This window comes from Dokdonia sp. R78006, assembly GCF_042466145.1.
Lineage (GTDB): Bacteria > Bacteroidota > Bacteroidia > Flavobacteriales > Flavobacteriaceae > Dokdonia.
The window spans coordinates 3,235,565-3,350,907 of sequence record NZ_JAXHBU010000001.1; the positions used below are offsets into that span (position 1 = coordinate 3,235,565).

At 37.2% G+C, this 115,343-nt stretch carries 97 protein-coding genes and 2 tRNA genes (1 of these 99 cut by a window edge); 70 read left to right on the forward strand and 29 right to left on the reverse strand.

Translation table 11 applies throughout. The features are described 5' to 3' along the window. From SJY37_RS14375 to SJY37_RS14410, 8 genes are all read right to left on the reverse strand, one after another. Positions 1–561 carry the 5' portion of a sulfite exporter TauE/SafE family protein gene (locus SJY37_RS14375; protein WP_298327486.1) on the reverse strand. 171 nt of this gene lie to the left of the window's left edge, so the window shows 561 of its 732 coding nt (coding positions 1–561); the start codon lies at positions 559–561; its stop codon lies beyond the left edge, outside the window. Positions 562–572: 11 nt separating this feature from the next. Continuing rightward, on the reverse strand, positions 573–1,421 hold the full coding sequence (locus tag SJY37_RS14380) for a universal stress protein (RefSeq protein WP_298327483.1): 849 nt from the start codon (positions 1,419–1,421) through the stop codon (positions 573–575). A gap of 108 nt (positions 1,422–1,529) precedes the next feature. Beyond that, complete coding sequence (locus SJY37_RS14385) at positions 1,530–2,054, reverse strand: DUF421 domain-containing protein (RefSeq protein WP_298327481.1); 525 nt, start codon at positions 2,052–2,054, stop codon at positions 1,530–1,532. 65 nt (positions 2,055–2,119) lie between these two features. Next, a complete protein-coding gene (locus SJY37_RS14390) occupies positions 2,120–2,518 on the reverse strand; it encodes a VOC family protein (protein WP_013751818.1) in 399 nt (132 codons plus the stop codon). A gap of 172 nt (positions 2,519–2,690) precedes the next feature. Beyond that, positions 2,691–3,146, reverse strand: coding sequence for a BLUF domain-containing protein (locus SJY37_RS14395; protein WP_298327475.1), 456 nt, complete (start codon positions 3,144–3,146; stop codon positions 2,691–2,693). Between the two features lie 64 nt (positions 3,147–3,210). Then, positions 3,211–3,687 carry a PA2169 family four-helix-bundle protein gene (locus SJY37_RS14400; protein ID WP_298327472.1) on the reverse strand — a complete coding sequence of 159 codons (477 nt, stop codon included), beginning with the start codon at positions 3,685–3,687 and terminating at the stop codon, positions 3,211–3,213. A gap of 90 nt (positions 3,688–3,777) precedes the next feature. Continuing rightward, complete coding sequence (locus SJY37_RS14405) at positions 3,778–3,900, reverse strand: hypothetical protein (RefSeq protein WP_298327470.1); 123 nt, start codon at positions 3,898–3,900, stop codon at positions 3,778–3,780. Between the two features lie 268 nt (positions 3,901–4,168). Beyond that, positions 4,169–5,530 (reverse strand): GIY-YIG nuclease family protein, encoded by a 1,362-nt coding sequence (locus SJY37_RS14410; RefSeq protein ID WP_379953266.1) that lies wholly within the window; start codon positions 5,528–5,530, stop codon positions 4,169–4,171. A 45-nt stretch (positions 5,531–5,575) separates the two neighbouring features. On the opposite strand from SJY37_RS14410, the gene SJY37_RS14415 reads away from it, so the two are divergent. From SJY37_RS14415 to SJY37_RS14435, 5 genes are all read left to right on the forward strand, one after another. Then, positions 5,576–7,618 (forward strand): ATP-dependent helicase, encoded by a 2,043-nt coding sequence (locus SJY37_RS14415; RefSeq protein ID WP_379953368.1) that lies wholly within the window; start codon positions 5,576–5,578, stop codon positions 7,616–7,618. A 297-nt stretch (positions 7,619–7,915) separates the two neighbouring features. After that, a complete protein-coding gene (locus SJY37_RS14420) occupies positions 7,916–8,419 on the forward strand; it encodes a GbsR/MarR family transcriptional regulator (RefSeq protein ID WP_298327462.1) in 504 nt (167 codons plus the stop codon). 6 nt (positions 8,420–8,425) lie between these two features. Continuing rightward, the gene (locus SJY37_RS14425) at positions 8,426–9,562 is read left to right on the forward strand and encodes an efflux RND transporter periplasmic adaptor subunit (RefSeq protein WP_298327458.1); all 1,137 of its coding nucleotides are present in this window, start codon (positions 8,426–8,428) and stop codon (positions 9,560–9,562) included. A gap of 23 nt (positions 9,563–9,585) precedes the next feature. Next, complete coding sequence (locus SJY37_RS14430; protein WP_379953267.1) at positions 9,586–12,729, forward strand: efflux RND transporter permease subunit; 3,144 nt, start codon at positions 9,586–9,588, stop codon at positions 12,727–12,729. After that, entirely contained in the window at positions 12,729–14,150 is a 1,422-nt protein-coding gene (locus tag SJY37_RS14435; RefSeq protein WP_298327452.1) for an efflux transporter outer membrane subunit, read from the forward strand. The genes SJY37_RS14430 and SJY37_RS14435 overlap by 1 nt, the downstream gene beginning before the upstream one ends. Before the next feature lie 252 nt (positions 14,151–14,402). Here the strand turns inward: SJY37_RS14435 and SJY37_RS14440 are convergent, their stop codons facing one another. Genes SJY37_RS14440 through SJY37_RS14455 form a run of 4 tightly spaced genes read right to left on the reverse strand, consistent with a single transcriptional unit; the run spans position 14,403 to position 18,119 of the window. Continuing rightward, positions 14,403–16,316, reverse strand: coding sequence for a monovalent cation:proton antiporter-2 (CPA2) family protein (locus SJY37_RS14440; protein ID WP_298327449.1), 1,914 nt, complete (start codon positions 16,314–16,316; stop codon positions 14,403–14,405). Between the two features lie 3 nt (positions 16,317–16,319). Then, positions 16,320–16,916, reverse strand: a complete 597-nt coding sequence (locus tag SJY37_RS14445) for an NAD(P)H-dependent oxidoreductase (protein WP_298327446.1) — start codon at positions 16,914–16,916, stop codon at positions 16,320–16,322. 50 nt (positions 16,917–16,966) lie between these two features. Beyond that, the gene (locus SJY37_RS14450) at positions 16,967–17,350 is read right to left on the reverse strand and encodes a DUF3037 domain-containing protein (protein ID WP_379953268.1); all 384 of its coding nucleotides are present in this window, start codon (positions 17,348–17,350) and stop codon (positions 16,967–16,969) included. After that, positions 17,340–18,119, reverse strand: a complete 780-nt coding sequence (locus tag SJY37_RS14455) for a HipA family kinase (RefSeq protein WP_339849367.1) — start codon at positions 18,117–18,119, stop codon at positions 17,340–17,342. Before SJY37_RS14455 ends, SJY37_RS14450 begins: the two co-directional genes overlap by 11 nt. 575 nt (positions 18,120–18,694) lie before the next feature. Here SJY37_RS14455 and SJY37_RS14460 point away from each other — a divergent pair. From SJY37_RS14460 to SJY37_RS14470, 3 genes are read left to right on the forward strand one after another with little or no spacing between them, the layout of a single operon-like run. Further along, entirely contained in the window at positions 18,695–26,905 is an 8,211-nt protein-coding gene (locus SJY37_RS14460) for an Ig-like domain-containing protein (protein WP_379953269.1), read from the forward strand. Between the two features lie 24 nt (positions 26,906–26,929). Continuing rightward, the gene (locus tag SJY37_RS14465; RefSeq protein ID WP_379953270.1) at positions 26,930–27,850 is read left to right on the forward strand and encodes a type IX secretion system membrane protein PorP/SprF; all 921 of its coding nucleotides are present in this window, start codon (positions 26,930–26,932) and stop codon (positions 27,848–27,850) included. A gap of 12 nt (positions 27,851–27,862) precedes the next feature. After that, complete coding sequence (locus SJY37_RS14470; RefSeq protein ID WP_379953271.1) at positions 27,863–29,785, forward strand: OmpA family protein; 1,923 nt, start codon at positions 27,863–27,865, stop codon at positions 29,783–29,785. Positions 29,786–29,966: 181 nt separating this feature from the next. Here SJY37_RS14470 and SJY37_RS14475 read toward each other — a convergent pair whose 3' ends face one another. Beyond that, positions 29,967–30,857: an AraC family transcriptional regulator gene (locus SJY37_RS14475; RefSeq protein WP_379953272.1), complete on the reverse strand. Its 891-nt coding sequence runs from the start codon at positions 30,855–30,857 to the stop codon at positions 29,967–29,969. A 172-nt stretch (positions 30,858–31,029) separates the two neighbouring features. Here SJY37_RS14475 and SJY37_RS14480 point away from each other — a divergent pair, with 172 nt between their 5' ends. The 14 genes from SJY37_RS14480 (at position 31,030) to SJY37_RS14545 (ending at position 47,323) form a co-directional block, all read left to right on the forward strand. Beyond that, positions 31,030–32,013: a zinc-dependent alcohol dehydrogenase family protein gene (locus tag SJY37_RS14480; protein ID WP_379953273.1), complete on the forward strand. Its 984-nt coding sequence runs from the start codon at positions 31,030–31,032 to the stop codon at positions 32,011–32,013. Positions 32,014–32,210: 197 nt separating this feature from the next. Beyond that, on the forward strand, positions 32,211–33,176 hold the full coding sequence (locus SJY37_RS14485) for a 2OG-Fe(II) oxygenase (protein ID WP_379953274.1): 966 nt from the start codon (positions 32,211–32,213) through the stop codon (positions 33,174–33,176). Positions 33,177–33,271: 95 nt separating this feature from the next. Continuing rightward, complete coding sequence (locus SJY37_RS14490) at positions 33,272–34,078, forward strand: SDR family NAD(P)-dependent oxidoreductase (RefSeq protein ID WP_379953275.1); 807 nt, start codon at positions 33,272–33,274, stop codon at positions 34,076–34,078. A gap of 359 nt (positions 34,079–34,437) precedes the next feature. Then, entirely contained in the window at positions 34,438–35,001 is a 564-nt protein-coding gene (locus tag SJY37_RS14495) for a hypothetical protein (RefSeq protein WP_379953276.1), read from the forward strand. 180 nt (positions 35,002–35,181) lie between these two features. Next, positions 35,182–36,753 (forward strand): N-6 DNA methylase, encoded by a 1,572-nt coding sequence (locus SJY37_RS14500; RefSeq protein ID WP_379953277.1) that lies wholly within the window; start codon positions 35,182–35,184, stop codon positions 36,751–36,753. Further along, positions 36,743–38,014: a restriction endonuclease subunit S gene (locus SJY37_RS14505; protein ID WP_379953278.1), complete on the forward strand. Its 1,272-nt coding sequence runs from the start codon at positions 36,743–36,745 to the stop codon at positions 38,012–38,014. The genes SJY37_RS14500 and SJY37_RS14505 overlap by 11 nt, the downstream gene beginning before the upstream one ends. Further along, entirely contained in the window at positions 38,011–39,183 is a 1,173-nt protein-coding gene (locus tag SJY37_RS14510; RefSeq protein ID WP_379953279.1) for a toll/interleukin-1 receptor domain-containing protein, read from the forward strand. Before SJY37_RS14505 ends, SJY37_RS14510 begins: the two co-directional genes overlap by 4 nt. Next, positions 39,165–39,752, forward strand: coding sequence for a hypothetical protein (locus SJY37_RS14515; RefSeq protein ID WP_379953280.1), 588 nt, complete (start codon positions 39,165–39,167; stop codon positions 39,750–39,752). Before SJY37_RS14510 ends, SJY37_RS14515 begins: the two co-directional genes overlap by 19 nt. 2 nt (positions 39,753–39,754) lie before the next feature. After that, complete coding sequence (locus SJY37_RS14520; RefSeq protein ID WP_379953281.1) at positions 39,755–40,465, forward strand: TIR domain-containing protein; 711 nt, start codon at positions 39,755–39,757, stop codon at positions 40,463–40,465. Between the two features lie 4 nt (positions 40,466–40,469). Then, positions 40,470–42,260, forward strand: a complete 1,791-nt coding sequence (locus SJY37_RS14525; protein WP_379953282.1) for a DUF262 domain-containing protein — start codon at positions 40,470–40,472, stop codon at positions 42,258–42,260. An 11-nt stretch (positions 42,261–42,271) separates the two neighbouring features. Further along, the gene (locus tag SJY37_RS14530; RefSeq protein WP_379953283.1) at positions 42,272–45,484 is read left to right on the forward strand and encodes a type I restriction endonuclease subunit R; all 3,213 of its coding nucleotides are present in this window, start codon (positions 42,272–42,274) and stop codon (positions 45,482–45,484) included. 88 nt (positions 45,485–45,572) lie between these two features. After that, entirely contained in the window at positions 45,573–45,932 is a 360-nt protein-coding gene (locus SJY37_RS14535; RefSeq protein ID WP_379953284.1) for a hypothetical protein, read from the forward strand. A 164-nt stretch (positions 45,933–46,096) separates the two neighbouring features. Continuing rightward, complete coding sequence (locus tag SJY37_RS14540; RefSeq protein ID WP_379953285.1) at positions 46,097–46,633, forward strand: hypothetical protein; 537 nt, start codon at positions 46,097–46,099, stop codon at positions 46,631–46,633. Continuing rightward, positions 46,634–47,323, forward strand: coding sequence for a nucleotidyl transferase AbiEii/AbiGii toxin family protein (locus tag SJY37_RS14545; protein WP_379953286.1), 690 nt, complete (start codon positions 46,634–46,636; stop codon positions 47,321–47,323). Between the two features lie 890 nt (positions 47,324–48,213). On the opposite strand, the gene SJY37_RS14550 is transcribed toward SJY37_RS14545, so the two are convergent. Continuing rightward, positions 48,214–48,298, reverse strand: a tRNA-Ser gene (locus tag SJY37_RS14550). Positions 48,299–49,063: 765 nt separating this feature from the next. Between SJY37_RS14550 and SJY37_RS14555 the strand changes: the two genes are divergently transcribed. Further along, entirely contained in the window at positions 49,064–49,477 is a 414-nt protein-coding gene (locus tag SJY37_RS14555) for a BLUF domain-containing protein (protein ID WP_379953287.1), read from the forward strand. Positions 49,478–49,549: 72 nt separating this feature from the next. Here SJY37_RS14555 and ychF read toward each other — a convergent pair whose 3' ends face one another. Continuing rightward, entirely contained in the window at positions 49,550–50,644 is a 1,095-nt protein-coding gene (ychF, locus tag SJY37_RS14560) for a redox-regulated ATPase YchF (RefSeq protein WP_339848343.1), read from the reverse strand. 266 nt (positions 50,645–50,910) lie between these two features. On the opposite strand from ychF, the gene SJY37_RS14565 reads away from it, so the two are divergent. Together SJY37_RS14565 and SJY37_RS14570 are read left to right on the forward strand one after the other, a co-directional pair. Next, positions 50,911–51,423: a hypothetical protein gene (locus SJY37_RS14565; protein ID WP_379953288.1), complete on the forward strand. Its 513-nt coding sequence runs from the start codon at positions 50,911–50,913 to the stop codon at positions 51,421–51,423. A gap of 169 nt (positions 51,424–51,592) precedes the next feature. After that, the gene (locus tag SJY37_RS14570; RefSeq protein WP_379953289.1) at positions 51,593–52,960 is read left to right on the forward strand and encodes an alpha/beta hydrolase family protein; all 1,368 of its coding nucleotides are present in this window, start codon (positions 51,593–51,595) and stop codon (positions 52,958–52,960) included. Here SJY37_RS14570 and SJY37_RS14575 read toward each other — a convergent pair whose 3' ends face one another. Next, the gene (locus SJY37_RS14575; RefSeq protein WP_379953290.1) at positions 52,961–53,767 is read right to left on the reverse strand and encodes an alpha/beta hydrolase; all 807 of its coding nucleotides are present in this window, start codon (positions 53,765–53,767) and stop codon (positions 52,961–52,963) included. Between the two features lie 264 nt (positions 53,768–54,031). Here SJY37_RS14575 and SJY37_RS14580 point away from each other — a divergent pair, with 264 nt between their 5' ends. Continuing rightward, positions 54,032–56,899 carry a M16 family metallopeptidase gene (locus SJY37_RS14580; protein WP_379953291.1) on the forward strand — a complete coding sequence of 956 codons (2,868 nt, stop codon included), beginning with the start codon at positions 54,032–54,034 and terminating at the stop codon, positions 56,897–56,899. Between the two features lie 218 nt (positions 56,900–57,117). Further along, on the forward strand, positions 57,118–57,615 hold the full coding sequence (locus SJY37_RS14585; RefSeq protein WP_379953292.1) for a hypothetical protein: 498 nt from the start codon (positions 57,118–57,120) through the stop codon (positions 57,613–57,615). A gap of 94 nt (positions 57,616–57,709) precedes the next feature. On the opposite strand, the gene SJY37_RS14590 is transcribed toward SJY37_RS14585, so the two are convergent. After that, entirely contained in the window at positions 57,710–57,892 is a 183-nt protein-coding gene (locus SJY37_RS14590) for a hypothetical protein (protein ID WP_013751789.1), read from the reverse strand. A 147-nt stretch (positions 57,893–58,039) separates the two neighbouring features. On the opposite strand from SJY37_RS14590, the gene fumC reads away from it, so the two are divergent. Together fumC and SJY37_RS14600 are read left to right on the forward strand one after the other, a co-directional pair. Further along, positions 58,040–59,425 carry a class II fumarate hydratase gene (gene fumC, locus SJY37_RS14595; protein WP_379953293.1) on the forward strand — a complete coding sequence of 462 codons (1,386 nt, stop codon included), beginning with the start codon at positions 58,040–58,042 and terminating at the stop codon, positions 59,423–59,425. A gap of 98 nt (positions 59,426–59,523) precedes the next feature. Next, positions 59,524–60,861: a 7TM-DISM domain-containing protein gene (locus SJY37_RS14600; protein ID WP_379953294.1), complete on the forward strand. Its 1,338-nt coding sequence runs from the start codon at positions 59,524–59,526 to the stop codon at positions 60,859–60,861. 225 nt (positions 60,862–61,086) lie between these two features. Here SJY37_RS14600 and ccsA read toward each other — a convergent pair whose 3' ends face one another. After that, entirely contained in the window at positions 61,087–64,389 is a 3,303-nt protein-coding gene (gene ccsA / locus SJY37_RS14605) for a cytochrome c biogenesis protein CcsA (protein WP_379953295.1), read from the reverse strand. A gap of 116 nt (positions 64,390–64,505) precedes the next feature. On the opposite strand from ccsA, the gene SJY37_RS14610 reads away from it, so the two are divergent. From SJY37_RS14610 to SJY37_RS14665, 12 genes are all read left to right on the forward strand, one after another. After that, complete coding sequence (locus tag SJY37_RS14610; RefSeq protein WP_298327360.1) at positions 64,506–65,273, forward strand: Rossmann-like and DUF2520 domain-containing protein; 768 nt, start codon at positions 64,506–64,508, stop codon at positions 65,271–65,273. Then, a complete protein-coding gene (locus SJY37_RS14615) occupies positions 65,257–65,784 on the forward strand; it encodes an HAD family hydrolase (protein WP_298327357.1) in 528 nt (175 codons plus the stop codon). The genes SJY37_RS14610 and SJY37_RS14615 overlap by 17 nt, the downstream gene beginning before the upstream one ends. Before the next feature lie 10 nt (positions 65,785–65,794). Beyond that, positions 65,795–66,715 carry a geranylgeranylglycerol-phosphate geranylgeranyltransferase gene (locus SJY37_RS14620; protein WP_379953296.1) on the forward strand — a complete coding sequence of 307 codons (921 nt, stop codon included), beginning with the start codon at positions 65,795–65,797 and terminating at the stop codon, positions 66,713–66,715. After that, complete coding sequence (locus SJY37_RS14625) at positions 66,708–67,295, forward strand: Maf-like protein (protein WP_298327351.1); 588 nt, start codon at positions 66,708–66,710, stop codon at positions 67,293–67,295. The genes SJY37_RS14620 and SJY37_RS14625 overlap by 8 nt, the downstream gene beginning before the upstream one ends. 33 nt (positions 67,296–67,328) lie before the next feature. Beyond that, positions 67,329–68,285 carry a septum formation inhibitor Maf gene (locus SJY37_RS14630; RefSeq protein WP_298327348.1) on the forward strand — a complete coding sequence of 319 codons (957 nt, stop codon included), beginning with the start codon at positions 67,329–67,331 and terminating at the stop codon, positions 68,283–68,285. Beyond that, the gene (corA, locus tag SJY37_RS14635; RefSeq protein WP_298327345.1) at positions 68,285–69,391 is read left to right on the forward strand and encodes a magnesium/cobalt transporter CorA; all 1,107 of its coding nucleotides are present in this window, start codon (positions 68,285–68,287) and stop codon (positions 69,389–69,391) included. The genes SJY37_RS14630 and corA overlap by 1 nt, the downstream gene beginning before the upstream one ends. 3 nt (positions 69,392–69,394) lie before the next feature. After that, complete coding sequence (locus SJY37_RS14640; protein ID WP_013751779.1) at positions 69,395–69,958, forward strand: mechanosensitive ion channel domain-containing protein; 564 nt, start codon at positions 69,395–69,397, stop codon at positions 69,956–69,958. 78 nt (positions 69,959–70,036) lie between these two features. After that, the gene (locus SJY37_RS14645) at positions 70,037–72,571 is read left to right on the forward strand and encodes a PIG-L family deacetylase (protein WP_298327340.1); all 2,535 of its coding nucleotides are present in this window, start codon (positions 70,037–70,039) and stop codon (positions 72,569–72,571) included. Positions 72,572–72,676: 105 nt separating this feature from the next. Then, positions 72,677–74,386, forward strand: a complete 1,710-nt coding sequence (locus SJY37_RS14650; RefSeq protein WP_298327338.1) for a sodium:solute symporter — start codon at positions 72,677–72,679, stop codon at positions 74,384–74,386. Positions 74,387–74,457: 71 nt separating this feature from the next. Next, positions 74,458–75,435 carry a Gfo/Idh/MocA family protein gene (locus SJY37_RS14655; RefSeq protein WP_298327335.1) on the forward strand — a complete coding sequence of 326 codons (978 nt, stop codon included), beginning with the start codon at positions 74,458–74,460 and terminating at the stop codon, positions 75,433–75,435. Positions 75,436–75,583: 148 nt separating this feature from the next. Further along, positions 75,584–76,000 (forward strand): DUF2141 domain-containing protein, encoded by a 417-nt coding sequence (locus SJY37_RS14660; protein WP_298327332.1) that lies wholly within the window; start codon positions 75,584–75,586, stop codon positions 75,998–76,000. Between the two features lie 132 nt (positions 76,001–76,132). Further along, positions 76,133–77,071: a hydrogen peroxide-inducible genes activator gene (locus tag SJY37_RS14665; RefSeq protein ID WP_108876471.1), complete on the forward strand. Its 939-nt coding sequence runs from the start codon at positions 76,133–76,135 to the stop codon at positions 77,069–77,071. Between the two features lie 44 nt (positions 77,072–77,115). On the opposite strand, the gene SJY37_RS14670 is transcribed toward SJY37_RS14665, so the two are convergent. The 4 genes from SJY37_RS14670 to SJY37_RS14685 all read right to left on the reverse strand — a co-directional run bounded on the left by SJY37_RS14670 (position 77,116) and on the right by SJY37_RS14685 (position 81,012). Next, a complete protein-coding gene (locus tag SJY37_RS14670; RefSeq protein ID WP_035336481.1) occupies positions 77,116–77,313 on the reverse strand; it encodes a hypothetical protein in 198 nt (65 codons plus the stop codon). A 177-nt stretch (positions 77,314–77,490) separates the two neighbouring features. Continuing rightward, positions 77,491–78,291 (reverse strand): TIGR00266 family protein, encoded by an 801-nt coding sequence (locus SJY37_RS14675; RefSeq protein WP_298327324.1) that lies wholly within the window; start codon positions 78,289–78,291, stop codon positions 77,491–77,493. A gap of 121 nt (positions 78,292–78,412) precedes the next feature. After that, positions 78,413–78,781, reverse strand: coding sequence for a hypothetical protein (locus SJY37_RS14680; protein ID WP_298327321.1), 369 nt, complete (start codon positions 78,779–78,781; stop codon positions 78,413–78,415). A gap of 65 nt (positions 78,782–78,846) precedes the next feature. Next, positions 78,847–81,012, reverse strand: coding sequence for a TonB-dependent receptor (locus SJY37_RS14685; protein ID WP_298327318.1), 2,166 nt, complete (start codon positions 81,010–81,012; stop codon positions 78,847–78,849). Positions 81,013–81,595: 583 nt separating this feature from the next. Between SJY37_RS14685 and SJY37_RS14690 the strand changes: the two genes are divergently transcribed. Together SJY37_RS14690 and SJY37_RS14695 are read left to right on the forward strand one after the other, a co-directional pair. Further along, a complete protein-coding gene (locus SJY37_RS14690) occupies positions 81,596–82,090 on the forward strand; it encodes an RNA polymerase sigma factor (protein WP_144784468.1) in 495 nt (164 codons plus the stop codon). Between the two features lie 3 nt (positions 82,091–82,093). Beyond that, positions 82,094–82,708 carry a hypothetical protein gene (locus SJY37_RS14695; protein WP_298327311.1) on the forward strand — a complete coding sequence of 205 codons (615 nt, stop codon included), beginning with the start codon at positions 82,094–82,096 and terminating at the stop codon, positions 82,706–82,708. 119 nt (positions 82,709–82,827) lie between these two features. On the opposite strand, the gene SJY37_RS14700 is transcribed toward SJY37_RS14695, so the two are convergent. Further along, complete coding sequence (locus SJY37_RS14700) at positions 82,828–83,631, reverse strand: 1-acyl-sn-glycerol-3-phosphate acyltransferase (protein ID WP_013751767.1); 804 nt, start codon at positions 83,629–83,631, stop codon at positions 82,828–82,830. 86 nt (positions 83,632–83,717) lie between these two features. Next, a complete protein-coding gene (locus SJY37_RS14705) occupies positions 83,718–84,365 on the reverse strand; it encodes a CoA pyrophosphatase (RefSeq protein WP_298327305.1) in 648 nt (215 codons plus the stop codon). 2 nt (positions 84,366–84,367) lie between these two features. On the opposite strand from SJY37_RS14705, the gene SJY37_RS14710 reads away from it, so the two are divergent. Next, positions 84,368–85,093 (forward strand): peptidylprolyl isomerase, encoded by a 726-nt coding sequence (locus SJY37_RS14710; protein ID WP_298327301.1) that lies wholly within the window; start codon positions 84,368–84,370, stop codon positions 85,091–85,093. A gap of 26 nt (positions 85,094–85,119) precedes the next feature. On the opposite strand, the gene SJY37_RS14715 is transcribed toward SJY37_RS14710, so the two are convergent. Then, entirely contained in the window at positions 85,120–85,905 is a 786-nt protein-coding gene (locus SJY37_RS14715) for an RNA methyltransferase (RefSeq protein WP_298327298.1), read from the reverse strand. A 240-nt stretch (positions 85,906–86,145) separates the two neighbouring features. Here SJY37_RS14715 and SJY37_RS14720 point away from each other — a divergent pair, with 240 nt between their 5' ends. Both SJY37_RS14720 and thrC read left to right on the forward strand, forming a co-directional pair. Then, the gene (locus SJY37_RS14720) at positions 86,146–86,934 is read left to right on the forward strand and encodes a DUF6503 family protein (protein ID WP_298327295.1); all 789 of its coding nucleotides are present in this window, start codon (positions 86,146–86,148) and stop codon (positions 86,932–86,934) included. Positions 86,935–87,145: 211 nt separating this feature from the next. After that, a complete protein-coding gene (gene thrC, locus SJY37_RS14725; protein WP_298327291.1) occupies positions 87,146–88,447 on the forward strand; it encodes a threonine synthase in 1,302 nt (433 codons plus the stop codon). A gap of 169 nt (positions 88,448–88,616) precedes the next feature. On the opposite strand, the gene SJY37_RS14730 is transcribed toward thrC, so the two are convergent. Beyond that, complete coding sequence (locus tag SJY37_RS14730; protein ID WP_379953297.1) at positions 88,617–90,137, reverse strand: hypothetical protein; 1,521 nt, start codon at positions 90,135–90,137, stop codon at positions 88,617–88,619. 188 nt (positions 90,138–90,325) lie between these two features. Here SJY37_RS14730 and gcvT point away from each other — a divergent pair, with 188 nt between their 5' ends. From gcvT to SJY37_RS14755, 5 genes are all read left to right on the forward strand, one after another. Further along, on the forward strand, positions 90,326–91,417 hold the full coding sequence (gcvT, locus tag SJY37_RS14735; protein ID WP_298327286.1) for a glycine cleavage system aminomethyltransferase GcvT: 1,092 nt from the start codon (positions 90,326–90,328) through the stop codon (positions 91,415–91,417). A gap of 111 nt (positions 91,418–91,528) precedes the next feature. Then, the gene (locus SJY37_RS14740; RefSeq protein ID WP_108876485.1) at positions 91,529–92,344 is read left to right on the forward strand and encodes a sugar nucleotide-binding protein; all 816 of its coding nucleotides are present in this window, start codon (positions 91,529–91,531) and stop codon (positions 92,342–92,344) included. 64 nt (positions 92,345–92,408) lie between these two features. Then, on the forward strand, positions 92,409–92,756 hold the full coding sequence (locus SJY37_RS14745; RefSeq protein WP_298327284.1) for a hypothetical protein: 348 nt from the start codon (positions 92,409–92,411) through the stop codon (positions 92,754–92,756). Beyond that, positions 92,757–93,356: an alpha-ketoglutarate-dependent dioxygenase AlkB family protein gene (locus tag SJY37_RS14750; protein WP_379953298.1), complete on the forward strand. Its 600-nt coding sequence runs from the start codon at positions 92,757–92,759 to the stop codon at positions 93,354–93,356. A 523-nt stretch (positions 93,357–93,879) separates the two neighbouring features. Continuing rightward, positions 93,880–94,767: an AraC family transcriptional regulator gene (locus tag SJY37_RS14755; protein ID WP_298327277.1), complete on the forward strand. Its 888-nt coding sequence runs from the start codon at positions 93,880–93,882 to the stop codon at positions 94,765–94,767. On the opposite strand, the gene SJY37_RS14760 is transcribed toward SJY37_RS14755, so the two are convergent. Continuing rightward, positions 94,756–95,529, reverse strand: coding sequence for a S1/P1 nuclease (locus SJY37_RS14760; RefSeq protein WP_379953299.1), 774 nt, complete (start codon positions 95,527–95,529; stop codon positions 94,756–94,758). The genes SJY37_RS14755 and SJY37_RS14760 overlap by 12 nt on opposite strands. Before the next feature lie 152 nt (positions 95,530–95,681). On the opposite strand from SJY37_RS14760, the gene SJY37_RS14765 reads away from it, so the two are divergent. The 8 genes from SJY37_RS14765 to SJY37_RS14800 all read left to right on the forward strand — a co-directional run bounded on the left by SJY37_RS14765 (position 95,682) and on the right by SJY37_RS14800 (position 103,483). Beyond that, on the forward strand, positions 95,682–96,641 hold the full coding sequence (locus tag SJY37_RS14765; RefSeq protein ID WP_379953300.1) for an alpha/beta hydrolase: 960 nt from the start codon (positions 95,682–95,684) through the stop codon (positions 96,639–96,641). Positions 96,642–96,718: 77 nt separating this feature from the next. Beyond that, positions 96,719–98,623, forward strand: coding sequence for a peptidase M61 (locus SJY37_RS14770; protein WP_379953301.1), 1,905 nt, complete (start codon positions 96,719–96,721; stop codon positions 98,621–98,623). A 56-nt stretch (positions 98,624–98,679) separates the two neighbouring features. Then, entirely contained in the window at positions 98,680–100,113 is a 1,434-nt protein-coding gene (locus SJY37_RS14775; RefSeq protein ID WP_379953302.1) for a DUF5916 domain-containing protein, read from the forward strand. A 332-nt stretch (positions 100,114–100,445) separates the two neighbouring features. Further along, the gene (locus SJY37_RS14780; RefSeq protein ID WP_379953303.1) at positions 100,446–100,871 is read left to right on the forward strand and encodes a hypothetical protein; all 426 of its coding nucleotides are present in this window, start codon (positions 100,446–100,448) and stop codon (positions 100,869–100,871) included. A gap of 109 nt (positions 100,872–100,980) precedes the next feature. Further along, positions 100,981–102,231: a DUF819 domain-containing protein gene (locus SJY37_RS14785; protein WP_379953304.1), complete on the forward strand. Its 1,251-nt coding sequence runs from the start codon at positions 100,981–100,983 to the stop codon at positions 102,229–102,231. Between the two features lie 50 nt (positions 102,232–102,281). Then, positions 102,282–102,980: a DUF4369 domain-containing protein gene (locus SJY37_RS14790; protein WP_339848391.1), complete on the forward strand. Its 699-nt coding sequence runs from the start codon at positions 102,282–102,284 to the stop codon at positions 102,978–102,980. Between the two features lie 105 nt (positions 102,981–103,085). Further along, positions 103,086–103,352, forward strand: coding sequence for a hypothetical protein (locus SJY37_RS14795; protein ID WP_379953305.1), 267 nt, complete (start codon positions 103,086–103,088; stop codon positions 103,350–103,352). Between the two features lie 57 nt (positions 103,353–103,409). Further along, a tRNA-Thr gene (locus tag SJY37_RS14800) sits at positions 103,410–103,483 on the forward strand. A gap of 89 nt (positions 103,484–103,572) precedes the next feature. Here SJY37_RS14800 and SJY37_RS14805 read toward each other — a convergent pair. After that, a complete protein-coding gene (locus SJY37_RS14805) occupies positions 103,573–104,397 on the reverse strand; it encodes a tyrosine-type recombinase/integrase (RefSeq protein WP_379953306.1) in 825 nt (274 codons plus the stop codon). Between the two features lie 531 nt (positions 104,398–104,928). Between SJY37_RS14805 and SJY37_RS14810 the strand changes: the two genes are divergently transcribed. Beyond that, positions 104,929–105,360, forward strand: coding sequence for a hypothetical protein (locus SJY37_RS14810; RefSeq protein WP_379953307.1), 432 nt, complete (start codon positions 104,929–104,931; stop codon positions 105,358–105,360). Between the two features lie 164 nt (positions 105,361–105,524). Next, positions 105,525–105,917, forward strand: coding sequence for a hypothetical protein (locus tag SJY37_RS14815; RefSeq protein WP_379953308.1), 393 nt, complete (start codon positions 105,525–105,527; stop codon positions 105,915–105,917). Positions 105,918–106,493: 576 nt separating this feature from the next. Here the strand turns inward: SJY37_RS14815 and SJY37_RS14820 are convergent. Continuing rightward, positions 106,494–106,769, reverse strand: coding sequence for a hypothetical protein (locus SJY37_RS14820; RefSeq protein WP_379953309.1), 276 nt, complete (start codon positions 106,767–106,769; stop codon positions 106,494–106,496). 594 nt (positions 106,770–107,363) lie between these two features. Here SJY37_RS14820 and SJY37_RS14825 point away from each other — a divergent pair. From SJY37_RS14825 to SJY37_RS14865, 9 genes are all read left to right on the forward strand, one after another. After that, positions 107,364–108,470 carry an SMI1/KNR4 family protein gene (locus SJY37_RS14825; RefSeq protein ID WP_379953310.1) on the forward strand — a complete coding sequence of 369 codons (1,107 nt, stop codon included), beginning with the start codon at positions 107,364–107,366 and terminating at the stop codon, positions 108,468–108,470. Positions 108,471–109,307: 837 nt separating this feature from the next. Beyond that, the gene (locus SJY37_RS14830; protein ID WP_379953311.1) at positions 109,308–109,547 is read left to right on the forward strand and encodes a type II toxin-antitoxin system ParD family antitoxin; all 240 of its coding nucleotides are present in this window, start codon (positions 109,308–109,310) and stop codon (positions 109,545–109,547) included. Then, positions 109,540–109,827: a type II toxin-antitoxin system RelE/ParE family toxin gene (locus tag SJY37_RS14835; RefSeq protein ID WP_379953312.1), complete on the forward strand. Its 288-nt coding sequence runs from the start codon at positions 109,540–109,542 to the stop codon at positions 109,825–109,827. Before SJY37_RS14830 ends, SJY37_RS14835 begins: the two co-directional genes overlap by 8 nt. A 650-nt stretch (positions 109,828–110,477) precedes the next feature. Then, a complete protein-coding gene (locus SJY37_RS14840) occupies positions 110,478–111,410 on the forward strand; it encodes a hypothetical protein (RefSeq protein ID WP_379953313.1) in 933 nt (310 codons plus the stop codon). A 419-nt stretch (positions 111,411–111,829) separates the two neighbouring features. Next, on the forward strand, positions 111,830–112,222 hold the full coding sequence (locus SJY37_RS14845; RefSeq protein ID WP_298327237.1) for a hypothetical protein: 393 nt from the start codon (positions 111,830–111,832) through the stop codon (positions 112,220–112,222). Positions 112,223–112,489: 267 nt separating this feature from the next. Next, on the forward strand, positions 112,490–113,272 hold the full coding sequence (locus SJY37_RS14850) for a serine protease (protein ID WP_379953314.1): 783 nt from the start codon (positions 112,490–112,492) through the stop codon (positions 113,270–113,272). A 474-nt stretch (positions 113,273–113,746) separates the two neighbouring features. Next, the gene (locus tag SJY37_RS14855) at positions 113,747–114,190 is read left to right on the forward strand and encodes a hypothetical protein (RefSeq protein WP_379953315.1); all 444 of its coding nucleotides are present in this window, start codon (positions 113,747–113,749) and stop codon (positions 114,188–114,190) included. 340 nt (positions 114,191–114,530) lie between these two features. After that, positions 114,531–114,764 carry a hypothetical protein gene (locus tag SJY37_RS14860; protein WP_379953316.1) on the forward strand — a complete coding sequence of 78 codons (234 nt, stop codon included), beginning with the start codon at positions 114,531–114,533 and terminating at the stop codon, positions 114,762–114,764. Positions 114,765–114,915: 151 nt separating this feature from the next. Next, positions 114,916–115,317 carry an ACT domain-containing protein gene (locus SJY37_RS14865; RefSeq protein ID WP_379953317.1) on the forward strand — a complete coding sequence of 134 codons (402 nt, stop codon included), beginning with the start codon at positions 114,916–114,918 and terminating at the stop codon, positions 115,315–115,317. The last annotated feature ends 26 nt before the right edge of the window (positions 115,318–115,343 follow it).

Below are 115,343 nucleotides of genomic sequence, written 5' to 3' on the forward strand. Positions count from 1 at the left end.
GTATCCGTTATAAAAATAAATGACAGTCCTACTAAAGTCTACGCCAAGATCAATCACCGCTGATGTTGCAATAAAAGTTGCCTTATCCATCTTGAAGGCTGCCATGGTAATACCTCGTATGGCTCCACCAGTGCCTAGCAATCCTGCACTCAAACCAGAAAGTATGCCTCCCGTGATTGCATTTTTAGGAGAATCTTTTATGGTTAGTTTTTTAAATATCAAAAAAGTAAGACTCAAGAGAATGAGAAATATGCCCAGTATAAGTCCTAGAAATGTAGGGTCTACATACTTGCTTGCAAATGCTCCTATCGTCACAAAAATTACGGCAGGAATACCTAGATAAAGCAAGAGACGCTTGTCTAAGCCCTTTCTAAAAAAAGCGATCTTAGTAACGTTACTAGACAAGTGAAATAGTGCCGTGATGCCAAGTACCGATTGAAAATCAAAGTAGAAATTTGCTATGGGCACAAAAAATACTGATGACCCAAATCCACCTACGGTTCCTAAAATTTCGGCCAGTAAGGCTAGTAATAAAAATACGGGAAGGTATCTAGTGAGCATACAACCTAAGGTTAAGAGTTACAATCTCTTAATATCAACAAGGGTGTAGTCACAGTGTTAACAATCTGTGATAGATGCGAATATGAAAATATACGTTCTAAAAAAGTTTGATTTTTGGCGGATAGTACTTGAAGTTGGCAAGATCTTTTCAATAAAGATTCTCTTATTACCGCTACGGGATTTTCATCTATGTGCCTAGCGTAGCTTATGGTTGTGCTTGGAAATAACTTCTGGATTTCTGTATGCTCATATTCAAATTCATGATCTTCCATATGAAAGCCAAAGGTGAGTCTCAAAACATCTATACTAGATACATATTTATGAGTTATGTCAATTAATGGTTTCTTACCACACATCTCAAAAGTATCATCATAATCAAGTAAATACTGTATTCTCTTAGGAGTTATAAATCTATACTTTTCTGGAATTACGAGTACAGGACACTCCACTTTTCTTATAATTCTAAGAGCATGTGAGCTGAATATATTTTCAACAATCCCGGTTTTACCATCTGTACCACATACTACTAAATCAATATTATATGCAGTAACAGCCTGGCTTATGGCATCTGTAAATACATCATAATCCACATGACCTTGAAAAGTGAAAGAACTATTGTTATAAGTTTCTTTATAATGACCAACCATTGCATCCACCTTGGTTCTATTATCACCAAGTAATGCGTTGTCTATATTTCCTCTAGGACTAGAGGCCATTAAATCATCTGTGGTGTACTCCCACGTTTTTTGAATACTGAGTAAGTGAAACTCGCACTCTTGCCCTTTAAAAAAGTCAAAAGTATATGCATGAGCATTATCAGATTTTAACGTGAAGTCTGTAAGTAAAAGGATATTTTTCATAATAGTGGTGGTCTTTCTCAAACCTACCTACAACTATGAAAATAAACTATGACTTATATCAGCTCCTATTTTTATGTCTATCTGAAGTATAAATCAAAAATAAGTCAATTAATGAATGCGCACGCCTTCTAAAAGTTGATCATTAAGTTTGTTATCTCCGTCGTCATGAAGTACAGACATATCTCCTGTGCTTTCTAGTACAACGGCTCTTACTTCACTGTAATCAAGCACGTTTGCTTCTCTTAGTTTTGCAATCAAATCTCCCTCACCTACGTTTGATTTTTCTAAGTTTTTATAAAGAATCTTCCCGTCCTTCATTAACAACAGCGGATCGTTAGTAGCAAGATTTTTAAAAAATTTACTTTTCCTCACTAGCAAGGCAAATAATGTTTGAAAAGCAATAATACCTGCTAGTGCGATTCCTCCTTTAAGAAGTGATTGGTCTGGGTTGAGAATAATGGATGCAAGTACAGAACCTACCGCAATGGTTGATGCAAAGTCAAAGCTTGACATCTTTGCAAATGTGCGTAAACCAGAAATTCTCGTGATAATAATCATCACTGTAAATATGGCTATTATTGATATTAATACTTTACCTAAAATGGGCATTGATGCGGTCATCCAGTTTTCCATGTATTTTTATTTTTAAGATTAAAAAAGCCCTCTTGTGAGGGCTTTACTTTGTGTTTTCTGTGGATTTATTTGGCATTTACCATCCACTCTACTCCAAATTGATCGGTACAACGTCCATAATGTGCGTTCCAACTAGTCTCTTGGAATGGTGAATTAATTTTTCCTTGCGCGCTCAACGCTTCAAATGCAGATTGAGCCTCTGCAGTATCGCTATAATCTAGACTCATACACACCTTATTACCTGAAGTAAGTGGTGTATCTGGTGCTGCATCATACGCCATAAAGTGAAATCCTTTTCCTTTAAGTTCTGCATGTTGCAGCTTGTTGCGGTAATGCTCTGGAATATCTGTTTCCTTTCCTTCCCAAGTCTCGCGATTTACAACCTCTCCGCCTAGAATTCCTTTATAAAAATTTAATGCCTCTTGGCAATTTCCGTCAAATGATAAATATGCTTGTGCTTTCATAATAATTGGTTTTATATAAATTTAAAAACATAAAGCCATGTCTCAATACACATTACAAAAACCTAAAGAATATTTTAACGGGAAGGGTGAGAAGTGTTAAGGCTAGCCGCAGTTATTAACGTTAGATTAAAGAAATGTCTGTTTAAAATTATAATCCCTACAACTCATACTTTCATGCTAGCCTTGCAGAGAGTGCCATGGAATTGAGAATACCTACAACATTTGCTTCAAAAGGATGGTTTGTGGTAATCGAAAGGTATTTATTTATCTCGTTAATCTCATCACTTCCTAGACCTACTCTAAAGGAACTATTGTACGATGAGAAAAATGGACGATCAATCGTAGTATTAAACAGCTTTAAAATATTTGTATGGCGGTCATCTGCTTGAATTCTTTCAAACAGCTCATTGATTTCCTTTTCCTCTCCTTCTAGTATTTGAAAAAATCGATTTGATGCACTTATAAGAACACCATTTACACCGTGTCCAATATTATAAATTTGAGATCTTTTTAGAAGTATACTTACTTCTGAATGAGTTAAATTACAATGGTGCTCACTGATATAACAAACGGTTTTGAACCTCTTTGGGGAGCTCCCAATCCATTTAAAAAGTTTGCCAAATATCATATTGCTTCATAAGGTAGCAAAAAAAAAGCCACCCGAAGGTGGCTTTTTTCTTACTTGATAGGGTCTAGAATAAATCTTCTATCTTCTTTATATCATTTACAGATTTTTTTACCTGTAGTAATTGATTTGTGAGTACGCTTGTAATTTCAACTGGAAACGCTTGGTTTTCCATCACTTCGTTGTACTCCTCTATACTCGCTTTATCTCCACGAATGCATTCTTCAAGGATTCCCTCATCTGAGTTTGAGCTAAAAGCATCTTTAATACTCATCCATGTTCTATGGATACTTCCTTTTGTGCTTCCAGATGCTTTAGGAGTTTCATTAAGCTTTAGAATAATGTCGCTTATTTCTGTGGCAAATGTTGCTCTTGTTGCTGCCTTGTTTTTGAGGTAGTCTTTTAAGTAACTATTATCTGCCTTGAGCATTGCTTCTTTGTATCCTTCCTCTGCATCGTAATTCTTTTCTAGAATTCCTTGTAAGTTATTTACGATATCTATGTGAGATTGTTCTCTTGCTGCTTCTGCTGTTGTCTGTTTCATAATTGTTAGTTTTAAAAGTGTCTCTTAAAAGAAACACATGATTAGTTAATATGTGTACGTTATCGGTACATCGTAGCAATATTATAAGTGCTACTCTTCCTCGTTCTTATTAAGATCTTTGGATGATGGTTTATCTCTTCCACCATATCCTAATCCGTTAGGACGTTCGTTGGTATCCTTTATATCTGTCTTCGTTATTTTATCTCTTTCCATCTCTTTTTTTTATAAAATTACGAGAGACTCTTTGTTTTAAAATGACATTTAATCTTATTTAACTCCATGTGTTAGAGCGTTCTTAAAATGAAAAGTGCCGTAACTGATATTATTATGACAACCGAAAATGATACGATTTTCAGACAAAAAATCAACCAAAACAGCTCTTACCTCCTACACACAAGAGGATGTGTCAAGTAAAAAAAAACTGCTTTTTAATGAACATAAAGACATTAAAAAGTCAGTAAAAGTTGAAAATTGAAGCGCGCTATCTTAAGAAATTTTTAATAACTCCGCGTTTTTTGAGGTGTGTGAGGATACTTCGGCTGGTATAATACGTATGTTCTTGAGGAATAAGATACGCCTCAAGATCTTCTATGGTATTTACCGTCTCTTGATTTGTAATATATCCATATCCCATATAAATCCCGTCTACCACAAGCACAAATGATCGCTCGTTACTAGTTCTCCCTATGAGGTCTAGGTAGTAGGTTTCCTCTTTGCTTGCTAGTGTTTCTAGTGCTTTGTACACTCTTGCATTGTATATTTCCTTGGGTTCTTCTCCCCTACAAACGCCCTTACAAGCTTTGCTAGAGCAAGAACCAGCAGTACGTTCTACACCCATAAATCTTGGACATAGCGCGTGCATTATTTGTAATAGTTTGAGTTGCTGGATTACAGAATCCCTATTAAAAGAAACGGTATGACAGGAGTCTGTGTAGCTCTTTTCTGTGGGCACAATTCTCAAAATTCCTTTGGCATCTATTTTAGATTCCACAATCCAAGGGTTGTTGGTCTCTATCTGTTGCGAATTATAGATAGGTGCAAGCTGTTTAATCTCTGCCGACTCTTTTAGTAAAGCAATTAATTCGTTTCCGGTTTCAACATATTCTACAGCTACGGTTTCTTTGCACAGGGTCTTTTCAAAAACTAATCTGCTCTTAAAATGCGAAATCATTCGCTTTTTTAAGTCGACTGCTTTTCCTACGTAAATCACTTCGTCGGTTGCATTCCTAAAGTAGTACACGCCACTTGTTTTAGGTAAATGGTCATATAGACTTGTGGTAGCGATGGTGTTTTGTTCCGCTTTCGCGAAAGCGTAACTCTCATTATCATCCACACTAGCCTTAATTTGAAACAATTGAGACAGTGCTCGAGCATTCATGCCAGCTTTCAAAGAATCATACTCCACCGAATGGACAGCTGCAGTTTCCTCAAAAGATAGTTGTGTTGCGCTGCTACTCTTTCTGGAGGAAGTCCCATTAAAAATAAGGGAAGACTTCCCTAGTGGATACCCAATCTCCCTAAAACTGCTGCGTAGCAATTGCTGTGAGAAATTATCAAAATATGCAATCTCACAGTCTTCCAAGTTGTCGATGAGTAAACTCGCGATATCTATGAATGATGGTGCTTTGCGCAGTGATTTATTAGTAATCCCATAAGTGAATTCCTGATCTGAGGAAAGCACTTGAAGCGGTTTAATAAGACTCTCATGATAGTACAACTCCTCTTCATCATCAAAAACGACCACAGAAAATGCAATAGCGCTCGCTATTTTTAAATTATTACTGTTAGTTTGTATATCTAAGAAGGCTATTCTCAATCTTTTGAAGTGTAGGATAAAATCCAAAATTATGAATAATTTCCTATCTTTGAAAATAAAAAAACTGCTATTATAGATTCATATAACACTAAGCAACGTGAGGCCATCACTTTTGATGGTAAACACTTACTGCTACTTGCAGGAGCAGGTACTGGTAAAACTAAAACTATTGTAGGTAGAGCGGAGTATCTTATTAATGCTGGCGTGCGTCCAGAAAAGATACAGATACTCACATTTACAAAAAGGGCTGCGAGCGAGATTGTAGAGCGTGTAAAAGCAGGATTACCTGCTGGTACAAGCGGTGCTATTAATGGTAGCACTTTCCATAGCTGGTGTAATCAGCTTATTGTGAAGTTCCCTAATCTCTTTGGTGCGGCAAGTTTTACGGTAATTGATCCAGATGATCAATTAAGTTTGATGAAAATGGCATGTGGAAATGCCAGTGAGGAATACGGGAAAGTAAGAATCAAGCCGCAGCAAATTCTCGATATATTTTCCTTTGCGCGTAACACGAGAAGTAACCTCACAGATACCATACGCAAGTTGCTTTATAAGGGAAAAGATGATCCCCAAGTAACCGAAGATATCGCTACGTTGCGACCACAACTAGAGCATCTTATAAAAGAGTACCAGCTACAAAAGAAGAGACAGCAGTACCTAGATTATGACGATTTACTGCTTGTTATAGCAAATAGATTGAATAAAGATGAAAAAGCAAGAGAGATTCTGGCTTCCTCATACGAGCATATTCTGATTGATGAGATGCAGGATACTAATCCGCTGCAATGGTTTTTATTAAAGCCTTTTGAGCATATCTGTCACCTATTTTGTGTGGGAGATGATGCCCAATCTATTTACAGTTTCCGTGGCGCAGATTTTAAGAATGTTCACTTGTTTAAGGAACGTGTGGCAGATGCTACAGTAAAAGTATTGGACAAGAATTATCGTTCTACACAAGAGATTCTTGATATCTCAAACTGGTTACTAGAAAAATCACCAGTACAGTATAATAAAAAACTAATCTCAAGCAGAGGACCAGGAAAAGTGCCTGTGATTTTGAATGTGAATAACCAATTTGAAGAAGCAAATTATATCGCTAATAAAATTCTAGAAGCCTTTTCTAGTGGCGGAAGTTCCTTTTCTGACTTTTTAATATTAAGCAGATCACAATACTACACAAGACCATTGCAAGCAGTGTTTCTTCAAAAGAAGATTCCTTATCAAACCTTTGGCGGACGAAAGTTTCTTGAAGCTGCTCACATAAAAGATTTAGTAGCGGTATTGAGAGTGATTAATAATCCGCTAGATGAGATTGCATGGATTCGCTTTTTTACTTTCATCCACGGTATTGGCGCTGTAAAAGCAACGTCTTATATGACGGAGGTGATGCAAATCGCACCAGAAGATATAAGGCCAGATACCTTCACCTCTATCATCTCTGGAACCGAAGGAGAAAAAGTATCTAAGTTTTACAAAACAGTTTTTGATAATAAAGGCAATGTAAAGCAAGCAATCAAGGAACTGTACAGCGCTATGGAGTTTGATCTTGCGATGAAGTACAGCAAAGACTGGACAGAAAAGCGCAAAGGTGATTTTCCTGTACTAGAAATGCTTTCTGAAAACTATGCGACGCTTGGTGCTTTTATCTCAGAAGGGATTCTTGATAATGCTGCACATGTTTCAGGTCAAAACACCTTAGAAGGCAGTAAATTAACTACCACAGATCATCAGGATCACGTCACCATCTCTACCGTACACTCGGCTAAGGGTCTTGAAGCAGACGTTTGTTTTGTTCTTAATGTATCACCTAAGTCCTACCCTTCCTCCTACAGTCTAGGGAATCTAGATGAAGTAGAAGAAGATAGACGTGTATTATATGTGGCACTTACTAGAGCAAAAAATGAACTCATTATCACTAGAGCTACGGAGTCCATTAATGCCTTTCATCATAAAACAGATACGCAAGAAGAACTAGGAGAAAATAGCGCCTATTTTCTAGAGGAGCTCCCAGACCATCTTGCTACTCAAACTTCTCCAAAATCTACATTTACAGCTCATAAAGATGCTGCCGTAAAGAATGATATTGATTTAGATTTGGGAATGGATTTTAGCTAATCTTCTACTATTCTGTTTCGCAAACTCACGCTGTGCCATCCTTTTCTCAAGAGGATGGCTTATTTATTTGGGTACATTTCAACAATCAGTACCAATAACAAGTAGTGATGGCAGAGCTGTGCTGTTCTTTTAAAAGGTACTTACCCTTGTTTCTGTTACGCTTTCGCGAAAGCTATATTAATTATGTTTTTTTTAACTTCGATTGGTTCGGTTTGTTCCGAACTAACGGTTAATTTTGCCGCGTATTTGAATCTCATCTGTATGTTTAATCGAGCGATGAGAATAAATTAAGGAATAATGACAGACAAAATTTGTAAAGAAAAAATGTCACTTGTTGAAAAACTAGGTGTACATATCGAAAAACGAGAGCAACTAGCTCCAGTAGCAGCTCGCATACTATCATATACGATACTTACAGGAAAAAAAGGAAGCACTTTTGAGGACATGGTCAATATTCTATGCGCTAGTAAGAGTACGATTTCAACACACCTCAATCACCTACAAGACCTTAATAAAATCGAGTATTTCACAAAAACAGGTGATCGTAAGAAGTACTTCATTATCAATAAGGATATGGTAGTACACCATGTAGATAATCTCATGAATGAGTGGAAAGAAGTACGAGAATTACATGAAGAGATTAAGACTTATAAGGAAACTATGAATCTCCAAAATGATGGTGACGATGCAGAAAAATTTGATTTGAATTTTCATAATGATTACATCAAATTTTTAGATGAAGCCACCGCTTCTATAGAAATACTAAGAACAAAGTTAACAGACGCCAAATTTGAAATATAAAGTACCATGAAAAAAAATACATCATTCACCCTGCTTGCACTTGTCGTGCTATTCATTACAATAAGTTGTGGAGGTAATCAAGAAGATACTGCTGCTACAGCACAGCAAGCTCCTCCAGCTCCATTCCCAGTAATGAAGTTACAGCCTAAAACTGTAACCGCTTACCAAGAATACCCTACAAGTCTTGAAGGAATTGTAAATAGTGCTGTAAGAGCAAAAGCATCTGGATATATACAGCAAGTACTTGTAGACGAAGGTCAAAAAGTACGTAAGGGTCAAGTATTATTTAGACTTGAGACACAATCACTTAATCAAGATGCTAGTGCTGCAAAAGCAAGAGTAAACGTTGCTCAGGTTGAAATTGATAAATTGACGCCACTGGTAGAAAAGAATATCATAAGTGCCGTACAATTAGAAACTGCAAAAGCAAATCTAGCACAAGCAAAAGCAAATTATAGCAGTATCTCTGCAAACATAGGTTATGCTACAATTACGAGTCCTGTAGATGGCTTTGTAGGTGCCATTACGTATAGAGAAGGTTCGCTTGTGAGTCCTGCAGATCCTCAACCGCTTACTACTGTGAGTGATATAAGTAAGGTTTATGCTTTCTTTAGTCTCAATGAGAAACAATACTTAGACTTCTTACAACAAGCAGAAGGTAAGGATCTCGCCGAAAAGCTTGCTAACTTTTCTGATGTGAGTTTAATACTTGCAAATGGAACAACCTATTCTGAGAAAGGAACCATACAAACTAGTACCGGTCAAATTGATCAACGCACAGGTACTGTAAGTTTAAGAGCAGTTTTTGACAATCCTAACCAATTACTAACAAACGGTAATAGTGGTAAAATACAAATCCCAACGATATACGAGGATGCCATCGTTATTCCTCAAGAAGCTACCTACGAACAACAAGGAAATATCATGTTCTTTAAAGTTGACAATGAGAATAAAGTAGCTACTTCAATACTCAAAGTAAAAGCGATAGTAGACAACCTATATATTGTGGAATCAGGTATCGAACTCACAGATACTATCATCGTTTCTGGTGTAGGAAAATTAAGAAGCGGTATGACTATCACACCTCAAGAAGTTCCATTTGAGGAAGCTACTAAGCCTATACAAACGCTATTTAAGAACTAGGTTACACTTAAAAAACACAAGACATGTTAAAAACATTCATTGAAAGACCCGTGCTTTCAACGGTAATTTCTATTATCATAGTGGTACTAGGTGCTATAAGCATAACTAGCTTACCTATAGAAGAATACCCAGATATTGCACCACCTACCATAAAAGTACTTGCTTCTTATCCAGGAGCAAATGCAGAAACAGTATTAGAAAGTGTAATTATCCCTATTGAAGAACAAATTAACGGTGTAGAAGGGATGACCTACATCACCTCTACTGCATCAAACAATGGTACTGCCGAGATTACGGTTTATTTTAATCAAGAGATTGACGCAGATATTGCAGCGGTAAACGTACAGAACCGTGTTTCTAGAGCTACACCACTACTGCCTCAAGAAGTAGTGCAAACTGGTGTTACTACACAAAAGCAAGAAACAAGTGCTTTGATGTTCATCTCCATGTATTCTGAGAGTGAAGATTATGATGCAACATTCATCCAGAACTATTTAAAAATAAACGTAATTCCAGCGATGCAGCGTATAAGCGGTGTAGGTGATGTAAGTTTATTTTCTCAACAGGATTATGCAATGCGTATTTGGTTAAAGCCAGAGAAGCTTGCTTCATACGGATTAATTCCATCAGATATACAGGCGGTATTACAAGAACAGAACTTGGAAGCTGCAGCAGGATCTTTAGGAGAAAATAATGGAGAAGCTTTTTCATATACACTAACGTATAGTGGCCGCTTTAAAGAACAACAGCAATATGGTGACATCATCATCAAAGCATTAGGGAACGGACAGTTTTTACGTCTAGATGACGTGGCAACGATTGAGCTAGATGCACAATCTTACGCATCAAATGCAGTGAGTCTAGGACATCCTGCAGTTTTCATGGGAATTTTCCAAACAAAGGGATCTAACGCAAGAGAGATTATTGAGAATATTAAAGTAACCATTGCATCTGTAGAAAAAGACCTGCCAGAAGGACTAGGAGTTTTTGTTCCTTACGATACTAGTTTGTTTTTAAATGCATCTATAGATAAGGTACTTACGACCCTATTAGAAGCCTTTATATTAGTTTTCTTAGTAGTATTTCTATTCTTACAAGACTTTAGATCTACACTTATTCCAGCCATTGCTGTACCTGTTTCTATTATTGGTACGTTTTTCTTTTTAAGTGTTTTTGGATACTCCATCAACTTACTTACCCTATTTGCACTCGTACTCGCCATTGGTATTGTAGTAGATGATGCTATTGTAGTAGTAGAAGCTGTGCATGCTAAAATGGATGAAGGAGAAAAAGACCCTAAGAAGGCGACGCTTACCGCCATGAATGAAATCTCTGGGGCGATTATCTCAATTACGCTGGTAATGGCAGCTGTATTTATCCCTGTTACTTTTGTTACAGGACCTACGGGAGTATTTTATGAGCAATTTGGAGTAACGCTTATTATATCTATACTTATTTCGGCGGTAAATGCTTTGACGCTGAGTCCAGCGTTGTGTGCGTTACTTTTAAAGTCACACAAAGATGATGAGGAACTCAAAGGAAAAGGACCTTTACAGCGATTTTATACCTTATTTAATAGAGGTTTTAATGCTACTGTTACTAGATACGGTCACTCGCTTTCATTCTTATACAGACAAAAATGGATGCCTGTCTTATTATTAGCACTTGCTATCGTAGGTATTGTTTGGGCATCAAATACAACTCCTACAGGTTTTGTGCCTAATGAAGATAGAGGGATTATTTTTGCAAATATTGAACTTCCAGCGGGATCATCACTAGACAGAACAAATGCTGTAACGCTAGACTTATATGATAGAATTGATAGCTTAGAAGGCGTTGTGGGTGTCAACTTTATTAAAGGTAGAAGTTTAATAAATGGTGCAGGAAGTAACTACGGCTTTGGGATTATAAAACTAGCAAATTGGGATGAGCGTGAAGATCCTTCACTATCTGCCACTGCTATCACAGGTAAACTCTTTGGTATAGTTGCAAATATTCCTGAGGCTAAGATTATTTTCTTCTCTCCTCCTAGTATTCGAGGATTTGGTAACTCATCTGGTTTTGAAGTAAACTTATTAGACAAGTTTGGAGGTGAGTTTAAAGACTTAGACATTGCCAATAAAGAATTTGCTGCAGCATTAATGTCACATCCAGAAATTAAATATGCGCAGTCCTCTTTTAGCACAGAATATCCACAATATGAGATGGAAATCAACGTCCCTCTTGCTAAGGAAAAAGGAGTACCTATTAATAGTATCTTCTCCACATTACAAGGATATATAGGAGGTATTTATGCATCAGATTTCTCTAAGTTTGGGAAGCAGTTTAGAGTCTATATTCAGGCGCTACCTGATGATCGAGCTGGCGTTGAAGATTTAAATAGTATGTATGTAAGAACAGACTCTGGAGAGATGACTCCTATCACACAGTTTGTAAATTTAGAACGTGTGTATGGACCACAATCTGTTACTCGTTTTAACCTATTTAATTCTACTTCTATCACTGGTGCTACAAATGAAGGTTTTAGTACTGGAGACGCTATTAGAATAATAGATGAAGAGGTTGCAAAGCTACCTAACAACTATACTGTCGCATATTCTGGTCTTACAAGAGAAGAGGTAAATGCAGGAAATCAGACCGCTTTTATATTTGGATTGAGTATTCTCTTTGTGTACTTCTTATTAAGTGCGCAATATGAAAGCTACTTATTACCATTTGCGGTAATACTTTCTTTACCATTTGGAGTTTTTGGAGCCTACATAAGTACTAAATTATTTGGTCTAGAGAACAACATCTATTTCCAGATTGCTTTGATCATGCTGATAGGCCTGCTCGCCAAGAATGCAATTCTTATTGTAGAATTTGCCCTCGCTAGGCGAAAAAGCGGCGAGGACATCGTAAGTGCTGCCATAAACGGTGCAAAATCTCGACTAAGACCTATTTTAATGACCTCTTTTGCTTTTATTTTAGGATTAATGCCATTGGTATTAGCTAAAGGTGTTGGGTCTGAAGGAAACAACTCTATAGGTACAGGAGCCGTAGGCGGAATGCTTATAGGAACCATCTTAGGAGTATTTGTTATCCCAATCTTATTTATATTTTTTCAGTGGTTACAAGAACGCATTTCTAGTAAACCAGCAGTACAAACTATTGAAACACAAGAATAATGAAATCACCAATCACCTATAAAAATATAAGCAAGCCTATACTCTTGCTAGTAGTCGCTGTCATATTTCAAAGTTGCTTTGTAGCGCAAGACTATGTACAGCCAGATATTACTGCTGAAACAGAGGCACTGTACAGAACAGATAACCTTCCTACAGATAGTATTTCTATTGCAAATGTATCTTGGAGAACCTTATTTACAGATGAGCAGTTGCAGTCTTACATTCAAGAAGGACTTGAAAATAACATGGATGTGCGCATCGCTATACAACAGATGGTTGCTGCACAAGCTTACGCGAAACAAGGAAAGGCTGGTTATTTACCTACCGTTGATGTAGGAGCAAATTTCACGCATCAAGTACTCTCTGAGAACACGCAGTTTGGTCAGTTTTTAACCAACAGAGCTACAGATCAATTTGATATCACAGCAAATCTATCTTGGGAAGCAGACATCTGGGGAAAAATAAGAAGTAACCAAAGAGCTACGCAAGCAGCATATTTAAAAAGTGTAGCAGGACACCAAGCCGTAAAAACACAGCTTGTTGCAAGTATCACAAACACCTATTATAACTTACTTGCTCTAGATGCTCAGATAGCTATCACAGAAGAAACGGTTGCAACTAGAGAACGTAGTGTAGAAACTATAAAAGCATTAAAAGATGCTGGACAGGTTACACAGGTTGCAGTAGATCAAAATATTGCGCAGTATAACAATGCAAAAGCGTTACAAGTAGATCTTGAAACAGCACTATTTAAAACTGAAAATATCCTTAGTATTTTACTGGGTAAACCTGGACAACGCTTTGAGAGAAGCACATTAGATAGTCAAATACTTGATGAAGAATTAAAACTAGGAGTACCCGCATCACTATTAACTAATAGGCCTGATGTCATGGCAGCCGAGTTTGATCTGATTCAATCTTTTGAGCTCACTAATGTTGCAAAAAGCAACTTGTATCCTTCATTGCGATTAACTGCAGCAGGAGGTTTCCAAAGTCTTGAAATTGATGAGCTTTTGAGTGCAAACTCATTATTTGCAACAGTCATAGGCGGATTAACACAACCACTTCTGAATCAGCGAAAGTTGAGAACGCAGCGCGAAGTTGCTATTGCTCAACAAGAACAGAGCTTACTAGCATTTAAAAAAACATTGCTTGTTGCAGGAACTGAAGTATCAAATGCATTATTTGAATATGAAGCAGAAACTAAAAAATTCGAATTTATCAATAAAGAAGTGACTGCATTACGCGCAGCAGAGGCAAATTCTGATGAGCTCTTAAAAAATGGTTATGCAACTTATTTAGATTTACTTACTGCAAGACAAAGTGCTCTTAATGCAGAGCTTAATATTATCGAGAGTAAACTAAAGCAGCTTGTATCTATTGTTGATTTATATGAAGCTCTAGGTGGTGGATGGAGATAATCAGTAACCGTTAGTAAGGTATGTCTAATTTTATCACTCAGTTCTAATGATTGTTTAGAGAGTTATAGTTTAGATTTTCAATTCACACGCTATCTTTCGGTATTTAAGCTAGGAAATGTGATAGATGCGTATCCCACTTGTGACAATTAATACAACCAAAAGAACTAATTCATTTTAACAGCATTAATAGCAACTGCTCAAATTTTCCCGAAAGGGAGCTTTGGGCAGTTTTTATTTTAATAAGGTTAGACCTTAAATCTGAGGATCCTCATCTTCGTCATGCTGCTGCTCCTCTAGTGTTTTTCTTATGTGCTCACTGTCCCAGTGATTATCATATGCAACAATGCCTCGATTAAAATCTTCATTGAGGTAGCGTTCTTGCTTTTCTAATTCTTGACGGGCGACAAAAATATAACTGTCTGTGCCTCTCTTAGGTTCTTTGGCAAGGCGTCTTAAAATAGCTTCATCATATTTTATAAAGTTTTGGACTTGCCTATTAAGAGTATATTTTCTGAAACCGAGTTTATGCAATACATCGCTTGCCATACTGAGCGAGGTATCTAGGGACTCTCTGTAAATATTTTCTATGCCTAAGTTGAGTAAATCATAGGCGTCATTCCTATTTTTTGCACGTATCATGAGTTCTACGTGTGGGTATTTTTCTTTGACAAGCTTTGTCACTTGCGTGGTTACGGTAGGGTTATCTATGGCGCAAATAAGAATTTTTGCCTGAGCAATTCCTGCAGATTCTAGTAAGTCTATGCGCGTGGCATCTCCATAATACACCTCAAAACCCATCTTACGAAGAAAATCTACACGATTTGAGTCTTGATCTAATATAGTCGCCTCTACTCCATGGGATCTTAAAAAGCGCCCTATCGTACTTCCAAAATGTCCAAAACCAACAAGTATCACATTTTGCGACTTTGCGATGTGATCCATAGGTCGTTTTATAGATTCTTTAGTTCCTATTCTTGGCAATATAAATCGCTCATTGATCATCCCAGTGATGGGTGTAAGTGACATGGTAAGTGCCGTAATCACCAGCATCATATCCATTTGATCTTGCTCTAATAATTGCAAGCTGAACGCGAAAGAAAGCAAGACAAAGGCAAACTCCCCTATCTGTGACAAACTAAAAGTGAGCAGCAGTTTCTGATCTAATTTTAGCTTAAAAACATAACCAGTAATAAATAATACAATCGCCTTTACGATTACAATAGCAATTAATATCCCACCAATAGTTAGCGGATTTTTAGCAATCACAATAAAATTGATGGAGGCTCCCACTGCCATAAAAAACAAACCTAGCAGTAGATTTTTAAAAGGTTCTAAGGTACTTTCCAGCTCATGTTTGAATTCGCTATTTGATAATACCACTCCGCCTAAAAATGCACCCAGCGCCGGACTGAGACCTACGTATTCCATTAAAAAGGATATAGAGAATACAATCAATAGTGCAGCTGCGATGAGAAGCTCGCGCACTCCAGTTTTTGCCACTTTACGCAGCATAGGTACAATTAAATACTTACCAGCAACAATAATAATTATAACAGATAGTATAATTGCTAGGGTTTGAAAAGCGATAGGCAAACCATCCAGTAAATTCTCAGATGCTCCATGGCCTTCACCACTTGCAACAGTGGTAGCGGTAGAAAGCAGTGGCAAAGCACCTAGCATGAAAATCACTATAATATCTTGAAAAAGCAAAATAGAAAAAGAAGAGGCTCCGTAGGTCGTATCCATCATTCCTTTCTCCTTGATAGTTTGTAAGGCTATCGCGGTAGATGATAGTGCTACTGCCATCGCAATTACAAGAGATACCTTCCAGTCGTAACCTATGAAAGTAAATAAGAAATACGTTAAGAGCATGGTCCCTCCTACTTGCAGTCCTCCCATGCCTAAAATGGTCTTTCGCATGTTCCAGAAATTCTTAGGTTCAATTTCTAAGCCTATCAGGAATAGCATTACAACTACGCCAAACTCTGCAAAGTGTAATATATCTTCTCCTTCTTGACCTATAAAACCTAAGACATAAGGGCCTATGAGCACACCCGCTAGTAAATAACCTATTACAGAACTCAGCCCAAGTCGCTTTGCGATGGACACACAAATTATTGCTCCCGCAAGAAAGACTATCGCTTCAAAAAGAATACTTCCTGTCATAATTTACTGAGTTTTTAATTGTGCCAAATCATTTAAAAATACGCAGTTATCTACACCTAGTACAACAGCTTCCTTCTGCAGTAACTCTAATAATGATTTATAAGTACTCGAGTGAGTGTCTAACTGATCGTCACTCAATTGGTGCGTACCCATGACTGCAAATGGCGGATAATACTGCATCCCGCATAAGATTGCTGTCTGTTCAAAGGGTCTTAAAAATTCATTGATGGTAAAGCTATTGCTTCCTTGAGCACAATACACCTCTTTTGAGCCACCTGTGGTAATCACATTTAAGCAAGTTTTTCCCTTAAGGGCATTACCATTTGGTCCATATGCCCACCCAAATTCTAGCACCATATCAATCCACTGCTTCATTAAAGGTGGACAGCTATACCAGTATAACGGATGGTGCCATATGATGATATCATGTGCAGCAAGCAACTCCTTTTCGGCATCTACGTCAATATGAAAATCTGGGTATTGCTCATAAAGATCATGAAAAGTAACACCCTCCATATCTTGAATGTGTGATACTAGTGACGTATTTGCCCTAGATTTTTCAAATTTAGGATGCGAGAATAATACAAGTATTTTCTTCATGGGTGGGTATCGTTAATTTTGGCGAAAGCCAACTAGAAAGAGTTATAAGTTTACAACACGTTTTTAGCAAAGATCTCTTCTAGCATACTCGCTGGATCTTCACATAAACCCGGATGCGTTTTTGAGCTTTGTATGATAGTGCTTCTACAAGCAGTAAGCCATCTAAATCTGTCTGATAGTTCCATTGCGCCTATGCGACCTCCGGCAGGTGCTCCTTTGCACACCTCTTTCCAGGCTTCTAGATATGCTTGATACCTTGCAATCTCTACATCTGTACAGAAGGCTTTCCACTTATCTGGGCATATATGAAACTTTATGCCTAGATATTTTTTCTTTTTTGAAAAGACAATGACACCTACATTAAAGAACTCTTCTCGCTCTACTTTAGGCACAATTCTAATGGTGGCGTACTCAAAGGTATATTTATCTTGCATCTTCTCCTTCTTTTACTAAGATATCAATTTTTGATAATCTAGAATTTACAAACTCAAGATAGGCCGCTCTCATATCACTAGGAATCATCGTGTCAAACTCAGATATTAACCAGTCTTCTGGAATATGTGCTATAATATCTTCTAGCTTTTCTTGCGTTAATAACTCTTTGATTGCAGTTGCTGCTTCTGGTAAGCGTGTTGCTTTCTCTAGCAATACATGATCTTTTACAAGCGGGAAGGTACGCTCTAGATGATTTTTCCAATTTTTCCAGTCATGGTGAAAATAAAAACTCGCACCGTTATCTATCACCCATATCTCATTATGCCACTGCAGGAGATTTGTGTTTTTTGCCGTTCTATCAATATTGCTGATGATGCAGTCTAGTAATACAATTTTTGACGCAGTTAGAGCATCTACCGTACTCACCAGCGGATCATAAGTAATCGCCTCTGATAAGAAATGAAGCCCAAAGTTTAACCCTACGCTAAACTTCAATAAATCCTGAATCTCCTCATCTGGTTCTGTTTTACTAAAAGAGTCATCTAGATTCATAAACACAAGCTCTGGAACATGAAGACCTATCGCTCTTGCTATTTCTCCTCCTAGAAGTTCTGAGACAAGAGCCTTCTTTCCTTGCCCAGCTCCTCTAAACTTGAGCACATATAAATAATCATCATCTGCTTTGACTAAAGCTGGAAGTGATCCTCCTTCTCGTAAAGGTTGCAAGTATTGCACAACATTTACGGTTCTTAATTGTAGCATATCCATATACAGTATTCTCTTTTCTGAGGTGTTTACCCTTAGTGCAAATTTAAGTGATTACTTATTGGTCTTATCTACTAATATTATGGATCATTTTCAACTTATAAATGATGTGTATCAACTTTTATACAAGTACAATTTATTCAACAATTCATCGTATTTTAACAGTTTTGTTTAATTATGCTTTCGCGAAAGCGTAACTACATAAACAGCAGTTAAATTATTTTTGTTAAATCTATTGTTTTCTACTTGTGATTTTCTACAAAATGTCTTTTTTCAACGCTTAAGTGTTAATTTATTCTTATTAGTTGTAATTAGTCTTGCTAATAAAAAAACAATTCAATAATTTTCCTACACATTAAACTTGTATAAATCAACATTCTACAACCAATTTTGTACAAGTAAAAGTTCTTAATTACACAAATATCTAACGCTAGTCTTAAACAAAACTGGAGGGAGGTATTACTTTGATTAAACGGACTCTTATACGATTAATCAAATTGCAATTTTATTGTTTTTAATGATGTGTACTCGACATTCATTAGTTAGATGTTTTATTAAAATAATTTAAGACTACTATCATGAAGAGAAAAATTACTTTTCCATCATCCCTGAGCGGCTTTCTATTTATTTTATTATTTGCCTGCTTTTCTGTCAGTGCGCAAGAACAAACTTTTGCGACAACTATAACCAATCAAGAAAATGTTGATGATGCCAATTTGGCTACCAATCAAGATTTAACAGATTTCGCCGAAGTTAGAGCAAATTCTGGAACACTCTTTTTTGGTGCATATGATGGAGTTCTTGAGTTATCATATGGAGAACTACTGCCTGCAAATACAACATCATACATTAAAATAGAAACAGAAGATGACTTGTTACCTTCCTTATTAGGCGGTAGTCTCGGTAATTTACTTGCAGATGTACTGGGGATTGTACTAATAGGTAATCAAGAATTTACCGTAAAGGCATTAAATGGTAATACTACCGTGCTAAGTGCAGTATCATCAGACCCTAATACATTTAGCGGTGCTAGAACACAAATAGTGACCGATGCACAGGGAGATTATTATATAGCACTCACACCAGACCAACCATATAGCAGTATAGAAATTACAAATAGTATAGGTTCCTTAATTGGACTAAATCAAGAACGTTCTCTAAAAGTTTATGGAGCTTTCTACGGCGCAGATGCACCTATTTGTAACACTCCTTCATTTACCTCATTTGACGGGACTGGGCTTAATCTAGATTTAATAAATCTAGGAGGCGCTGGGGTTACAAATATTGAAAATGCAATTGATGGAGATCTCGCTACATTCTCTGAGTTAAGCTTAGGTGTATTAACTGTAGCAGCGACTGTAGAGCAGGTAATTTATTTTCAGAATGCTTCACAACCTACAGAAGATTTCAAAATTAGACTTGCTGTCGATCCTAGTTTATTAGCGCTTGGAGTGGCAAATAATATCCAATTTGAAGCCTATAACGGTTCAAATCTAATTGCATCGAGAGACTTAGGATCCTTATTAAATCTGGAATTGATAAATTTATTACAAAGTAATAGTCCTATTGATATTGGCTTTGATGTGTCTGCACCCGTAGATAGAATTGTCGTTAGTTATTCCTCACTCTTGAATACTTCATTAAGTCAGCGACTTGATTTATACGATGTAGCCGTTACTCCTGCTATTCCTGAAATTGCTGCAGCTTCTCAAAATATCACTTTATGTGAAAATAGCACCGCAGAACTTATTGCTACTACTGATACTACAAACTCACAAATAGAGTGGTATGATGAAGAGCAAGGTGGAAATTTACTAGCTACGGTAGATAGTGGTGAGACATTTACCACTTCATCATTAACAGAAAGCACCACTTTCTATGCCGCTGCTACGGCAAATGGATGTACTGTAGCGTCTGTACGAACTCCAGTTTTAGTAACAATTAACCCTACTCCAAAATCTTCAGATATCTTAGTAGCAGGTTTTGATACTGCCATATGTTTACCTGAAGTACTAGAGATTGTACCGTCAAGTACGATCTCAAATGACTTCAAATATTACTTTGATCCTAATAAAAATGTAGAGATTACTAATGGGCTTACTGCAGATGGAATCGTATACGTAATCAATGATAGCAAGCTTGAAATAACTGGATTAAATGATGCTAACAATCTTGATAACATATTTATTTCTACAACAGAACCAGCTACTGGTTGTGAGAATAGTCCTGGCGATTTAAGACAAGTCTCTATTATTCTTGCAAACACTCCTAATATCTCTATAAATCTTACAGAGAATATTACAGCCGATGATACTATAAATAGTATTGAGCAAAATAATGACATCACCATTACTGGTACAGTTTCGGGAGATGCTCAAGAAAATGATGAAGTAATAATTACTGTAAATAATACAGAGTACACTACATTATTGGATGCAGGTTTAAACTTTGCTAGAGACATTCCAGGTGCTGAATTAGTACTTGACGCAGATTCAACCATTGACGCTTCGATAACGGTTGTCGGTACATTATGTACTGCCACAGCTATTGATAGTGAGGCTTACACGGTAGATATTGACAATCCCACCATTCCTACTGTAGATGCACAAACCACCAACGACACCACTCCGATAATTACGGGTACTGCAGATTCTGACGATGAGTTGACGGTAATTGTAAATGGAGTTACTTATTTGGAAACTGGAGCGGATCTTACAGATAATGGAGATGATACTTGGAGCTTACAAATTCCTGATGGTAGCGAACTACCTGATGGAACTTATGATGTAGATGCTTCTGTAGAAGATACGGTTGGAAATACTGCTTCTGATAACACTACAGATGAATTAGTAATTGATGCGACTGCGCCAACTACTCCAACGGTTACTGCGCAAACCACCAACGACACCACTCCGCTTATTACAGGAACAGCAGATTCTGATGATGAGCTGACGGTAATTGTAAATGGTGTTACTTATCTTGAAACTGGAGCGGATCTTACAGATAACGGAGATGATACTTGGAGCTTACAAATTCCTGATGGTAGCGAACTACCAGATGGAACCTATGATGTGGATGCTTCGGTGGAAGATACGGTTGGGAATACTGCTTCTGATACTACTACAGATGAATTAGTAATTGATGCTACTGCACCTACAACTCCAACAGTAAACGCGCAAACTACAAATGATACAACTCCACTAATTACAGGTACGGCAGATTCTGACGATGAGCTAACCGTAATTGTAAATGGTGTTACTTATTTGGAAACTGGAGCGGATCTTACAGATAACGGAGATGATACGTGGAGCTTACAAATACCGGATGGAAGTGAACTACCAGATGGCACTTATGATGTAGATGCTTCTGTAGAAGATACTGTTGGAAACACTGCTTCTGACAATACAATTGATGAATTAACCATTGACTCTGTTTCCCCAACGACTCCTACGGTTGCTGCACAAACTACAAACGACACCACGCCGCTGATTACAGGTACGGCAGATTCTGACGATGAGCTAACTGTAATAGTAAATGGTGTTACTTATCTTGAAGCAGGAGCGGATCTCACAGACAATGGTGATGATACTTGGTCACTACAAATACCTGACGGAAGCGAACTGCCAGATGGCACTTATGATGTAGATGCTTCTGTGGAAGATACAGTTGGAAATATGGCTTCTGACAATACAATCGATGAATTAACCATTGACACAACTGCGCCTACTACTCCAACTGTTACCGCTCAGACAACAAATGATACAACTCCACTAATTACAGGTACGGCAGATTCTGACGATGAGCTAACAGTAATTGTAAATGGTGTTACTTATTTGGAAACTGGAGCGGATCTTACAGATAATGGTGATGATACGTGGAGCTTACAGATACCGAATGGAAGTGAAATTCCAGATGGAACCTATGATGTAGATGCTTCTGTAGAAGATGCGGTTGGAAATACAGCTTCAGACGCTACAACTGATGAGCTAGTAATTGACTCAAATGCGCCAACTACTCCAACGGTTACTGTACAAACTACCAATGACACCACTCCACTGATTACAGGTACTGCTGATTCTGATGATGAGTTAACAGTAATTGTTAATGGAGTAACCTACATCGAAGGTGATACAAACCTCACTGATAACGGTGATGATACTTGGTCACTACAAATACCTGATGGAAGCGAACTGCCAGATGGAACTTATGATGTAGATGCTTCTGTGGAAGATACTATTGGGAATACAGCTTCTGACAATACAATTGATGAATTAACCATTGACACAACTGCGCCTACTACTCCAACGGTAGATGCACAAACCACCAACGACATCACTCCGCTTATTACAGGAACAGCTGATTCTGATGATGAGCTGATGGTAATTGTAAATGGTGTTACTTATTTGGAAACTGGAGCGGATCTTACAGATAACGGTGATGATACTTGGTCTCTACAAATACCTAATGGCAGCGAACTACCAGATGGAATCTATGATGTAGATGCTTCGGTGGAAGATACGGTTGGAAACACTGCTTCTGATACCACAACCGATGAATTAGCTATTGACGCAACTGCGCCAAATACTCCAACGGTAGATTCACAAACTACGAATGACAGCACTCCGCTGATTACAGGAACAGCAGATTCTGATAATCAGCTGACGGTAATTGTAAACGGAATAACCTACACCGAAGGTGATACAAACCTCATCGATAACGGAGATGATACATGGAGCTTACAAATACCTAATGGTAGTGAATTACCTGACGGAACCTATGACATTGATGTTACTGTGGAAGATACTATTGGAAATACTGCTTCTGATAATACAACCGATGAATTAATAATTGACGCTACTGCGCCTACAAATCCAACGGTTACTGCGCAAACTACGAATGACACCACTCCGCTAATTACAGGTACAGCAGATTCTGATGATGAGCTGATGGTAATTGTAAATGGTGTTACTTATTTGGAAATTGGAGCGGATCTTACAGATAATGGAGATGACACTTGGTCTCTGCAAATTCCTGATGGTAGCGAACTACCAGATGGAACCTATGATGTAGATGCTTCTGTGGAAGATACGGTTGGGAATACAGCTTCTGACAATACAATTGATGAATTAACCATTGACACAACTGCGCCTACTACTCCAACTGTTACCGCTCAGACAACAAATGATACAACTCCACTAATTACAGGTACGGCAGATTCTGACGATGAGCTGACTGTAATTGTAAATGGAGTTACCTACACCGAAGGTGATACAAACCTTATCGACAACGGAGATGATACGTGGAGCTTACAAATTCCTGATGGTAGCGAATTGTCAGATGGAACCTATGATATAGATGCTTCTGTGGAAGATACAGTTGGAAATACCGCTTCGGATACTACTACAGATGAATTAATAATTGACGCAACTGCGCCTACTACTGCAACGGTTGATCCGCAAACTACGAATGACACCACTCCGCTAATTACAGGTACTGCAGATTCTGATGATGAGTTGACCGTAATTGTAAATGGTATTACTTATCCTGAAACTGGAGCAGATCTCACTGATAACGGAGATGATACATGGAGCTTACAAATTCCTGATGGAAGTGAAATTCCAGATGGAACATATGATGTGGATGTTTCTGTAGAAGATACAGTTGGAAATACTGCTTCTGACAATACAATTGATGAATTAATCATTGACACAACTGCGCCTACTACTCCAACGGTTACCGCTCAGACAACAAATGATACAACTCCACTAATTACAGGTACTGCAGATTCTGACGATGAGTTGACGGTAATTGTAAATGGAGTTACTTATTTGGAAACTGGAGCGGATCTTACAGATAATGGAGATGATACTTGGAGCTTACAAATTCCTGATGGTAGCGAACTACCAGATGGAACTTTTGATGTAGATGCTTCTGTAGAAGATACTGTTGGAAATACTGCTTCTGACAATACAATTGATGAATTAATCATTGACGCTACTGCGCCTACTACGCCAACAGTTACTCCTCAAACTACAAACGACACTACTCCCCTGATTACAGGAACAGCAGATTCTGATGATGAGCTGACTGTAATAGTAAACGGTGTTACTTATTTGGAAACTGGAGCGGATCTTACAGATAACGGTGATGATACTTGGAGCTTACAAATACCTGACGGAAGCGAACTACCAGATGGAACTTATGATGTAGAGGTTTCTGTAGAAGATACGGTTGGAAATACCGCTTCGGATACTACTACAGATGAATTAATAATTGACGCAACTGCGCCTACTACTCCAATGGTTGATCCGCAAACTACGAATGACACCACTCCACTGATTACAGGAACAGCAGATTCTGATGATGAACTAACAGTAATTGTAAATGGAGTTACTTATTCTGAAACTGACGCGAATCTTACAGATAACGGAGATGATACTTGGAGCTTACAAATACCTGACGGAAGCGAACTACCAGATGGAACTTATGATGTAGAGGTTTCTGTAGAAGATACGGTTGGAAATACTGCATCTGATACTACTACTGATGAATTAGTCATTGACGCAACTGCGCCAAATACTCCAACGGTAGATTCACAAACTACAAATGACTTTACACCACTGATTACAGGAACAGCAGATTCTGAAGATGAGCTAACAGTAATTGTTAATGGTATAACATATCTTGAAACTGGAGCAAATCTTACAGATAATGGCGATGATACTTGGAGCTTGCAGATTCCTGATGAAAATGAATTATTAGATGGAACCTATGATATCGATGCTTCGGTGGAAGATACGGTTGGGAATACTGCTTCTGATACCACGACCGATGAGTTGATAATTGATACGAATGCTCCTACTAATCCAACGGTAATTTCTCAAATAACGACAGATACGACCCCACTTATTGAGGGTACTGCAGATTCGGAAGATGAGCTGACAGTGATTGTAGACAATGCAACGTATGTAGAAAACGATGGACATCTTACAGATCATGGTGATAATACATGGAGCTTGCAAATTCCAGGAGCTAATGACATTGCAGATGGTGTATATGATGTACAGGCCACAACTCAAGATATGACCGGGAATTCGGCATCAGATGTAACTACTAATGAGTTGACGGTTGACACCACTGCTCCTATTACGCCTACCGTGACTCCTCAAGAAACTAGTGACACTACTCCAATGATTACAGGAACTGCAGATTCTGATGATATGCTTTCCATCATTGTAGATGGAAACACATATATGGAAAATGATGGAAACCTTACCGATAATGGTGATGATACTTGGAACTTACAGATTCCTGATGAAAACGAGCTAGCAGATGGAACGTACGATGTACAAGCCACTGCAGAGGATTTGGCAGGTAATTTGGCATCAGATATGACTGTAGATGAGCTTACCATACAATCAGGTATCGTAACGACAGATAATGACCAGCAACTTTTTTGCGAAAGCGAAAACCCTACAATTGCAGATATTCAGGTAAATGAGACCACTGTAAATTGGTACCTCAGTGCTTCTGGCGGAACAGTTTTAACCACCGATACTGCATTGATGGACAACACAATTTACTATGCGGCACTTGTTACAAACGGTATTGAGAGTGCAAACAGACTGGCGATTACAGTGACTGTAATCAGTACGCCTACGCCTACTACTACAGCTACCACGCAGTCATTTTGTATAGATGCTATGGCTACCGTAAGTGATATTGAAGTGAATGAACCAGATGTGATATGGTATAATCAAGCTACTGGCGGCAGTCCATTGGCAGCAAATGCACTTTTAGTTTCTGGTAATTACTACGGTGCTCTTGTAAATAATGGCTGTGAGAGTAGCACTCGTCTAGAGGTGAGTATTACAATTGATGAGATCGCTAGTGCGAGCATTACGAGCAGTACTGACATGACTTGTGTGGGTAATGAAATCACTTACCAGACTGAGTCAGATATGAGTGGTTATTTATGGACGATTTCTTCTGGAGGAACAATCATCACTGGTGGCGATCTCACAGATGATTTTGTGACTGTGATATGGGACGAACTTGGCGAGCAATCTGTTGCTGTAAATTATGAGTCTTCCAATAGTTGTATGCCTCTCGCAGATGCTACGCTAGACGTTGAGGTAGCTTCTTGTTCTGATCTTACGATTCTTAAAATGGTCAATAATGCCTTGCCACAGCTCAACACAGAGGTTGTGTATACTATTATGGTGACTAATGCAGGCGACACAGACTTTACAGATGTTGAGGTTGAAGACTTATTACCTTCTGGATTGCAATTTGTATCGGCGGTGACAGATAGTGGGACTTATGATAGTGCAACTGGTGTTTGGCTTATTCCTTCAGTGGTGGCTAATGCAACTGTGGAGTTAGCGATAAGCGCTGTAGTGCTAGAGGATGGAGATTATTTAAATATCGCGACCATCACGCAGTCTAGTCCTATGGATAGTGATCTTACTAACAATGTATCGCAAGTTGATATCACGCCAAGTTGTATTAAAGTGTTTAATGAATTTTCACCCAATGGTGATGGCTTTAATGACACCTTTACCATACGCTGTATCGAGTCATATCCAGAAAACAACTTGAAAATTTACAATCGAGCTGGAAATATGGTGTATGAAATGGATGGCTATGCAAATGTGTGGAGAGGAACTTCTACTTCTAATGGTACCGTAAATGAAAATGACGGCCTTCCTTCATCTACCTACTATTACATCTTAGACTTAAATGATGGCAGTGAGCCGCTTACGGGATGGGTATACATTGCACTTTAACAATCTAACTTAAAAACAACGACTATGTTTAAAATATATAACATTTACTTAGTACTAATTATGTGTTGTGTAAGCATATACATGAATGCACAACAGGCGCCTAACTATACACAGTACATGTATAATACCATGGCTATAAATCCAGCATATGCAGGATCTTCAGAAGGGTTGAATGTGGTGGGGATATATCGTTCTCAATGGGCTGGTTTTGATGGCGCACCTGAGACTTATAATCTCAGTGTTGAAACTCCGCTCACGGAGCGCGTAGGGCTAGGAGTCAATGTCACTAAAGACGTAAATGGTCCTGCCGAAAGATTCAACTTTGATGGTAATTTTTCTTATAACATTCAGTTAGATAGAGATCTCAACCTCGCATTTGGAATAAAAGCAGGTGCTCAGTTACTCAATGTAGATTTTTCTAAAGGGGAATTTGTAAACCAAGGTGATCCCCTACTCACAAATAATGTAGATAACAGACTGCTGGCAACGCTAGGAGCTGGTGCCTTTTTGTATAAATACAATTGGTATGTAGGAGTCTCTGTACCTGACTTTTTTAGTGATGAGTATTATGATAATGTGGAGGAAGCTGTCGTGGCAGATGAGCGCCAATCGTACCTCACCGCGGGTTATGTGTTTGGCATAAGTGATAACATACGCTTTAAACCAGCTGCACTTGTAAATTATGTAAATGGTAGTCCGTTGCGATATAATCTCTCGGCCAATTTTCTTTTTCATGACAAGCTCACCGTAGGTGCTAGTTATCAAGTGGATGCTGCGGTAAGTGCGCTGGCTGGTTTTCAAATTTCTGACAATCTGTTTTTAGGCTATTCCTTTGATTATGCTACTACAGAGTTTACAAATTATAATGATGGTACCCATGAAGTTATTTTAAAATTCTCTTTGTTTAAGAAAAAGGGAATGTCTTTCTCACCTAGATTCTTTTAACATCAAACCACTATGAAGAAATCCCTATATATTCTATTCATGATGTGTGTATATTCTAGTTATGCACAGAATGATTTAAAAAAAGCAGATGAGCTTTATGACAGACATATGTATGCAGATGCTGCAGTACTTTATGATCAACATCTTAATGACTCAGAAAAGATAGCGCCTACAACCTGGCAGCATATTGCAGACACGCATTATAACCTTAAGAACTATGAACGTGCAGAGATTGCTTATAAAAAAACCTTTGACGCACTAGGATACACGATGGAGCCCGCACATATCTGGCAGTATTTTGATGTACTACGCTTCTTAAAAAAGTATGATACGGCAGATGATTTTTATGTAGGCTATTTAAAACTATCCAAAAAAGACAAAGAGCTCAACAGATACTATGAAGAAAAGTCTAGGTTTAATGACATTTTAGCAAATGACACGCTCTATCAGATTACAAATCTTGATATTAACTCTAGCTATGCAGATTTTGGCGGATCCTTGTATAAGAATAAACTAGTATTCTCAACGGCTCGCAATGATGAAGAAAATAAAATCTACAAAAGAGATAACACCCCTTACCTATCGCTTTATGAAGCCACGATAGATAGTACTGGTACCTACTCCAATGTTAAGCTTTTTAATGAAGAGCTAGAAACCCAGTATCACGACGCCACGGCTACTTTTTATAATAATGACCAAACGCTGGTCTATGCTTCAAGTGCACAATCTGGATCGCGTAAGATTTATACAAAGAACAAGAGAAACTTCTTTAAGCTCTACCGCGTGCAGATTAATAAAGACAAATTTGACAAGGAGGAACTTCCCATTAATGGTAATGGCTATTCCATAGGGCAGCCTTTTGTAACTACAAATGGTAGTCAGCTGTATTTTGTGTCAGACATGCCAGGTGGTTATGGCCGTGCAGATATTTATGTGTGTGACATACGAGCAGATGGCTCACTCTCCACACCTCGCAATCTAGGTGATGCGGTAAACACACCATATGATGACTTTTTCCCTTTTGTAAAAAACAAAGAACTCTATTTTGCCTCTAAGGGTCACGTAGGTTTTGGCGGCCTTGATATTTACAAAGCGCAGCTTAGAGACGGCATTTACAGTAATGCCCGTAATCTCGGACTTGGGATTAACAGCAATGCAGACGACTTTGCTTATGTGGCGAGTAACACTAAAAATGAAGGATATTTTAGCTCAAACAGAGAAGGCGGTAAAGGCGACGATGATATTTACTCCTTTGTATATGATCGCAGCGAGTGCTTCCAGACCCTAGAAGGAACCGTTACAGACTCACAAACGGGCGCACCATTACCAGCAGTGACTATCATCGCTTATGATATTAACAATAAGCAAGTAGCCGAAACACTTACCGACACTGCAGGAACCTACACCCTACAGATGGGTTGCAATATCAAATACAATATTAAGGCATCAAAAATAGGCTACTCAAAAGATGAGCTGGACTTGAATACAGGTACAGAACCTAATGGGCTTATTAACTTTGTAGATTTTAAGTTGGCTAACCTTTCAGATATTTTTGTTACAGATGGTGAGATAGAAAAGATTAAAATCAACCCTATTAATTTTGAGTCTAACCGTTATGCGATTAACATATTTGCCGCACAACAGCTCCAGCGCATTATTGACATTATGAACGAATATCCTGCGCTTATCATCAAGATAGAATCCCACACAGATCAACGTGGTGGAGCGTCATATAATCAAACCTTATCAGAAAATAGAGCCATCTCTACCCGAGACTATTTGATTAAAAACGGTATCACGAGTTCGCGCATTGAGAGTGCAAAAGGGTTTGGTGAATCAAGGCCCATACACATTTGTGATGAGGCAGACGATAGCTGTACAGAGGTGCAGTATTTAGAAAATAGACGTTCAGATTTTATTGTGGTTAGCAGGTAGCAACACCTTGCTCTTTACCCAATGACTGTAAGCCTTCCTAGTTCCCCCAGCTATAGTGAAGGCTTATTTTTATGCAAGCCTTTAATAGCTGCAGACTAATGGTGTGTGGAGTTTTCACGCTTTCGCGAAAGCGTACCACTCATACAGAAATATTTGATTGGTTATAACAAACGAGCAAGTCTTAAGCACTCACACCACAAGAGGCTCTTTTAAGTAGCATATACTCCCCTGCGTTTTTAAAGTCTCTTACAGAAGTACCTGTATAGCGTTTAAATGTTTTTGAGAGGTGACTTACGTCTGTAAAGCCTAGCTCATCGGCAATTTCAGTGAGGGTAAAATCTGAGTTGAGAAGACGTATCTCTACTAGTCTAAGTTTGGCTTTCATAATATACTCACGCAAGGACATCCCTACCTGTTTTCTAAAAAACTCACTTACGTAGGTTGCAGACATCATAAATGTTTCTGCAAGTCTATCTACTTTAAGTAATTCACTTTTTGCAATATTCTCGTTGATGTAGGTGAGCATATTTGTTGCTCTATCATCACTTGTTGTATTTACAATCTCATAGTGACTCCCTTTTTTTATATTTCTAATAACCACTTCTAATATACTTACCATAAGACTTGAGATAAGCGATACAGAGACCTCTCCATAGTTTCTAGTCTCTCTTAAAATTATTGCCGTAAGCTGTTTGAGATGCTCCCTATCTGCATCACTTTTAATGATATCGCCAGGCAGCTGGTTGTAATTAGACAAGATGTAGGCGGCTTCTTTAAACCACTCAGACTTATCCAGCGTCATTTTATTAGAGCTTTTAAAAAACGAATTTGTAAATTTCAAAAAGACAAATTTTGTGCGCTTCTCTATATTAAAAGAGTGACACTTTAAGGGAGGTAGTAAAAAGATACTATCCTTTTTATAATCATAGAGGTTGTAATTAATACACTGCGTACCCTCTCCACTTTCTATAAGCACAAGTTCAAAAAAGTTGTTTTTAACTGGGCGTTGTTTCCACTCAGATAACTCCATTTCTTGTATTTCAAAAGGTTTATAAGCTTCTAATACTTGCATAGTAGTATGATTTAGGGACAAATTTAGGGTTTTATAGCATTAAAATTATCATAACACACTTAATAACCTCTATTTATACCTAATTAACCATTTTATATACAAATAAAACAGCGACCTATCCCACTACCTTTGTATCATCAAAGAAAACCACAAACTATAAAAGAAAGCATATATGAAAGCAATGATTATCAACGAATACGGTGAGAATGCCGCATTCACAGCAAGCGAAGTAGCAAAATCAGCAGTAACTCCAGGTCACGTGAGTATCAAGATTGCAGCCTCTAGTGTGAACACGGTAGACACCATGATACGCAAGATGGGATCAGACCTACCGCTATCACCAGCAGCACCAGCTATATTGGGAATGGACTTTGCAGGAGTGATAGAAGCAGTAGGTGAAGGTGTACATGACTTTAAAGTAGGCGACGAAGTGTACGGTTGTGTAGGTGGCCTTGCCGACTTACAAGGTACGCTAGCCGAATATATCGTGGCAGACAGTAAACTTATTGCTCACAAAGCTGCCAACTTATCTATGACTGAGGCAGCATCACTACCACTTGTAGCAATTACTGCTTATGAAGGATTGATACGCGCGGGGATTAAAAAAGGTCAAAAAGTACTCGTACATGGAGGTTCTGGAGGTGTAGGCCACGTAGCGGTACAACTAGCTATTCACTTTGGAGCAGATGTATATGCTACTTGTGGAGGACCAGAGCAACAAAAGATTATAGAAGGATATGGAGCAACGGCAATTAACTATAAAGAAGAAACGGTTGAATCATATGTAGCAAAATATACAGATGGCGCAGGTTTTGACCTTATTTACGATACCGTAGGTGCAGATAACCTTACAAAGTCTTTTGAGGCAGCAGCACTTAATGCACAAATTGCTACTACAGTATCTATGTGCAACCTAGATCTTACTCAAGCACACTTTAAAGGATTATCACTACACGTTGTGTTTATGCTCATCCCTATGTTACACAACTACAAGCGAGAAGAGCACGGTGCGATTTTAAAAGAGCTAAGCAATATCGCACAAGACAAAGCGCTAGTACCTCTAGTAGACAGCACATTTGCGCTGGATAATGTAGGTGATGCTTATGCAAGACTAGAGAGTGGTAAAGCAATAGGTAAAGTAGTTGTAACTAACTAAGACCTCATCCATAGGCATACTATAGAAAGCACTTGAGCCTTAGATAACTGTTTTATAGGTATTTAAGGTTTAAAAAAAACAGAACTTTGCTTTTACAACAACCCCCATTTTAATTACCAAAGCCACCAGCCATTTGTGCGTAGTTCTGTTATAAATTTAAAATATAATAGCAGTAGCTATACGTAAAAAATATAATTATGAGTAACATAGAACATACAAATGCACTTGCAGAAGCTCGTGCTTTAGAAGTACCATCACGAGAATTATCATTAAGACGCGATCCATCTGTTTCTCAATTTTGGAACGAAAATCGCAAAGTACTAGAAACTGCTTGGGCAGAATGGGAAATAGAAAACAAAGATGATTTATTAGTTCCTGATGAAACCTTGCTAGATCCACGATTACGTAAAGCCATTAAAGACGCTTGGGAAAACCCAGAAAAAGAATCTGCTGTTGCCGATTTATGGGAAGAAATTATACCTGGTGTTTATGTAGCTCAGTTTTTTGATCTAGATCGTTTAGCAGATTTTCGTAACTATCTAGAAGCTGTAGCAAACTCAGGAGTGCCAAAACGTGCACCTTATGGTATTCAATTAAACAGATATGGAATGATGTTAGACCCTCGTTCTGAAGGTCATCTGGCAGCACCTAATTTTCAGGCATTTTATAACGATATGATGGACCGTTTTATGCGTCCTATAGCACGTTTGTTATTAGGAACTTACGGCTATGACAATCAGACTTTTGGTTTTTCAATACAATACAACCCAGATAAAGACAAGGATTTACACGCGCATACCGATGCCTCTGCAGCTACCTTGAATATCAATATCAACTTACCAGATGAAAAGTTTACGGGATCTGAGGTTGATTTTTATGATAAAGCTTCAGGAAAAACGGTACAAGCTATTTTTGAGCCTGGAAAAGCAATCATCCATAGCGGTAATGTGCCACACGCTACGCACCCCATTACAAGCGGGCAACGTAGTAATTTAGTAGTGTGGTTATATGGAGATCGTATGCAAATACCACGTGGTAGTAAAAGCAGCTACGGAAATATTAGCAACAGCGACACCATTAAAGATGTTGCTTTAGAAAGTGTAACCGCTCGCCAGCGATGGAGTTTACCTGATGGTCCTAAAGATACCGCTGCACCTTTTTAAGAAACGTAGGTTAATGATTATCTTAGAACAAGAATAAAATTAATAGAACTGGCAATACAACTATTGCCAGTTTTCATCAACATAAACTTATAGGAATGAGCAAGACCATATTAATTACTGGAAGTACTGACGGCATAGGTAAACTAGCCGCCGTACAGCTAGCAAAACAGGGACATACCTTGTACATACACGGTCGTAATGCTACAAAAGTAGCAGAGACCATCGCAACCCTAAAAGCCGAATCTAACAATGACCACATAGACGGTTTTGTAGCAGATTTTTCTAGTATGGCAGCAGTGCATGCTATGGCTAGTGAGGTAAATGAAAAACTCACAACGCTAGATGTACTCATAAATAACGCAGGGGTTTTTAAAAGCCGCGAACTGTTTACGGCAGATGGGCTTGATATGCGTATGGCGGTAAATTATATAGCGCCTTACCTGCTCACCACTTCCCTACTCGACCTCCTTAAAAAAGGCGATCGCACGCGCATTATCAACTTAAGCTCTGCAGCACAGTCATCTGTTATAGATAGCGTGCTAGCAGGTACTAAAGAAGAGAGCCAGCAGGAGACCTACGCACAGAGTAAGCTTGCTTTATTAATGTGGAGCTTTTACCTCGCGTTACAAGAGCCAGCACTTACGGTTATCCCTGTAAACCCAGGTTCTTTACTTAATACAAATATGGTAAAAGAGGCCTACGGTCACCACTGGTCACCAGCAGATAAAGGAGCTACTATTTTACAAGACCTCGCTACAAACCCTAGCTATGCGAGTCATAGCGGTGACTATTTTGATAATGACAAAGGAAGCTTTGGCAGGGCACATACAGATGCCTACAGTGAGCAAAAACGCACACACTTAATCACCACAACACAACAGATTTTAAAAAACATCTCATAAACAAAAAGCTTTGCTTATCAGAAAATAGAGCCATCGCTACCCGTGACTATTTGATTAAAAATGGTATCACGAGTTCGCGCATTGAGGCAGTATTTAGAAAATAAACATTCAGGTCTTATTGTGGTAAGCAGGTAGCAACACCTTGTATTTGCCCAATAACTGTAAGCCTTCCTAGTTCCCCCAACGCTAGTGAAGGCTTATTTTTATACAAGCCTTTAATAGTTGTAAACTAATTGGTGTGGAGTTTTCACGCTTTCGCGAAAGCGTACCATAAACACCTCATAAACAGCACCTCATTTGCAAGCTACGGCACTATAAAAGATGGTATATTTAGGGCAGTATTCATCTAATCACGCGCCATGAAATATACCCTATTCCTCCTCACCCTACTCTGCATACTCACGGGATGCACACAGAAAGAAGCGACCTCACAAGAAACCGTCGCTGCCTACTACAAGGCCGTTGCCGAAGGAAACTACAAAGAAATAGGCAGCTTGATAAGCGATAGCATCACCATCACGGCGGGAGATTATGTGATGCCCTTTGACAAAGAAAGTTACTACGAGCACTTTAAATGGGACTCCATATTTAAGCCCTCCTACGAGGTGGTTTCCATAGAAAGTGACAGCGCGGAAGTAATCGCTACGGTAGCCGTGAGTTCGCTGCGTTTTGAATTTTTAAAGAATAACCCACTCACCTGCAGCCATAAAATTTACCTACATGACGGCAAGATCACTACGCTAGAAGAAATCACCTGCAAAGATGTTAACTGGGATGTGTGGCAACAAGAACGCGACTCCCTAGTAGCCTGGACCGCCCGCAATCACCCTGAGCTAGATAATTTTATTAATGACCTGAGTATGAAAGGTGCGATAAAGTATAAGAAAGCGGTGGAGTTGTATGTGGGGCGTGAGAAACTTTAAATTATATGTACGCTACACTTTGACAAAAAGTAGAATTTAACATAAAATCTCAGTGTTTTACGGGAACACGTAAACATAGCATTTTCATTGTGCTTATATTACAGTTTTTAAAATAGGACGCTTTGTTTTAAGAAAAACAAAAGAAACAAATCAATACATCAATATCAGAAAATACAATTAATGGCTAAAAAGCAAGTAAAAGAAAAATCCATAGAAGAAACATTATGGCAAGCCTGTGACAAGCTTAGAGGCTCTGTAGAATCAAGCGAATACAAACACGTTGTACTAGGTTTAATCTTCTTAAAATTTGCCAGCGATAAATTTGAAGAACGTAAAAAAGAACTCATTGAAGGAGGACAAGAAAAATATGTAGAAATGAAAGATTTCTACAATATGAAAAATGTCTTTTTCTTAAATGAAAAATCTCGTTGGGAATACATAAAGAAATATGCAAAGGTTGAAAATGATGAGGTAGGAACAAATGCTACAAGAATAGACACCGCCTTACACAACATTGAAAAGAACAACCCTGCGCTTAAAGGTGCATTGCCAGATAATTATTTTTCACGATTAGGATTAGACAAAACCAAACTTGCATCGCTTATTGACCAAATAAGTGAGATAAATACTATTGCCGATAAACAGAACGATATAGTTGGGCGAGTTTATGAGTATTTCTTAGCCAAATTTGCTATTAAAGAAGGGAAAGGAAAAGGAGAATTCTATACCCCAAAGAGTATTGTAAACCTCATTGCAGAAATGATAGAACCTTACCAAGGTATTATTTACGATCCTGCTTGTGGTTCTGGAGGTATGTTTGTACAATCTGTAAAGTTTATAGAACAACACCACGGTAATAAAAAAGAGGTTTCTGTCTACGGACAAGAATATACCAATACAACGTATAAACTGGCAAAAATGAATTTAGCCATACGTGGTATTTCTGCTAATTTGGGAGAAAAGGCAGCCGATACTTTTGGAGCAGACCAACACCCAGACTTGAAAGCCGATTTTATCATGGCGAATCCTCCCTTTAACCAGAAAGATTGGAGAGCAGAAAGCGAATTGACTGATGATCCGCGTTGGAAAGGTTATGAAGTACCACCAAAATCTAATGCCAATTATGGTTGGATTTTAAATATGGTTTCTAAATTATCCGAAAATGGAGTAGCTGGTTTTATATTGGCAAACGGTGCCCTTTCTGGTGGTGGTGAAGAGTATAAAATACGTAAGAAACTGATTGAAAATAATATGGTAGAAGCGATTTTAATTCTACCACAAAATATGTTCTATACCACAACAATTAGCGTAACTCTTTGGATTTTAAACAAGAACAAAACTAAAAAAACAGTAGACAAAGGTTCAGAAACACGTAACTACCGTAACCGAGAGGAAGAAATACTTTTTTTGGATTTACGTGAAAAGGGAGAGCCTTTTGAGAAGAAGTACATACAGTTTTCTAATTCACAAATTGAAGGTATTGCTGAAACTTTACATACTTGGCAAACTGATATAGGTACATATGAAAATATACCTGAATATTGTTATTCGGCAACAAAGTCTGAAGTCATTAAAAAAGATTTTTCATTAGTACCTAGTAAATATATTGAGTTTGTAAACCGAGACGAAAACATAGACTTTGACACCAAATTACAAACATTACATACAGAACTCAGAGACCTTTTACAACAGGAAGCACAATCAAATTCTGAATTACAAAGTGTTTTTAAAACATTAGGTTATGAATTATAAAAAAATAGGTGATTTTATTCAGCAAGTAAATCTTAAAAATGAAGATGGTGAGGTTAAAAATTTACTTGGTGTAAACTTAGACAAAGTGTTTATGCCTTCGGTAGCCAACTTAAACGGTGTGGATATGACGAAGTATAAAATTATTAAAAAAGGTCAATTTGGTTGTAAGTTAATGAGCGTAGGGAGAGATAAAAAACTACCAATTTCTCATCTAACAGATTATGATAAAGCAATTATATCTTCTGCTTACTATGTTTTTGAAGTCAAAAATGAAAAAGAACTATTACCTGAGTATTTAATGATGTGGTTTTTAAGATCAGAATCAGATAGATTTTTATGGTTTTTAAGTGGTGGTGATGTTAGAGGAAGAATAACTTGGGACGACTTATGCACTCTTCCAATAAGAATCCCATCTATAGAAAAACAACAACAAATTGTAGACGAGTACAACACGGTGTCCAACCGCATACAACTCAACGAAAAAATAAACACCAACCTAGAAGCTACTGCACAAGCTTTATATAAACATTGGTTTGTAGACTTTGAGTTTCCCTATGTCACATCGAGCGGAGTCGAGATGCCTTATAAATCTTCTGGTGGAAAAATGGTGTATAATGAAGAATTAGATAAAGATATTCCTGTTGGTTTTAAAATAGGCGATATAACTAATATTGCTATAATTGAAGATGGAGATAGGGGGAAAAATTATCCTAAAGATTATGAGTATAATACTAAAGGTTATTGTTTGTTTCTTGGCGCCCCAAATGTAAGTAGAACAGGTTTTTCTTTTAAAGAAACCGTTTTTATAAGTAAAGAAAAAGACAACCTTTTGAGAAAGGGTAAATTAAAAAGAAACGATATAGTTTTTACTACTCGTGGAAGTTCAATTGGAAAATTAGGTTTCTATTCTAAAAGCATCGTTTTTGAACACTTAAGGATAAACTCTGGAATGGTCATATTTAGATGTAATTCATTATCTACATCATTATACTTATATACCATTCTAAAAGGTGAGTATTTCCAAAATCTTATACAAGGATATTTATCTGGTTCTGCTCAACCTCAATTACCAATAAAAGATTTATCTAAAATGCCAATATTAATACCTAACGCTAATATTATTAATGAGTTTGGTTTAAAAATAAACTTTATTCAAAATAATATTGAACTAAACAATAGGATTTCGGAAAAATTAAACAATTTCAAATCCATTATTTTAAATAAAATGGCTAGAGAATCACTAAAACCACAAGCCGTATGAAGTATAAATACCAACTTATTACAATAGGTACAACTGGAGATTTATCGGACAAGATTATAAATCTATTTTTTGTACAAATCAAAGAATTAAAACTTGATAAAGATGCTTTTATTATTATAGATGAAACCAACTACTCAAAAGAATATAAAGGTAATCAACCTGCATTTGCAATTTATTTTGGAGATGAAGATGGTAATTTCAAACATTTGGACATCATTGATTCACTTATAAAAGACGGTACAATAATTCTTCCCGTTTTTTATAACGATAACTGTTTTGGAATAGAAATACCAAAAGTATTAGAAAATCAAAATGGATTATTGTATGACTCGACTAAAAATATAAAAATTGTTAATCTGGCTTTAGAATCGTTTGAGCTTCTTCGAACTTCAAGAAAAGTGTTTGTCAGTTATAAAAGAAATGAATCTACATCTGTAGCAATTCAATTATATGAAGCTTTAGAAAGAAATAATTTTGATGTATTTCTTGACACACACTCCATTAAACAAGGAGAACCTTTTCAGGAGGAACTTTGGCACAGAATGACAGATTGTGATGTTATTGTTTTATTAAATACACCTAAGTTTTTAGATAGCTATTGGTGTAAAGAAGAAATAGCTGAAGCAAGCGCAAAACAAATTGGAATTATTCAATTAGTGTGGCCAAATCATAAACTAGAAGCGATGGCACATGTTTGTTTACCGATACAACTTCAAAGTACTGATTTTGAAGAAAGTGTATTTGATAACGAGAATGCATCTAAACTAGTAGAACCATTTGTCAATAATTTGGTAAGTGAAGTAGAATCAATGAGGGCAAGAAACTTAGCATCTAGGCAAGATAATTTAATTACAGAGTTTACAAATTTTGCAGTAAAATATGGTAAGTCGATAAATTTACAACCAGAAAGATTTGTTACTGAAGAATTAGGTGGTAATAAAAAGAGAATATTTATTCCAACTGTTGGTATTCCTCAATCTGTTAATTGTAATCAATCTGAAGAAATCATTAAAGAAATAAAAGATTACGAAGTAGATAGTGTTCATTTAATTTATGATGATTTAAGAATAAGAGATAAATGGCTAACTCATTTAGATTGGTTAAATGGATATTTAAAAGTACAAACAATTAAGAAAAAAAACTTTGACAGATGGCTAAAAGAGAATTAAAAAATATTTTTCTTTCTGCAAGTATTCCACTTCCTGAAAGAGACCCAAGATATTATGAAACCGCAGATGTAATAGCAATTAGAGATGCCGTTATTGCTTTATGTACAACTGTACTGCCTAATTATAAATTAATTTGGGGTGGTCATCCTTCAATTACTCCATTGGTTAATTACGTTCTACAAAAGTTAAACTTAAACATACAAGATCATGTAGAACTTTATCAATCTAAATTTTTTGAAAAGTTTTACCCTGAAGATAATAATAAATTCGAAAACGTAATCCTTACACCTGTTTTAGAAGATAGAGATTCTAGTCTTAGGCTAATGCGAGAATTAATGCTTGGAAATAAAAAGTTTGCAGCTGGTATATTTATTGGAGGTATGGAAGGGGTAGAGAATGAATATAAAATATTTAGAGAGCTTCATCCAAATGCTATAATAATAGCTTTAGCAAGTACAGGAGCAGCCGCTAAAATCATACATCAGAGTGAAATTAAACCAAATGAACGGTTTCTAAATGATTATGCATACTCATCAACATTTAAAGAATTTTTAATCGATAAAATATAGCTATGGGAAAAAAAGTATTTGTTTCATATAAATACGGAGACGAGCAGGTTGCCAAATTAAAAGATACCTATTACGATGAAGTAGATGGGGAAATGAAATGGGTTAGAAGAAAAACTAAAGCTAGAGACTTTGTAGATGTACTTCAGAACCTTATAGGTAAAGATAATATGAATTTAGGTGAAAAAGATGGTGATAGCTTAGAAGAATTTGCTGACTCCACTATTCAAGGAAAATTAAAAGACAAGATTTTTCAAAGTAGTGTAACAATTGTAGTCATATCTAAAGGAATGAAAGATCCATTAAAACTTGAAAAAGATCAATGGATACCTTGGGAAATTTCATATTCTCTACAATCGATCAAAAGGGAAAATCAAGCAAGTAAAATGAATGCAATATTAGGAGTTGTTTTACCTGACGAACATGCTTCATACGATTGGTATTATAGAGAAAATCTCGATTGCAACTCTACTACTCATTTTACTAATCAGTTGTTCAGTATGTTAAAAAAGAACATGTTTAATCTAAAAAACACTGAGACAAAGGAATGTAATGGCACTACTATTAATGTAAGTAATAATCCTTCTTTTATCAAAACCGTTAAGTGGAGTGACTTTAATAGCTCTTCTTATAATAATTATATAGATGCAGCTGTTGAAATTAAGGATAATCAACTTGCAAATGATAGCTATAAAATGAAAATTAAACTAGATTAATAAAATGGCAAAATATAGCGTACACCAACAACCCGTAGAAACTTTATTAAGTTGGATAAAATCTGGTGATATCGCCATACCAGAAATTCAACGGCCTTTTGTATGGAAAGCTTCCAAGGTTAGGGACTTAATAGATTCTTTATATCAAGGGTATCCTGTTGGTTACATTATTACTTGGCGTAATCCTGATGTTAAATTAAAGAATGGAGAGCTATCGGCAGGTAAAAAAGTATTAATAGATGGTCAACAACGTATCACTGCTTTAACAGCTGCTATCGTTGGGCAACGTGTTCTCAATAAAAACTATAAAGAAATTAATATTCGCATTGCTTTTAATCCGTTAACAGAAGCTTTTGAGGTTTTGAACAAAGCCAAAGAAAGAAGTCCTGAATGGATCAACAACATCAACCCCATTGTAAACGATGAAATTTCTATCACCAAAGCCATTCGTCAATACTTAAAAGATAATCCAGAAGCAGATGAAGATTTAATAGAGGATAGAATTGAAAATCTTAAAAAGATAAAAAGTAAACAAGTTGGTATTATTGAGTTAGACGCAAGTTTAGATATTGACACGGTAACCGAAATCTTTATTCGTATCAATCAAAAAGGTGTGGTATTAAGTAATGCCGATTTTGTAATGTCTAAAATTGCTTCAGACGAGCAACACGGAGGAAACAAAATGCGTAAAATGGTAGATTATTTCTGCCGTTTGTTAGTAGATAAAAGTTTCCATAAACACATTGTAGATAACGATACCAATTTTACGGAAAGCAACTACTACAAAGCCATTAATTGGATGGCTACAGGTAGTGATGATTTGTATTGCCCTGATTATATAGATATGCTTCGTGTGGCATTTACGTTTAAATTTAGTCGTGGTAAGTTTAGTGACTTGGTTGCTTTATTATCCGGCAGAAATTTTGAAACCAGAACCTACGAAAATGAAATTGCAGCAGCGAGTTATAATAAGCTTTCAGAAGGTCTAGAAGCCTTTGTAAACCAAACTAATTACCAACGGTTTGTAATGATATTAAAATCGACTGGCCTAATAAGTAGAAAGCTTATTTCATCACAAAACAGTTTAAATTTTGCGTATGCATTATACTTAAAACTTCGTGATGAAGGAATGAGTGAACCAGAAATACAAGGCTATGTAAAAAGATGGTTGATATTATCCATATTTATTGGTCGCTATTCAGGTTCAGCAGAATCGAGAATAGACGAAGACATAAAACAAATAAATGAAAAAGGTATAGCTGCCTATTTATTACAAATGGAGCAAGCTCATTTAGGTGAAGGCTTTTGGGATTTTGGTTTAATAAACGATTTAGAAAGTTCTAGTGTAAATAACAATGCCTATACGTTGTATTTAGCAGCTCAAGTAAATAGTAATGCTGTAGCTTTCTTATCAAAATCAATGACCATTACTAGTTTAATAGAACAAAGAGGAGATATTCATCACATATTCCCAAAACAGTATTTAATAAACAACGGCTACCCACAGAAAGCCTATAACCAAGTAGCCAATTTTGTATATACAGAACAAGCTACCAACATAAAAGTGGGTAAAATGCCGCCCAGTGAATACTTAGCTAAAATTAAAGACCAAATAATTAAAGGTGTTAATGAAATTAGCACATTAGATGCTGAATCTGCTTTAACCGAAAACATCAAAACAAATGATATTCCTCCATTTATAACCGAAGCTACACATCAAAATTATAATACCTTTTTGGAAGAAAGGCGCAAAATGATGTCTAAGAAATTAAAGGAATATTACGAAAGTCTATAAATGTAAAACGGATGGGTCAAAAATTTACAGAAGCGCAGTTAGAAAATGTTTTTACAGAGCTATTGGCAAATGAAGGATATCCACACCATTTGGGTAATACTTTAAATCGTGCAGAAGATGAAGTTATTCTTGAAGACGATTTACGTTCATTTTTAGCTTCTAAATATGCTATAGAGAACATTTCTAATACAGAGATAGATGGTATTATCCTGCAATTGAAAACATTACCTAGCTCAGATTTATATGAAAGCAATAAACGTTTTATGCGTATGCTTTCAGACGGATTTATTCTAAAAAGGGAAGACCCAAGTGAAAAGGATATCTATGTGCAATTGATAGATTTTTCTGGTTTAGAAAAACAAGTTAAAAGCGCAAGCATAGAAACGATTAAAGTTGCAGAACCTGAATTAACTTATGACGACAATAACATCTATAAATTTGTCAATCAATTAGAAATTGTAGGTACACACAAACGTATTCCAGATGGTATTTTATATGTAAATGGTTTGCCTTTAGTGGTTTTTGAGTTTAAAACAGCCATACAAGAAAACACTACCATTCACAATGCTTATGTACAATTAACAACACGTTATAAAAGAGATATTCCACAACTTTTTATCTACAATACATTTTGTGTTATTAGTGATGGTGTAAATAACAAAGCGGGTTCATTTTTTGCACCTTATGAGTTTTACTATGCTTGGAGACGTATTGCAGGTTTAGCAAAAGATGTAGATGGTATAGATTCTATGTTTACGCTCGTTCAAGGAATGTTGCATAAAAACCGCTTACTAGATATTATTCGCAATTTTATTTACCTACCAGATAGCAGTAAAAAAGATGAAAAAATTGTGTGTCGTTATCCCCAATATTATGCGGCAAGAGCATTATATGACAATATAAAACTAGCTCAAAAACCAAATGGAAACGGCAAGGGTGGGACATATTTTGGTGCTACAGGTTGTGGCAAGAGTTTTACAATGCTGTTCTTAACGCGCTTATTAATGAAAAGCGAATATTTTGAGAATCCAACCATTGTACTCATCACAGATCGCACAGATTTAGACGATCAATTATCATCACAATTTACCAATGCCAAAAACTATGTTGGAGATAATGGTATTGTAAGTGTAGAAAGTCGCAGTCATCTAAGAGAACTAATGCAAGGATGCGAATCTGGTGGCGTATTTCTGACTACCATACATAAGTTCACCGAAGACTTAGAATTGCTCACAGAACGCACCAATGTCATTTGTATAAGTGACGAAGCCCATAGAAGTCAAACCAATCTAGACCAAAAAATAAAAGTTACCGAGAAAGGGGTTAAAAAAACCTATGGTTTTGCTAAATATCTACACGATTCTTTACCTAACGCAACCTTTGTTGGATTTACAGGAACACCAATAGATGCAACATTAGATGTATTTGGTAAAGTAGTAGATTCTTATACAATGACCGAGTCTGTAAAAGATGAAATAACAGTAAGAATTGTATATGAAGGAAGAGCTGCAAAAGTTATTTTAAACAATAGCGAATTACAAAAAATCGAAGAATACTACGAAGAAGCGGCCAATGCAGGAGCTAATGAATATCAAGTAGAAGAAAGTAAAAAGCAATCAGCAAATATGAATGCTATTTTGGGCGACCCAGACGTGCTCAAAAAAATAGCAGTAGATTTTGTAAACCATTATGAAAACAGAATCAACGAAGGAGCTACGGTAAAAGGGAAAGCAATGTTTGTTTGTCCTAGCAGAACAATTGCTTACGAATTTTATAAAAACCTAATTGCCCTACGACCAGAATGGGCCGAAATTAAACAGGCAGAAGACGGAGCAGAGTTAACCGATAAAGACAAACGAGAAATAAAACCAATGGAACGTGTTAAAATGATTATGACACGTGGTAAAGATGACCCTAAAGAAATGTATGAAGCTTTAGGTACAAAAGAGTATCGAAAAGAGTTAGACCGTCAGTTTAAAAATGAAAAATCAAACTTTAAAATCGCCATTGTGGTAGATATGTGGTTAACTGGCTTTGATGTTCCATTTTTAGATAGTATTTATATTTACAAACCTATTCAGCAACACAATTTAATTCAAACTATTTCTCGTGTAAACAGAAAATTTGCAGGTAAAAATAAAGGTTTAGTAGTAGATTATATTGGTATTAAAAAAGCTATGAATATGGCTTTAGCCAAATACGGAAAAGGCGACCAAGATAACTTTGAAGATATAGCGTCTTCGTTAATTATAGTTCGTAATCACTTAGATTTATTAGGTAAGTTGTTCCATAAATTTGACAATAGTAAATACTTTGATGGCTCTGCATTAGACCAATTAAATACTTTAAATCAAGCTGCAGAATTTGCACAAGTAACCAAAGAAGCTGAAACTCGCTTTATGGGCTTAGTAAAGCGTTTAAAAGCGGCTTATGACATTTGTGCAGGAAGTGAAAAGCTAACGCAAAAAGAAAGAGATTATACGCATTTCTATTTAGCAGTTCGTTCTATCGTTTTCAAATTAACAAAAGGTGATGCACCAGACACCGCACAAATGAACGCTAAAGTGCGTGAAATGATAAAAGATGCATTACAAAGTGACGGTGTAGAAGAAATATTTAAAATAGGAGAAAATTCTGAAGCTGAACAAGATATTTTTGATGATGACTATTTAGCCAAAATAGAAAAGATAAAATTGCCTAACACAAAAATTAAACTACTTCAAAAACTACTAGCAAGGGCTATTGGAGAAATGAAGAAAGTAAATAAGGTAAAAGGTGTCGATTTTACTAAGAAAATGGATGCTCTGGTAGCTAAATATAATGATAGAAGCGAAAATGATATCTTACGAAGTGAAGTCTATGATGAAATGGCTGAAGCATTAACAGAAATGATAATGCAAGTTCGAGAAGAATTTAATGCGGGTGACGAACTAGGAATAGACTTTGAAGAAAAAGCTTTTTATGATATTCTTCTTGAGTTGTGTGCTAAATATGATTTTACGTATCCAGAAGACAAACTTATTACACTCGCCAAGAAAATAAAAGAACTTGTTGGAGATTTGGCAAAGTTTCCAGATTGGAATAATAAAGGAAGTATTAAATCTGAATTAAAGGTTGGGTTAATTATACTTCTAGATGATAATGGATATCCACCTGTTGAGCGAGATGAAGTGTATCAGGAAATCTTCTCACAAGCAGAGAACTTTAAGAAAAATAAAAAATAGTTCATTTCTTGACATTACAACATAAGTGCTACTTACTCTTTCGTAATGTTTTTAAATAATAAGCAACTAGCGTTTAACCCCCACCCCAATGACCATAGAAGACCTAGCAGGCACATACATCATCACAGGAAGCAACCAAAGTGCAGATGCCGCAGGCTATGAGGGCGAACTCAAACTAGCGCTAGATGAGCATAAGAGAATTATTGCTACTTGGCTAATAAGTGGTGATCAGTACCAACAAGGGACTGGTTTCTTTAAAAATAATATTCTGGTGATTAATTTTAATTATGAGGGCGATGACGAGACCATCTACAAAGGTGTCGTAGTCTATCAATGCATCACCAAAGATCTACTAGAAGGCTTCTGGTCAGAAAAACACGGTAATCCGCTATACCTAGGTGAAGAACGCTGCTATAGAAAAGGGGTACATAAGGAGGTGCTTAATTAGTCGGTAGGCGGTAGTTAGTAGGCGGTAGTAGCATAGCTTAGTTAACGTATTCTATATTCGAATATGGAATATTATGGATTAACTTATTGAATTTTAATTATATATTCATTATTATTGCATATTCGAATATGGAATAATAAGTTATGAAGTATAAACAACAAATAATGAGTCCGCAAGACATTGTGATATTATTAAAGATTATTGCCATAAATAATGAAAAATGGCAGCAGCTAGATTTGGCACACTCATTAGGCATTAGCCAGTCTGAGGTGAGTAAATCTATTGTACGTTCAAAATATGCGGGCCTGATTGACCCTTCTGGAAAGAAGGTATTTAAACTGGCACTACTCGACTTTTTAAAGAGTGGTATTACCTATGTATTTCCGCAGAAACCCGGGTCATTAGTTAAAGGAATACCAACAGCACATTCTGCACTACCGCTTAACTCTCAGATTGTGAGTAATGAGCATTATGTGTGGCCCTCAGCCCGTGGTACTTTAAGAGGACAAGCTATAGAACCTCTTTATCCATCGGTTATAAAGGCGGTAGAAAGTGACGCAATCTTATATGAATTGTTAGCCTTAGTAGATACTTTACGCGTAGGCAGGGCAAGGGAAAAAGCTATGGCTATTAAAGCCTTAGAACGTTTATTTTTTGATGCTAAAAGCACTAATGATGGTACGAAATTATTGGTACTATAAATGATAAGTCAGGAAAAAAATAGAGACGCAATTGAGCAAGTAGCTATTGGACTTGAGGAACTCAAGGAGACAGCGGTGTTTGTAGGCGGTGCAGTGGTGAGTTTATACGCAGATAATCACGCAATTAATGAAATAAGAGTAACTGAAGATATAGATGTTACTATTAAAGTTAAGAATTATAGTGATTGGATAAAAATAGAAGAGCAATTACGGGATCAAAAATTTTCTCCAGACCCAGTAAGCACCTCTATTGTGCGTAAAATATTTAAAGGAGTACCTGTAGATATAATTCCAGATGGTATTGATAACCCCGTAAATGGTAATAACAAATGGTATGCATATGGCTTTAAGGACATCCACAAAGCAAAAGTCAACACGCAAGAGATTCAAATTTTTAGTCCATCGATATTTATAGCTACTAAGTTTGAAGCATTTAATAGCAGAGGTACAGATTACCGCACCAGTCACGATATTGAAGATATACTTTACATATTATTAAATAATAGCGACATTGTTTCTGAAATAAAAAACACCCATAAAGACGTTCGTCTATTTATAAGAGAGCAATTATCACTACTGCTTGTACAGCGCAGTAGTGATGAAATTTTGTCGGCAAATATTGATCGTCAAATTCTTACTGAAAGTTTAGACCTATTAAAAGTAACTATCAATCAAATAATTGATAGCTAAATATCATTGCACCAGCTAAATAATTAGATAAAAAAGGATTACCTGCGGTGATCCCAAGGGGGAATCCTGGGCAAGCATGAAACCCTTAACGAGCGGTGCTCGTTGGTTTTTTTGTTTTCTACCCCTACTTTCATGCGGAGATTACAAATAAATAATTGATAAAAAATAGAAAGGGATTACCTAAAGGTGATCCCAGAGGGGAATCCTGGGCAAGCATGAAAACCTTAACGAGCGGTGCTCGTTAGGTTTTTTGTTTTCTACCCCTACTTTCAAGCGGAGATTACAAATAAATAATTGTTGAAAATTAGAAAAAGGGATTACCTGCGGTGATCCCAGAGGGGAATCCTGGGCAAGCATGAAACCTTCAACGAGCGGTGCTCGTTAGGTTTTTTGTTTTCTACCCCTACTTTCAAGCGGAGATTACAAATAATTAATTGGTGAAAATTAGAAATGGATTACCTGCGGTGATCCCAGAGGGGAATCCTGGGCAAGCATGAAACCCTTAACGAGCGGTGCTCGTTGGGTTTTTTGTTTTATCCCTTCGCCTACCAAGCTAGCTTGACTAATAACAATTGATGACAAATAGAAAAAGGGATTACCTGCGGTGATCCCAGAGGGGAATCCTGGGCAAGCATGAAAACCTTAACGAGCGGTGCTCGTTAGGTTTTTTGTTTTCTACCTCTACTTTCAAGCGGAGATTACAAATAATTAATTGGTGAAAATTAGAAAGGGATTACCTGCGGTGATCCCAAGGGGGAATCCTGGGCAAGCATGAAACCTTCAACGAGCTCTGCTCGTTAGGTTTTTTGTTTTCTACCCCTACTTTCAAGCGGAGCTTGACGTATGGTTATAAAACAAAAAACCCGCAACAACGTTGCGGGTTTCTTTTGCGGAGAATGAGGGATTCGAACCCCCGGAGGTGTGACCCTCAACAGTTTTCAAGACTGCCGCATTCGACCACTCTGCCAATTCTCCTAGAGTGCCTCATCAAGCTATCTGCTTGATTGCGGGTGCAAATATACAGTGCTTTTTCCTTTACAACAACACTTTTTTGTAGTTTTTTTCAATCAACCACATAACTCCCACTACCCGAGCACTTTTAGCGCTAAAAAAAATAAAATCACCCTTCCCTCAACACCTAATATCCTAACCCAACCAAAAAAAACCTTCCCCGCAAGGGGAAGAAAATGAAGTCCCTCTTCGAAGAGAGATTTAGAGAGATGTCCCACAACAGTGAGCAACAACAGAAAAGAAAAAACAACACAACACAACCACCACTTCCCCGCAAGGGGAACAAAAATGAAGTCTCTCTTTGAAGAGAGATTTAGAGAGATGTTTCACAACAGTAAGAAAACAACAGTGAGCAACAACAAACCTTCCCTGCCAAGGGAAGAAAACCACCCCACCACTTCCCCGCAAGGGGAAAAAAATGAAGTCTCTCTTCGAAGAGAGATTTAGAGAGATGTTTCACAACAGTAAGAAAACAACAGTGAGCAACAACAAACCTTCCCTGCCAAGGGAAGAAAACCACCCCACCACTTCCCCGCAAGGGGAAAAAAATGAAGTCTCTCTTCGAAGAGAGATTTAGAGAGATGTTTCACAACAGTAAGCAACAACAGCAAGCAAGCAACAAACACCCCCCAAATTCTGTTCACCAAAATTCCAATAACGTCCTTCTCGTTTTAAAAAGCGTTAAACAATTATCATAATATAATTATATTTGCCGCAAGATCCCTAGTTATGAAATCTGTGTACACCATCTGTTACTTTAGTAAAGCCTCTGAGGATCTATCTGAAGAAGAAATTCAAGAAATCTTTGATCATACTAATGAGCGCAATAATGAGCGTGGTGTGCGTGGTATCTTGCTACACTCTTTTGGTAACTTCTTCCAAGTACTAGAAGGTGACGAAGAATATCTCACCAACTTATACACTACTAAAATCAAACATGATACGCGTCACCACAGCGTGTTTGAGGTAATTAATAAGGAAAGTACTAAATCACTTTTTGAAGAATATAACTCGCGTTTTCAAACTATTGAAAATAGAGAGCAGCTAGATGAGATCAAAGCGTATCTCAAAGTACACTCGATACAATCTACTACATCAGATAAGCTGTCACGCCTTTTACGATCTTTTATTATACTTGATTAACCATCAAATAACCATCATAAAAAAAGCCTCACTGTTTTCACAGTGAGGCTTTTTACTTATTGATGCTTATACTTATACGTTAAATAAGAAATGCATTACATCTCCATCTTTAACGATGTATTCTTTTCCTTGTACTGCTAGCTTTCCAGCCTCGCGTACTTTTGACTCACTACCGTAGGTTACAAAATCTTCATATTGTATTACCTCTGCACGTATAAAGCCTTTCTCAAAGTCTGTGTGGATTACTCCAGCTGCTTGTGGTCCAGTTGCTCCTATGTTTACCGTCCATGCGCGTACTTCCTTTACACCTGCTGTAAAGTACGTTTGCTGGTTTAATAACTTGTATGCTCCACGTATTAAGACAGCACTTCCTGGCTCTTCAAGACCTATATCTGCAAGAAACATCTGGCGCTCTTCATAATCATCTAGCTCTGTAATATCTGCTTCTGTACCTACAGCAAGTACTACTACCTCTGCATTTTCTTCTTTTACAGCCTCACGTACCTTTGTTACGTACTCATTACCATTTACAGCAGCTCCTTCATCTACGTTACACACGTACATTACTGGCTTGTCTGTAATAAATTGTAATGGCTTTACATACTCTTCTCTCGTATCCTCATCTATATCAATAGCTCGTATAGAGATTCCTGCTTCTAGTGAAGATTTTATTTTTAAAAGTACTGCCTCTTCTGCTTGTGCTTCTTTATTACCAGTACGAGCAGCGCGTTTTACTTTTTCAAGTTTCTTATCTGTAGTCTCAAGATCTTTAAGCTGTAGCTCTATATCTATCGTTTCCTTATCTCTTATAGGATCTACACTTCCATCTACGTGTACAATGTTATCGTTGTCAAAACAACGTAGCACATGTATGATAGCATCTGTCTCACGTATGTTTCCTAGAAATTGATTTCCTAGTCCTTCACCTTTACTTGCTCCTTTTACAAGACCTGCAATATCTACAATCTCTACCGTAGCAGGGACTACACGCTCAGGCTTTACAAGCTCTTCAAGTTTTGACAGACGTTCATCTGGTACATTTACCACACCTACGTTAGGCTCTATAGTACAAAACGGGTAGTTTGCACTTTGCGCTTTGGCATTAGACAGACAGTTAAAAAGGGTTGACTTCCCTACGTTAGGTAATCCTACGATTCCAGCTTTCATAAAATAATGTGTATTAATAGTACGCTTTCGCGAAAGCGGAAAAAATACCTTTCCACTCTTTTTTCAGGATGCAAAGATAATTCTTATTTATAGATCTACCGACTGCCAGACCAAGCTTATATAAACAACCGAAAGTTGTGATATTTTAAGAGAAAGGGGAGGTTGCCACATAAACTTTGGCAAAGACTTAGCAAAGCATTACCATACCCTTAAGCATCATAGAGGGATTGCATAGGTACTTTTGTACAGAACCAAAACAAGACAACATGAAGAAGTTAATATATACAGTATGTGCAGCGCTTTTTACAATCACAGCAGCACAAGCACAAGAAACGATAGAAGAAACGACTACGACAAGAACGACTGTAAAATCTTCACTAGGTAACGAGACTGTGTACAAAACAGAAAAGGTGTCTACAGTAACGCCTACACAACTAGATCCTACAGAGGAAGGAAAATTGAATCAAACCTTACAACGAGGAAACACTGTTGTAAAACGTGAGGTGACGTATACTTATAATGACTCTGAGTTTCAACTTGAAGAATCTGAAGATGGATATACGATCATGAGAACTCGTGAGAATAATACATCTGAGTACGGAACAATGCGCCAACTTGCAAAAGGTGACGTGTACTTACTCAAAACGGCAAACGGGATTTCTGTAAGCTACTTTGATGAGGATGGAAATATGGTGTCTGAGGAGTATAATAATGATGATGACTCTGTAACGACAGTGACATATAAAATTAAAAAAACGCCAACTTCTACTAAGTTTTAAGAAGTAACGTATAATACAACAGCCATAGACAACTTTGGTTGGTTAGATTCCCGAGAGCGCAAGCCTCGGGTTTCTTTTTGTTAGGCTTTCGCCAAAATTTGAACACTTTACCCTCAATTCATACATTTACAAGTATCTTAGTATTCTATATATTCTTTACTAGTACATTATGAAAGCTTTATTTACACTCATCCTAGGTTTTTTAATCGCGCTTACCTCCTACTCACAAGAAATTACAGGAGACTGGACAGGTACCGTAGACTTTCAAGGAAAAAAGCTGGACTTTGCTTTTCACATTCAAGAAGAAAATAGCGCTCTTGCCACCACAATGGATATCCCAAGCCAAGGACTCATGGCGGGAAAAGCAGGAACTACTACGTTTACAAATGACACTCTCGTTGCGACTTTTCCAGATTTTAATATCATATACAAAGGTGCTTTTAAGAATGACAGCCTTACGGGTAATATTATCCAAAATAACTTTCCCGTAGCACTCAACCTCGAGCGTGGTGTGATCACATTAAACAGACCACAACAACCGAAGGCTCCCTTTAACTACACCACAAAAGAACTCGTTTTTAAGAATAAGGAGGACGATATCGAACTTAGCGGTACACTCACACTTCCTAATTATATTAAGAATCCTCCCGTAGCTATTATCATAAGTGGTAGCGGCCCGCAGAATAGAGATGGAGATATGTTTGGCCACCAGTTATACTACGTCCTTGCAGATTATCTCACCAGACAAGGGATTGCCGTTTTTAGATACGACGAGCGCGGCGTGGGCGAATCTTCAGGAACTTTTAAAACTGCAGGTATCCCAGAGTTTACGAGAGATGCCACGGCTGCACTTGAGTATCTTAAAAAGCGTTCTTATCTCAAGGAGTCTAAATTTGGGTTTATAGGTCATAGCATCGGAGGGATTATCGCTCCGCAAATTGCGGCAACTAATGATGATGTAGATTTTACAGTCATGCTCGCAGGACCTGGAATAGATGGTGACCAACTCATGCTCTCACAAAAAGCAGCGCTAGAACGGTTACTTAATGTACCAGAAGCTCAAATAAAACAAGGACTAGAAATCATAGGACGTGCTTATGAGATCATTGTAAATGCTCCAGAAAATCATAGAGACCTAAAAAACGAAGTAAATGCAGCCTTACTTAACAAACTTGGTCCTAATGTACCCGCACAGCAAGTGGAATCCATCACAAATCAAATCACTACTCCCGAGATCATAAGTCTACTAAGAACGAAGCCAAGTACATATTTAAGTAAAGTCAAAACTCCTATTCTCGCAATGAATGGTAAAAAGGATTTACAAGTTCCTTATGAAGAGAATCTAGAAGCTATAAAAGAAGCTTTTGCTGCTAGTAATAACGAGCGCACAAGAACAGTAGCCTTTGAAGGGCTTAATCATCTCTTTCAAGAAAGCACCACTGGCGCGTTAACAGAATACTCAGAAATAGAGCAAACCATGGCTCCAAGAGCACTAACGCTCATTGCAAAGTGGATTAAGGAAGAAACAATACGATAATTAATTAAGAACTTTATCTATAGCTTCCTCATAAGCAGGAAACTCAATGAGGTTATTATGTCCACCTTCTGGAATGGTAATTAATACCTTTTCTTCTTGATCTATGCTGTTAAATAATCGCTTTCCGTGCTCGTATGCGACCACTTCGTCTTCTGTGCCGTGAAGCACTGTAATTGGTAATTGTACATCGTTTATAAATCGATAGGTAGGGAATTCATATTTGAGTAATTTCTTGACTGGAAGTATAGAAAATCTTGAGCTTGCCTCGTTTTCAATACTGTAAAATGGTGTTTCTAGTACGAGTTGGCTCACATTTTCTTTAGCTGCAACATAGGTTGCAAAGGTTGTCCCAAGACTTCTACCGTAGCTTATTATTGGGGTTGTGGGATATTGCGCTTTCGCGAAAGCGTGCCACAGCAAACTATCATCATATAAATTTTGCTCAGTAAGCGCTCCTCCACTCTTTCCATACTGACGATAATCCATCACTACGACATTATATTGTTTCTCAACAAAAAACTGCACAATCTCTCCCCAGCGAGCAAGACTTGAAGCGTTACCGTGAAAGTATAAAATGGTTCCTTTGGCATCATCCACCTGAAAGTTAAGTCCGTGCAAGCGTGCTCCATCTTGAGCATCAAGCCAAACCTCCTCAGCCGGATGTTCGAAATCAAAAGCATAATCCTGCGGCAACTGCTGCGGATGAAAAATAAGATTGTCTTGAAAGAAGTATAAACCTCCACAGAGAATCGCATATAGGTTTGCAACAATAAATAGTATAATCAATGGTTTTTTGAGCTTTTTCATGAATGCTGCCTTGATGGATGCGCTGCAAAAATACTATTCTTCCGTTCGTTTACAGAAAATACCGCAGAATGAAGCGTGGCTTCAGTAAATGCTGTAGGATTAAAAATTCACAAATAATGAGGTATTTGTGATACTAGATGAAGTCTATATCGCTACGAAAATAATATTAACAATCTCAGTATCTGCCATTAACATAATTTTATGAAAAGGTTATCAAGTTGCAGATTATCTTACAGAATCTTAAAAAATCAAAAAACACAGATCATGAAAAACTTAAAAACAGCTGCTTTTGTCCTTATGGCAGGAGCCTTTGTTGTTACCTCGTGTAAAGACAATGCCAGTGGTGACAAGGCACAAGCAGCAGATGCAAAACTCTCGATAGACTATGAAAAATACGAACTTGAAAACGGACTAGACGTTATCTTGCATCAAGATAGTAGTGATCCTATTGTATCGCTTGCCATACAATATGCCGTAGGTTCTAACCGTGAGAAGACTGGACGCACTGGTTTTGCACACCTTTTTGAGCATATGCTCTTTCAAGAATCTGAAAATGTACCACAAGATCAGTTCTTTAAAACGGTGCAAGATGCCGGAGGAACATTAAATGGAGGTACCTGGAAAGATGGAACTATCTATTATGAAACGGTACCTAACAATGCACTAGAAACAATTTTATGGTTAGAATCTGACCGTATGGGATTCTTGATTAATACAGTAACCGAATCTGCTTTTGAAAACCAGCAAGAGGTGGTTCAGAATGAAAAAAGACAACGTGTAGATAATAATCCTTACGGTCACACGGGATGGGTACTTGATAAAAACATCTATCCAGAAGGTCACCCATATAACTGGCAAGTTATTGGCGAACTAGAGGATTTACAAAATGCTACGGTAGCAGACGTAAAAGAATTTTACGACAAGTTTTATGGTCCTAACAATGCGACACTCGTACTTGCAGGAGATTTTAAAACTGAAGATGCAAAAGCACTTATTGAGAAGTACTTTGGTGAGATCAAAAAACGCCAAGATGTAGCTCCACTTGAGCCACAGCCAGTAACAATCGCCGAAACAAAGAAACTATACCACGAGGATAACTTTGCTCAAGCACCACAATTACACCGTGTGTACCCAACAGTGCAGCAGTATACAGATGATGCCTACGCATTAGATTTCTTAGCTGAAATTCTTGCAAGCGGAAAGAAAGCTCCTTTATATAAGATTCTTGTAAAAGAAAAAGATCTTACTTCAAGAACAACAGCTTACAATAATAGCCAGGAAATTGCAGGAGAATTTCACGTGATCATCACTGCAAATAGCGGTGTAGATCTTGATCAAATTGAAGCAGCAATAGATGAAGGTCTTGCAAAATTTGAAGCAGAAGGCGTTACAGATAAAGATATAGAGCGTATCAAAGCTGGCCTTGAAACTGGTTTCTATAACGGTATAAGCAGTGTAAACGGTAAAGCGTTCCAACTAGCAAGCTATAATGTATTTGCTGGTGAGCCAGATTTTATTGAAAAAGATATTGAGAACATCAAAGCGGTTACAAAGGAAGATGTAATGCGTGTGTATAACACTTACGTAAAAGGGAAGCCATATGTGCAAACGAGTTTTGTACCTAAGGGCCAACTTAATCTTATTGTAGAAAACTCTGTAAAAGCAGACGTTGTTGAAGAAGAAATTAAAGAGAATGTAACTAAGGTAGTAGAAGATGCAGTTACAGAAGTAGTAAAAACACCATCTAAAATTGATCGTGCTACGCCTCCATCTGTAGGAGACGCTCCTGCTCTTAAAATCCCAAGTTCATGGGAAGCAGAACTTTCTAACGGTATTGAAGTGTATGGTATTTCTCAAAATGAAATCCCTACGGTAAACTTTAACCTCGTGATAGAAGGCGGTCACTTACTTGACAGTATGGAAAAAAATGGGGTAGCAAACCTTATGACAGATATTATGATGGAGGGTACTGCAAATAAAACTCCAGAGCAGTTAGAAGAAGCCATAGAATTACTAGGAGCAAGTATCAATATGTATACTTCTCGCGAGGCGATTACCATTCAAGGAAATACACTTACTCGTAACTTTGCCGCTACCATGGACCTTATAGAGGAGATTTTATTTGAGCCTAGATGGGATGAGGAAGAACTAGGACGTATCAAAACCGCAACTATTAATGGTATTAAGCGTAGTGCTGCAAATCCTAACGCAGTAGCAAGTAATGTATATAACAAAGTATTATATGGTGAAGATCATATCTTTTCTTACCCTACAAGCGGTACAGAGGAATCTGTAAATAGCATCACGATGCAAGATCTAAAGGATTTTTACGCAACAAACTTCTCACCTTCTGTGAGCCGTTTCCATATCGTAGGAAAAATTGAAAAAGAAGATGCGCTAGCAGCACTTGCAGATCTTGAGTCTAAGTGGGAAGCAAAAGAAGTAACAATCCCAGCATACCCAATAGCAAATACAAGAGACAAATCTTCTTTATTATTTGTAGACATTCCAGAGGCAAAGCAATCTGTGATTAACATAGGATACTTAGGTATGGCACGTACAGACAAAGACTTCTACCCTGCCGAAGTAATGAATTACAAACTAGGAGGATCTTTCTCTGGAGCTGTAAACCTTATTTTACGTGAAGAAAAAGGATATACTTATGGAGCCCGCACCTACTTTAATGGATCTAAACTTCCAGGTACATTTACTGCTTCTTCTAGTGTGCGTACTAACACAACTGGAGAATCTGTTGAAATCTTTAGAGATGAGATTAAAAAGTACAAAGAAGGAATCTCTGAGGAGGATCTTGCTTTTACAAAAAATGCACTCATCAAATCTAATGCACGTCGTTTTGAGACTCAATTTGCTTTATTAGGAATGTTACAAGAGCGTAGCGCATATGATCTTCCTACAGATTACATTGAGAAAGAGGAAGACGTAATACGTAATATGACGTTAGAGCAACACAAAGCGCTTGCAAATAAATATCTTGATGAAAACAAGATGGCTTACCTCGTAGTAGGTGACGCCGCAACACAATTTGCACAGTTCAAAAAAATGGGCTTTGACGAAGTAAAAATGCTAGACAAAGATGGAAATGAAGTAGATCTTAAGAACGTCAAGCAATAATGTGAATAGAAGTACAGTGAATTTCATTAAAAGAGTCTCCACACGGAGGCTCTTTTTTTATGCGTAATGGATACGCTTTCGCGAAAATATGAACCACAAAAAATTAACTAAAACACCTGAAAAATTTAACTAGAAAAGAAAATTACAAATTCATAATTAGAATAAATTTAGCCCATTTACCGAATGCTTGTAAATTATAAACTAACGTATAATGTATTATGAAAAAGTATTTGCTCTCTTCTTTAATCGCGGCTGTTCTTCTTACGTCTTGTGATAACAATCTTAGATTTAGCGCTAGTACAGACCATTTACCTAGTGTAGATGAAATAAGTCTTACAGCTGTAGGAGTGCTAGAAAAAGAATCATTTGTATTTACTATATCTGAAGTTTCCTTCTTAAATGCGTTTCAAGCAAAAGCACGCACCTTGGGGTTACAGCTTATTCCATCATCCTTAAAGGTGATAGATATGAAAGGCAATAAGTATTTACGAGTATTTAGTAATGACAATTATGTATCCACCTTTGCATTAGAATTAGATGAGTCTGGAGTTTACAGCACAGGAGCAACCATGTGCACCTCACAAACCACCTTTGGTGAAGCTTGCTTACCAGATGGAATGCAATGTATAAAGTTTGTAGATGAGTTTGGTGACACCTCTGAGGCAGACTGTATTAGATCTACAACCTTAAGGGATCAGCTGGCCTTTAGTAATTAAGGAAGTATAAAGTTGAGAATAAAGAATGCATAAAAAAACCTTCAACAGCTTGTGTTGAAGGTTTATATATTTTCGCGTAAGCGTAAAAAATATCTTAGCTATTTTCTTGCTCTCTTTTAAGCTTGCGCTCTTCTCTTTTCTCTTTCATAAATTCAATAAATGAACCTCCTACCCAGTAAGGGATTACAAATGTAAGAAGGAATATCATTAACCAAAATCCTATAGTAAGGATGGTTAAGAATGCGAGAAAACCTAAATATTGGTCAAAATCGAACATAGGATCGTGTCTTTTCTAGTTTGAAGCAAAGATAGTTGATATTATTTATTTTTCACAAGAGAAAAAACACATTTATTGACAGCTTATCAACGATGTGAAATGAAGCCAAATGTTTAAATTTGTGTACCAATTTTAACACATTCAATTATGGAATATAGAATCGAGAAAGATACGATGGGCGAGGTAAAAGTACCCGCAGATAAATTATGGGGAGCTCAAACAGAGCGCTCAAGAAACAATTTTAAAATAGGTGCTCCTGCATCTATGCCTATCGAGGTTGTACATGGTTTTGCGATTCTTAAAAAAGCAGCTGCTTACACTAACTGTGAGCTAGGTGTCCTTTCTACCGAAAAAAGAGATCTTATTGCACAAGCTTGTGATGAAATTCTTACTGGAATGCATGATGACCAGTTCCCTCTAGTAATCTGGCAGACGGGTTCTGGAACTCAAAGTAACATGAATGTAAACGAGGTGATTGCAAATCGTGCTCACCAACTTGCAGGAAAAGTTGTAGGTGAAGGAGAGAAAACACTCGCTCCTAACGATGATGTAAATAAATCACAATCTTCTAACGATACATTCCCTACAGGAATGCATATCGCAGGATATAAAAAAGTTGTTGAGACTACAATCCCAGGGGTACGTAAGTTAAGGGATACACTTAAAGCGAAAGCTGAAGCCTTTAAAGACGTTGTCAAAATAGGACGTACGCACTTAATGGATGCTACTCCACTTACACTAGGTCAAGAATTTTCTGGTTATGTATCACAACTTGATCACGGTCTTAAAGCGCTAGACAACACGCTTGATCACCTTTCTGAGCTTGCACTAGGTGGTACAGCAGTAGGTACTGGACTTAATACTCCAAAAGGATATGCTGAGCTTGTAGCTTCTTATATGGCAGATTTTTCTGGACACCCTTTCCGCACTGCCGAGAATAAATTTGAAGCACTTGCTGCTCACGATGCTATTGTTGAAACGCATGGAGCGCTTAAACAACTTGCTGTATCTCTTAATAAAATTGCAAATGATATTAGAATGCTAGCGTCAGGACCACGTAGTAGCATTGGAGAAATTTCAATTCCTGCAAACGAGCCTGGATCATCTATAATGCCTGGTAAGGTAAATCCTACGCAATGTGAAGCCATAACAATGGTTTGTGCTCAAGTGATGGGTAATGATGTTGCAATAAGCGTAGGTGGCATGCAAGGACATTATGAACTTAATGTTTTTAAACCAATGATGGCTGCAAACTTATTACAGTCTGCACAACTTATAGGTGATGCTTGTGTATCATTTTCTGATCACTGCGCATCAGGTATAGAGCCTAATAATGAGCGAATTAAAGAGCTACTAGATAACTCACTAATGCTCGTAACTGCCTTAAATACTAAGATAGGTTATTACAAAGCAGCAGAGATTGCAAACACAGCTCACAAAAACGGAACTACACTTAAAGTAGAAGCTATCAACCTAGGATATGTAACTGCAGAAGAATTTGACGAATGGGTACGTCCTGAAGATATGGTCTAATTTTTGTACAATAATTATCGTTAAAATGCACTAATATGACGACAAAGTTGTAACTTAGTGCGTTTTAACGTATTATTGTTTATCAAATTTTAAATCTAATGAAGATATTAATGGTTCTTTTGGCTTTGCTATGCATCAGTGCGGGCACTCCATTTGAATCTATTAATTACCTCAGAGATACAAGTGGTACACTTACCATAGATGAAGTTAAGAATACTAGCTTTAATACAACTACCTCAGATAACCTAGGAACAGAAAATGGTATTTACTGGTTTAAGATAGATGGTATAACTGCAGATAGAGAGATTCTCGAACTAAAAACTTCTCATGTTAATAATCTAGCATTATACGATTCTAGTGGTAAAGAACTTAACATTATGAAGGATACACGTTTTCCTTCATATTTTTTAATCAAAAGAAATCTTGAATTCCCACTTTACCTAAAAGCAAATTTTCCAGTAGAAGCATATTTCCCTATTCACCACTCTGACGAATCTTCTTTTGCGAGTAGAGAAAAAAGAAGCTTACTAAGTATTGGTTTCTTTTACGGTACAGCAATAGCACTTATAGTAGCAATTTTAGTTTTTTATTTTATCGTAAGAAATACACAGTTTCTATTTTTTGCATTCTTGGTACTTGCTGTTCTTTTAAGTATTCTCACAAAAGATAATGTGCTATATCTCTTTGGAATAACAAATAACACTTCTATATCTCTTGAAATATTTGGACATTATTTAGTAGGTCTTTCCGCTACTGGATTTATGATGTTTTACTTACAAGTAAGACCGCATCAAATGTGGATTAAGTATGCTATGCTTGCACTGAGCACGCTGTCTACTATATTTCTAATTACTTATCTAATTAGCCATAACATAATTGGTTTTATAGGCGTAGATATTACGTGTATCGTAACGGTTATTTTAATGTGGGTATTGATGCTTATGATTGCAAAAGGAGCTCGTAAACTAATTCTTATAGGTGTTTATAGTATCAATATATTATTTCTAGCAGACTATTTTCTTCTTCACATTTTTAATCTATCCTTTATAAATTATACTCCTGCTCAGGTTGCTGTAGCAGCATCTTTTAATTTTACGCTTATTGCTATATTATTGCTTCTCTCTTTTAAGAACATCCAAAGAAAGAGCGTCTTAATGAAGCATAAGTTAATGCTACACGTAAAAGAAATAAAAGAACTCAGTGCTTACAAGAACGTTCAAGATGCAGATGATAATTATATGGAATCTCTCATTTATCAATACAAACTTGAAAATATGGAGGTGCGTATTTTAAATGATATTTCTAAAGGACTCAGCAACGAGATGATTGCCTTAAAGCACAGCCTATCTGATGATAAACTGCAACAATTAACCAGCAGTCTCTATTCAAAACTTGGACTTGATAACGGTACAGATCTAAAGGACTTATCGTTTTAACTGGGCTTCAAAAAAACACTAGTAGATATTTTTTATCTCTGCCCTTACCTATCTATACATTGTAAGTAACAGCTCGAGATTACTCGCAAAATCATTACGCTCTTTAATAGCACCTCATAATATGAACCTAGATACGTAAGAGTATCATAATCGCACTAAAGCGTACAGCCACTAATTCAAGATAGAATTAATGGCTGTAAAATACATTTAATGCTCTGTAGTCTTCTATGCTTTACTTTTATTGACGTAGAACTTTCTATATTTTCTGTAAGAGAACAAACCTAAGACAGCTAGCACACCAACAGTGATAAATATCTTTTGGGTTGCGATGTCGCCTCCACTTTGGTAAGCGTGAAGTCCAGATAAGTAATAATTTACTCCCCACCATGTAAAGAGAATACTTCCAAGTGCGATAATAGATGAGAAGTTAAAAATCCATCTTCCTCTTAATCCTGGTATAAGTCTCATGTGTATGACAAAGGCGTATACGATAAGTGAGATAAGCGCCCAAGTTTCTTTAGGATCCCAACCCCAGTAACGTCCCCAGCTCTCATTTGCCCATTGCCCACCTAAAAAGGTACCTATAGCAAGTAAAACCATACCTACTGTAAGTGCAAGCTCATTAATAATGGTAATCTCTTTGATACTGAGATCCATTCTTTCTTTATTCTTCTCTGTGGTAAAAATCATTAAAAATAGAGAGACGATACCTAAAATAGCACCAAGTATAAACGGACCATAACTCGCTACAATTACCGCCGTGTGAATCATAAGCCAGTAACTATTTAATACCGCCTGTAAATTAGCAATCTCTGGGTTCATCCAGTTTAACGAAGCTGCCCACAAAATAAATGCTCCCACAAAAGCAGTACTGGCTATGGTAAGCATACTATCTTTTCCAAAGGCTAGACCAAAGAATACTGTTGCCCATCCCACATACAGTACAGACTCATAAGCGTCACTCCATGGTGCGTGACCTGAAATATACCAACGCCATATAAGACCTCCTGTATGAACTATAAATAGCACTATGATAATTGCCGCTCCTAGTTTACCCATAAACGTAATAAACTTACTTGGGTTGAAAATAGCAGCAATCACAAAAATCATCATGAACACAGCTGCAAGCATATACATCCAGTATAGCTTTGTAAATACATCATGTTCATTATAATAAACCTCTGCATCTATCTTCTCTTTAGAAGGCATGATGTCATTACTATGCGTACGCTGGAATTTCTCTATACCAGCAAGCACTTTATCTGCATCTGAGTAGTCTCCAGACTGTCTTCCTTTTTGTAAGCTCAATAAGTAAGCAGGAAATATTTGATTTGCAATTACTGAGTCGGTTGCTCTGTATGCTGCATCTTTGACTTCTATAGGTGATATCCACTTATTATTTGGATCGTTTGGTTTCGGGAAAATCTTTAAAATCTCCTTTACTAGTGTTCTATCTAGTAATCCTAGACGCTGATCCATTTCTGTTAGTTCCTTAGCTATTTTGGTCTGGTTAATTTCAGAATATGCATCTGCGAGGAATGGACTCAACTTGTATTTAAAATCTGGAGTAAAGAAGTCCATCTGTTTAAAGTACTTTCTGTCTGATGGTACTCCTACTATATTACGTAAGCTGTCGTTACCCTTTTTGAGATAGATAAGCTCTGTAAATGTCCATATCTGCGGATTCTCAATCATGGAAAGCATCACTTGATCTGCTGTAAGACCTTCATAAGTATCGCTTCTACTCAACTTACGAAGCAGCATACTAGAAAATGTATTTACTGGCATCATACGCCCTCCATCTTCTTGTATCACTAGTTTCCCAAACTTTTGGGCATGCTCTAGTGGTACTGCATTCTCAACAATAAGTTTCTTAATTTCCTCCTGCGTAGGCATCGTTTGCTGGTGCGTTACCTCACTGTGACCGTCTAAGCCTAATATATCCTCAATATTCTCACCGCTGGTAGCAATCGTGTCGCGCACCTCGACATTTCCGTTTGAGACTTCTGGTGCTTTGTTAGATAAATCTTCTTGTGCGTATCCCGCTTTCGCGAAAGCGAAAAACAACAACACTGCAGCTAGTTTTGCTTTTTTGATCTTGATTTTACCTAATCGCTTTTTGAGTTCGCCAAAACGAGATCCCTTGTCAAATAAAATCAACATCATCCCTAAATACAATAAGAAGTACCCAATATATGTAACCCAAGTACCCCAAAAATCGTGACTTACAGAAAGAATAGTTCCACTCTCATCTGGTAAAAAGCTTGCTTGAAAAAAGCGGAAGCCTTTGTGATCTAGTACGTGATTCATATAAATATCATAATCAAAGTTCTCATCTCCATCTTCTACAGTCACTTTACTTTCAAAAGATGCATAGCTATTCTCTGTTCCAGGGTAACGCTCTGCAATAAAATCATTGAGTTTTATTGCAAATGGTAAAGGCATTGCCTCACTTCCATAAGAAAGGTAAGCCGTAAGGCCCCCCACTTCAACCTTCTTCTTGTCATTACTATAACCTTTCCCTCCTAACAATCCTACAGTTTTAGTCTCGCCATTTACAGTCACATCTACAAATAATGCATCTTCTTGGTTCTTCTCTGCTACTTCCTTTGCAACAATACCTGTGCGTCCACGTATTGCAGGTTCTGGAATCACTAAGAGCTTTCCTCCTAAGTTATATAATGCTCTTAATTTAAGTGGTTGCTCTACAGCTTCTGGAACTTCGCTTTTGGCTTGAGTTGCCATCACGGTTACATCGCCGGCAAATGGTGATGAAAACGTATAGTTTTCTCCATCAAAACCTATATTAATTGCTCCGTCTGTAGGCTTATTAAAAGCATACAACACATTGTGAATATTTACTAGTTCCCCTTCTACTAGAAAATGCTCATGACGCTGATTATCTGTACCAGTTTCTACAATCTTAAGATGCCAAAGTCCGTTTTCATCTTCTACAAAACCATCTTCTGCACCATCAATAAACTTATTAAAATTGAAAGAAACATCTGTGTAATCACTGCCATCTGTAGCGCTATGATTAAAACGTTCTGTCCATGAGAAATCGTTATCAAGACGTGGAGACAGAGACAATTCCTTTTTTAATGGGCGACGCATAGGCTCTCCATCACGCTCACCATCTAGAAATACATCCAGATATGTTTTCTCACTTAAAAATGTATTTTCAGATTCACCTTCTTCTATAACCATTACTCCCTCGTAACTTATATATTTTGTGATACCAGCTCCTATTAAAATAATGATAAAAGAGGCGTGAAAAATAAGGGTGGTTATCTTCTCTTTACGTAATAATTTATAGCGGAAAACATTACCTATAAAGTTGATCACAAACATGATGTGGATTAGTGTAAACCACCATGCATCATAAATCCAATATCTGGAGTAAGGTGTAGGAGAAGTTTCTTGCCCTTGATCTAAAAAGGTACCTACTGCCATTGCGACAAAGTAAGCTATAAACAATATCCCCATCAGTCTTGTGGAGAATAAAATAGAGGCGATTTTCTTTTGCATAATATAGGCCAATTTTACCGAGGGCAAAGATAACCTACGAGGCTCGAAAAACCTTAGAGAGACGCTTCATAAAAAATGAAAGCTGAGCACATCTAAAAAAGCCTATTTTTGTACCTATGATTGAAGTAAATATCGTCGGTACTGGTAATGTGGCTTGGCATCTTGCAAAGGCATTAGGCTCTCAAAATCAAGCTATACTTATGCAGGTTGCAGGTCGATCTCTTGAAAAGCTCGAAAACTTTAACAATATAGCTCGAGAAATCGTTACTATAGACCAACTTAAGCCTGCCGATGTCACCATTATTGCTGTAAGTGATGATGCCATTGAAAGCATCTCTGAGCAGATTCCCTTTGATAACTCACTGGTCGTCCATACTTCTGGATTTACTGCGATGAGTACGCTTTCGCGAAAGCATAACAAAGGAGTTTTTTATCCGCTGCAAAGTTTTTCTAAAGAAGACACATCGATAGACTTTACCGAGATTCCTATTCTCATAGAAGCCGCTGATCAAAAAGATGAAAAAACCTTAAAGACCTTAGCAGCGATTATATCAAATAATGTACAAGTAATAAATAGTGAACAACGCAGGCAGTTGCACCTTGCTGCAGTATTTGCAAATAATTTTACAAATCACTGTTACACCATTGCTCAAGAACTTTGTGATGTACACGGAGTTCCTTTTGACACCTTGTATCCACTCATACAGAAAACTACCGAAAAAGCGTTACAACAAGGACCTAGAAATAGTCAGACAGGTCCTGCAAAACGTGATGATAAACAGGTCATAGACCAACAAATTAAATTGCTTACTGATCCTGATCATACAGCCGTTTACAAAAACATAACTAAAGCGATTACACATTTCTATGGAAAAGAGTTATAAAGAATACCTACACCAGATTACGACATTTATTTTTGACGTAGATGGAGTACTTACGGATGGATCATTGCACATTACATCAAATGGGCATATGCATCGCACCATGAATGTAAAAGATGGCTATGCTATGAAAGCTGCGCTAGAAGCGGGATACAACCTATGTATCATAAGCGGTGGGACTGACGAAGGAGTACGCTCTAGACTTCAAAAACTGGGCATAGAAGATATTGCACTAGGCGCACACCTTAAAATGGAACACCTACAAGCGTATATAGATAAGAAAAATATACGCCTAGAAAACATCCTATACATGGGCGATGACATTCCTGATTTTCCGGTGATGAAAAAAGTAGGATTACCTTGTTGTCCTCAAGATGCCGTAAAAGAAATCAAAGAAATATCTAGCTATATTTCTCACAAAAAAGGTGGTCACGGCTGTGTGCGTGATGTAATTGAGCAAGTGCTTAAAGTGCAAAACAACTGGATGAAAGAAATGGATGCTTCGGCACACTAAAAATAGACTTGTGGCATACTTAAAAATCATAAGACCTTTTAATCTGTTTATGATTTTTATAGCTCAGCTTATTTTAAAGCTGTCTTTAAGTTATTTGAGAGATGTTGGTACTGAGCTATCTTTTTTAGAGTTTGCGACACTATCTCTCGCTACACTTTGTATAGCGGCTGCGGGATATATTCATAATGACATAGTTGATATTAAAGCAGATCGTATCAACAAGCCTAATGAGATTTATGTAGTTGATAACATATCGCTACGTAATTCCTACACTTACTTTATCTCACTATGGAGCATAGGAATTACTTTAGGGATTTACAGTGCATTTATTTTAGAACATTGGGCATATGCTACACTGTTTATAGGAGTGAGCGTAGCGCTCTATGCATATAACTCATACTTGCAAAGAATCCCTATACTGGGAAACGTTGTAACTAGTGGTTTGGTTGCTTTTTCGCTCGTCATTATATGGTTATTTGAAGCCAGAGCTCTTGAGCTTTCTGGAGTAGAACACATGCTCACAAAAGAAGGTCATACTCTATTTACTTTTGTTGTGGTACTTGCTTTTATGATTAACGTACTGCGAGAACTTGTAAAAGACGTACAAGACATAAATGGGGATTATGCCATGGAGTATCGCACCTTACCTATAATAATTGGCAGTAAACGTACGATGCTATTATGCGCTCTCATTGCACTAGGGTCGTTGTTTAATAGTGCATTATTCACCTTTATATTTGCAGATGGGTCGCTACCTATCACTATCGTACTATTTATCTTTACAATAATCCCACTAGGATATATTGCCTCCCAATGCTGGAACGCAGAAAAAACATTAGACTATAAATTAATCGCTAGACTACTTAAAGGTTTAATGCTTTTAGGCATTCTCCTTTTTCCACTTATACTAATTATAGAACGCTATGCTTAAAGAAAAACTTAAAAATTTCAACCTCATACTTGCCTCAGGATCTCCTAGGCGTCAAGATTTTTTTAAAGAATTAGGACTCAATTTTACTATAGATATTAAACCTGTAGATGAGATTTTTCCAGAAGAGCTTGAAGGAGCAGAAATCACAGATCACCTTGCTAGACTCAAAGCTTCTGCGTTTTCAAATCTTAAAGCACAAGATATTCTTGTTACTAGTGATACCATTGTTTGGTTTAACGGAGTTGCTTTAAATAAACCTGAAGACCGCGATGAAGCCTATGCCATGATATCTGCTCTTTCAGGCAGCACACACGAGGTAATAACATCTGTCGCATTTACTACTGCTACTGCACAAACGGTCATTAATGACACAACAAAAGTGACTTTTAAAGACCTCACCGAAGAAGAAATAGACTATTATATAGACAACTTCCAGCCGTATGATAAGGCAGGTGGTTACGGTATTCAAGAATGGTTTGGCTACATCGCAGTGACCAGCATAGAGGGATCTTACTTCAATGTCATGGGCATGCCGCTTCATAAAGTTTATGAAACGTTAATGCTGCTCGCAGACTCATAGTATTTCTGTAATTTTAATATTAAAATTTATATCATGTCTATATCCACAAAACAACATCAAGCATATCGAAGTACATTCTTAATAGGTAGCGCTTTAGTCGTTGTTGCTATGATTTTTGGATGTAAGAACAATGATAAAAATGATACTGCTTTCGCGAAAGCGGACAATATAACAAGCAATAATACGCCACCAATAGCACAGCGTTCCATCTCACAAGAGTGGAAAGATTACTGGTATGCTGGAACTGCCGAAATCACCAGCTACGAGTTGCAGCAAGCTCGTTATGGCGAGTTAAGGGAAGGAACAGCAGCACTTATTTTTGTAACTGAAGATTTTTTGCCAGAAAAACAAGTAAAAGCAGATAACCAAGACAACAATAATATCCCTATTATCAAGTTAAATGCTACTAAAAATTTTGTGACGGGCATTTATCCGTATTCCATTATGAGTAGTACATTTTTACCAGTAAATGAGGAGTTGCACGCTATTAAGGTCTCACAAAGTATGCAAGAATGGTGTGGTAATACGTACACACAACTCAATAACAGAGATCAATTTGAGGTGCAGATTCACTCTTATTTTGAAAGCAGAGCAGATGAGGAATATACTTTAGACAAAGCAGTATTAGAAAATGAATTGTGGGCATTATTGCGCATCGATCCTACCTTATTACCTACGGGGAATTTTACAAGTATTCCAGACGTTTCGTATGCTGCGATGACGCATACTCCTATAAAAGCTTATAATGTTACGGGAAGCTTAACAGCAACTTCATACACACTTAATTATCCATCATTAGACAGAACACTTACAATAAACTTTTCTAGTGATTTCCCACTCCAGATTGAAGGTTGGGAGGAGACCTATCCAGACGGTCGTGGCGGAGAGAAAATGACCACAACGGCTACAAAGATGAAAACAATCAGAAGTGCCTACTGGGGTAAAAAAACTAAAGAAGACGAAGCAATACGCACAGAACTTGGCTTATAATGATTAGAAAAAAAATTAAAAGTAAAGTAAACGCTTTAGTGAGAAATAATATTACTAGGGAGACCGTGAAAGAGAAACTCTCTCACGCTCCTGGTCATGTAATCTACACAGGTAATAAAGCGCAAAAGGCTGTAAGTATTGACGTCTTTGATTACAACGACGATTATCTGGATGAGGAAACGCTTGCCCGACTGGAAGAATATCACAAAGATACTGACGAGAAAACGGTTACTTGGATTAATATAAATGGTTTAAGTGATACTGTTGCTCTTACACAAATTGCAGAGCGTTATAAATTGCACCCATTAGTAATGGAAGACGTTGCAAACACTAGCCAGCGACCTAAATTAGATGAGTATAGCGACCACTTATTTATCGTTTTTAAAATGCTCTACTATGATGATCAAAATCAGCTTAATGTTGAGCACATAAGTTTAATTTTAGGTAAGACGTATCTGATATGTTTACAAGAATATGATGGTGACGTTTTTGACGGAGTGCGTGAACGCATAAGGCATGCAAAAGGAAGAGTACGCTCGAATGGAGCAGACTACCTTACCTATGCAATCATGGATGCCGTGATTGACCATTACTTTATTATCATCGAGCAACTGAGTAACAAAATTGAAGAGCTTGAAGATAAAATTTATACAGACAACTCTCAAAATTACTCTCAAGAAATTCAAACTCTCAAAAAAGAGGTGATACAAGTAAGACGATCTATATTTCCTCTCAGAGAGGTAGTAAACAAGCTCGAAAAAGTAGAAAATCACCTTGTTCTTAAGAAAACACAGGTATTTGTAAGAGACTTATATGATCACACAATCCAAGTTATTGAGACCGTAGAGGTATACCGAGATACCATTGCTGGGTTAATGGATATGAACTCAACAAACATTGCAAACCGTATGAATGAAGTGATGAAGGTGCTTACCATCATCGCTACCATTTTTATACCTATGACCTTTCTTGCAGGAATTTATGGGATGAATTTTGAGCATATACCAGAACTAGCTATCAAGGATGGTTATTATTATTTCTGGGGAGCCATGATTGTTATTTTTGTTGCCTCTCTTGTTTATTTTAAGCGTAAAAAATGGTTGTAAGCTATGGAATTATTTAGACCTGAAATCATACATAGTGCTGTAACGCTAGGGATTCTTATCGTTTTACGCATCATCACTTCTTATTTTGTACGTCGTTTTTCGGAGCGCAAAAACAAAGTAAAGAAGCGTGCAAATCTTATTATGAAATACGTAGATGCAGTGTTATTAATAATTGCGTTTATTATAAGTATACTCATTTGGGGAATTAAAATAAAGGATATTGGAGTCATTGCTAGCTCTGTCTTTGCTATTATAGGTGTTGCTTTTTTTGCGCAGTGGTCAGTACTAAGTAATCTTACCTCTGGAGTAATCATATTTTTTACGCTCCCTTATAAAATAGGCGACCGTATTAAAATTCACGACAAAGACTTCCCTATCATCGCGATTATAGAAGACATCAAGGCTTTTCACACGAATCTGCGTACCTCTGATGGCGGACTACACACCTACCCTAACAGTTTAATTCTTCAAAAAGGAATCACACTTGTAGAGGAGGGAATCTCTACAAATATCTTAGAGCAAAATCAACAAATGGACGAGGATGATCCCTTTAATAAAGCGGTGTAGATTGTTAAAGAAACCTTAAAGGACTTAGGCTACCTTTCATAATCGGTATATTTGAGAAGTATCAAACTCCTCATTATTATGCGTAAATCCTATGTGATTTTAGCCTTTTTATTTGTCTTCGCTTTCGCGAAAATATATGCTCAAGGTATTACCGTTCAACCTGTTAAACCAACAGCTAGCGAAATATACCAAGACCTTCAAAAACTCAACTTTCTAGGCTCAGTACTCTACGTAGCTGCACACCCCGATGACGAGAATACTACGGCTATCTCCTATTTTGCAAACACAGTTAAGGCTAGAACTGCCTATTTATCGTTAACGAGAGGTGATGGTGGTCAGAACATCATAGGTCCAGAATTACGTGAATTACTTGGCGTGATACGCACAAATGAGCTACTAGCTGCAAGAGCAACAGATGGTGGAGAACAGCGCTTTACAAGAGCAAATGATTTTGGATATTCAAAACATCCAGATGAAACACTTGCAATCTGGAATAAGGAAGAAGTACTTGGAGATGTGGTCTGGGCAATACGAACATTTAAGCCTGATGTAATTATTAACCGTTTTAATCACAGAACACCAGGAAGCACACACGGTCATCATACTTCAAGCGCAATGCTATCTGTAGAAGCGTTTGACTTAGCAGGTGACACCTCAAAATATAAAGAGCAGTTAGAATACACAGACACCTGGAAGCCGAGTAGACAATTTTTTAATACTTCATGGTGGTTCTACGGAAGCAAAGAAAAATTTGATGAGGCAGATAAATCTAAATTGGTTCAAGTAGACGTAGGAACCTACTACCCTAGCCTCGGGCTTTCTAATACAGAAATCTCTTCGCTAAGTAGAAGTCAGCACAAGTCTCAAGGTTTTGGAAATACGGGAAGCCGTGGTAGCGAAGACACCTATTTTGAATTATTACGTGGTGAAATGCCAACTAATAACGACGTTTTTCAAGGAATCAACACAACTTGGACACGTGTAAAGGGAGGTAAAGCCATTAAAACAATATTAGATCAGGTCGTTACAGACTATGATTTTACTGCTCCAGAAAAAAGTATTCCTCAGCTAGCTAAAGCATATGCACTTGTGCAACAATTAGATGATGCTCACTGGAAAGCTATTAAATCTAAAGAACTACAAGATATCATCACTGCCTGCGCAGGTATTTATCTAGAAGCAGCTGCAAATACTGGTTATGCAACTCTAGGGAGCGAAGTAACCTTAAAACTTGAAGCGATAAACAGAAGTATGCAGTCTGTAATGCTTAACAGCGCAGTTGTTACATCAAGCAATCAACAACTAGCTAGCGACACACCGCTAGCTAACAACAATTCACTTTCTATAGAAGCAACGGTTACCATAGATGATTCTTTTAAAGATACTTCTGCATACTGGTTACGTGAAGAAGGAACTTTAGGAATGTACCGTGTAGACGATCCTACCATGATAGGAAAGCCAGAAACTCCACAACAAAACAAGGTGAAGTTTGACCTCACGATTGCTGGCGTACCTATTTCGATTGAAAAACCAATTGTTTTTAAATACAATGATCGCGTTAAGGGCGAAGTGTATGAACCTTTTGAAATAGTACCAGCAGTTTCATCAAAGCTAGACTCGAAGGTTATAATTTTCGCGAAAGCGGAATCAAAAAAAATTCCCGTAACGGTAACAGCGCATCAGGATAATTTTAGCGGAAGCGTATCTCTCACTGCTCCTAGTGGATGGACAATCACACCAAAAAGTGTAAACATATCTATTGCATTAAAAGGTGCAGAACAAAAAGTTATATTCTCAGTAACACCTCCTAGCACTGATAGCGAAGGAGATCTCACTCCCGTAGTGACCGCCGGAAATAAAACGTACACCAAGGAGCTTGTAACAATAGATTATGCACACATCCCGCTGCAGTCACTTTTCTTGCCTAACAAAGCAAAAATTGTACGACTTGATATCGAGCGTAAAGGGGATTACATAGGGTACATTCAAGGTGCTGGAGATGCAGTCCCAGATAATCTCACGCAGATAGGCTACCAAGTAGCTATTATAGAACCTAGCACTATCACACCAGAACTGCTTGCACAATTTGACGCAGTGGTGGTAGGCATACGAGCTTATAATGTAGTGGATGAGATGCAAGCAAAGCAGCCACTCCTACTCGATTATGTAAAATCTGGTGGTACACTTATCGCGCAGTACAATACTTCGGGTCGCTGGGGTGATACAAAAATAGGAGCTCCTTATGAGATGCAACTTAGTAGAGACCGTGTAACCGATGAGAATAGCGAAGTGAGAATCCTTGCCGAAAATCATCCTATCATGAATTTCCCAAACAAGCTTACTCAAAAGGATTTTGAAGGCTGGACGCAAGAACGTGGCCTTTATTTTCCAAACAAGTGGGATGATGCCTATACTCCTATTCTCTCTATGAATGATAAAGGAGAAACGGCAAAAGACGGTAGCCTGCTAGTCGCTCCATATGGTGACGGGCACTACATTTATACAGGGTTAAGTTTTTTTAGAGAACTACCAGCAGGAGTATCTGGAGCTTATAAATTATTTGCAAATATGCTGAGTATAGGAAAGCAAGAAAAGAGCGAGATAAAGCAATGAAAAATGTATCCAAATACCCATGGAAAAAGAAGTACACCATAGTACTGCTGGTCAATCTAGCTTACATTATCGTGTTTTATCTATTAATGACCTCATTCTCTTAATATGGAAATAATAGACTGGGCAGTACTAGCATTCACGCTCATTTTTATAGTTGTTTATGGAACCTATAAAACACAAGGAAGTAAGAACGCAGAAGAATATATAAGAGGTGGTAATACCTCAAAATGGTGGACGGTAGGCCTTTCTGTAATGGCTACACAAGCAAGTGCCATCACTTTTTTATCTACCACAGGTCAGGGATTTTATGACGGTATGGGGTTTGTCCAGTTTTATTTTGGGCTTCCTATTGCTATGATTGTGATTTGTTTGGTTTTTATCCCTATCTATCACAGGCTAAAGGTTTTTACAGCCTATGAATATCTAGAAAGTCGTTTTGATTTAAAAACGAGATCACTCGCAGCTATTTTATTTTTAATACAGCGTAGTCTCGCTGCAGGAATTACTATTTATGCTCCGGCAATTATCCTTTCGGCGGTATTGGGTTGGGATCTCACTATGCTCAATATTATCATAGGGATTGTAGTGATTATCTATACCGTTTCTGGTGGTACGAAAGCAGTTAGCATTACTCAGAAGCAGCAAATGGCTGTGATTTTCGCCGGTATGGCAATTGCCTTTTACCTCATTCTTGATAAACTTCCGGAGGACATCAGTTTTACAGATGCCTTAAGCATTGCAGGTGCTGGAGAAAAAATGAATCTATTAGACTTCTCCTTTGATTTAAGCAATAGATACACGGTATGGACAGGTTTACTAGGAGGTACCTTTTTAATGCTTTCCTATTTTGGTACAGATCAAAGTCAGGTGCAACGTTACCTTTCTGGAAAAAATGTAAAGGAAATGCAAATGGGTCTTCTCTTTAACGGAGCCTTAAAAATCCCGATGCAGTTCTTTATTCTCCTTGTGGGAGTTATGGTTTTTGTTTTCTATCAGTTTAATAGTGCGCCGCTACATTTTAACCCTGCCGCAACCGAAGCCGTAAAAACGTCAATCTATGCGAGCGAATTCGAATCACTAGAACAACAACTAGCTCAAAACCAAAACAATCAGAAAGAAGCTGCCTTTAATTATGCTAAGGATCCTACACTGGATATATATGAGGAGAATGGAGCTCAGAAATCTTTAATAGATAAATATGAAGGTATTGATAAGGAAATAAGATCTGTAGGTAAAGTACTCATTGCAAAAGCAGCTCCAGAGGTAGAAAATAACGACAAGGATTACGTCTTTATACACTTTATACTCAATAACCTTCCTAACGGACTAATAGGCTTATTACTCGCTGTAATACTCAGCGCAGCAATGTCATCAACCGCGTCAGAACTTAATGCACTTGGAGCCACCACAGCTGTAGATCTTTATAAGCGTAATTATAAGGGAACTATGACAGACAGACATTACGTGCGCAGTACAAAAGGCTTTACACTTATGTGGGGCGTGCTCGCCATAATCGTGGCTTGTACGGCAAGTCTATTTGAAAACTTAATTCAGCTTGTAAACATTATAGGTTCTATTTTTTACGGTAATATTCTCGGGATATTCTTACTCGCATTCTTTATCAAATTTGTAAAAAGCAATGCCGTATTCATAGCAGCACTCATCACGCAAATAATCATTATCATCGTGTACGGACTCATACATTTTGAAATTATAGAATTCCCATATTTATGGCTCAACGTTGTAGGATGCGCCCTCGTAATGGGACTAGCGATGCTACTACAAGTAAGCTTTGGAGGTTCTCAAGATGAGTAGTAATGTGTAATTATGCTTTCGCGAAAATGTGAAGTAAACAAATTGTATCGCTATAATTAAATACAATCTACATGACTAAAGAAACTAACTGGGCAATACTAGGTTGCGGCAAGATTGCTGCTGAATTTGCAAACGATGTACAACTTGCTCAAGGTGCACATCTTTATGCTGTAGCAAGTAGAAATCTTGACAACGCATCAGCTTTTAAGGATACTCATAACGCGACTATCGCATATGGTAGCTATGAGGAAATGCTTCTAGATCCTAAAGTAGATATCGTTTATATTGCTACGCCTCACATATTTCACAAAGAGCAAACGTTTTTATGTCTCACGCATAAAAAAGCAGTGCTTTGTGAGAAGGCCTTTGCCATGAATCTTGAAGAAGTTGAGGAAATGATTGCTTTCGCGAAAGCGCAACAAACCTTTTTAATGGAAGCACTGTGGACGCACTTCTTACCTCATTATCAATTTGTACTTGATACGGTTCATAATGGAGATTTAGGAAAGATTACAAACCTTACTGCCAACTTTGGTTTCGACGCAGTTTATGATGTAAATGCTCGTTTATATAATAAATCCCTCGGTGGCGGTAGTTTGCTAGATGTAGGTATTTACCCAGTGTTTGCAGCACTAACACTTTTAGGATATACAGAGAATATGAGCGCTCAAGCCCTACTCGGGCCAACTGGTGTAGATCATCACTGCTCCATGAAATTAGAATATCCTAATCAAGTAGAAGCAGATTTATTTTCGGCTATTGATGAGAAAACAGACACTACTTGTCACATCACTTTAGAACATGGAGAAATACTGATAAACAGTCGTTTTCATGAGCCAACTAGTGTTACCATAACTAAAGATAGTGCTTCAAAAACATATGATTTCCCTATTCCGGAAAGTGTGAATGGATATCATTATGAGATACTGCATTGCCAGAAAATGCTTGAAAGTAATAAGACCGAGAGTGATATTATGACTTTTGATAAGAGTACAGATCTCATTAAAATGCTAGATACCATTAGAAGGAATATTGGGCTAGTGTACTGATAATTAGCTGTAAATTGATTTACAGCACAAATTCTCACAGTTCGGTCATTGATTTTTACAGTTGGGTAATGGAAGATTGTTTTCGCGAAAGCGTGATGATATATTTACATCATCAACAAAAAACAATAACTATCTAATACTATCAATTATGAGAACAATTATCTTTTTATTACTCGCAGCCGTATCAACAATTTCTTTTGGACAAGAAGCAGAAGGAGTTACCATCACGGTAACCATTCCTAACTTAACTAATAATGATGGTTCTGCCTCTGCAGCGCTATATAATGAGGCAACCTTTATGAAAGCTGCGCCATTAGATTCTCAAGGAGCAACACCAGAAAACAATACGGTTACCTTAGTTTTTGAAAATGTACAGCCTGGAGATTATGGAATTATAACGCTACATGATCAAAATGGAAATAACCGTATGGATTTTGAAGCAAACGGAATGCCTAAAGAGGATTATGCAACATCTGGTAGTGGTACAGGCTTTGGACCTCCTAGCTGGAACGATGCAAAATTTACAGTAGGTACAGAAGATGTACAACTAGAAATTAAAATGTAATAAAGCTTTCTTCACGTTACAAAGCCAGCACTCAACTGCTGGCTTTTTTTTGCTATAAGAAAAATCTTATAAATTGATGTTGCACATAGGTACACTCAATGATTTTCTTACTTTTGTGTTATAAATTACGACATGACTATTACTCAACTTAAATATGTGCTTGCGGTAGCAGAGCATCAAAATTTTACAAGAGCAGCTCAAAAGACATTTGTTACTCAGCCTACGCTTAGTATGCAAATACAAAAGCTTGAGGATGAGCTAGACATCCTTATTTTTGACCGCAGTAAGAAGCCTATAGAGCTTACAGAAATAGGTTCAAAAATTGTACACCAAGCACGTAATATTGTAAACGAAGCAAACCGTATTACAGATATTGTAGATCAGCAAAAGGGTTATATAGGAGGCGAATTTAAGCTAGGGGTTATCCCTACAGTAATGCCTACGCTACTGCCTATGTTTCTCACTAATTTTATAAAAAAATACCCTAAGGTTAAGCTCAAGATTGAAGAGCTTAACACAGATCAAATCATGGAAAAACTTGAGGAAGGTCATCTAGACGCAGCCATTGCTGCTACTCCTCTTGAAAACCCTATGATTAAAGAAAGACCTTTATATTACGAACCATTTGTTGCCTATGTTCCGCATAACCACAGACTGAGTAATAAAGAGATTTTAGAAACTTCAGATCTAGACATGCAAGATATGCTAGTGCTAGAGGATGGACACTGTTTTAGAGATGGTGTGATTAATCTATGTGCTACGCCTAGAAATATGAATAATGAGAAATTCTCATTAGAAAGCGGAAGTTTTGAAACGCTCGTAAAACTAGCAAATGAAGGACTAGGTATGACGCTTTTACCTTACTTGCATACTCTTGATATACCTGTAAAAGAGCAAGAACTTTTTAAATCATTTAAAGAACCTTCTCCTGCTAGAGAGATAAGTATTATCTATCATAAGAGCGAACTTAAGATACAGATTATAGAGGCCTTAAGGTCTACCATTGCTGGCGTGGTAAAAGGTGCAATCACCTTTCAAAATGTGCAGATTATAAGTCCTATCTCAAAATAAGAACTATTAATTATACTAAAAAAGCCCCATTACTGGGGCTTTTTTTATGGTTTTAAATAAATTAGACAATGACCAAGATCAGGATTGGTTTTAATCAATGCATTGATCCAGATTCTAAGTTCATCTATTTCATAAGGTAATAGTCGTTTTATTGCTTTCTCTAGTTCTTTACAAAATAGCGAGCTATCAAAACTTACCTTATCTAAAATAGTCTTCGTGTATTCAAACATTGCTCTCGCCATATTCGAAGGGTTTTATAGGGTTAGATTTTAAAAAGTAGTTTGATGCTATAGGCTATGTTTTATATTATTGAACTCTATAAATATAAGACTTAAAGAATTATAAAACACGTGTTTTATCATATTTCACTATCTTAAATTTAAGTTAAACACTTGTTAAATAAGCAGTTGCGGTATCACTTAGAAACGATTATCGCCGTCGAGTAAATCTCCTAATCCACCTAGTATAGAGCCTTCACCTTTTTGTTTGCCTCCCGCCTTTGGAGCCATCGCCAGTACACGGTTTGCAAGACGACTAAAAGGAAGTGACTGTATATAAACAGTTCCAGGACCAGTTAATGTAGCAAAAAATAACCCTTCACCACCAAAAATGGTATTCTTAATACCTCCTACAAATTCTATGTCATAAGCTACCGTACTATCAAACCCGATAATACATCCAGTATCTACTTTCAAACGCTCTCCGGGAGCAAGTTCTTTTTTAAGCGTAGTTCCTCCAGCATGTACAAATGCAATACCATCACCTTCTAGACGCTGCATGATAAAACCCTCTCCACCAAAAAGACCTCTTCCTAACTTACGTGAAAACTCTATACCGACAGAAACGCCTTTTGCCGCACAAAGAAATGCATCTTTCTGGCAAACAAACTTCCCTCCTATTTTATCAAGGTCTATTGGTATTATTTTACCCGGATAAGGTGATGCAAAACTTACTTTCTTCTTACCAACTACATCATTGTAAAAAGCTGTCATGAATAAACTCTCTCCTGTAAGTAAACGCTTTCCTGCTCCAAAAATCTTCCCCATTACGCCAGTATCCTTTGCAGAGCCATCGCCAAAAATGGTTTCCATACGTATACCTTCTTCCATCATCATAAAGCTGCCAGCCTCGGCAATTACACCTTCTTGCGGATCTAACTCTACCTCTACATATTGCATCTCTTCTCCAAAGATCTCATAGTCTATTTCATGTGCGTTCATTCTTGTTGATTTTTTGATTGTACATATAGGTAGCTATAAGCACTAACTTGTTACACTCATATAAGCATAAAAAAAGCCCAAAGATTTCTTTGGGCTTCATTATGAATAAAAATATTATTTATTACAGTGGTTGTAATGTAAATGATCTTGCGACAGTAATTACATGACACTCATCTTCTTCTACAACGAAGGTCTCTGTGATAATAGTCTGGAAGTTTTCCTTTTGAATAATTAAGAAATAACTACCCGTACGCTCATCTGGTCCTACATATACACCAGGACTTTCTTCTGTAAGCGTGGCTTCAAACTGTTGATCTTTTGCAACTATACTTACTCCTTCTAGTAAAGAATTATCTTCAGTATTTCTAACGGTGATTCTAAAAGACGGCATTACCTCAGTAGTGCAAATCACATCTACTGGGTCTGATTGATCATCATCACCACAAGAAACAAACATCACTAGACAGCATACAACAAGTAAATATTTCATAGACTCTTATTATTTTTTTACTAAGATACTTCTTTTACAATACTACTTCAAAACGAATATGACGTCTATAAATTATCTAGCTGATTACTATTCTTATCATCACTTATGGTCCAGAAAAAGCCTACAAAAAAGAATTGATCTGTTGCTGGACGTAACGCTCTACGGTCAAAGGTACCTGCAGGATTAGGAGTATCTGCATATTGATATCCATTTACGTTTCTCAACCCAAGTACATTGTTTACAGAAAAGTACAGAATCTTTTGCTGCGATAATAAATACGCCCAGTTTACACTTAAACTATTAAAGGACTTTGCGTTTGCTTGTAAGAAACCAGCGCTATTCTTATCTGTATAGGTACGCCCAGAACTATGCTGGAAGCTTACACCTACTTGTGATTTCCAGTCCTTGATAAAATACTTACCTACCACAGATAGGTTATGAGGACTTGCAAAAGACGGTCTTGCTTGCTCCTCAAAATTGAGATATTTCCTTTCTGAATCTAAGTAGGAATAGCTCACCCAGTAATCCATATTTTTTATACTCGTATTATCTCTCCAAAAAACATCGACCCCCTGCGCATAGCCATTTCCATCATTTGCAAGCACGCTCTCTGGACTATTAAACATCGTATTAGAAGTAATCAAATTACTATAACTCTTACGGTACGCCTCTGCTCTAAATATTCGGCCATTGTTACTATACTGATAGTTTGCTATGTAATGCGTCGTCTTTTGAGCATCAAGATCAAGACTAAATTTTAAAAAGTCATTCAGCGGATTTTGATAAAAATCTCCGTAAGCCAAAGAAAACTGACTGTTTTTACCTGTTTTATAGGCTACGCTCGCTCTAGGCGAAAATGTGACTCCTTCCATATAATCTGTATAACTCGCCCTAGCGCCCAGCTTCAATGCAAAATTGCGAGAGAAGATGATATCACTTTCTACAAAAGCAGCAGAAATATTACTCTTAAAATCATATACCGCTACGATATTCTGATTATCAAAGACTCCATTAAAATCCTCTTGAAAATCTGTTATAAAATGCTCCGCACCAAAGGCTAGCTTAAGTCTATTTGAAAAACGCTTTTTAAGTTTGACTTTAAGATGTGCGCTATTTTCTTTGTTATCGATGTTAGTAGCCGATTGTAGGGATGTATCATTTTGAGCACTCGTATAACTTCCTCCCGTTTGTATACTCCAAGTGTCACTTAACATTCCAGTATAATTCGTGTTTATGTAAACATTACTGTTTTTTAAACCCAGCGTGAACCCTTCTGGATTATTAATATCTTCTTGCGTAATGTCAAAACTTGTCCTGTCTCCCGCTGCATATAATTTAAACAATCCATTTACTGTTCTATACCTATATACTGCTTCTCCTGAAAAGGTTTGAAAAGGCTTATTAAAATTATTACGATTAGAAAACAATGCCACATAGGGAGCAAGGTTTATATATGATGTACTTACACTGAGCGAACTCTTCTCCCATTTTCTGGTAATTCCTAGTCCGCCGCCTACAGACATGAGGGATATATCTGTCTTATTTTGATCTGGCTCATCTATGGTATTCAGTAACAAAACACTTGACAAAGCCTCTCCATACTCGGCCGAGTATCCTCCAGTGGAAAACGTAATCCCGTCAAAAAGAAAAGGACTATACCTTCCTCGAGTAGGCGTATTATTTGCGGTTGGTGTATAAGGAGTAAAGACACGTATGCCATCTATAAATATCTGTGTTTCTCCGGCATCTCCTCCACGTACAAAAAGTCTACCATCCTCAGCTACCGTTGTTGTTCCAGGTAGCGTTTGTAATGCACCTACAAAATCTCCTAGCGCACTTGCCGTAGTCACAACATCAAGCGGCTTGAGTACAGATACTTTACTATTATCACTAGCCTCAAATGTCCCTGCCGAAAGTACTACCGTATCCAGTGAGTTTATATCTTCTCTCAAAACGATTTTAAGGTCTTTAAAAGTCGTTACTTCCATAAAAGACTCATACGGTTCGTATGATAAAAACGTGACTTTAAGTAGCTGCGTTCCCTCCTCACTTGTGGTAAAAGAGAATGATCCATCTGCTGCGGTACTGGTTCCATCATAACTGCCATCTATAAAAATGTTTGCACCTTCTATTGGGATTCCTTTGGAATCTGTGACTTTTCCCGAGACGATGGTCTGGGCAGCTAGTTGATAACATAATAGGCAAACGAGAATGTGTAAAAGCGATTTCATAAATAGTTCGGTTGATTGTTGAGCAAATATGGAGCGAACTACGCTTTCGCGAAAGCGTAATACTCTCAACCGTCATTTTAGAGTTCCCAGTTGTAATTCATAAGATTGAAGTACTAATAAAATCATTGTTCCCGTAGACGTTTAAGAAGATTTTAAAGCGAAAAAGACATTTATAACGTTTGCGTAACTACTACAACATTTGCTTTTGCCTGAGAAGTGAAAAATTTCAAAAAAAATCAAATTAAAATTAATTTTTTAATGAACTATAAACGTGTTTACTAAAGCTATAATCGGCAATATTCAGTGATTGATTTTACTTAAACGTAACATATGGGGATGTGCTTACACAACTATTATATCTATATTTATCCCGTTGAAAGTTCAAGAATTTAACAAGTAAGAAAAAACCTCTGCAATTAGGGAGCAGAGGTTTTTTTCTTTTTAGGCACTTATTAATTGATCATCTCAGGCGTCAATTATATAGAGTAACTTGGACGTTACCAGAAATAGACTAAAACTTTTAGAATTATTCTGTAACACTTTGTAAGAAATCTCTACTTACCATTAACTAAGCCACCAACCATTGGATAAAACAGTCGAAGATAATTTTGTAACCCTTCTGGAAGAGAACCAGAACATTGTGCATAAGATATGCCGTTTGTATACCAACAATCGGGATCAACACAATGATCTTTTTCAAGAGATTACGATACAATTATGGCGTGCCTTCCCTAAGTTTAGAGGAGACTCAAAGTTCAGTACGTGGATGTACCGCGTGGGATTAAATACTGCCATCACATTATATCGTAAATCAAAAAGAACGGTGCAGACTCAGGATTTTGATTCTGTCATGTTTCGTATATCGTCAGAAGAATATGATGATACCGTGGAGCAGCAATTAAAGTTGATGTATAGTGCAGTAAAAGAGCTTAATGATATAGATAAGGCACTCGTCTTTTTATATCTAGAAGATAAAAACTACAGTGAAATCTCTGAAACCCTAGGTATATCAGAGGTAAATGCAAGAGTGAAGATGAACAGAGTGAAGAAAAAGCTCAAAAAAATATTAAATCCATAAGCTATGGTAGATGAACTAGAAATGCTAAAGAAAGATTGGCAAAAGCAGGAAGGATCACTTCCTAAATATACGAAGGAAGACTTGTACCCTATGCTACTTAAGAAATCTTCTTCTGTAGTGAAGTGGATACTTTTTATAAGTATTGCAGAATTTGCTGTATGGATCTTACTCAGCTTCGGAATTAAAATTACAGGAGACGACGCCTCAAATGTAAAAACTGTAATAGGAGATTCAGTAGAATATATTTCAACAGGAATTCACCTAGCAGCGCTTATATTCTTCATTGGTTGGTTTTATAAAAATTATAAGAAAATTGAAAACACAGACTCTCCAAGAGTACTAATGCAAAATATTTTGAACACACGTAAAACCGTAAAATATTATATATGGTTTAACCTTGCGTTTCTTGTACTTGGGACTGTAGGTGCATTTGTTTTGATAGAGACCACGCATCCAGAGTTCCTTTCTACAGATAGTCTCTTTCTAGCTGTAATAAGTTTGATTATTATGCTCGCTTTAGCGATTGGCATTCTCCTTATTATATATAGACTACTGTACGGACGTCTTTTAAAGAGACTAAGAGCAAATTACAATCAACTTAAAAAATTGGAACTTTAAATCTAGGGGGTTTGAGTTCTGATTAAGGCAATAGGTCAAGCTGTTGCCTTTTTACAATATAAAAAGCGAGAGCGACCTTACGGTCGCTCTCGCTTTTTTTTCTTAGTAAGGTGAGTATATTAATACTCCCACTTTCTCTTTTTATTAAGTTCTTCTTCTGCTTCTATCTCTTCCGTTGGGATGACCTTTAAGAAAGATGGGTGTTGCTCGATTGCATATTCTAATTGCTCTACAATCTTCTCTACAGAGTCGTTTTCGTAATCTATTACTAGCGGTTCTTTTACTTCAAAAGATTGAAGAATACCACGTTTTTTAATACGTAATCCTTTCTTGTCAAAACTCCTTCTAAAACCATCTATCACAATAGGCACTACGATAGGTTTATAGTTCTTAATAATGTGAGCAGTTCCTTTTCTAATAGGTTTCCATGGTTTTGTAGTTCCTTGCGGGAACGTAATTACCCAGCCATCATCTAGCGCTATTCCTATATTCTCAGTATCCTTAAGGTTTACCTGGCGATCTATTTCTTTACCTTTTTCTCTCCAGGTACGACTTACTGTAATTGCTCCTGCATAAGCCAGTATGCGCGGTAGTAAACCAGCCTTCATCGTTTCTCCAGCGGCAACGTAGTATAGGTTAAGTTTTGGATCCCACAGATATCCTATATTTTTTATAGAATCTGTACGACCGCTTAAACTCGCGTTGAAGACGTGAAACATGGAAACCACATCTGCAAAATATGTCTGGTGATTTGAAACAAATAATACGTTTCTATCTGGAAGATTAGTCAGTATTTCAGAACCTACTATCTGTAATTCATTAAAACCGCGATAACGTCTATGCGTCATTGCACCAGCAATTCTTATGAGCCAGCGTTTTAAGAATAGTATATGTCCAAATGGATTTTTTTTAAATATCCCCATTGTATAGTTTAAAAATTGGTTGTGTTTGAGTGCGCTTTCGCGAAAGCGTACTTGGTTACAAACAGCCTGTAAAGATACAAAAGGCGTTACAATTTTAAAGAAGTGTTAAGAAGCGATCGTACCTCACTGAGCATCATTGCTGTAGCTCCCCAAACGATATGACCTTGCAATTTATATGCTGGTACCTCCATATCATCCATATAGGAGGTAGAGAGTTTTTGCGTTGTTATACAACCGTCAGAGAGGAACTCAGATAGTGGCACGGGGATCAAAGACTCAACCTCGCTTTCTTGAGCAATAAATGCAGGAGTATGATCTAGATGTCCTATGAAAGATTGTACCCAGAAATTACTAGGTGGTATATAAATATTTGTGAGTTCGCGAGTGATTGCAACACGAGATTGGGGTACGCCCACCTCCTCTTCTGTCTCTCGTAACGCTGTATGTGCGAGGTCTCTATCTGTAAGTTCTACCTTTCCTCCAGGAAAGCCTACTTGATTAGAATGTACCCCTTCATAGGTTTTGCGTAAGATGAGTATAAACTCCGTATCACCATCTGGAGTAGGATAAAATAAGCACATCACACCAGCCTGTCTTGGGTTGCGCTTTGTGATTTCTAGTTCCTCGAGTTCTTTAAGGCGTTCTGTGGGTGCCATCTCTAGTTGCACATCGCGCCCTGGAAGCGGGAGATTTCCTATTTTTGAAGCTAATTTTAAAAATGATTCAAATTTCATTTATGCGTACGTATCTCTGGATTATTATAGCGCTGCTAGCGAGCACAAGTTGTCAAGATAAGAAATCTGCACCTAATTCTGTAAAGGAAGAAGTGGCAAAAAAAGACACGATAGCACTGCAACAAAAAGACCTAAAAAAAGTAGATCTGTCACTCGTAATGGGTACCGTAAAAGAGCCTACAATTTCTGGTCAAGAAATGGTTATTGATTTTCTTACAGCTTATGGGAAAGAGAATCCTGAGACTAAGGTTAAGATTACTACCCGTTTTGGAGAAATAGAAGTGGAGCTTTTTACAGATACTCCGCTACACAGAGCAAATTTTATCATGCTCGTAAAAAACGGCTATTTTAATACAACACAGTTTCACCGAGTGTCACCTAATTTTGTGGTACAAGGAGGTAACAATGATACCCAAGGCACTGCGCGCAACAGAGCGAGCTTTGGGAGTTACTTAATACCAAACGAAGCAAATCCTACACATAAACACACGCGTGGAGCATTTTCATCGGCTAAGTATACCGAGCAAAATGTGAGTAATGCAACTGCTCCATTTGAGTTTTTTATTGTGCAACCAGAACGTGGAGCGCATCACCTAGATGGAGATCACACCGTTTTTGGCAGAGTGACTAAAGGAATGGATGTTGTGGATGAAATTAATAAGTTAAAAGTGGACGGCAGCGAGTGGCCAGTTGCAAATGTATATATGAAGATTGCCCTTATTGATTAAGCGTCTTTTTCTTCTTTACACACATTCTATCCGCGTTGCCTGCGTGCTTCAAAAACTAATATTCCCGCAGCAACTGAGACATTCATAGAGTCTATTTTGCCTCTCATCGGGATTTTAATATTTGTACCTACAGTGCGCCATTCTTGAGATAATCCTGTGGCTTCTGTTCCCACCACTATTGCTGAAGGCGTTGTGTAATCTTGTGCTGCATAGTCTACCGCCTCTTGTAAAATAGCACTATAAACCGCTATTCCTTTTTCTTGTAAAAATGAAATCACTTCAGCAGTTGACCCAGTTGCTATTTGTGTGGTAAACACACAGCCTACGCTTGAACGTATGATATTAGGATTGTATAAATCTGTTTTAGGATTTGCAATAATGACTGCATCTACCCCAGCAGCGTCTGCTGTTCTTAGTAGTGCGCCTATATTTCCAGGTTTTTCTGGTGCTTCGGCGATTAATAGTAGCGGATTTTCAGGTAGCGCCAACTCATTTAAGGTTTTAGTTTCCGCTTTCGCGAAAGCGATAACACCCTCCGTCCCTGCTCTATAAGCTACTTTCTGGTATACCTCGGCAGATAAGCTTGTCATCATCGCTGTGTCATTTACCATCCCAGCAACCTCATCTTCTGAAATTACAGCTTCATTAAAATAAACTTCTGTAATCTCGTATCCTCCGGCAATAGCAAGTTCTATCTCCCTCACACCTTCTATAATAAAACCACCCTCCTTCTTACGTGCGCGTGACTTATCTTGAAGTTGTAACAGTCTTTTTACAGTTGGATTCTGGATACTAGAAATATATTTTGACATAGCACAAATGTAGAATATTCTGAAGATTAGAGAAAAACTAGAAGAAAATAATTGCTTGTGAACACAAGAGTCTTGATAAGCTTAGCAATTTACATTTATCTCATTATTTTAAAGAATAGGTTCTATGCTTTTATAAACCGATAAATGAATTTTTCTCTTTATCTGAAAATGATTGACGAATTTTGTAAGACTATAAATTCCATACGACTATATCACAAATTCTAACCAATTAAAAGTACTATGAACAAATCTATCTTATTCCTTGCTGGGCTTATAGCTTTTGCAAGTTGCAAAAATGAACCAACCGTAAATACTGAAGAAGTTGCTGTCGTAGATACTCCATCAAGAGTGTATCCAGATCAAATTTCTAAAGTTTTTGAAGCTCACGGAGGTATTGACACTTGGAATAACATGAATAACTTATGTTTTACCTTACCTAAAGGAGACATAAACGAAATACACACTGTTGATCTTAAATCTCGTAAAACACGTATTGAGACTAAAGATTTTGTACTAGGATATGATGGTAAAGACTTATGGTTAAAACAAGATACCATCGCTTTCCAACCAGAGAGAGCTCGTTTTTATCATAACTTGATGTTTTATTTTTATGCAATGCCATTTGTACTAAGCGATGAAGGCATCACATACTCAGAGGTTCCTGCATTAGAAATGGATGGTGTAAGCTACCCTGGGACTAAAATTAGCTTTGGTAACGAGGTAGGTGATAGTCCAGATGATAATTACATTATCTACAATGACCCTACTACCAATGAGATGGCATGGCTAGCATATACTGTGACTGCAGGAGGTGATGGACCAAGTGAGCTTTACAGCTTTATCAAATATGCAACATGGCAAAATGTGAATGGTCTTAAATTACCTAGCGAACTGCAATGGTACAATGTGGTAGATGGTAAACCTACAGATATGAGGAATGCTATGAATTTTACAAATCCTACAGCAACTACTACGCAACTAGACATTGCTACTTTTTCAAAACCTGAAGGTGGAGTACTTGTAGAGTAAGTAATCCTCTCATAAATAATATATAAAACGCCATTCTTAATGAATGGCGTTTTATTTTCAACACAACTCCCTGACTATCAGATTCAAAAATCCAATTCCACATCAATCAGCATATTACATCTTAATGCGTATTGAGCATATTTCTGATTAAAATCTATTAGATTTACTTTCTATACAAAATGCATACTTTTAGTTAGCTAGTTATCTACTTATGAAATACCACAGCCTTAATAAGCAAGCACCCACCGTCACTTTTGATGAAGCAGTAATACGAGGAATTGCACCAGATAAAGGACTTTATTTTCCTGAAGAAATACCTGTCTTACCTAAGAGTTTTTGGGATAATATAGTACACTTATCTAAGGAAGAGATTGCAGTAGAAGTTATGAAACCTTTTGTGGGCGATAGTATGGATGAGGCTACGCTTACAGAAATTGTAGCAGATGTACTTTCTTTTGATTTCCCGCTAGTTCCTATAGTAGATAATGTGGCAACGCTAGAGCTTTTCCACGGGCCTACCATGGCCTTTAAAGATGTAGGAGCTCGCTTTATGGCGCGATGTCTAGGTCACTTCTTAAAAGAACGTAATCAACAAGAAGAAGTTACCGTACTAGTGGCTACCAGCGGAGACACCGGAGGAGCTGTAGCTAGAGGTTTTTATAAAGTACCAGGTATCAAAGTAGTAATCCTCTACCCTTCTGGAAAAGTATCTGATGTGCAAGAGCGACAGCTCACCACTTTAGGAGAAAATATCACCGCACTCGAAGTAGATGGCACTTTTGATGATTGCCAGGCAATGGTGAAGAAGGCATTTTTAGATAAAGAAATCACGAGTAAAAAACAACTCACTTCGGCAAATAGTATTAATGTCGCAAGATGGCTACCGCAGTCGTTGTATTATCTATTTGCTTATAAAGAATTAAAGAAGCAAGAAAAAGCAGATTCCCTCGTGTTTTCTGTTCCTAGTGGGAACTTTGGTAATATATGTGCCGGTATGGTAGCTCATATGATGGGAATGCCTGTGCACCAATTTGTAGCAGCGGTAAATAGTAATACAACCATCCCAAGATACATGCAAAGCGGAGTCTATACTCCTACGGCAACGGTTGCAACGATAAGTAATGCCATGGATGTAAGTGACCCTAGCAATTTTATTAGGGTACTACAGTTATTTGAAAACGACAGACAGTTGTTGTCTCAAAAGTTTTCATCATACTCCTATTGTGATAATGCAACACGCGCTGCGATGCTCGATTTGCATGAAAATCATAATTATATAGCAGATCCTCACGGTGCTGTGGGATACTTAGGACTCAAGGCCTATTTAAAAGATCATCCAGAAGCTTACGGAGTCTTTTTAGAAACCGCACATCCCGTAAAGTTTTTACCAGCAGTTACGCCTGTGGTAGGACAGGTTGAGCTTCCTGAACAAATTAAGGAGTTAATGGATAAAGAAATGAAGATGATTCCAGTAAGTACTTATGACGGTTTTAAAAAGTATTTGTTGGGATAGTTCGCTTTCGCGAAACGTGTCCCGAATTCACTTCGAGATGCATATAAAATCTAATATTAATTGAACTAGAACGCTATCTTTTGAAATAATTACAGCCAATAGCATCAATACTGAGGTGTTCTCAAAACAGTCATCAAACGTCACATATGATTACGAACGGATTAGGTAATTAGTCCCAATCTACAATTGCTGCTGTATTCCCAGAGAGTACTCGTATGTATTTTGTGCCTTTTACAATCTCTGCGTGTTTCAGGGCAAGACGCTTAATTTTATAGGTATATCTTGTATCTAGAAGATTGCCTTGCTCGTCGTAGTATTCAAGTCGGTTGAAACGTTTTGCAGCATTTGATCTAAAAACGGTGCGCTTTTTCCCAAATCTTTTCTTCAACATTTCATCAAAAGATTCGAGATTCTTAATTCCATAATTAATCACCCAGATATCACTTACTTCCACTTCTTGTCCATTAGCATTGTCTGAGTCGGCATAGCTCATACCAGAGATAATTACTTCGTTATTTTCCTTTTGTAAAGCACTTGTGAGATATTCTTTACCAGAGCCACCCAGTTCTAGCTCCCATCTTACGATACCTACTTTATTAATTTTAATAATAGAAAAGTCTTCTGCAACTCCGCCATTTTCAGCTGTACGGTATTGATTTTTTGCTATAATTGCTTTTGTGCCTCCTAGTAGAATATCGCCATTATCTAGCTCCTGTAGGGAAGTAAGCTTATCATCTGTAAAATTTCCAAAACTACGCTGCCACAATATATTACCATGACTATCTAACTTAACAACCCACCAGTCTGTTCCTCCTAGATTTTTAGTAGTTTTTGTTCCTCCTATTCCAGACTCAGAGATACCACCCAGTATAAAACCTCCATCTTGAGTGGCAATGGTCTTCACAATCTGATCGTCTTTTGCTCCACCTATGATGGTAGACCATTCTAGATTTCCTGTCTTCCCGTAACTTGCTACATAAAAATCTTTATCACCTAAGGTAGTTGTATCATCTATTACAGCTTTGGTCGTATATCCTGCGGCTAGCGTACTTCCAGAGGCAGCGGTAGTTACACTACGTAATTTACGCTCCGTACCAGCAAGCTGATTTTTATTCCAATTCATCTGTAGCGCTGGGTCAAGATGTAGTCTCCACAAATCATCTTTGGACGCTGTAACTTCTATTTCTGTAACTTCTTGTTCTAAAAATGTAGGGTCAATGTAGCTATCTTCTAGTGTTTTATAACTTGATCTACTTGAACGCACCATTCTAGATTGAATCTTTTGTAGTGGTTCAGGATTTTGAGAAATCGCAAACTCGTCTGTATTTATGATTGCAGAACTATCTGCATTTATCACTGTAGATCTAATGAGCTTAGCCTCTTCTGGCGACTGAAAAATTCTTTTAAGTACGGCTTTATTTCTTGAGGCTACCAGTCTCTCCCAGTCTACAACGCCTTCTCCATCTAGCTTGACTATCCAGACATCTGTCTCTGCAGTTGCATATTGGTCTAGTGTAGTTTTTTTATTAGTGTGCCCACCTATAATGTAACCACCATCTGTGGTTAATTGAGCTTCCGTAGTTCTATCTACCGGGTAAGTATCTAGTCTTTTCTCCCATATAATTCCTTCTTGTGACCACACAAGAGCGGGTAACAAGACAAGTAAAAAAAGAACGGTTATATTTCTCATAATCATTACTGTAGCATAACTGTCAAATTTAATTATTAATTAAATAACAGAAGATGGTATATATGCTTAATGCCCATATTACCACGGACGTCGTTTATTGCGGTATTACATCGATAATTTACTTTTTATTTACCTCGCAAACTGCCACCTTTTCATACATTTGTGTAACCAAAAGAACTATAATAAAGATGAAAAATACAGCCTTAACTGAAGTACATGAATCGCTAGGTGCAAAGATGGTCCCATTTGCTGGTTATAATATGCCTGTTTCTTATGAAGGTGTAAATGCAGAGCACGACGTCGTAAGAAGTGGTGTTGGAGTGTTTGATGTTTCACATATGGGTGAATTTCTTGTGTCTGGAGAAAATGCACTATCATTATTACAATGGGTATGTTCTAACGATATTTCAAAAATAAACGTGGGCGGAGCGCAGTATAACTGCTTCCCTAATGATACAGGAGGAATTGTAGATGATCTTATTGTGTACCGTATTAAGGAAGATCAATATATGCTTGTAGTAAATGCAAGTAATATAGATAAGGACTGGGCGTGGCTAGAAACTCAAAATACATTAAAGAGTTTTAATGCAGAGCTACGCAATATCTCTGAAGGTCACTCACTTCTTGCAATACAAGGGCCTAAAGCTATTGAAGCTATGCAATCGCTTACAGAAGTAGATCTTGCAGGTATTAAATTTTATACGTTTGAGGTGGCACCTTTTGCAGGTATCGAAAATGTAATTATTAGTGCTACAGGATATACTGGTAGTGGTGGTTTTGAGATTTACTGTAAAAATGAAGATGCTGCACAACTGTGGGAAAATGTCTTTAAAGCTGGCGCAGACTGGGGAATCAAACCTATAGGTCTTGCTGCTCGTGACACACTACGTTTAGAAATGGGATATTGTCTTTATGGTAATGATATAGATGACAGCACTTCTCCACTTGAAGCAGGTTTAGGCTGGGTAACAAAATTTACTAAGGATTTTGTAAACAGTGAGGATTTAAAAGCTCAAAAAGAACAGGGACTTAAACAGAGACTTGTAGGTTTTGAACTTACAGAAAGAGGAATTCCGCGTCAAGGATATGATATTGTAGATGCAGATAGTAATAAGATTGGTCACGTAACATCTGGTACTATGGGCCCTTCTGTAAATAAAGGAATAGGTATGGGGTATGTAGATTCCGCTTTCGCGAAAGCGGACTCAAAAATTTTCATACAAATACGTAAGAATCTAGTACCTGCAACCGTTGTAAAGACACCTTTCTATAAAGGATAATAAACCGAAAAGCTACTCCCGAATTCCAAAGGACTAACTTTTGGAATTCGGGAGTTTATTATTTAAAAAATTGTAGTTATCGCATTTAAAAAATCAAAAGACAAAGTTTTAATACTAGGTGCTAGTGGCTTTCTAGGAGGTGCTTTATACAAGGAATTGTATAGGTACTACAACACCTATGGCACCTATCACTCTGGAAAGATATACAGTGATAACCAGCACTATTTACGGTTTGACCTTGTAGAAGATGATGTGTATGAAGTGCTACTCAAGATAAAACCGTCTGTAATTATCGCGGCACTTAGAGGTCCCTTTGGCGACCAGCTAGAGGCTCATGAATCTATGATTGCTTATGCTCAAGAATCTGGCTGTCGTATCGTATTTATCTCTAGTGCAAATGTCTTTGATGCTTTTACAAATTACCCTAGTTATGAGAATGACAAAACCCTCTCAGAAAGTATCTATGGTAAACTAAAAATTAGAATAGAGACGCTCTTAATGCGTCATCTACCAGAGTCGCAATATGCGATTGTGAGACTGCCTATGGTTTTTGGCGTGGGTTCACCTAGAATTGAGGAGCTCAAAAACCAATTATTACTAGGAGATGCCATAGAAGTTTTTCCGCATCTGGTGATGAATACTACTACAGATACTAAACTCTGCCAGCAGGTGCACTATATTATTAATAGAAAACTCTCTGGTATTTTTCACTTAGGAAGTACAGATCTCATTCATCATAAAGAGTTTATACATGAGTTAGTAATTATGCTAGACCTCAACAGGAAACCTATGTATAAAAACGTGTTTACGAGTAATTCTGATCGCTATCTAGCGGTCTTACCTAGAGACAATAAACTACCTAAACACTTACAAGTAACTAATGAAGGCGTAGTGGCAGGAAGCAAAAAATACAACGCCGAGTTTTAAGATACATCTTTCTTATTTTAAATCTCACGGTTGTACCTTTATAAAACACCCTAAATTACAGCTTATGCCTTGGCATTTTTACGTTATGTCTATTATGTACATCCTTGCAGGTGTCATGCATTTTATAAAACCTCGAGTATACGGAGCTATTATGCCTGCCTATATTCCTTACAAAAAAGCTATGGTTTTTTGGAGTGGTGTGGCAGAAGTTGCTGGAGGCGTAGGATTACTCTTTGAAGAAACTAGAGCTATTGCAATCTGGGGAATTATTGCGATGCTTATTGTATTTTTTACAGTGCATATCGATATGCTAAGTAATGAAAAGCTAAAGGGTAAATTTCCCGTGTGGGCATTATGGATGCGCTTACCATTACAATTAGGGTTAATTTACTGGGCTTATCAATATTTATAGATGTCATTATTTCCAGAAGAGCCATACTCACTAGATCTTCCAGCTGCAGCAGTTACCTATCATAAAAACATGCTCACAGAAGAAGAGGCGGCTTATTATTATGAAACGCTGCTAGAAGAAATCTCGTGGCGTCACGATGACATTAAGGTTTTTGGAAAAGTATACCCACAACCTAGACTTACGGCACTCTATAGTTCTAATGCAAAATCATACTCGTACTCAAATATTACCATGTTTCCTGAGCCATTTACAGATGCACTACAAGCTATTAAAAAACGAGTAGAAGACATCGCTGGAGTAACCTTTACTACTTGTCTCCTTAATTTATACCGTGATGGAAATGATAGCAACGGCTGGCATGCAGACGATGAGAAGGAGTTAGGTGAAAATCCTATTATAGCTTCTGTAAGTCTAGGAGCTCCTCGCCTATTTAAATTTAGAAACAAGGTTGACAAAACTCAGCAAGCTAAAATTATTCTTGAGCCCGGAAGCTTATTGTTAATGCAAGGAAGTACACAACATCACTGGCATCACCAGTTACCTAAAACTGCAAAAAAGGTGGCTCCTCGTATTAATCTTACCTTTAGAATTATCGCATAAAAAAAGCAAACGTTTAGGGGAAACGCTTGCTCTTAAAAACTTCTCATTACAAGAAGGAACATTGTTCACTTAGGGGTGAAAGCCGTATGCTTTTAAAAAGCCTTAGAAGTTACTTATCTGCTAGTAATCTAGGGGTTACTCGACATCATTGTAAAATAGTCTCCTAAGGCCAAATATTTTTATGATAAACACCTAATACCTCAAGCCTTTTGCAGTGGTATTGGACATTTATTACAAGAAAGAAAGAGGTGCTGTATATGAAACATTAAGACAATGTGCTTCACTCTAACACATGTCTAAAAAAAAAAAACCAACAAACTAACCTTAAAACAAAACACCACAGCACCTCTGTAGTTTCTCTCTCTAATTCTGGTGCAAAGCTATGCGTGCATAGTATATTTTAACTTGTATAAAATTTAGTATTAATTGTACAATATTTAGAAAAACATTAAGATTTGACTAAATGCTTATTAAAAATTAAATTGTATCTTATACAGTATCAAATCTTTAATCCCCAAATCCTATGCAAAGATTCAGTTTACAAGATACTTTTCTGATAAAAAAGTTCCAGAAATTAGACAGACATCAAGACGAAGATAAACGTACTTATTTTGAGATAATTTTTATAGAAGAAGGAAAAGGAAAGCATTTTATCAATGAGTTTATCATCTCTTACAACGCAGGTGATATTTTTTTAATTGCCCCAGACGACACTCACTGGTTTGAAATAAATGAGGTCACTACATTTTGCTACTTTCAATTTACAGAGTCTTTGTTTTCAAGTAAGATGAACTTGCCCGATAGATCTTACTGGTTACATCGTATAGAGCGTATTATACAAAACCCTAATCTTACACCTGGTGATGTAATAACTGCAGACTCTGATAAGGAGCTTATCTGGCAGATTCATAATGCCATTGTACTTGAGTATGAAATGGCCAAAGAGTTTTACAAGCACAATATCTCAAATATGGTAAGTACCACCTTGAGTATAATTGCGAGAAACATTACACGTGATTTGAAACCTAGGTCTGTTTCTTCTAGAAAAGATCAACACACCACTATAGATGATATCTTAAACTATATAAGACAGCATGTTTATGATAGAGATAAAATGAAGGTAGCTGCTATTGCCGAGAGATTATCGATGACTAGTAGTGGCTTAAGTGCATACTTTAAGAAAAAGACTGGAGACTCGTTACATCATTATATCATCATGTATAAACTACACCTTGTAAAATACAGACTAAAAAATACAGACTTCACGGTTTCAGAAATTGCGTACCAGCTAGGCTTTACAGATGAAAGTCACCTCACTAGAATTTTCAAAAAATACAATGAGATGACTCCAAAACAATATAAAACTAAAGAGGACGAGGTATTAGAGGATGATATTACGCTAACCAAGTAGTTCATTAAGTAGTTGAGCTAGGCGTACCCCACCTTTTTGCAGTTGGCCCTTTAAAGTTTCAAAGTAGTCATACATATAACGGTAGCCTAGTTTATCTCCTTTTTTAGTTTTTGAGTAAATATCCTTTACAAGATTCCTACTATCTTCCATCCATTCTTTATAGGTGCCAGCCGCCATTGCCTCACGCTGTCTTTTTGTTATTTCTGGCATATTATCTGCAAGTTCGGTATAGCTCATACCGTAGCTTTCAATCATTTGTGTATCCCAGACACGGTGTAAATTTGTACCATCATTATACCATTGTACTTGAAAATCATTTCCACCCTTATCTTCTCCTATACCAGTATGAAGTGGTTGGTGTAAATCTCCTATAAAATGTACTAGCATACGTAAGTTAAAAGCTTTCTCCTCCTTTGTAGCGGTATCAGATTTTATGACAGTTATACATGATTCAATCCCTGTAATAATATCTCCTCTTTCATTCTTAGGGTGTACGTTGTATGTACTATCAAAAGGTACATTTACATAATGTTGTGTACCGTATTTTCTATATTTAGAATCACTTTTAATCTCATCTGCATAAGTAGATACTAGAGCAAGCGACTCGCCATCAAGTATTTCGGCAATTGCTTTTCTTGCTTTTTTAGATAGATATTTTTCTGCAATGGCTCCTGTAGCTCTGTGGCCTGTCTTACCCCAGTCGTAAGCAGAGACGTTTGATGTAAATACAAGAACTAGTACTAATGAAATAAGTATACGCATTGAATAATTTTTTGCCAAATGTACAATGAAACTTCTATGTTGCGTGTTATAAAACTATTAAGAATAGGTACGCTTTCGCGAAACTCGTCCCGCATTCACTTCGGGAAGCGTGAAACTACACTATCTTTATCATGGCAATAATAAACATCCTTATGATTACATATACTTTTTTCACTAAAACCAAATTACTCTTAACCCTCTTATTCATTGGGTTTTTACAACAAGTGCTTATCGCGCAAGAATATGGCGGCAGCAGTGATGTGCGTATAAGTGATATGGTGTATGGCACTTTACTTACTCCTGAAGTTGCTACATCAAAAATTGCGATTATCATTCCTGGATCAGGACCTACAGATCGCAATGGTAACCAGCAGATGATGCGCAACAATAGCCTTAAACTTCTTGCTGAGTCGCTAGCAAAGGAAGGTATTGCAAGCATACGATATGACAAACGCGTACTCACCCTTCTCAAGAAAAACGCACTACAAGAAGAACGTCTAGATTTTAATATGTTTATAGAAGATGCGGTAGCTGCCATAAATTATGTAAAACAACAAGGACGTTTTAAAGAACTATATGTAATAGGTCATGAACAAGGTTCGCTCATAGGAATGGTAGCCGCCCAGCGTGCAGATGTACAAGGTTTTATCTCGCTCTCTGGATCTGGGCAATCGATAGATCAATCCATCATCCATCAGATAGGCTTACAAATGCCAGATCTCAAGGACAAAGTTATTAGCGCATTTGGCACACTTAAAAAAGATGGACGTGTAACAGATTACTCTCCTGCACTTACCTCTATCTTCCGTCCATCTGTGCAACCATTTATGGCAAGCTGGATGCAATACGATCCTAAAGTAGAGATAGGCAAACTTACTGTGCCAACTCTTATTATTAATGGTACAAACGACATACAGACCTCCAAGCAGGAAGCCGTTTTATTACAAGAAGGTAATAGTGAGGCAACTCTCGTCATCATAGAGGGTATGAATCATGTGCTTAGAATAATAGATGGTGATGATCTAGAAAACACAAAGTCTTATAATAATACGAAGCTTCCCCTAGCTGAAGAGTTAATAAGTACCGTTGCTGGGTTTATCACAAAGCACTAGTACCTATCAAAATTTCTAGATAAGATAGAATTACTACATTTGACTTCTAACAGTCACTCATGTTTACAATCTTCAAGATGAAAAAGATCTATTATATTATTGCTTGCTCGTTACTTATAGTGAGTTGTGATATTCTTAATAAACCCCTTGCTAGTTCTCACCAATTAGCTCCAAAAAATAAACTTACCCGTAGTGCCATAGATCTTGTAAGCTTGAGCAATGATCGTATTAAAGTACGCGTGCAACCTGCGCCTATATATAAGGACGTTGCAACTTTTTACATTCCTGAGACGGTGCCCGGTACTTATTCTGATGATGATTATGGAAAGTTTATAGACAGTGTTGCTGCCTATGGAACTTTTGGAAAAAAGCTTAAGGTCACCAAAACCTCAGATAATACGTGGGACATTAAAAATGCACGTAATCTTGATTACATCGATTACTATGTGAATGACACTTATGATGTAGAGGCAGAACACACAATTTTTTCTCCTGCAGGGACAAATTTTAAAGAAAACGAGCAGTTTATGCTCAATTTACATGGAATTCTTGGGTACTTTAAAGACCAAGAGGAAATGCCATATTACGTAGATATCAATAGAACAGAAACTATGGAAGCTACTACTAGCCTTCCACGCTTTGCCGACTCACTGTATGTAGCGCAAGATTTTGGGAATACAGGAATTACAGATACCTACAAAGGCGATAGATATTTTGACATTGTAGATAATCCTATTATGTATAATGTCCCTAATAAAGAGGTCTTTTCTATTGATGATATTACTATCGAGCTTAGTGTGTACAGTCCTTCTGGAACGGTAAAGGCGGCAAGTCTTAGACCTAATATAGAGCGTATGATAAAAGCGCAAAAGAACTATTTAGGTGATTTTAATGCTACAGACCGTTATACAATCTTACTATACCTTACCACGGGCGAAGCAGATGATGCACAAGGTCTAGGAGCGCTAGAACATCACACCTCTACGGTGGTAGTACTTCCTGAAGCTATGCCACAAGAAAATCTCGATGCAGCTATGGTAGATGTGGTATCACATGAGTTTTTTCATATTGTGACTCCGCTTAATTTGCATGCTACGCAGATTCATAAATTTAAGTATAATGATCCTGAGATGAGCATGCACTTATGGATGTATGAAGGGATTACGGAGTACTTTGCTCAGCACTTTCAAGTGCAGCAAGGACTCGTTACTCCAGAAGATTTTTACAACACACTCGTTCAAAAAATAAGTAATGCAAAAGGGTATGATGATGTTATGTCATTTACTAAGATGAGTGCAAATATTCTTGAAGAGCCTTATGCATCAAATTATGGTAACGTATATGAAAAAGGAGCCCTTATCGGGATGTGCCTTGATATTCTTATGCGTAAAAACAGCAATGGCGAGCGTGGTGTTCTCGACCTTATGAAGGAACTTACGTATCAATATGGGCCTAACAGACCTTTTGAAGACAGTAATCTGATCCCGCAAATCACCCAACTCACCTACCCTGAAGTGGGCGAATTCTTTACAAACCACGTGATAGGCACACAACCTATACAGTACAAAGACTTTTTTGACCTAGTAGGACTTGATTATAGCACTACGCTAGTAGATACAGGCTTCTTATTAGGAAAAGAACGTCCTTATATTAATGGTAACAAAGAAGAAAACACCATTTATGTACTCCCAGGAAACCTCAATACATTTCTCACTGCGCTGGGCGTACAGGGAAATGATGTGATTACGGCAGTAAATGGAACTGCTTATGATCTTTCTAACGTATACGATTTAATAACAGTCTCAAATAGCTGGAAAGCTGGCGATGCAATTACTATGACTGTACAAAGAGATGGTAAAGAAGTGGCACTTACTGGAACTGTAATTACACCACAAACTCCGCAGGCAACACTGGTAGAATTGCAAACGTATAACGATGACTTACAGCAAGTTTTGCGTGAGAAGTGGCTAAAAGGTTCTTAAGTTTTATCGCTTACAAAACATTTTTTTGATACATTCGGGGGAACTAACCATTCCTGATGTATAAATTGCTACTCTGTGTACTCCTTGCTGGAGTAAGTACAGCGCACTACGCTCAAACCAAAGAAGTAGGTGTATCCTTTATAGAAACACCTATTACGATAGATGGTGTACTTGATGAAACTGCCTGGAACAAAGCAGTTCCAGCAACAAACTTCTGGCAATATTTCCCTACAGATACCATACAGGCACCTTACCAGTCTGAGATACGCTTTTTATATAATGACAAAACCTTGTATGTAGGCATCAAAGTCTCTGCGCAGGGCGACGATTATATAATCCCATCATTGCGCCGTGACTTTAGAGCAGGCGGAAGTGACAATATCACCTTAATGTTTGACACCTTTAATGATGGTAATAACGCGTTTCTTTTTGGTTCCAATCCTGCTGGCGTGCGCAGGGAAGCACTAGTTTCTGGTGGCGGAAAAGATTTGAGAGGTTTTACCACTAGCTGGGATACTAAGTGGGTGGGAGAAACCACGGTACATGACGGCTATTACGTATGTGAGTGGGCAATCCCCATGAGCGCCTTTAAATATAGAGAAGGCGAAACCCGATGGCGTTTTAATAGCTACCAATTTGACACCCAAGATAACTCGCGAAACACGTGGATACAAATTCCTCAGAATCAGAATATTTTTAATCTCGCTTACATGGGCGATATGGTTTTTGAGAAACCGCTAGGTAGCTCAAAAAGTCCAATCTCTATAATTCCTTATGTAAATGCCATTGCTGGACAAGACAGAGAACTAGATGACAACTTTACCGAGATAAAAGTGGGCGGTGATGCTCGTTTTACAATAGGCAACAGCCTTAATCTTGATGTTACTATCAATCCTGACTTCTCCCAAGTAGAGGTAGATAATGCTATTACAAACCTCTCACGCTTTGAAGTTGGACTACCAGAGCGCAGGCAGTTTTTTATAGAAAACAGTGACCTCTTTGCAGATTTTGGTGATCCTGGGGCGGCAAATCCTTTTTTCTCGAGGCGTATAGGTATAGCCGAAGATCTTGATGGAAACACGGTGCAGAACAACATTGTAGCAGGTGCACGCTTGAGCGGTAAACTCACAAACAAGCTACGCGTAGGTATTCTCAATATGCAAACGGAAAATGATGAACCTATTGAGATTGCAGCAACAAACAATACAGTGGTTGCCTTACAACACAGCGTTTTTAGCAGATCAAACATAAGTGCGATTTTTGTAAACAAGCAGAATACCAGTAATGCTGCCTTTGTACAACCTGATGAAGAATACAACAGACTCATAGGCCTTGATTATAATCTAGCCAATAAAGACAATAGCTGGAATGGTAAATTTTACCTCCATAAATCCTTTACTCTTGGGGTTGATAGCAAGGATTACTCTGGCGGGGCGCGCATGGAGTACAATAAAAATAACTGGCGGCAACGAGCGCTACGCTATTTATAAATGAAGACTTCAACTCAGAGCTTGGTTTTATACCTCGCAAGGATATCTTTAGGAACTTCAGTAAGGTAGAAAGGCTCTTTTTCCCGAAAGGGGGAACAATTAATAGGCACATATTTTCTTTAAACTCCTTCTTTGTATGGCGGCCAGAAGTCGCTTTTACCCTTGGCGATCGCACGCTCTCGCCACAGTGGGAAGCCCAGTTTAAAAATACCAGCAGCCTGAGTGCAAAACCTAGAACGCGCTACACAAAACTCTTTGACAGCTTTGATCCATCGCGATCTGACGGACTAGAATTACCAGAAGGAAGCGAGTACCGTTATACCAATCTGGAAGTGGAGTACAAATCTGACCAGCGCAAGAAGTTTTACTACACGGCAAATACTACCTACGGCGAGTTTTTTAACGGTGAGATACTCACCTTGCGAGCAGAAGCTACCTTGCGCCTGCAACCTAAACTCGTGCTAGGTATAAACGCCCGCTATGATAACATAGACCTCCCTGCTCCTTATGCAGATAATCGCATCTGGCTTGTAAGCCCGCGGGTGGATGTTACCTTTAGTAAAAACCTGTTCTGGAATACGCTTGTGCAGTACAGCACCTTGCAAGATAACTTTGGGATTAACTCACGCTTGCAATGGCGATTTGCCCCACTTTCAGACTTATTTTTGGTGTATAATGACAACTATTTTACAGATACCACCTTTGCTCCTCGCTTCCGGAGTATTAATTTAAAACTTACTTACTGGTTATATTTATAGGGATTTTGGTATTTTCGGATTCATTTGGCGGTAAGCCTTAGTTTATTTTTTATGCTTCTTGCAGTGAAAGTGATCCCATTTTCGCGAAAGCATAATTACCCACATTATTATGGAAAACACACCTTATTTTACAAATGACGCCATTGTTTTTGGCCTCATTGCGCTTGCACTTGCATTTGTATTTTATACCTCGAGTAAGAAGACAGGCTTCTGGGGCAAATTTTATGGCATTGTACCTGCCCTACTGCTATGCTATCTCATCCCTGCGATTTTTAATAGCCTGGGGCTGATAGATGCAGAGAGTAGCCAACTGTATTATGTGGCGAGTCGTTACTTGCTACCCGCATCGCTGGTGCTTATGACGCTTAGTATAGACCTTAAGGCAATTGTAAACCTAGGCCCTAAGGCGCTTATCATGTTTTTTACAGGAACGATAGGGATTGTGATAGGTGGCCCGCTAGCGATACTTCTCATCTCTTCCGTATCACCAGAAACGGTGGGTGGTGCTGGACCAGATGCGATATGGCGTGGCCTCTCTACACTGGCAGGAAGCTGGATAGGCGGTGGTGCAAATCAAGCCGCGATGCTTGAGATTTATAAATACAATCCAGAAAAATACGGTGGTATGGTACTGGTAGATATTGTGGTGGCAAATGTGTGGATGGCCATAATTTTACTAGGGATAGGTAAAAGCAACCGCATAGATAAATGGCTTAATGCAGATAATAGTGCGATAGAGGTGCTCAAGGAACGCGTCTCCACCTTTGCCGAAGGGGTGAAGAGAAACCCGACGCTTTCTGACCTTATGGTTATGCTGGGTCTTGCCTTTGGAGCAGTAGGGATTGCACACTGGGGAGCTGGTGGTATGAGTGCTTTATTTTCTGATATCCCAAAGGACTCTGCGCTTGCATCCTTTGGCTCTACTTTTTTCTGGATGGTCACGATTGCAACTGCGATAGGGATTTTACTCTCCTTTACAAAAGCCAAAAATTATGAAGGTGCTGGTGCAAGTAAAATAGGCAGTGTGTTTATTTACATACTTGTTGCGAGTATAGGGATGAAAATGGATCTCACCACTATTTTTGAAAACCCAGGGCTTATTGCCATAGGTTTTGTGTGGATGGGTATACATGCGGGACTCCTCATACTGGTGGCAAAACTTATAAGAGCGCCCTTCTTCTTTCTTGCCGTGGGAAGCCAGGCAAACGTGGGCGGGGCAGCCTCTGCTCCTATTGTCGCGGCAGAGTTTCACCCATCGCTAGCTAGTGTGGGTGTGTTGCTAGCAGTTTTTGGCTATGTGGTGGGAACATATGGCGCAATACTCTGTACAATTTTAATGGAAATGGCAGCTGCGGGCTAGTATTATATATAAAATAGTAGCATATTTGCCGTCTATAATTAAAACCAATTATGAATAAAATAGTATACATTCTCTTATTAAGCATCTTGATGGTTTCATGTTCAAAAACAGGAAATCTTACAGTCACTGGAACGGTAAAAGGTCTTAAAAAAGGAACTTTATATGTACAGAGCGTGCAAGACACCATGCTTGTAAACCTAGACTCACTAGTAATAGATGGGGAGCCAGAATTTGAGTTTATACTTGACATAAAAGAACCAGAGGTGTATTACTTACACCTTGATAAGGCAGATGAGTCTGGTTATGATGATCGTATTCCTTTCTTTGCAGAGGCTGGTATTATTAATATCACTACTTCCCTTAAAAACTTTGAAGGATTTGCAGCCGTAACAGGGTCTGAAAACCAGATGCACTGGACACAGTTTAAGAATATGAACAAGCAGTTTAATGATAAGAATCTTGATCTTATAAAAGGTTCTTTTAACGCTAGACAGCGAGATGATCAAGAAGAGATTCTTGCTTATGATGATTCTTTACAGCAACTACTTAAAAGAAAGTATCTATACACGGGTAACTTTGCAACAACAAATAAGGATCTTGAGATTGCTCCTTACCTTGTAATGACCCAGATACCAGATGCTACCACTCCTTATCTAGACACTTTATATAAGACTTTCCCTAGAAAAACTAGAAATTCTAAATATGGGAAGCAGCTCAAGAAGCTTATAGAGGAGCGCAAGAAGCAGTAAGCACCCTAAGATTGTGCTTACTATTATAAGTGTGACGTGATTTTACATAAAAATGTAAGGTTCATGATTATAAATTAAACTACTTTTGCAGTCAAAATTAGAACAATGGCAAATATTAGAGATTTAAAAAAGGATATCAATTTTGTACTAGGTGACATCATTGACGCAGTATACGTTTGGGAAGCACTTAATCCTAAAGAAGATAGAAAGGAAAGTGAGGCAGTTATAGATGACGCTATCGCAACTTTTGACACTTTAATTACAAAAGTAAACGACCGTAAGGTAGAGAATAGAGGTAAAAATTTAGTTGCAGTACGTGCAGATCTTGAGAAGGAAGGACAGGCACTTATAGACCGTATTAATAAGCTATAATTTTTTTAAAAAAAGGGTTGCATATATAATAAATGCTATTATATTTGCACCCGCAATGCCGATGTAGCTCAGCTGGCTAGAGCAGCTGATTTGTAATCAGCAGGTCGTGGGTTCGAGTCCCTCCATCGGCTCAAAAAGGTCTTCTTTTATTAGAAGGCCTTTTTTGTTTTATACAAGTTCTTGATGGTATGTGGTACGCTTTCGCGAAAATGTGAGGTTGTTATAAAAAATCTAGCGGACTTTTAACCTGCTGCATAGATCTAGTTGTCACATGCGTATAAATCATAGTCGTTTTTATATCACTATGCCCTAGTAGTTCTTGTATCATACGTAAATCTGTACCAGTATCCATAAGATGGGTTGCATAGGCGTGACGAAGACTGTGCAGCGTTACTTTCTTTTTTATGTGTGCCTTATTACAACTAGCTCTAAAAACCGAGCGTAAGCTCCCAGCTGTGTACTGCGGCTTAGACTGACCATTAAAAAGATATTCTGTAGGCTGGTACATCACATAATATCGACGCAACAATGGCTTTAAACTTTCTGGAAAGGGAAGCTGACGGTCTTTTTTTCCTTTGGCAGCTTTTATAGTTATGGTATTGCGTTTTTTATCTATGGAAGAGAGACGTAAATCTATGAGCTCTCCTACTCTAAGACCCAAAGCATATATAGTAGTGAGGGCGGCTTTATGTTTAAGATTTGTAGTGTGGTGTAATATATTCTTCACTTCGTAAGCACTTAGTATGTCTGGCAATACACGCTGAGGAGATCGTGGTCGTAGTGACGAGAGATCTATATCTTGTCTAAGCTCTTCTTTGTAATAAAGGCTTACAGCACTTATGAGCTGCTTTTGAGTATTAAAAGCATAATGTTTTTGTAATATAAAATCTCTCAAAGTAGTAATAAGGTAAGAGATATCTAACCTGTTAATAGCAAGTGTATCTCCTAGATATTGCTGATAGCTTGCCAGCAGACCTACATAGGTGTTTATGGTGCTATCGCTATATCTTTTTGCCTTTAAAATGGTGTTAAAGTTCTGAAACATGCGTTTATACGTTGAAAATCGAGATTGCTCAAGATAGGCAAAAACATGCGTATATACAGCTTATATAGTGTGATATATAACTAATATGTAGTAACTTGCGTTTATATATACGTGGCGGCTGATTGCCAAAGGACATGTTTTTCATCTCAAGATAAGCCACATCCAAGGCAGTAGCATACTTGAAAATTCCCGCCATCGTATGGCTCCACTTCAAAATCAGAATACATCTAAAGTCGTTGAAATATCGAAGAGTTGGGTATAGATCAAGTTAGAGTAAATCCGCTAGGATTTTAAAGCTCCCACCCTACCAATCAGCCGCCACAGGCCACTACTCAAAAATGCCTAGGGCTTGCATCTAAATTATAGAAAGCTCGAGACGTGGTTGCAACCAGCCACAACTATTACATAACGCGAATACGACATTTTTGAAAGCTCTATGCGCGGCGCACAACTCCAAAATTCATTGTATATTTAGTCCAAACAAACCAGACCATAAATTAAAGCAAATCAGCAAAATGCCGCACTCGCTTTATGCAGTGGCCTGTTGTGTACAATATCCACGAAACCGTAAAAATGAAAAAAATACTGATTCTAATATTGACTTTTTTACCTCTGACTTTACTCGGACAGCATCTAAAATGTTGTGAATCGGAAAAAGAAGTGAAATCTTATCTGAGCGGAAAATGGAAAATAAAAAATTCGGACTTTAAAACTGTTTATCACTACTGGTTTGAGAACGGAAAAGGAAATTTAGAAGATTTTGAACCGGCAGAAAACGGAGTAGAAATAATTGTTGAGGATAATCACTCATTCGTAGAAATAATAAAATACGAAAACGGATTTAAACTTAAACACTCCTATTTGTATGGAAACTGGATTTCGGAATTGAAATACTTGAATTCTAAAAAACTGATTTTACTAACAGACGGAAAAGAAACGGAATATTTTAAAATTGAGGAATAAAAATACTGTACACAACACAGTATAAAATTAATTGCTATTTTAGGCTTAAACAAAGGTAGTTGCACTTTTGTTACGTCTGATTTTCCTGCGGAAAATCCTCGCACACAAAACCGCAACTAATCTTATACAACAACGTTGTGTACAATATTGGAAAACGCTGAAATATGAAGAAATTTTTGATTTTAATGTTGACTTTTTTACCTCTGACATTACTCGGACAACAACTGGACTGTTGTAAATCTGTTGAGGAAGTCGGAACCAATTTAAATGGATATTGGAAAATGAAAAATTCTGACAAAAATGAACAATTGCGATTTGAATTTAATGACGGAATTGGAAAGTTTTGGCGGATTAAGTTTAACAAAAAAAACGAGTTGATAGAATCTAAAGAAATGGAACAGACGTTAGAAATTTTCAAAACTGAATCTGGATTTGAACTTGACTGGAGCAATGGAAATAGACTTGGAACGTCGAGAATTAAAATTCTAAATTCGACAAGCCTTGTTTTTGTGAGAAGAGACGGAAAAAAAACAGAGCATTATAGAATTACAAAATAAAATACTGTACACAACACCGTATAAAAATAATTGCGGTTTAGTACTAAAACAAAGGTCGTTGCGTGTTTGTAACGTCTGATTTTCCTTCGGAAAATCCTCGCATACAAACCCGCAACTATTCTTATACATAAACGTGGCGGCTGATTGCCAAAGGACATGTTTTTCATCTCAAGATAAGCCACATCCAAGGCAGTAGCATACTTGAAAATTCCCGCCATCGTATGGCTCCACTTCAAAATCAGAATACATCTAAAGTCGTTGAAATATCGAAGAGTTGGGTATAGATCAAGTTAGAGTAAATCCGCTAGGATTTTAAAGCTCCCACCCTACCAATCAGCCGCCACAGGCCACTACTCAAAAATGCCTAGGGCTTGCATCTAAATTATAGAAAGCTCGAGACGTGGTTGCAACCAGCCACAACTATTACATAACGCGAATACGACATTTTTGAAAGCTCTATGCGCGGCGCACAACTCCAAAATTCATTGTATATTTAGTCCAAACAAACCAGACCATAAATTAAAGCAAATCAGCAAAATGCCGCACTCGCTTTATGCAGTGGCCTGTTGTGCTCAATTACCGTAACTCTATTTCGTCACAATAACACTTTGTTATATTTTGTAAATCATTCCATCTTTCAAAGTGTTCTAAGTGTTCGTCTTTTATCCAATTCATATTTTCGAGTATATTTTCTTCATACTGCTTGTAGTGTTCTTTCCACTTCTTTAGTATCTTATTAAACTTGGTTACGTATTTAGTGGCTGTGGTTTTTTTATCGGTTACAAAAACATCAGCACTATACCAATCATCGTGACTACCACCACAATATTTTACTATATAAATTTTCTTCATTTTTATAAATTAAAAAGAGCATAACACTATATAAAAATAATAGCTAATTAGGTCTTTATTTAAGGTTATTGTTTATTTATAATTGTATCGGCTAAACCGATAGTACTTGTTTATTTATACGCTACTATTCTTATATTTAACGTGGCGGCTGATTGCCAAAGGACATGTTTTTCATCTCAAGATAAGCCACATCCAAGGCAGTAGCATACTTGTAAATTCCCGCCGTCGTATGGCTCCACTTCAAAATCAGAATACATCTAAAGTCGTTGAAATATCGAAGAGTTGGGTATAGATCAAGTTAGAGTAAATCCGCTAGGATTTTAAAGCTCCCACCCTACCAATCAGCCGCCACAGGCCACTACTCAAAAATGCCTAGGGCTTGCATCTAAATTATAGAAAGCTCGAGACGTGGTTGCAACCAGCCACAACTATTACATAACGCGAATACGACATTTTTGAAAGCTCTATGCGCGGCGCACAACTCCAAAATTCATTGTATATTTAGTCCAAACAAACCAGACCATAAATTAAAGCAAATCAGCAAAATGCCGCACTCGCTTTATGCAGTGGCCTGTTAGCCCTCATTAAAAAAGAATGACCAAATTAACAGTCCATAATGATGAAATAAACGCTTCTACTGAAGAGTTTAAAATACTTGAGGAGTTACTTCAAACAGAATTACCTCAAGAATATAAAGAGTTTCTTAAAAGTCATAATGGATGTACACTCTGCCCTTCTGTACCAACAGTAAAAGCAGATACTAATATGATGGTTTGGAGTATTGAAAGAATCCTGAGTGTTCAAGATTTAATTTTACAAACAAAAACTAATTTTCCCTACTCTGATAAAGAATACATAAAAGAATATGACGGAAATAAATATCCTATAGATATAGATAAACTTCTAGCATTTGCAATTGCAGAAAGAGGAACTTATTATATATATTTAGGAGAGGAAGAAAAAGGTCAAATTTATTCAACTTGCTATTCTGACGGAGATGGTCTTGTAAAATTTTTCACTAAATCATTTACAGAATTTATCAACACTTTAGGTTTTTATGATTATGGAGATGAAGAATATGAAGATGAATGCAATCCAAATAAACTCGAAAAGTCAACAAAAATATTTGACTACTTTTTGTTCGATACACCAGAAAATTATTCTCTTGGATTTGAGAGATTTAAAGAAGTCTTAAAACAATATGGAAATCCGAATATTTCTAAAGGAGAAGGTTATAAAAATGTAGTAGAAACCTACATTCATAATCATAACTTTTTAGAATATATAATTTCACAAGGAGGTCAAACTGAAGGTCTTTTAAATTATGCCAATAATTTTGAAACGATTCACCTTTTAATCACGAAATACAAGTTAGATATTAACAAGTCATTTAAAGGACGATATCCTCTTCATAATTACACAAATGCAATGTCAATGCACGACCATAAAGTAAGTTATGAATTAATTTCAAAACTATTAAAGTCGGATATAAAACTTGATTTAACCGTTCTCGATAATGAAGGAACTGATATTAAGACAAAACTTAAAAAAATTGACAAAGGCTATAAAGAGTATATTGAATATGATAAAAAAAATGGATATCACAAAGCAACCGAATGGATAGAAAGTAAAGAAATAAATGACATTATAAAAGAAGGAAACACCAAAGAAAATTGGTTTAAAAAACTATTCGGAAAATAAAAACGAGGGCTAACAATGTATAAAAAAACATAGGGCGTTTGTGCTTAACCGAAAGTTCTGTGCATATTAATAAAGTCCGCTAAATATAAAATTTGGCATTTATAGTAGAAAAGATAAAAGCAAAATATTTATATTTAGCTAAGTAATAAATCGAAACGAAAGTGCTTATCACCTGCCCTACGTTTCTTATACGTAACGTGGCGGCTGATTGCCAAAGGACATGTTTTTCATCTCAAGATAAGCCACATCCAAGGCAGTAGCATACTTGAAAATTCCCGCCGTCGTATGGCTCCACTTCAAAATCAGAACACCTTAAAAATCGTTTAAATATCTAAGAGTTGAGTATAGATCAAGTGAGGGTAAATCCGCTAGGATTTTAAAGCTCTTGGTGTCTTTCTATTGAATATTGGTTATGGCATGACTAAGCGGTTCTTTGATGCCTTCCTCTCGCTATGCTCGTCGGAGGCATGGCTCAAAAATGTCTAAAGAATACATCTAAATCATAGAAAGCTCGAAACGTGGTTGCAACCTGTGCATTCCTTTCGATTGTACCTCACTAGCCGGATGCAAGAACTACAGCATAAAGCGAATGTTGTGCCTTCCTCTCGCTTCGCTCGTCGGAGGCAAGTTTGAAAGCTCTACGCGCGGCGCACAACTCCAAAATTCATTGTATATTTAGACAATCAATTAATAAACAAATAAATACAGGCTATCCAGCAATCCCGATAGCTATCGGGAGCCGCACTCGCTTTATGCAGTGGCCTGTTGTGCATCAATATTACAAAAATTTGGTTTTGGTTCGATTTTGGTGTAAATTAGCATCAAAACATATTTCTTATGGCTAGACAAAGTATATCTTTCACGCAACCCAATGACGAGTGGTTAAAGACACAAGTAGACAATCAGGAATACTCAAGTAAAAGCGAGCTTGTGAATGATTTAATTAGACAAGCAAGAAGCCAACAAGTTCAAATTGATTGGATTAAATCTAAGCTGGATAAAGCAGAAAATAGTGGATTTACAAGTGATAACAAATCCGAAATACTAAAGCAGTCTAAAGCCATTCTTAATGGCTAAATATAGATTAAGCAATTCCGCAAAAGAAGACCTTATAAGAATTCATCATTACGGAGTTAAAAAGTTCGGAATGAGTCAAGCCGACAAATATTTTGATTCATTTTTTAAATATTTTGACATAATTGCTCAAAGACCTTATTCGTTTGAATCGGTAGATTTCATAAAAAACGGATATCGAAGATGTGTTTGTGGGTCGGACAGTATTTACTATCGAATAAATGATAATACTGCTGAAATAATGGCGATTGTTGGAAAAGAGGACTTGAAAAATATACTATAAACTATTCGCAAAAAATACTGTTGCCAACAAAACCTACAAACAAAACGGGCTTCGGGCTTAAACTAATGGTTTGTGTATTTTTATAAAGTCCGCAAAATCTTTCGGATTTTGCTTTAAACAAGAAAAAGACAAAACAAAACAAAAATACTTCGCTACGTGCTTTGCGGAAAGCAAACGCTAGTTTACTACCGTACTGTTCATAGCCAAACACGTGGACGGCTGATTGCCAAAGGACATATTTTTCATCTCAAGATAAGCCACATCCAAGGCAGTAGCATACTTGCAAATTCCCGCCATCGTATGGCTCCGCTTCAAAATCAAAACACCTCAAAAGTCTTTGAAATATCGAAGATTTGGGTATGAATCGAATCAGGAGTAAATCCGCTAGGATTTTAAAGCTCTTGGTGTCTTCTTGATGATTATTGGTTATGGGATGACTATGCGGTTCTTTGATGCCTTCCTCTCGCTATGCTCGTCGGAGGCAGTTTAGAAAGCTCTACGCGCGGCGCACAACTCCAAAATTCATTGTATATTTAGATCCAAACAAACAAGACCGCAAATTAAAGCAAACCAATAATCCAGATAGTCATCGGGAGCCACACTCGCTTTATAAAGTGACCTGTTGTAGCTAATTTAAAACAACCAAACGAATGAGTTTAAATTTTATTAAAAGAATAAGTTTTATTTATCTTTTAACACTAAATATAAGTTGTTCATTTCAAGAAAAAATAGAAAATACTGATAAAGTATTAATAGATATTGGAGATTCTTTAACAGCTGGTTCTGGAGGGGATGGAAATAGCATGTCGAAAGTTGCCTCTGATTCATTGGGTTCTGATTGGACAGTAAAAAACATGGGAGTTGGTGGAGAAAACACTTTAACAATTGGAGCAAGACATGGTGGAATCCCTATGTATATAAAGCAATCCATTACTATCCCAAAAGATGGTTCTAAAGTTGAAATCCCTTCAGGTTTATATAGCAGCTATAACAATGAGAAAGTTTTACCCCTATTACAAGGTTCTGCTGGTATAAATCCATGTAGAATTGACACTATCCAATGTAAATTAACAAGAAATCAAGATAAATATTACATAAACAGAATCACTCCTGCTTCTACTGACTATAAAACTAAAAAAAACTCTACTATATTAACATCACTATCTAATGAGAAAGAAGGAGTTCTAACCATATTTATTGGTCAAAATGGAGGCTATGCATCTTCAAGTGAATTGTTAGACCAAATAGATTTGTTTGTAAAACATAAAGGGAATGATAATGTTATTATAATAACCTCACATGGAAATTCAACAGCAGAAATAGTCAAATTAGCAAGGGATAAATATCAATCAAAATATATTGACTTAAAAGAGTATATGAATACTTATGCAATTTATGATGCAATTGAATTTGGTTTATTGCCTAGCAATGGAGAATATCCAACTGTGGAGGATTTAGATAGAATGGATAAAAATAAAACTCCTAATACATTATTAAAAGATGGTATACACTTTAATTCAATAGGCTACGAATTACTAGGGAGACTTAGATACAAAAAAGGAAAAGAATTAGGATATTGGTAAAACTAGCTACAGCACCATATATAATTTATTGCTAATTCTAACCTATATAATAAAATTGTCTCATACTCTTTTCTCTGTAATTATTTACTTTATTAGTTGCTATACCACTAAACTAACGACACACCAAACGTGCAGGCTAATTACCAGAGAATATATTTTTATATCAAGATAAACCACATTCGTGGTGAAACTCCAGTAACTAACACTTTGCGACTTTTTAATACTACGCTATCGCGAAAGCGCACTGTTCTAAGGCAAGTTTGAAAACTCAACAAGCGGCACTCAACTCCAAAATTCATTGTATATTGAGAGCAAACAAACAAGACCCTATTAAAGCATAATAGTGCTTCCGTTAACTATAGAGCCGCACTAGTTTTATGAAGTGAATCCGTGGACAACAACAGCTAAACATAAAATAAATGAGAAACATCATACTTGTAAGTTTATTATTGATTTTTACATTTCAATTGAAAGCTCAAAATTATAATTTACCTCCAAATCCGAAAGCAGGTAAATGCTATGCACAGTGTTTTGATTATCAAAAGAAATTTGAATGGTCAGAAGTTGATTGCGATAAATTAAAAGCGGAAAAAGATAAGGCCAAAACCAAGGAAGAGCTTATAAAATTTGAGCAGGAAAAAATAAAAATGGAAAAGTATCAAGAGAAGTTAAGAGAACTTGGTTACAAGCTTGACATAAATGGAATTGCCGACAATAAAACGATTATTGCTCATCACAAATATTTGAAAAAAAAGAAAAAAATAGAGAAGCAAAAACGGAGAGATGAGAAACGAAAAGCTAAATCGGAATAAATCATAGCTACCAAAGGACCGACTCTTCATCTCAAAACAAACCACATCCAAGTAAGTTGCGTTGATGGAAATCCCATAGTCGTACGTTTCTCACTCGTCGGAGGCAAGTTTGAAAGCTCTATGCGCGGCGACAGAACCACAAATAACTGTATATTTAGACAATCAATTAATAAACAAATAAATACAGGCTATCCAGCAATCCCGATAGCTATCGGGAGCCGCACTCGCTTTATGCAGTGGCCTGTTAGGCATAATTAAAACCAAAATATGGAGACAAAAGAAATTTGGAAGAAAATTAACCCATCAGTTTGTCAAATTATACACAGAAAAAATAAAAGAGTAATTTCAGTTGGAACTGGGTTTAAATGCCAAAATCATATAATCACTAACAATCACGTTTATAATCCGACAAATTCTGAAGAAATAACAATCCAATTTAAACAAGGGGATGGAAAAGGTGTTTCATTAGAAAAAAAATATAGTTCAGACGAATTTATTAGCTTACTTAAAGATGGAATGCCGAAAGATTCTTGGGATTTTGCAGTTCTTGAAGATTCTCATTTTTCTGAAATTCCAAACTTGAAACTAATAGATGAAAAAAACGAAATTGACATAGGACAAAAATGTGTCTTTTTAGGTTTTCCATTTAGTTCAAATTATCTTACGATTCACGAAGCTATAATTTCAGCAAAATATACGAATTCAAAAAACAATGTCAAATACATTCAACTTGATGCAAGTGTAAACGGAGGAAATTCTGGTGGACCTTTAATTGACGTTGAAACCCAAGAAGTAATTGGAATAATTACTTTAAAGAAAACTGGATTTTCTGACAGATTTAGAGAATTGAATGATAGCTTTAAATCTAATATAGAGGTATTAGAACAAAGTGGTGGAGCAACAATCCAAATGAGTGGAATAGATATTATGAAAACATTCAAGGCAATTCAGAATCAGCTTGCTGTTTTAGGAAAAGAAATGGAACGCTCAAGCAATGTAGGAATTGGATTTGGTTTTGAACTTGATGAAGTAAGAAAAGGAATAAAATAACTATGCCAACAAAGAACTGGGTTAAAAAACAAGCCTTTTTAAGCTAATTTTGATCTATAATTCTCATCGTGGGGTCTTCCTGATTTTATGATGGCAAAGGACTGCTTTAAGAGCTTATTTGCCACTGCGATGACTATTAGTTTGAAACCTCTACACGCAGCAAACAATTTCAAAATTCATTGTATATTTAGATTGAACTAATAAGACCATACGTTAAAGCAAACCAGCAATCCCGATAGCTATCCGGAGCCGCTCTCACTTTATACGGTGGACTAGTGACAATAATATGACAGAACAGCACGAAAAGACGAACAAATTGAATAAAACTGAAATTTTGACTAATCTATTGTGGACAGCATTCGGAATGATTGGCGGAGTAAGTTATTATTCAAAATCGGAATATTTAATTTGCGGAATAATGTCATTAATCGCAATTTTATATGCTTATAAATTAATTAAAACATTAACAGGAAAATGAAGAAAATAAACTTTGAAAATTTATCTTGGAATTGGACTAGAATTACTCTTTTAATATTAGCCTCGTTATGTTTATTAGTAGGTTCCGGACTAATTTTAAACTATGAAAATGGACTGATTACAAGTTTAGGGTTTGTGATCTTGATTATTATGCTCAGCAAAAGATTTTGGTATAAAAATTATGTAGAGTATAATAAATTAGGAATTGTGATTAAGCTTAATTTGATAACTGATAGAACGATTAAATTTAATGAAATTGACAAGATAAATATCAATGATAATAAGTTAATAGTCAAATTAAACAGTGAACGAAAATTTGAATTTCAAATAAAGGATGTAGATAGTTCTGATATAAATAAGCTTCTTAGAATATTAGTTGAAAACTCAAAATCCATTTTCACTGATAACAGAACTGAAAAATTATTATTGCCAATCGATTAGACGGCTCTGCTAGCAACTAACAGAGTACGCCTATCACATCACCGTATCCATTAGGCAAGCTCAGGACAGGCTATACGGGTCTGTTGGCACTAATTGGGGGTAACACTCTCAAAACAATTATAATATGGAACAAAGAGCTCAAAAAAAGAAATGGATTTTTTTCGTAAGCATTGGAATTGGAATTTTTATGTTTTTAATGACAAAAGACTATGTATGGTCTATGATTTTTGAATAACAGTAAAAGGAGAAAAAGATAAGGCCAAAACCAAAGGACCGACTCTTCATCTTAAAACAAGACCACAAAGCACATTTCACTAACCTATTATAGGGCAATAACAACATGTTTGAAGATCAAGAGGGAAAATTTAAAGAAGTACTATCGCAGATAGAAGGACGTGTAAATGAACAAAGTTTCTTTAATAAGTTCTTAGAACTGTATCCAGAAATTTGGAAGAAACATAAGATTACTTTCTCAAAATTCAATAAAAGCAAACAGGCTAGACAATCAATTCCGTTGCCTAAACCTGAAGTTTCTTTACGTAAGGAAATCAGGAAATGGTTGCAAAAACAATAATTTCCGTTTCGCTATCTTGAAAAAACAGAAATAGCATCACCCATTCATATTTTCGCGAAAGCGTAAAAACTTCATCTGCTATTTTTACTAACATGCTGCAGATTAATATGTGTTCAAAAGCCCAATTCTTTTAAAATTTAAATGACAATACATGTCTGGAAAAACTAATTTATCTGAGCTTATAAAAGGAATGACACCTCAACACATACCAGGAGCCTATGTTTTTGCAACTGTTAAGGATATAAGTACCATAGACCGTGCAGATACCATTTGTGAGTTTAAAGAGAAGGAAGGTACTACTGTGGTGATAGAAAGAGGTAAAGCAGATGAACTTCACTTGCAATATGATTATATCGCTGCGTGGATTACGCTTACAATTCACTCTTCACTCGACGCCGTAGGTTTAACAGCTGCTTTTGCAACCGCACTTGCAAAACATAACATAAGTTGTAATGTTATTGCTGGATATTATCACGATCATATTTTTGTAGATAGTAAGGACGTAGATAAGGCGCTTAGTGTTCTTAAACAATTATCTCAAAGTCAAGCGTAACCCTATAATACGCTATTACTATCTAA

What these genes read in the sequence shown, in the direction of transcription:
- gcvT (WP_298327286.1), top strand. Translation starts at nt 90,326, where the DNA reads ATGAAAAATACAGCCTTAACTGAAGTACATGAATCGCTAGGTGCAAAG.
- SJY37_RS14615 (WP_298327357.1), top strand. Translation starts at nt 65,257, where the DNA reads ATGGAAAAGAGTTATAAAGAATACCTACACCAGATTACGACATTTATT.
- SJY37_RS14785 (WP_379953304.1), top strand. Translation starts at nt 100,981, where the DNA reads ATGGAAAACACACCTTATTTTACAAATGACGCCATTGTTTTTGGCCTC.
- SJY37_RS14480 (WP_379953273.1), top strand. Translation starts at nt 31,030, where the DNA reads ATGAAAGCAATGATTATCAACGAATACGGTGAGAATGCCGCATTCACA.
- SJY37_RS14710 (WP_298327301.1), top strand. Translation starts at nt 84,368, where the DNA reads ATGCGTACGTATCTCTGGATTATTATAGCGCTGCTAGCGAGCACAAGT.
- SJY37_RS14600 (WP_379953294.1), top strand. Translation starts at nt 59,524, where the DNA reads ATGAAGATATTAATGGTTCTTTTGGCTTTGCTATGCATCAGTGCGGGC.
- SJY37_RS14815 (WP_379953308.1), top strand. Translation starts at nt 105,525, where the DNA reads ATGAAGAAATTTTTGATTTTAATGTTGACTTTTTTACCTCTGACATTA.
- SJY37_RS14625 (WP_298327351.1), top strand. Translation starts at nt 66,708, where the DNA reads ATGCTTAAAGAAAAACTTAAAAATTTCAACCTCATACTTGCCTCAGGA.
- SJY37_RS14695 (WP_298327311.1), top strand. Translation starts at nt 82,094, where the DNA reads ATGGTAGATGAACTAGAAATGCTAAAGAAAGATTGGCAAAAGCAGGAA.
- SJY37_RS14645 (WP_298327340.1), top strand. Translation starts at nt 70,037, where the DNA reads ATGCGTAAATCCTATGTGATTTTAGCCTTTTTATTTGTCTTCGCTTTC.
- SJY37_RS14855 (WP_379953315.1), top strand. Translation starts at nt 113,747, where the DNA reads ATGAAGAAAATAAACTTTGAAAATTTATCTTGGAATTGGACTAGAATT.
- SJY37_RS14850 (WP_379953314.1), top strand. Translation starts at nt 112,490, where the DNA reads ATGGAGACAAAAGAAATTTGGAAGAAAATTAACCCATCAGTTTGTCAA.
- SJY37_RS14840 (WP_379953313.1), top strand. Translation starts at nt 110,478, where the DNA reads ATGAGTTTAAATTTTATTAAAAGAATAAGTTTTATTTATCTTTTAACA.
- SJY37_RS14400 (WP_298327472.1), bottom strand. Translation starts at nt 3,687, where the DNA reads ATGAAACAGACAACAGCAGAAGCAGCAAGAGAACAATCTCACATAGAT.
- ccsA (WP_379953295.1), bottom strand. Translation starts at nt 64,389, where the DNA reads ATGCAAAAGAAAATCGCCTCTATTTTATTCTCCACAAGACTGATGGGG.
- SJY37_RS14420 (WP_298327462.1), top strand. Translation starts at nt 7,916, where the DNA reads ATGACAGACAAAATTTGTAAAGAAAAAATGTCACTTGTTGAAAAACTA.
- thrC (WP_298327291.1), top strand. Translation starts at nt 87,146, where the DNA reads ATGAAATACCACAGCCTTAATAAGCAAGCACCCACCGTCACTTTTGAT.
- SJY37_RS14520 (WP_379953281.1), top strand. Translation starts at nt 39,755, where the DNA reads ATGGGAAAAAAAGTATTTGTTTCATATAAATACGGAGACGAGCAGGTT.
- fumC (WP_379953293.1), top strand. Translation starts at nt 58,040, where the DNA reads ATGGAATATAGAATCGAGAAAGATACGATGGGCGAGGTAAAAGTACCC.
- SJY37_RS14580 (WP_379953291.1), top strand. Translation starts at nt 54,032, where the DNA reads ATGAAAAACTTAAAAACAGCTGCTTTTGTCCTTATGGCAGGAGCCTTT.
- SJY37_RS14685 (WP_298327318.1), bottom strand. Translation starts at nt 81,012, where the DNA reads ATGAAATCGCTTTTACACATTCTCGTTTGCCTATTATGTTATCAACTA.
- SJY37_RS14865 (WP_379953317.1), top strand. Translation starts at nt 114,916, where the DNA reads ATGTCTGGAAAAACTAATTTATCTGAGCTTATAAAAGGAATGACACCT.
- SJY37_RS14475 (WP_379953272.1), bottom strand. Translation starts at nt 30,857, where the DNA reads ATGCAAGTATTAGAAGCTTATAAACCTTTTGAAATACAAGAAATGGAG.
- SJY37_RS14795 (WP_379953305.1), top strand. Translation starts at nt 103,086, where the DNA reads ATGGCAAATATTAGAGATTTAAAAAAGGATATCAATTTTGTACTAGGT.
- SJY37_RS14705 (WP_298327305.1), bottom strand. Translation starts at nt 84,365, where the DNA reads ATGAAATTTGAATCATTTTTAAAATTAGCTTCAAAAATAGGAAATCTC.
- SJY37_RS14745 (WP_298327284.1), top strand. Translation starts at nt 92,409, where the DNA reads ATGCCTTGGCATTTTTACGTTATGTCTATTATGTACATCCTTGCAGGT.
- SJY37_RS14820 (WP_379953309.1), bottom strand. Translation starts at nt 106,769, where the DNA reads ATGAAGAAAATTTATATAGTAAAATATTGTGGTGGTAGTCACGATGAT.
- SJY37_RS14575 (WP_379953290.1), bottom strand. Translation starts at nt 53,767, where the DNA reads ATGAAAAAGCTCAAAAAACCATTGATTATACTATTTATTGTTGCAAAC.
- SJY37_RS14500 (WP_379953277.1), top strand. Translation starts at nt 35,182, where the DNA reads ATGGCTAAAAAGCAAGTAAAAGAAAAATCCATAGAAGAAACATTATGG.
- SJY37_RS14655 (WP_298327335.1), top strand. Translation starts at nt 74,458, where the DNA reads ATGACTAAAGAAACTAACTGGGCAATACTAGGTTGCGGCAAGATTGCT.
- SJY37_RS14630 (WP_298327348.1), top strand. Translation starts at nt 67,329, where the DNA reads ATGTCTATATCCACAAAACAACATCAAGCATATCGAAGTACATTCTTA.
- ychF (WP_339848343.1), bottom strand. Translation starts at nt 50,644, where the DNA reads ATGAAAGCTGGAATCGTAGGATTACCTAACGTAGGGAAGTCAACCCTT.
- SJY37_RS14760 (WP_379953299.1), bottom strand. Translation starts at nt 95,529, where the DNA reads ATGCGTATACTTATTTCATTAGTACTAGTTCTTGTATTTACATCAAAC.
- SJY37_RS14455 (WP_339849367.1), bottom strand. Translation starts at nt 18,119, where the DNA reads ATGGATATGCTACAATTAAGAACCGTAAATGTTGTGCAATACTTGCAA.
- SJY37_RS14395 (WP_298327475.1), bottom strand. Translation starts at nt 3,146, where the DNA reads ATGATATTTGGCAAACTTTTTAAATGGATTGGGAGCTCCCCAAAGAGG.
- SJY37_RS14765 (WP_379953300.1), top strand. Translation starts at nt 95,682, where the DNA reads ATGATTACATATACTTTTTTCACTAAAACCAAATTACTCTTAACCCTC.
- SJY37_RS14445 (WP_298327446.1), bottom strand. Translation starts at nt 16,916, where the DNA reads ATGAAGAAAATACTTGTATTATTCTCGCATCCTAAATTTGAAAAATCT.
- SJY37_RS14555 (WP_379953287.1), top strand. Translation starts at nt 49,064, where the DNA reads ATGAAATCTGTGTACACCATCTGTTACTTTAGTAAAGCCTCTGAGGAT.
- SJY37_RS14670 (WP_035336481.1), bottom strand. Translation starts at nt 77,313, where the DNA reads ATGGCGAGAGCAATGTTTGAATACACGAAGACTATTTTAGATAAGGTA.
- SJY37_RS14755 (WP_298327277.1), top strand. Translation starts at nt 93,880, where the DNA reads ATGCAAAGATTCAGTTTACAAGATACTTTTCTGATAAAAAAGTTCCAG.
- SJY37_RS14805 (WP_379953306.1), bottom strand. Translation starts at nt 104,397, where the DNA reads ATGTTTCAGAACTTTAACACCATTTTAAAGGCAAAAAGATATAGCGAT.
- SJY37_RS14680 (WP_298327321.1), bottom strand. Translation starts at nt 78,781, where the DNA reads ATGAAATATTTACTTGTTGTATGCTGTCTAGTGATGTTTGTTTCTTGT.
- SJY37_RS14380 (WP_298327483.1), bottom strand. Translation starts at nt 1,421, where the DNA reads ATGAAAAATATCCTTTTACTTACAGACTTCACGTTAAAATCTGATAAT.
- SJY37_RS14485 (WP_379953274.1), top strand. Translation starts at nt 32,211, where the DNA reads ATGAGTAACATAGAACATACAAATGCACTTGCAGAAGCTCGTGCTTTA.
- SJY37_RS14830 (WP_379953311.1), top strand. Translation starts at nt 109,308, where the DNA reads ATGGCTAGACAAAGTATATCTTTCACGCAACCCAATGACGAGTGGTTA.
- SJY37_RS14570 (WP_379953289.1), top strand. Translation starts at nt 51,593, where the DNA reads ATGAAAGCTTTATTTACACTCATCCTAGGTTTTTTAATCGCGCTTACC.
- SJY37_RS14675 (WP_298327324.1), bottom strand. Translation starts at nt 78,291, where the DNA reads ATGAACGCACATGAAATAGACTATGAGATCTTTGGAGAAGAGATGCAA.
- SJY37_RS14700 (WP_013751767.1), bottom strand. Translation starts at nt 83,631, where the DNA reads ATGGGGATATTTAAAAAAAATCCATTTGGACATATACTATTCTTAAAA.
- SJY37_RS14385 (WP_298327481.1), bottom strand. Translation starts at nt 2,054, where the DNA reads ATGGAAAACTGGATGACCGCATCAATGCCCATTTTAGGTAAAGTATTA.
- SJY37_RS14545 (WP_379953286.1), top strand. Translation starts at nt 46,634, where the DNA reads ATGATAAGTCAGGAAAAAAATAGAGACGCAATTGAGCAAGTAGCTATT.
- SJY37_RS14835 (WP_379953312.1), top strand. Translation starts at nt 109,540, where the DNA reads ATGGCTAAATATAGATTAAGCAATTCCGCAAAAGAAGACCTTATAAGA.
- SJY37_RS14505 (WP_379953278.1), top strand. Translation starts at nt 36,743, where the DNA reads ATGAATTATAAAAAAATAGGTGATTTTATTCAGCAAGTAAATCTTAAA.
- SJY37_RS14770 (WP_379953301.1), top strand. Translation starts at nt 96,719, where the DNA reads ATGAAAAAGATCTATTATATTATTGCTTGCTCGTTACTTATAGTGAGT.
- SJY37_RS14810 (WP_379953307.1), top strand. Translation starts at nt 104,929, where the DNA reads ATGCAGTGGCCTGTTGTGTACAATATCCACGAAACCGTAAAAATGAAA.
- SJY37_RS14435 (WP_298327452.1), top strand. Translation starts at nt 12,729, where the DNA reads ATGAAATCACCAATCACCTATAAAAATATAAGCAAGCCTATACTCTTG.
- SJY37_RS14495 (WP_379953276.1), top strand. Translation starts at nt 34,438, where the DNA reads ATGAAATATACCCTATTCCTCCTCACCCTACTCTGCATACTCACGGGA.
- SJY37_RS14530 (WP_379953283.1), top strand. Translation starts at nt 42,272, where the DNA reads ATGGGTCAAAAATTTACAGAAGCGCAGTTAGAAAATGTTTTTACAGAG.
- SJY37_RS14430 (WP_379953267.1), top strand. Translation starts at nt 9,586, where the DNA reads ATGTTAAAAACATTCATTGAAAGACCCGTGCTTTCAACGGTAATTTCT.
- SJY37_RS14750 (WP_379953298.1), top strand. Translation starts at nt 92,757, where the DNA reads ATGTCATTATTTCCAGAAGAGCCATACTCACTAGATCTTCCAGCTGCA.
- SJY37_RS14465 (WP_379953270.1), top strand. Translation starts at nt 26,930, where the DNA reads ATGTTTAAAATATATAACATTTACTTAGTACTAATTATGTGTTGTGTA.
- SJY37_RS14470 (WP_379953271.1), top strand. Translation starts at nt 27,863, where the DNA reads ATGAAGAAATCCCTATATATTCTATTCATGATGTGTGTATATTCTAGT.
- SJY37_RS14730 (WP_379953297.1), bottom strand. Translation starts at nt 90,137, where the DNA reads ATGAGAAATATAACCGTTCTTTTTTTACTTGTCTTGTTACCCGCTCTT.
- SJY37_RS14650 (WP_298327338.1), top strand. Translation starts at nt 72,677, where the DNA reads ATGGAAATAATAGACTGGGCAGTACTAGCATTCACGCTCATTTTTATA.
- SJY37_RS14405 (WP_298327470.1), bottom strand. Translation starts at nt 3,900, where the DNA reads ATGGAAAGAGATAAAATAACGAAGACAGATATAAAGGATACCAACGAA.
- SJY37_RS14565 (WP_379953288.1), top strand. Translation starts at nt 50,911, where the DNA reads ATGAAGAAGTTAATATATACAGTATGTGCAGCGCTTTTTACAATCACA.
- SJY37_RS14610 (WP_298327360.1), top strand. Translation starts at nt 64,506, where the DNA reads ATGATTGAAGTAAATATCGTCGGTACTGGTAATGTGGCTTGGCATCTT.
- SJY37_RS14515 (WP_379953280.1), top strand. Translation starts at nt 39,165, where the DNA reads ATGGCTAAAAGAGAATTAAAAAATATTTTTCTTTCTGCAAGTATTCCA.
- SJY37_RS14825 (WP_379953310.1), top strand. Translation starts at nt 107,364, where the DNA reads ATGACCAAATTAACAGTCCATAATGATGAAATAAACGCTTCTACTGAA.
- SJY37_RS14440 (WP_298327449.1), bottom strand. Translation starts at nt 16,316, where the DNA reads ATGACAGGAAGTATTCTTTTTGAAGCGATAGTCTTTCTTGCGGGAGCA.
- SJY37_RS14720 (WP_298327295.1), top strand. Translation starts at nt 86,146, where the DNA reads ATGAACAAATCTATCTTATTCCTTGCTGGGCTTATAGCTTTTGCAAGT.
- SJY37_RS14585 (WP_379953292.1), top strand. Translation starts at nt 57,118, where the DNA reads ATGAAAAAGTATTTGCTCTCTTCTTTAATCGCGGCTGTTCTTCTTACG.
- SJY37_RS14775 (WP_379953302.1), top strand. Translation starts at nt 98,680, where the DNA reads ATGTATAAATTGCTACTCTGTGTACTCCTTGCTGGAGTAAGTACAGCG.
- SJY37_RS14390 (WP_013751818.1), bottom strand. Translation starts at nt 2,518, where the DNA reads ATGAAAGCACAAGCATATTTATCATTTGACGGAAATTGCCAAGAGGCA.
- SJY37_RS14665 (WP_108876471.1), top strand. Translation starts at nt 76,133, where the DNA reads ATGACTATTACTCAACTTAAATATGTGCTTGCGGTAGCAGAGCATCAA.
- SJY37_RS14460 (WP_379953269.1), top strand. Translation starts at nt 18,695, where the DNA reads ATGAAGAGAAAAATTACTTTTCCATCATCCCTGAGCGGCTTTCTATTT.
- SJY37_RS14510 (WP_379953279.1), top strand. Translation starts at nt 38,011, where the DNA reads ATGAAGTATAAATACCAACTTATTACAATAGGTACAACTGGAGATTTA.
- SJY37_RS14490 (WP_379953275.1), top strand. Translation starts at nt 33,272, where the DNA reads ATGAGCAAGACCATATTAATTACTGGAAGTACTGACGGCATAGGTAAA.
- SJY37_RS14525 (WP_379953282.1), top strand. Translation starts at nt 40,470, where the DNA reads ATGGCAAAATATAGCGTACACCAACAACCCGTAGAAACTTTATTAAGT.
- corA (WP_298327345.1), top strand. Translation starts at nt 68,285, where the DNA reads ATGATTAGAAAAAAAATTAAAAGTAAAGTAAACGCTTTAGTGAGAAAT.
- SJY37_RS14640 (WP_013751779.1), top strand. Translation starts at nt 69,395, where the DNA reads ATGGAATTATTTAGACCTGAAATCATACATAGTGCTGTAACGCTAGGG.
- SJY37_RS14715 (WP_298327298.1), bottom strand. Translation starts at nt 85,905, where the DNA reads ATGTCAAAATATATTTCTAGTATCCAGAATCCAACTGTAAAAAGACTG.
- SJY37_RS14860 (WP_379953316.1), top strand. Translation starts at nt 114,531, where the DNA reads ATGTTTGAAGATCAAGAGGGAAAATTTAAAGAAGTACTATCGCAGATA.
- SJY37_RS14845 (WP_298327237.1), top strand. Translation starts at nt 111,830, where the DNA reads ATGAGAAACATCATACTTGTAAGTTTATTATTGATTTTTACATTTCAA.
- SJY37_RS14540 (WP_379953285.1), top strand. Translation starts at nt 46,097, where the DNA reads ATGAGTCCGCAAGACATTGTGATATTATTAAAGATTATTGCCATAAAT.
- SJY37_RS14425 (WP_298327458.1), top strand. Translation starts at nt 8,426, where the DNA reads ATGAAAAAAAATACATCATTCACCCTGCTTGCACTTGTCGTGCTATTC.
- SJY37_RS14450 (WP_379953268.1), bottom strand. Translation starts at nt 17,350, where the DNA reads ATGCAAGATAAATATACCTTTGAGTACGCCACCATTAGAATTGTGCCT.
- SJY37_RS14790 (WP_339848391.1), top strand. Translation starts at nt 102,282, where the DNA reads ATGAATAAAATAGTATACATTCTCTTATTAAGCATCTTGATGGTTTCA.
- SJY37_RS14660 (WP_298327332.1), top strand. Translation starts at nt 75,584, where the DNA reads ATGAGAACAATTATCTTTTTATTACTCGCAGCCGTATCAACAATTTCT.
- SJY37_RS14590 (WP_013751789.1), bottom strand. Translation starts at nt 57,892, where the DNA reads ATGTTCGATTTTGACCAATATTTAGGTTTTCTCGCATTCTTAACCATC.
- SJY37_RS14535 (WP_379953284.1), top strand. Translation starts at nt 45,573, where the DNA reads ATGACCATAGAAGACCTAGCAGGCACATACATCATCACAGGAAGCAAC.